This window comes from Burkholderia sp. Bp9012, from assembly GCF_003853825.1.
Classification (GTDB): domain Bacteria; phylum Pseudomonadota; class Gammaproteobacteria; order Burkholderiales; family Burkholderiaceae; genus Burkholderia; species Burkholderia diffusa.
Map to the genome: position 1 here is coordinate 113,145 of NZ_QTQA01000002.1, position 111,257 is coordinate 224,401.

Here is a 111,257-nt window from a genome sequence, read left to right on the forward strand (position 1 = left end):
TCTGCAGCGGGATCAGGCCGCCCGCGAAGGCCGCCGAGCTCACCGGGCCGCCCATCATGTTGATCGACGTGTGGCACATCGAGCAGTGGCCGAGGCCTTCGACGAGGTACGCGCCGCGGTTCCATTCGACCGACTTGGTCGGATCCGGCTTGTATTCGCCTTCCTTGAAGAACAGCGTGCGCCAGCCGATCAGCAGGTTGCGGTTGTTGAACGGGAACTTCAGTTCATGCGGACGGCTCGGCACCGAGACCGGCGGGACCGAGCGCAGGTACGCGTAGATCGCGTCCGAGTCGGCGCGCGTGACCTTCGTGTAGCTCGCGAACGGGAAGCCCGGGTAGAGCAGGCTGCCGTCCTTCGAACGGCCGGTGTGCATCGCGCGGTAGAAGTCGTCCGACGTCCACTTGCCGATACCGTCCTTGTCGTCCGGCGTGATGTTCGGCGTGTACATCGTGCCGAACGGCGTCGCCATCGGCAGGCCGCCCGCGAACGACTTGCCGCCGCGCACGGTGTGGCACGCGATACAGTCGCCGACGCGCGCGAGGTATTCGCCCTTCTTGATCAGCGCGGCCTGGTCGGCCGGCGTGGCCGCGACGGCAGCGTTGCCGTGCAGCGTGTCGTTGCCCGGCCACAGGACCGGCACGAGGGCGGCAGCCGCGACGATCGCGACGGCCGAGAGTGCAAACAGGGACTTGCGTTTCATTGTGTCTGTCTCCCTTGCCTTATTGCGGTTCGCTGCCGCAGGCGAGCGGAGTCTTCATCGAACGCGCCGGGGCCGGCACGGGGTTGGCGGGCGCCGGTTGCGCGGCGAGCCATGCGGTCACGGCCGTCACGTCTTCGTCCGACAGCTTCGACGCGATTTCGTGCATGCAATCCGGTGCCTTCGCGTGGCGGTTGCCCGAGCGCCATGCGCCGAGCTGTGCGCTCAGGTAATCGGCGTGCAGGCCGACGAGGCCCGGGATCGCCGGCTGCATGCCGGTCAGGCCCGCGCCGTGGCAGGCCACGCAGGCCGGCAGCTTGCGCGACGGATCGCCTTGCGTGACGAGCTGTTTGCCGCGCGCGAGCGTGGCAGCCGGCAGCGTCGGCTTGGCCGGCGTCGGGTACGGCGGGCGCTCGGCCGAGAAGTGCTCGGCGATCTCTTTCAGGTAATCGTCGTTCAGGTACGTCAGCAGATAGTTCATCGGCGGGTACTTGCGCCGGCCATCACGGAAGTTGACGAGCTGGTTGTACAGGTACTCCGCCGGCTTGCCGGCAAGCCGCGGGAAATAGTCGTTGTCCGTACCCTGGCCGTGAACGCCGTGGCATGCGGTACAGCCGCGCACACGCTCGGCCATGGTATCGGGTGCCTTGAGCGGCGCCTGCTGGGCGTGCGCTTGCTCCGTGGGCTTGGTCTGCGCTTGGGCAGCGCTCGTAAGGCCCGCGCCACCGATCAGGAGAACGGCAAGCAACGGACGGAAGAGGCGTCTTGAAGACACACGAGACTCCATGTTTATTCGTCGGGGACCTGTCCGGGCTACGATCGGCTCGGCGCATGGACGGCAGGACAGCCGGGCTGCTGCGACGCGGCATTCTATCATCGATGGGTAATGACGGCTATTTGGCAAAAGGACATCGGTTCCTGCCTGATTGCGACTTGCGACAATTTGACGCGCTTTGTGCGCGGGTTGTGTGAACCGGCGTGCGCTTTGACCATCGAAGACCTACACTCGCGGGTCGCGCGGCGCCGCCTTCGCCGCAGACCCAGTCATTTCTCCCGTTTCCGGATTCATCGATGACGTTCCCTACCATGCCGTTGCCGTCTTCCCGCTGTCATTCCATTTGCCGCCGCACCGCAGGCCGGCCGTTCCCGGGAGGGCGCGCGCGATGAGGATCGACAGCTTGTGGATCGGGCAGGTCGCGTTGGCGGCATTGATGGACGCGACGTTCGCGATGGCCGTCGGCTCGGCGCTGCTCAAGGCGTGGCTCGGCAAGGACGGCGCGCGGCCGGTCGTCGCGCCGTCGCATCCCGCGTGGCTGCGCGCGCAACATTCGCTGGTCGCGGCGGCGCTGGCGCTCGTGCTCGCCGATCTCGGCTGGCTGGTGTACGAAGCCGCGTCGATGAGCGGCGCGGGGCTCGGCGGCGCGTTCGCCGCGATTCCCGTCATGCTCGCGCAGACGCACACGGGCTTCGCATGGAGCGTCGCGTTCGCCGGCGCCGTCGTGCTCGCGATCGTCGCGCTGGCGAAGCCGGAGGGCCCGGTCGCGCACGCGGTGCTGTGGTTCGCGGTGATCGTGGTCGCGGCCGGCAAGGCGTCGCTCGGCCATGCGGCCGATACCGGCCCGCTGTCCGCGGCGGTCGGCGTGCAGACGCTGCACCTGCTCGCCACCGCGGTGTGGGGCGGCCTCGTGCTCGCGGGCGGGCTCGCGGTGCTGCCGGTGCTCGGCTCGTCGGTCGCGCGCGGCGCGCTGATCCGGATCGGCCAGCAACTGTCGCGCACGTCGGCGATCGCGGTCGTGTTCGTGCTCGGCACGGGCGTGCTCAACGCGCTGCGCGGGCTCGGCGGCTCGCTCGCGCCGCTCGACGGCAGCACGTGGGGGCGCGTGCTGTTGCTCAAGCTGCTGCTCGTCGCGCTCGCGCTCGTGCTCGGCGGGTTGAACCGCTTCTCCGCGCTGCCGCGCCTGCGCCGTACCGCGTCGACCGAAGACGCGCACACGTTCCGCAACATCCTGCACCTCGAGGCGCTGACGATGGTCGGCGTATTCGTCGCGGCCGCCGTGCTGTCGTTCAGCGTACCGGGGTTCGCGGCGCTCGGCTGACGGCCGGGGCGGCGCGGTGCCGGGCCGGATGCCCGCGCGTCGCGTGCGTCAGATGCACAAACGGCCGCCTGTCGGGCGGCCGTCTCGAAGCCGTGCGCGGCATGCGCGCCGCGCAACGCACCTCATCTCACGCCCTCATCACCACTCGGCGACGCTGCCGTCCGCGTGACGCCACACCGGGTTGCGCCAGCGATGTCCCGTCTTCGCCATCTCGCGCACTTTCTCCTCATTGACGTCGATGCCGAGCCCCGGGCCCTGCGGGATCGCGACGAAGCCGTCTTCGTAGCGGAATACCTCGGGGTTGCGCAGGTAGTCGAGCAGGTCGTTGCCCTGGTTGTAGTGGATGCCGAGGCTCTGTTCCTGGATGAACGCGTTGTAGCTGACTGCATCGAGCTGCAGGCACGCGGCCAGCGCGATCGGGCCGAGCGGGCAGTGCAGCGCGAGCGCGACGTCGTAGCTTTCCGCGAGCGTCGCGATCTTGCGGCACTCGGTGATGCCACCCGCGTGCGACGCATCGGGCTGGATGATGTCGACGTAGCCGCCCGCGAGGATGTGCTTGAAATCCCAGCGCGAGTAGAGCCGCTCGCCGAGCGCGATCGGCGTGTTGGTCTGGTTGACGATGTCGCGCAGCGCCTCGGCGTTTTCCGACAGCACCGGCTCCTCGATGAACATCAGCTTGTACGGATCGAGCTCCTTCGCGAGCACCTTCGCCATCGGCTTGTGCACGCGGCCGTGGAAGTCGACGCCGATCCCGACGTGCGGGCCGACCGCGTCGCGCACCGCCGCGACGTTCGCGATCACCTGCTCGACCTTGTCGTACGTGTCGACAATCTGCAACTCCTCGGAGCCGTTCATCTTCACGGCCTTGAAGCCGCGCTCGACCACCGCGCGCGCGTTGTTCGCGACGTCGCTCGGTCGGTCGCCGCCGATCCACGAATACACCTTGATGCGGTCGCGCACCTGGCCGCCGAGCAGCGCGTGCACGGGCACGCCGTGATGCTTGCCCTTGATGTCCCACAACGCCTGGTCGACACCCGCGATCGCGCTCATCGTGATCGGGCCGCCGCGGTAGAAGCCGGCGCGGTACATCACCTGCCAGTGATCCTCGATCAGCAGCGGATCCTTGCCGACCAGATAGTCGGCGAGTTCGTGCACGGCGGCTTCGACCGTGTGCGCGCGGCCCTCGACGACCGGTTCGCCCCAGCCGACAATCCCTTCGTCGGTTTCGATCTTGAGGAACAGCCAGCGCGGCGGGACGACGAAGGTTTCGAGGCGGGTGATTTTCATGTCGCGAGTCTCCAGGGTTGACCGGCGCGGACGTGCAGATGCGGCGCCGGTCGAATGCGTGACGGTTATCCTAGCGTAGCCCGATAAAAAATAGTATTAATAGCACTATTGTGCAGATAGTGGGCAGCCGCCCGCGCACCCGGCCACCGGAGAACGATCATTCAACGCGACCTGCATGGACAGACGGCCTTCCGGCTGGCGACGGCGATCCTGCGCGGCGACTATCCGCCCGAGTCGCTGCTGCCGCGGGAGCCGGACCTGATGGAGATGTTCGGTGTGAGCCGCACGGTGATGCGCGAGGCGCTGCGCACGCTGACGTCGAAGGGGCTGGTCGAATCGCGGCCGAAGGTCGGCACGCGCGTGCGGCCGCGCCGCGCATGGAACCTGCTCGACGCCGACCTGCTCGACTGGTACGCGCGCGTCGCGCCGCCGCTCGCGTTCGCGCTGAAGCTGCAGGAGATGCGCGAGATGATCGAGCCGCATGCGGCCGCGCTGGCCGCGCGCGCGCACGGGCCGGGCGCCTTTGACGCGATCGAGGACGCGGTGCGCGCGATGGCCGCCGCCCGCAACATAGACGAATGGGTGCGCGCGGACCTGCGCTTTCACCTGAGCGTGCTGGAGGCCGGCGGCAACGAGCTGCTGGTGCCGCTCGGCGCACTGATCGATCGGACGCTCGAGGCACAGCTGCATCTGAACGCGCGCCGGGCGCATGTGTTCAACGCGTCGCTCACGGAGCACGTGGCCGTCAGCGATGCGATTCGCGTGCGCGACGAGGACGGCGCGCGCCGCGCGATGGCGTCGCTGCTCGCGGTGACGCGCGCGCGGATCGAGATGTCTTGACGGGGAGGGCGGTGCGGGCCTTCAGTGGTTCGCGCAGCCGCCAGGTTTCAGCACGCGTTGCGTCGACGCCGGATATTTCGCGAGCAGGCTCGCCGGGCGGCGCGGCCGCACCACCAGATCGCCGCCGCAGTTCGGGCAGCGGCCCTTCAGCACGTCGTCCGCGCAGGTCGCGCAGAACGTGCATTCGAAGGTGCAAATGCGTGCGTCCGGCGAATCGGGCGGCAGGTCCTTGTCGCAGCATTCGCAGCCGGGGCGCAGTTCGAGCATGGCGGTTTTCCTCGTGGTCGGCGTGAGTGGGGCGGGCGCTGTCGCACAATGCGCGCGACGCGGTGCGCGCTACTGTACGCGCTTGAATCGGCCGCGCCAATGGTGTCCGGCCGAGACATCGCCGACGCGCGCGCCGCCGTCAGGACGGCTCGACCGGCGCGGCCTGCGGCGCCGGCGTTTCCGCCTGCGGCGCCGGGCCCGTCGTGCGCGTGCCGGCCGTGACGGGACGCTCGATCAGCGGCGCGAGCGCCGGCGCCATCGACTTCAGCAACTGCACGGCCATCGCGCTCGTGAAGTCGTAGCGTGCAGCGTACGGCTCGTGCGCGGTCGCCGTCAGCACACCGAAGAAGCGGTCGCCGAGCACGAACACGAACGTGCCGCTGCGATTGACCTTGCGCGACTCGATCAGCCGCGCGCCGCGCGCGTAGACATTGAAGCGCTGGTCGCCCGTCCCGGTCTTGCCGTACACCTGGAGCGTCTTGCCGTCGGGCAGCGTGAAGCCGCCCGCGAGACGCCGCGCGGTGCCGTTGAGCACGACGTCGCGCAGCAGCGTGCGCGCCACGTTGACGATCTCCGGTGACAGCATCGGCTGCGGCTGCGCGACCGCGCGCACGAAGCGCGTTTCGTACGGCGTGCCCTTCGCGAAGTCGAGGCGCGTGATCGTCTCGGTCGGCGCTTTCTGGCCGCCGTTCGCGATCAGGCCGATCAGTTTCGCGAGCGCGTCCGGCTGGTCGCCCGATGCGCCGATCGCGGCCGCGTATGACGGCGTGACTTCCGCGAACGGGTAGCCGAGCGCACGCCACGCTTTCGTGATCTCCCCGTACGCGCGCAGCTCGACCATGTGGCGAATGCGCCGGTCCTGGGTCGCGTGGTAGCGCGTCTTGTACAGCCACGAGTACGTGTAGAAGCGCGCATCGCGGCTTTCGCGCTGAACTTCGCCGAGCGGCGCGTTCGGGTGCGCGCGCAGATAGTTGAGCGTCCACAGCGCGAGCGGGTGGACGCTCGCGATATAGCCGCGATCGTTGAGGTTGAACCGCTCGATCGCGTACTTCGCGTAGAGCGCGGCGAGATCGTCGTCCGAAAGCGTCGCGGCCGGCGTGCCCTTCAGATGCGCGCGCATCTGCGCGCTGAACCACGCGAGCGATTCGTTCGGCGCGACGCTGCGCAGCACCGTCGCGATCTTCGGCGGCGACTTGCGCACGTCCTGCAGCATCAGCGCGAGCGCGTCGTCGGGCGCCTTGCCCGCATAGCGCGTGTAGTAGCGCTTCACGTAGACCTTGCTTTCGCCGTCGACGAACTGCTCGAGGTAATGCTTGCGCTGCTCCGGATCGCCGAGCCACGACGACGACGGGCCGGCTGCCTGCAGCATCTCGTAATGGACGATGTCGCGCATCAGCCGCACGAACACGAGGTTGACCGAGTGCTCGAACGCCGCATGCAGCGTCAGGATGCGGCCGTTGTCCGACTTCTCGAAGTTCGAGAACACCTGCGCGCCGCCTCCCGTGTAGAACACGTCGGGGCTCGCCGAGTACTTGCGTTCGACCGCCGCGTCGAGCATCGCCTGCAGCGAGCGATCGCGCGTATGCGACAGGTAATCGAGCGCCCAGCGCGACAGCCCGTCGATCGGGTCGGGCTTCACCTTCGCGAGTTGCGCGTTCGACAGGTCGCCGTAGCGCGCATGCAGGTCGGAGACGATCTGCAGGTAGGTGATCAGCGTGCGCAGCTTCGCGGTCGAGCCGAGGTTGATGCGGCCGCCGCGGTTCACGTCGAACGGCTGGTTCACGCTGTCGGTCTGCACGCGCAGCATGTTCGCGCCGTTGCGGTGCTCGTACAGCGTGAAGCTGTACGTGAGGTGCGACGGGTCGTCCTTCGGGGCGAGCATCTCGAAGCCGTACAGGCCGGCGGCCTGCGCGCCGTCGCGGGTCGACGCCTGCGCGAGCCGTTCGGCGACCGCCTGCTGCACGCCGTTGTCGAGCGTGCTGGTTGCTTCGAGGTCGAGCTGGTCGAGCTGGTACAGGTCGCTGATCCCCAGTGCCGACAGCAGCGACGCGCGCGCGGACGATATGGCCTTGCGCGACACGAACGACTGCACGTGCGCGGCGGCCGGCGGCGCGCTGCGCTCGATCTGCGCGGCGAGCGCCGCATCGCGCAGCGCGGGCGAGATCACGCCGCCGTTCGACAGGAGCCGCAGATAGCTGTCGGTCAGCTTCTGCAGCGCCGGATAGCCGCGATTCAGGAAGTACGATGGCGCGCGCTGCGCGATGATCAGCGACAGCACCTCGCGGAACGTCTTGCCCTGTTCGTCGACGTTGTCGCCGCTCGTCGGCGCGGACAGAATCCGGTTCACGTCGTTGAAGTCGCGGCCGTACCACGCGGCGAGACCGTCGCCGATGCCGGTGATTTCACCGACGTGCGGCCGCGCGGCGAGCGGCACCGAGTTCAGGTAGCGCACCAGGATCGCGCGCCGCGCGAGCATCGTCTGCGGACCGTTCAGGTACGCGAGGACCGACGCGGACGCGATCTGTCGCAGCTTCTCCGGCGGCGTCGCGGTGCGGCCGTCGGGCGAATGGCGGAACTTCTCGATCTGCGTCGCGAGCGTGCTGCCGCCCGGACGCGCCTGGTGATGGTTGACGACGTGCATCGCCTGGTCGGCGAGCGCGCGGCTGAAGCGTCCCCAGTCGATCGCCGGGTTGCGGTTCGGCTGGTTCGCGTCGAGCAGGTAGCGATCCTCGATGAACAGCAACGAATCCGCGATCACGCGCGGCACCGTGTCGAAGTCGGCGTAGACGCGCTGCGGGAACACGGTCGCGAACAGCGGCGCGCCGGTCGAATCGAACAGCATCAGCCCGGCCTGGTCTTTCTCTTCGTAAGGCAGGAACAGGCCGTGATCGGCGAGCGACAGCATGCGTTGCGAATCGCGCGCCTGCTTGCCGACGACGAAGCCGCGCGCGAGCAGATGCTGCTGGAACGCGGGAATCATCGAGTAGCCGAGGCGCTGGTCGTACGGCCCGTTGGCGGGGAAGCGGATGTGGTCGCTTGCGCCGGCCTCGAGGGTGTAGCCGACGTCTCGGGTGAGCTCGGACAGATAGTGCGCCTGCAGGCGCGACGTCTCGATCTCGGTCATCACGAGTCGCGCGATGATCGCGATCGCGATCACCAGCGCGGCCAGCAAGGACCACTTGATCCACGTCCAGACCGAGGCACTCCCGGTCACACGCGGCAGGATGCGATTCAGCGGCCGATTCATGGCGGCGTCTCCCTGAAGGCGCAGGCTCCGGCCGCACCTCATTAAGGATTAGTGTAGTCCTCCGCAGCGGGCTGCCAAGGGCGGTTCAATACCGAGATGCGTCGACGCAACGCACATGCCCGTGACATGCGGCATCGGCGTTGCGGTGCGGTGGCATGTGTCGCCGTGGAGTAACGTTTGCGCGTACCGCTGGCACGCCACGCGCGACGGCGGCAGGCCGCACCGGCCGCTCACGCACCGGGTTTGTGCATTGCCGCCGTATCGATCGCAATTCGGGTCCGATCCTCTCCGTGGCCGGTGCGTGAAGACGGTACGGGTTTCCGCGATAGCCGGGTGCACCGGCTGCAGGTACGATCGGCGGATGTGCGGCGCGTGACCGCTCTCACCGGGGGTGCCATGTCGATCCATCCCGTCGCGCTCGTTTGCACGACGATCCTGGGATTGCTGCTGTTCGGGCTCGGCCTGACCGTGTCCGTTACGCGCTTCCGGCACACCACCGGTTCCGGGTGTGCGTCCGATCCGACCGACGGGTTGCACAAGATCGTGCGCGCGCACGGCAACACGGCCGAATACGCGCCGTTTCTCGCGGTGCTGTTTCTCTATTTCGGCGCACACGACCCGTCGCGCGCGATCGTCTCGTTGATCGTCGCGGCAACCGCGTGCCGCTGTCTGCTCGTGATCGGACTGCTTGCGTGGCCGACGATGGGCAAGCCGAACCCCCTGCGTTTCATCGGCGCGCTCGGCACGTATCTGTGCGGCGCCGCGCTTTGCGTCGCGTTGTTCGTTTGAGCGCGTCGCTATCGCCCTGGCCGCGTCGTGCGATCGTGCCGGCGCACGGCTTCGACGAAGCAGTGAATCCGGTAGTCGCACGCGATCGTGTTCAGCGCATTGCGCCGCGTGCGCACGCCGGCCGACAAGGCCGGGATCGACTCCTTCACGTCGATCGTGACCATCCGCTCGCGCATCCAGTCGATTTCCATGAAGTGCTTCGGCGCGCACGACACGGTGTCGGTGCATAGAGACAGTGCGAACGCCGCGCTGAACGACGTGCATTCGACGATCGGCTGCGCGGTGATATCCTCGCGAAACGCCCGCGACCGACGGGCGGATACCGACTGCCCGCGCGCGGCCCGACGCCGCGCTGCGCGGCGTTTCCGAGGGAGAGCCGAAGCATGAGCCGCAAATTCATCCTGAAGGGCGACACGACCGACCATGGCGGTGTCGTGCTCGACGGAATCGCCAATTCGTCGTTCGACGGCCGCGAACTCGCCTATCTCGGCGCGCCGGTGTTCTGCGCCGCGTGCAAGACCCAGGGCGTGATCGTGTCCGACGGCGGCGAGCGGACGATGACCGTGATGGGCAAGGTCGTCGCGCTCGAACACGACCTGTGCCAGTGCCTGTGCACGCCGCAGCCGAAGCTGATCCCGTCGCAGGGGACGGGCACCATCTCGGGCTGAGGCCCGTCGTCAGTCGCTGCCCTCGGTCTCGATCACGAGGATGCGCGCTTCGCCGAGCGGGTGTGCGACGTGTTCGGTGCCGATCGTCGCGTGAAATACGTCTCCCGTTTCGAGCACCGTCGCGTGCTCGATGCCTGCTGCGCGGTAACGCATCTCGACGCGGCCGTCGAGCACCGCGAAAACTTCCTCGCCGTCGTTCACATGCCAATGGTATGGCCGATCGGTCCAGTGCAGGCGGACCGTGATGCCGTTCAGGTTCGCGACGTCCAGCGCGCCCCACGGGCATTGCGCGGTGAATGTGGTGCTGCGGATGATGTTCATCGGTAGGTCCGGTCCGTCGATGCGCTACGGAGGTCGGGCAGGCTGCGTGGCCGTGCGGCTCGCCCACCCTTCGGTTTTCGTGTGCCCGTCTTCAGCGCGACATCGCGCGCAACGCCGCGTCGATCGTCTGCCTGCGCTTCTCCAGCCCTGCCGCCGAGCGCTCGGTCACGCGCTTCAGCACCGACGCCGGCGCGGTATCCGGCGAGCCCGCATCGAACGGCGGCGCGGGCGCGTATTCGAGCGCCAGCTGGATCGACTGCGCCTCTTCGTCGCCGACGAGTTCGGCGGCGATCGTCAACGCGAAGTCGATGCCGGCCGTCACGCCGCCGCCGGTGATCAGGTTGCCGTCGCGCACCACGCGCTCGCGCACGGGCACCGCCCCGAGCGGCGCGAGCAGCGAATGAAATGCCCAGTGCGTCGTCGCGCGGCGGCCGCGCAGCAGGCCGGCCACGCCGAGCAGCAGCGCACCCGTGCAGACCGACGTCACGTAGCGCGCGGCGGCTGCGCGCTGCTGCACGAACGCGATCGTTTCGGCATCGAGCAGCAGGTCGTTGATGCCGATCCCGCCGGGCACGCAGATCACGTCGAGCGGCGGGCAATCGTCGAACGTGCAGGTCGGCGCGAGCGCGAGGCCGCTGCTCGACGCGACGGTGTCGCGCGATTTCCAGACCAGATGGACGGTCACGTCGGGCAACGACGCGAATACGTCGTGCGGGCCGGTGAGATCGAGTTGCTGGACGCCCGGAAACACGAGAAGGCCGATATGCAGGGTCATGCGAACGCTCCGAAGGGAAGGGGATGCGCCACGGCCGGCGCACGATGGACAGATCGATTCTAGGCGCGTAGTGTTTGGCGAAATTGCCATATCGCCCACGTTTTCAGCCAATCGCCATGCCTGCCGCTCCGCGCTCGATCCTCGTCCTCGCGTTTCCCCGTGCGCAGTTGCTCGACGTGTCCGGGCCGCTGCAGGTGTTCGCATCCGTCAACGAACTCGCGCAGGAGCGCGGGCGACCCGCACCGTACGCGCCACGTGTCGTCGCCGCGGAGGCGGGGCCGGTCGAGACGTCCTCCGGCCTCGTGGTGATGGCCGACTCGCTGCGCTCGGCCGGGCGGCCCGATACGCTGATCGTGGCCGGCGGCAAGGGCGTGCACGCCGCTTCGCAGGATGCGCGGATGGTGCGGTGGGTCCGGCAGCAGGCGCAGCGCGCGCGACGCGTGGCGTCGGTCTGCACCGGCGCGTTCCTGCTCGCCGAGGCCGGCCTGCTCGACGGGCGGCGCGCGGTCACGCACTGGGCGCGCTGCGACGAATTCTCGGCGCGCTATCCGAACGTGCGTGTCGAGCCCGATCCGATCTTCATCCGCGAAGGCGCGCTGTGGACGTCGGCCGGCGTGACGGCCGGCATCGATCTCGCGCTCGCGCTGGTCGAGGAGGATCTCGGGCGGGCGGTCGCGCTCGACGCCGCGCGCGAGCTCGTCGTGTTCCTGAAGCGGCCGGGCGGGCAGGCGCAGTTCAGCACGATGTTATCGATGCAGCGTACCGACGACCGCTTCGGTGAACTCCATGCATGGATCGCCGAGCACCTGACGGCCGACCTGTCGGTGCCGGCGCTCGCCGAGCGCGTCAGCATGAGCGAGCGCAGCTTCGTGCGTCACTACCGCGCGGGCACCGGCCGCACGCCCGCGCGCGCGGTCGAGCAGATTCGCGTCGAGGCCGCGCAGCGTCTGCTCGGCGAAACCGCGTGGCCCGTCAAGCGGATCGCCACTCGGTGCGGATTCGGCTCGGAAGAGACGCTGCGGCGCAGTTTCGTGCGCGTGCTCGGCGTGTCGCCGCAGGGCTATCGCGAGCGGTTCGTGCGGTAACGTGCCGGCGAACGGCGAACGGCGAACGGCGAACGGCGAACGGCGAACGGCGAACGGCGAACGGCGAACGGCGAACGGCGAACGCGCCGCGCATGGCGACCGGGGACGGAGCCGCCACGTCTGGAACTGCACGAATCCGTATCACTTTCCAGTCCGAATCGCTGCAACTATTCAGACAAGGCAAACAATAGACGGGGGCTTGTGCCGCGCGGGTTGCGCGCTCTATTCTGTTCCGTTGGCGATTCGAAGGGGGGCGCAGCATGGACCGCATTCAGGCAATGGAAGTTTTCACTCGCGTGGTCGACGCGAACAGCTTCACGCGCGCGGCCGACACGCTCGCGATGCCGCGCGCGTCGGTGACGACCATCATCCAGAATCTCGAAGCGCTGCTCGGTGTGCGTCTGATGCACCGGACGACGCGCCGGCTGTCGCTGACGCCGGAGGGCGCCGCGTATTACGAGCATTGCATGAAGATCATCTCGGAGATCGCGGAAGCCGACGCGAGTTTCCAGACCGGCAACCGCAAGCCGAGCGGCGTGCTGCGCGTCCACATGCCGAGTTCGCTCGGGCGGCGCGTCGTGTTGCCGGCGCTGTCGGTCTTCCGGCAGCGTTATCCGGACATCACGCTCGACCTCGGCTTGTCGGACCGCTACGTGGATCCGGTCGAGGAGGGCATCGACTGCATGATCCGGGTCGGGCCGCTCGAGGATTCGTCGATGGTCGCGCGGCGGATCGGGATGCTCAAGCGCGTGACCTGCGCGTCGCCCGACTATCTGGCGCGTCGCGGCGAGCCTCAGGAGATCGCCGACCTGGCCGACCATCATGCGGTGAATTTCCGCGCGAGCCACGGTGCACGGGCGATTCCGTGGGTGTTCATGATCGAGGGCAAGCCGGTCGAGGTGCGGATGAACGGCAGCGTCACCGTCAACGATTCGGATGCGTACGTGACGTGCGGGCTCGAAGGGTTCGGGATGATCCAGCCGACGCTGTTCATGGTGCTGCCGCACCTGCGCGACGGCTCGCTGGTCGAGGTGCTGCCCGACTGCAATCCGAAGCCCAAGCCGATCTCGATCGTGTATCCGCACAACCGGCATCTGTCGCAGAAGGTGCGCGTGTTCGCGGACTGGATCGCGGAGCTGTTCGAGTCGACGCCGGCGCTGGAGGGCGGGGAGAACTGGCGGGGGAAGGTGCGGGCGGAGGCGATGGAGGAGCGCGGGTCGGTGGTGGCGTAACGAGTGGAACGCGCGCGCCTGACGGACAGGCGACGCGCGAATCCGCGTACACCCGGATGATGCAATGAAAAAAGCCGCTGATCCTTTCGGAACAGCGGCTTTTCGCATTTGGTGGCGAATCAGGGACTCGAACCCCGGACCTGCGGATTATGATTCCGTCGCTCTAACCGACTGAGCTAATTCGCCGAAGACTTGAATTATGTAGATGTACCGCCGGACTGTCAACACCTTTTTTCACTTTCCTGAAAAAAGGTGCCGGGGCCGGCCCCGGCGCGGGTTGCGGGCGGGGATGCCGCCCGCGCCCGACCTACCTCAATCCTGCGCGTAGATGTTCGAGTCCTTCGTCTCCTTGACGAACAGCAGGCCGATCACGAACGTGGCCAGCGCGATCACGATCGGATACCAGAGCCCCGAGTAGATGTCGCCCTTCGCCGCGACGATCGCGAACGCGGTCGCCGGCAGGAAGCCGCCGAACCAGCCGTTGCCGATGTGATAGGGCAGCGACATCGACGTGTAGCGGATCCGCGTCGGGAACATCTCGACCAGCATCGCGGCGATCGGGCCGTAGACCATCGTCACGTAGATCACGAGGATCGTCAGGATCACGATCGTCATCGGCCAATTGAGCTGCGCCGGGTCGGCCTTCGCCGGGTAGCCGGCCGCCTTCAGCGTGGACGCGAGCGTCTTGTCGAACGCCGCGCCCTGCGCCTTCGCGTCGGCCGCCTTGCCGTCATACGCGGGGATCACCGTATCGCCGACCTTGATCTGCGCGGTCGCGCCAGCCGGCGCCGCGACGTTCTCGTAGTTCAGGCCGGCCTTCGCGAGCGCGCTCTTCACGATGTCGCACGAGCTCGTGAACTTCGACGTGCCCACCGGGTTGAACTGGAACGAGCAGGTGGCCGGATCGGCGAGGACCGTGATCGGCGCCTTCTGCGTCGCGAGTTCTAGCTGCGGGTTCGCGTAGTGCGTGAGCGCCTTGAACAGCGGGAAGTAGGTGAGCGCCGCGATCAGGCAGCCCGCGAGGATGATCGGCTTGCGGCCGATCTTGTCCGACAGCGAACCGAAGAACAGAAAGAACGGTGTGCCGATCAGGAGTGCGATCGCGATCAGGATGTTCGCGCTGGCACCGTCGACCTTCAGCGTCTGCGTGAGGAAGAACAGCGCGTAGAACTGGCCGGTGTACCACACGACGGCCTGGCCGGCCGTCAGGCCGATGAGCGCGAGGATCACGATCTTCAGGTTCTTCCACTGGCCGAACGCTTCGGTCAGCGGCGCCTTCGACGTCTTGCCTTCCGCCTTGATGCGCAGGAACACCGGCGATTCGTTCAGCTGCATCCGGATCCACACCGACACCGCGAGCAGCAGGATCGACGCGACGAACGGCACGCGCCAGCCCCAGCTGCCGAACGCTTCCTCGCCGATGAACGTGCGCACGCCGAGGATCACGAGCAGCGACAGGAACAGGCCGAGGGTCGCGGTCGTCTGGATCCACGCGGTATAGAAGCCCCGACGGTTCGCCGGCGCATGCTCGGCAACGTAGGTCGCCGCGCCGCCGTACTCGCCGCCGAGCGCGAGGCCCTGCAGCAGCCGCATCGCGATGAAGATCACGGGCGCCGCGATGCCGATCGATGTGTAGCCGGGCAGGAAGCCGACCACGAAGGTCGAGATACCCATGATCACGATCGTCACGAGGAACGTGTGCTTGCGGCCGACGAGGTCGCCGAGCCGGCCGAACACGATCGCGCCGAACGGACGCACGGCGAAGCCCGCCGCGAAGCCGAGCAGCGTGAAGATGAATGCGGCGGTCGGATTGACCCCGGAGAAGAAGCTCTTGCTGATGTAGGCCGCGAGTGATCCGGCCAGGTAAAAGTCGTACCACTCGAACACGGTGCCGAGCGACGACGCGAAGATGACCTTCTTCTCTTCGCCCGTCATCGGCGAGTGCGAAATTTGCTCGCCTAACGTTGCCATGAATCGTCTCCAAGTCCCTTGATATAGATATGCGGCCGCCTTGGGTGGGCGGGCCTGTCGACGATTATTGGCACGGAAACTTACGGCGCACTGACTCGCGGGCACAAATCGACTGCGCGTTAACCCGCGCCGAATCGGTCGTTTCACGTTCCGATCGTGTCGCAATTGGGTGGTAAAGCACCGGTTTCGATGCGATCGCGGTGCGGTACGGACTCGCGCGTATCAGGATTGATCCGGCGCGGTGTCCGACAGCGGCAGGCTGATGCGCACGAGCGTGCCCGCGAGGCGAGGTGCGCTTTGGTAGACGTGATCGTCGAGCGTCAGCGTGCCACCGTGCTGGGCGGCGATCTCGCGCACGATCGCAAGTCCGAGCCCGCTGCCGTCGCCTTCGCGGCCGAGGATCCGGTAGAAGCGTTCGACCACGCGGTCACGTTCCGCGGCCGGGATGCCGGGCCCGGTGTCCTCGACTTCGAGATGCACGCGCCGCGCCGCACGCTCGGCCCGCACGCGCACGGTGATGCGGCCGCCTTCGGGCGTGTAGCGGATTGCGTTGTCGACCAGGTTGCCGAGCATCTCGCGCAGCATCACGGGATTGCCGTCGACCTCGAGCGGCGCGTCGTCCTCCGGGCCTTCGTAGCCGAGGTCCATGCGCTTCGCGAGCGCGGCCTGCACCCAGTCGCGCACCGTGCGGCGTGCCAGCGCGGCGATCTCGACCGGCTCGAACGTCAGCCCGCTCGCGCGGTTCTCGGCGCGCGCGAGCGCGAGCAGTTGCGTGACGAGTCGCCCGGCCTGCTCGGAGCTCGTCGCGATCTGTTCGAGCGAACGCTGCACGTCGGGCGGCACGGGGTGGCGCAACGCGAACTCGGCCTGGGTGCGCAGCCCCGCGAGCGGCGTCTTCATCTGGTGCGCGGCGTCGGCGATGAAGCGCTTCTGCAGCGCCATGCTCTGTTCGAGACGCGCGAGCAGGTCGTTGAACGACGTGACGAGCGGCTCGATCTCGGGCGGCGCGCGCTGCGCCTCGACGGGCGACAGGTCGTCGGGCCGCCGTGCACGGATGTGCGCCTGCAGCGCGTTGAGCGGCGCGAGCCCTCGCGACAGCCCGAACCAGACGAGCAGGATCGCGAGCGGCAGGATCACGAACTGCGGCAGGATCACGCCCTTGATGATGTCGTTCGCGAGCGCGTTGCGCTTGTCGAGCGTCTCGCCGACCTGCACGAGCACGGGCTGCGCGCTGTTCGACTCGGGCAGCGCGACGGTCGTATACGCGACGCGCACGTCGTTGCCGCGCAGCAGGTCGTCGCGAAATACGACGACACCCGGCGGCGGGCGGTCCTCGTCGCGCGGCAGCGGCATGTCGGCCTCGCCCGCGACCAGCTCGCCGCGGGTGCCGAGCACCTGGAAGTAAACGCTGTCGACGTTGTCCGCGCGCAGGAAGTCGCGCGTCTGCTGCGGCAGCGTCAGCTCGGCGACGCCGTTGACCGGATGGATCTGCCGCGCGAGCACGTACGCGTTGGTCTCGAGCGCGCGGTCAAACGGGCCGTTCGCGATCGTCTTCGCGACGAGATAGGTGACGGCGATGCTCATCGGCCACAGCAGCAGGAGCGGCGCGAGCATCCAGTCGAGGATTTCGCCGAACAGCGAGCGCGGACGCGCGGCCTCGGACGTGTCGGTTTCGTCGGGCGGCGCGAACGGGTTCTCGTAGCGCGCGTCGCGCGCGACGTCGGCGGCGGACGGTTGATCGCCGGTCGGATGGCGGGAATGGGCCGGCGTGGCCATCGCGGCGACGGCCGGGGTCAGCGCAGCGGCGTGCCGGCCGCCGCGGACTGGGGCGCGGCCGAGTCGGCCGGCGCCGCGGGCGCGACTTTCTCGAGGCAGTAGCCGAGGCCGCGCACGGTGGAAATCCGCACACCGCTCGGCTCGATCTTCTTGCGCAGCCGGTGCACGTACACTTCGATCGCGTTGTTGCTGACTTCCTCGCCCCATTCGCACAGATGGTCGACGAGCTGCTCCTTCGATACGAGCCGGCCGATGCGCTGCAGCAGCACTTCGAGCAGCCCGAGCTCGCGCGCGGACAGATCGAGCACGCGGTCGTTCGCATAGGCGATGCGGCCGACCTGGTCGAACGCGAGCGAGCCGTGGCGCACGACGGTCGGGCCGCCGCCCGCGCCGCGCCGGGTCAGCGCGCGCACGCGCGCCTCGAGCTCGTTGAGCGCGAACGGCTTGGCCATGTAGTCGTCCGCGCCGAGGTCGAGCCCCTTCACGCGCTCGTCGACGCTGTCGGCGGCGGTCAGGATCAGCACGGGGAGATTGGAATTGCGCGCGCGCAGGCGCTTGAGCACGTCGAGCCCGGACATCTTGGGCAGCCCGAGATCGAGGATCAGCAGGTCGAAGGACTGCATCGACAGCGCGGTATCGGCCTCGACGCCGCTCTTCACGTGGTCGACGGCATAGCCCGATTGGCGGAGTGACCGGGTGAGGCCGTCCGCGAGTATGCTGTCGTCTTCGGCGATGAGAATTCGCATGTTGCTGACCGATGGCCGGCGGGGCGTTCGCGCCGGCGCGGCTGTCTCCGAAGTTATCCGTGTACAACGCAGCCTGCATTGCGGGCTTGCATAAAACACTGTTTTTTTATACAGTGTCTGCATTCGTGGGCAGCGCTTGAAAGCGGGCGCGCCTCTGACAGACGCTGCTCATCATAGCAAAGGACGATTCATGGAAGATAGCAAGAAGGGCTCCGGGATGACCGCCGAGAAGAGCAAGGCGCTGGCGGCCGCGCTCGCGCAGATCGAGAAGCAGTTCGGCAAGGGGTCGATCATGCGGATGGGCGACGGCGAAGCGGCCGAAGACATCCAGGTCGTCTCCACGGGCTCGCTGGGTCTCGATATCGCGCTCGGCGTCGGCGGCCTGCCGCGCGGCCGGGTGGTCGAGATCTACGGTCCGGAATCGTCCGGTAAAACCACGCTCACGCTGCAGGTCATTGCCGAACTGCAGAAGCTGGGCGGCACGGCAGCCTTCATCGACGCCGAGCACGCGCTCGACGTTCAATATGCAGCGAAGCTCGGCGTGAACGTGCCGGAGCTGCTGATCTCGCAGCCGGACACCGGCGAGCAGGCGCTTGAAATCACCGACGCGCTGGTGCGCTCGGGCTCGATCGACATGATCGTCATCGACTCGGTCGCGGCGCTCGTGCCGAAGGCCGAAATCGAAGGCGAGATGGGCGATTCGCTGCCGGGCCTGCAGGCTCGCCTGATGTCGCAGGCACTGCGCAAGCTGACGGGCACGATCAAGCGCACGAACTGCCTCGTGATCTTCATCAACCAGATCCGGATGAAGATCGGCGTGATGTTCGGCAACCCGGAAACCACGACGGGCGGCAATGCGCTCAAGTTCTATTCGTCGGTGCGTCTGGATATCCGCCGCATCGGTTCGATCAAGAAGAACGACGAGGTGATCGGCAACGAAACCCGCGTGAAGGTCGTCAAGAACAAGGTGTCGCCGCCGTTCCGCGAAGCGATCTTCGACATCCTGTACGGCGAAGGCATTTCGCGTCAGGGCGAGATCATCGATCTCGGCGTGCAGGCGAAGATCGTCGACAAGGCGGGTGCCTGGTACAGCTATAACGGCGAGAAGATCGGCCAGGGCAAGGACAACGCGCGTGAATTCCTGCGCGAGAATCCGGAAATCGCACGCGAGATCGAAAACCGCATTCGCGAATCGCTCGGCGTTGCCGCCATGCCCGATGGTGCAAGGGTCGACGAAGCCGAGGCGATGGACGAAGAAGAGTGATGGTCGGGCGCCGAGGTCAGGCTGGCGAACCGGAACCGAGCGACGCGTCCGACACGGCGGGTCGCTCCGGCCGGCAAGCCGAATCCTCGGGGGCCAACCGGCGGAGCGCGGGCAGTCATGCCGCGAGCCGTACCGCGACGAGGGCATCCGAGGATGCCCTCGTTTCGTTTGAGATGACCGTGCCGGTCGATCCGTTCGACGACGACGAATCGTTCGACGCGCACGACCGGTCGCGCCGTCGCGTGTCCGGTGTCAACTTTCCGGGCGAGCGCGCGGCTGATGTGTCTGCGTCGGTCAAGGAAGATGTGTATACGCGCAGCAGCCAGCATCCGCGTCGCACGCGCCGTGCGTCCAGCGGTTCAGCCGACGCTGCTTCCGGCGACGAATCCGGTGCCACCGAGCGCAAGTCGTCGAAACCGCCGCGTTCGCTGAAGGGCCGCGCGCTCGGCTATTTGTCCCGGCGCGAGTACAGCCGGGCCGAACTCGCGCGCAAGCTCGCGCCGTACGTCGGTGAGGACGAATCCGTCGAGCCGGTGCTCGATGCACTGGAAAAGGAAGGCTGGCTGTCCGACGCACGCTTTGCCGAGAGCCTCGTGCATCGCCGCGCATCGCGCGTCGGCGTCGCGCGCATCGTCAGCGAACTGAAGCGTCATGCGGTTGGCGACAGTCTCGTCGAGGAAGTGAACGCGCAATTGCGCGAGACCGAGTGGGCACGCGCGCAGGCCGTCTGGCGCAAGAAATTCGGTGCACTGCCGCAAACGCCCGCCGAGCGCGCGAAGCAGGCGCGCTTCCTTGCCGCGCGCGGCTTCTCGAGCTCGACCATCGTGAAGTTGCTGAAGGTCGGCGACGATTTCTCGATCGACGACTGACCGGTCCGGTCGCGCGCGCTGCGCGCGATTTTGCTGCAATGCAACCGTTTCCGGACAGGCGGGAATACCCGCCGTCGCGGCCGGATGCCTCAAATACCCAATATGCTAAAATCCACGGGTTTTCCTCTTCGGCCTCAACCTCCAGCATGCCGCTATCCGAGCCCGTGCCCCGTCAGTTGCGACATCGACGCGCAATCCGAGCGGAAGCCTACGAGCGCGGCGACGGCTTGTGGGACATCGAAGCCTGCCTGACCGACCACAAGCCGCGCGATGTCGCGCTTGCGTCGGGCATCCGGCCCCAAGGCCTGCCGATCCACGAACTCTGGCTGCGCGTGACTATCGATCGTGACCTCAACGTCGTCGACGCCGAAGCGTCTTCGGAGTGGGTTCCCTATCCCGGTCACTGTCAATCCGCCCCTCCCGCCTATCGGGCCCTCATCGGGCTCAATCTCTTCCGCAATTTCCGCCGCAACGCGAACCGGCTGCTCGCCGGCGTCGCTGGCTGTTCCCATCTCACCGAACTGTGTGCCGTGCTGCCGACGGCAGCGATCCAGGCGTTCGCCGGTGACGTGTGGAACGTGCGCGAGGAGGGAGGCGAAGGACCGGACCATGACGGCGAGCACGCCGAACCGCCTTTCCAGCTCGGTCGCTGCCGGGCGTTGCGGTTCGACGGCGAGGTCGTGCGGCAGTACTACCCGCGCTGGTATGGCACGAACCGGCCGGATTTGCCCGGTGAGGGCAGCACGAAGGAATGAACGGAAATCATTCGAAGAAGCGTCTTAAGCGACATTTCATCCAACTCTCAGACTGAAGGGAATCACGCATGAAGATTCACGAGTACCAGGGTAAGGAAATCCTGCGGAAATTCGGAGTCGCGGTACCGCGCGGCAAGCCGGCGTTCTCGGTTGAAGAGGCCGTCAAGGTGGCAGAAGAGCTGGGCGGCCCGGTGTGGGTCGTGAAGGCTCAGATTCACGCGGGTGGCCGTGGCAAGGGCGGCGGCGTGAAGGTGGCGAAGTCGATCGAGCAGGTTCGCGAATACGCGAACCAGATCCTCGGCATGCAGCTCGTCACGCACCAGACCGGTCCGGAAGGCCAGAAGGTCAACCGTCTGATGATCGAAGAAGGCGCCGACATCAAGCAGGAACTGTACGTCAGCCTCGTCGTTGATCGCGTGTCGCAAAAGATCGTTCTGATGGGTTCGAGCGAAGGCGGCATGGACATCGAAGAAGTTGCCGAAAAGCACCCGGAACTGATCCACAAGGTCATCGTCGAGCCGTCGACGGGCCTGCTCGACGCGCAGGCCGACGACCTCGCCGCGAAGATCGGCGTGCCGGCTGCTTCGATTCCGCAAGCGCGCGCCATCCTGCAAGGCCTGTACAAGGCATTCTGGGAAACCGACGCGTCGCTGGCTGAAATCAACCCGCTGAACGTCTCCGGCGACGGCAAGGTCATCGCACTCGACGCGAAGTTCAACTTCGACTCGAACGCGCTGTTCCGCCACCCGGAAATCGTCGCGTACCGCGATTTGGACGAAGAAGATCCGGCTGAAATCGAAGCGTCGAAGTTCGACCTCGCGTACATCTCGCTCGACGGCAACATCGGCTGTCTCGTGAACGGCGCGGGCCTGGCAATGGCGACGATGGACACCATCAAGCTGTTCGGGGGCGAGCCGGCGAACTTCCTGGACGTCGGCGGTGGCGCGACGACCGAGAAGGTCACGGAAGCGTTCAAGCTGATGCTGAAGAACCCGGACCTGAAGGCGATCCTCGTGAACATCTTCGGCGGCATCATGCGCTGCGACGTGATCGCGGAAGGCGTGATCGCCGGTTCGAAGGCCGTGAACCTGAACGTGCCGCTCGTCGTGCGCATGAAGGGCACGAACGAGGACCTCGGCAAGAAGATGCTGGCCGATTCGGGCCTGCCGATCATCTCGGCGGACAGCATGGAAGAGGCTGCGCAGAAGGTCGTCGCGGCTGCCGAAGGCAAGTAACGCTATCGAATACGCATGGCGGCGCGGCAGATACGCGACGCCAATCGAACAGAGGTCAAAATACATGTCGATTCTGATCAACAAGGACACGAAGGTCATCACGCAGGGCATTACCGGCAAAACCGGTCAGTTCCATACGCGCGCCTGCCGTGAATATGCAAACGGCCGCGAAGCATTCGTCGCGGGCGTGAACCCGAAGAAGGCCGGCGAAGACTTCGAAGGCATTCCGATCTACGCGAGCGTCAAGGAAGCGAAGGCAGAAACCGGCGCGACCGTTTCGGTCATCTACGTTCCGCCGGCAGGCGCAGCCGCTGCGATCTGGGAAGCGGTCGAAGCCGACCTGGATCTCGCGATCTGCATCACGGAAGGCATTCCCGTCCGTGACATGATCGAAGTGAAGGACCGCATGCGCCGCGAAGGCCGCAAGACGCTGCTGCTCGGGCCGAACTGCCCGGGCACGATCACGCCGGACGAGCTGAAGATCGGCATCATGCCGGGTCACATCCACCGCAAGGGCCGCATCGGCGTCGTGTCGCGTTCGGGCACGCTGACGTATGAAGCCGTTGCACAGCTGACGGCGCTGGGCCTCGGCCAGTCGTCGGCAGTCGGCATCGGCGGCGACCCGATCAACGGTCTGAAGCACATCGACGTCATGAAGATGTTCAACGACGATCCGGATACGGACGCGGTCGTGATGATCGGCGAGATCGGCGGTCCGGACGAAGCCAACGCCGCTCAGTGGATCAAGGACAACATGAAGAAGCCGGTCGTCGGCTTCATCGCTGGCGTCACGGCGCCTCCGGGCAAGCGCATGGGCCACGCCGGCGCGCTGATCTCGGGCGGTGCGGATACGGCCGAAGCGAAGCTGGAAATCATGGAAGCGTGCGGCATCACCGTCACGCGCAACCCGTCGGAAATGGGCCGCCTGCTCAAGAAGGCGCTGTAATTTCCGCGTGGTTCGTCCTGCAAAAAACGCCGGCCTTGCCGGCGTTTTTTGTTATGCTCTCGCAATGAATTTGTAAGCCCCCGGCATGCGCGATGCATGTCCCGGCGTTCACCCGGCACGTCTGTCCGACGGCCGTTACCCCGCACCCGATACCGCTCATGCTTGAATTCCTGACCTCGCTCCACTGGGGCGCGGTGTTTCAGATCGTCATCATCGACATCCTCCTCGGCGGCGACAACGCGGTCGTGATCGCGCTCGCGTGCCGCAACCTGCCGGCCAACCAGCGGCTGCGCGGCGTCGTGTGGGGCACGGCCGGCGCGATCCTGCTGCGGGTCGCGCTGATCGCGTTCGCGGTCGTGCTGCTCGACGTCCCGTTCCTGAAGTTCGGCGGCGGCCTGCTGCTGTTGTGGATCGGCGTCAAGCTGATGGCGCCCGACGCCGACGCGCACGACAACGTGAAGCCGGCCGACCGGCTGTGGGACGCGGTGAAGACGATCGTGATCGCCGACGCCGTGATGAGCCTCGACAACGTGATCGCGATCGCCGGCGCGGCCGAGCAGGCCGATCCGTCGCACCGGCTGGCGCTGGTGATCTTCGGGCTCGTCGTCAGCGTGCCGATCATCGTGTGGGGCAGCACGCTGGTGCTGAAGCTGCTCGATCGATTCCCGATCGTCGTGGCGCTCGGCGCCGGGCTGCTGGGCTGGATCGCCGGCGGGCTGATGGTGCACGACCCGGTCGGCGACCGCTGGCCGGTGCTCGATACGCCGGCGGCGATCTACGGCGCGAGCATCGCCGGCGCGCTGTTCGTCGTCGCCACCGGTTACGCGCTCCGGCGACGCCGCAGCGCCACGCACGCGTGACGTTGGCCGTCCGGCCGACTGCCGGGGCTGCGGCCCGCTGGCTACGATCGAAACGCCTGCCTGATTCGGCAGGCGTTTTTCGTTTCCGGAGCCAGTCATGTTCGAAGCCTTTTCCGTTTCCCTGTTCCGTCGCATCGCCGCCGATCTGCGGCGCGCGAGCCGGCCGTTGCCGCGCTGCCGGCCCGCCGGCTTCACGCTGATCGAGCTGATGATCGTGCTCGCGATCGTCGGCGTGATCGCGGCCTATGCGATTCCCGCGTACCAGGATTACCTCGCGCGGTCGCGTGTCGGCGAGGGGCTCGCGCTTGCTTCGTCCGCGCGGCTCGCAGTGGCCGACAACGCGGCGAGCGGCGCGGGCTTCGACGGCGGCTACAGCCCGCCGGCCGCTACCCGCAACGTCGAATCCGTCGCCATCGACGGCGACACCGGCCAGATCACGGTGGCGTTCACCGCCCGCGTCGCCGCGGCCGGCGCGAATACGCTCGTCCTGGTGCCGTCCGCCCCGGACAAGGCCGACACGCCAACCGCGCGCGTGCCGCTGAAAAAGGGCGCGATGCAGGCGGGTGCGATCGCGTGGGAGTGCTTTGCCGCCGGCAAGTCTGCGTCGTCGCTTCCGGCGCCGGGCGCGGGCCCGTTGCCGGCGGAGGCCGCGACTTTGCCCGCGCAATATGCGCCCGCGGAGTGCCGCGCGTAGTGTCGGGGGCATGCCGGCAAGTCCGTGGCCGCGTGCGCGGCGCGGCGCCCGCGGGCCGGCTGCGCCCGCCCCGGCGCGTGGGCGATGGCACGACGGGCCCGCACAGAGGGGGGAAAGTTTTGTATAGTGCGCCGGTTGCTGACATCCGGTTCGCTCATGCCTTCTACTTTTTCCCGTTCGTTGCCGCTCGTTGCGCTGGCTGTCGCCCTGATCGTGCCGTACTCGATCACGAATCACACGTATCCGATCCCGACCTTCTATTCCGAGTTTGCCGCGCTGGTGCTGTATCTGCTGGTGGGGCTCTCCGTCGTGCTGCTCGCACGCACGGGCCGCCCGCCCGAGCCGTTCGCCGCGCCGGCCGCGTTCGTCGCGCCGCTCGGGTTCGCGGCGGTGCTGATCGCGCAGGTCGCGCTCATGCCGCTGAAGGTGCCGTCGATGAACTGGCTGGCGGTCGGCTACCTGGCCGCCGCGCTGGTCGCGATGCAGGCCGGCTACACGCTCGCGCGCGAGGGGCTCGCCGAAGCCGCCGCGCAAATGATGTCCGGCGCGCTGCTGCTCGGCGGGATGCTCGCGGTCGCGAGCCAGGTCGTGCAGTTGTTCCATCTCGAATCCGCGGTGTCGCCGTTCGTCGTGGTGTACAACATCGCGGTCGATCGCCGTCCGTACGGCAACATGGCACAGGCGAACCACCTGGCGACCTACATCGCGTTCGCGCTCGCGGGCGCGCTGTATCTGGTGCAGACGCGCCGGCTCGCGGTATGGGCGTGGCTCGCGCTGTCGATCGTGCTGTCGGCCGGGCTCGCGCTGACGGTGTCGCGCGGCCCGTGGCTGCAGGTTGCGGTGCTGGTCGTCGCGGGCTTCTGGATGGCGTGGCTCGAGTCGCGCCGCGCGCCGGGCAACCGCCGCGCATGGGTGATGCCGGTCGCGCTCGCGGTGGCCTTCGTCGCGGTGAACGTTGCGGTGCGCTGGGCCAACGTGCATTTCCATCTGGGGCTCGCCGAGTCGGCGGCCGACCGGATGCGCGACGCGGGGCAGATCGCGCCGCGCCTCGCGCTGTGGAAGTACGGGCTCGCGATGTTCCGCGAGCATCCGGTGCTCGGCGTCGGCTGGGGCGAGTTCCCGTCGCACCAGTTCGCGCTCGTGCGCACGCTCGGCGGTGTCGAGATCGCGAACAACTCGCACGACATCTTCATCGACCTGCTCGCGAAGTCCGGCCTCGTCGGCCTCGGCGTGCTCGTCGTCGCGCTCGTGACGTGGTTCGTGCGCGCAGTGCGCGCGCCGCAGTCGAGCTCGCGCGTGTTCGGCCTCGCGCTGATCGGCATCCTGTTGATGCATGCGCTCGTCGAATATCCGCAGCAGTACATGTTCTTCCTGCTGCCGGCGATGTTCGTGATCGGCCTGCTCGAGGTGAAGCCGTTGCGCATCCTGCCGGGGCGCGCGGCGTTCGGGCTGTTCGCGGTGCTGTCGTTCGGCGGCGTGCTGGCGGCGGTGCCCGTGCTGCGCGACTACCAGCGCGCGGAAGTGCTGTATTACGGCAGCGATCCGGCCGCACAGTACCGCGAAGCGCCGTCGCTGTTGTTCGGCGCGTGGGGCGATTACGGGGCGGCCACGCTGCTGGCAATTTCGCCGGACAACCTGCCGCTCAAGCTCGTCGCGCATGAGCGCGCGATCGCGCTGCTGCCCGGCGAGACGGTGCTGCGCCGCTATGCGGTGCTGCAGGCGCTGGCCGGTCGCGAAGCCGACGCCCTCGATACAGTCGCGCGCCTGCATGTGTTTGCGAAGGAGTTGAAGGACTGGCCGCAGCAGCTCGCGTCGCTGTACAAGCTGTGCGACCAGCAGCCGGAGCTGAAAGCGTTCAAGGCGGCCGTCGTCGCGAAGTACGGGGAAGTCCCGGCCGAAGCGGACGAGGACGACTCCGACGACGATTCCGAGTGACGCCACGCTGAACACCGTGCCGACACCGCGCGGCGCCGGGCGGGGAATCCCGGCGCTGGCCGCATTGCGGTGAGGCGGGTGGGCGATGGCGGGGCGAAGGGGGCGGCGATTGCTTCCCCCGCGGAATGGATGCCTGCCGAATCCGGTGTGATTCGCGTCAACCATTGTCAAATCGCGGCCACGCGCAAGGCGGCGCGTGCACAATGCGGCAAAGCGTTCGCGTGCGCGGCCGCCCGCTGCGGGCCGCTACCGCGAACGCCGCCCCGGATCTCCGGGAACCCGACAAGCAGGATCGCGACCGGGCAGCCGCCGGTCGTGCGGCCGTAACGGCGCGCCGGTCCGATGGCCGCGGCGCGGGGCGATGTCCGCCGGCGCGGCGTTCGTCCGCAACAGTACTGAAGAACGATATTCGACCATGGCCCTTCGCTCGACCCTCCTGATCCTGCCTGCCGTCGCCGTGCTGGTTTCCGGCTGCGCGATGCTGTCGTCGTCGCAGGAAAGCAAGCTGACCTGCCACATTCCGCGCGCCGTCTATCCGGATAGCGCGAAGCCGCTCACGCGTCCGGTCACCGTGCTCGTGCGCGCGCTGATGACGACCGCGGGCGAAGCGCAGAACGTCACCGTGACGACGAGCAGCCGCAATGCGGCGGCGGACCGCGCGGCCGTCGATGCGATGACGCACGCGACCTGCGCGCAGACGGGCGCCACCGCGAATCCGTTCCTGCTCACGCAACCGTTCGTGTTCGAGCCGCGACGCGCCCAATGATGGGCGGCCGGGCACGCCGAGGCGCGCGTGCCGCTTGCCGTCGATTCCTGTGAGGCGTCGCCGTGCCGCCGACGTTCAGTGCCGCGGCATCAGGTTCGCGCCGTGGCATGCCGGCTCGGCCGCCTTGCGTAGCCCGAGCATCGTGAACCCGTTGCGCTCCTGGCGGATCAGCGCGTAGCGTCGCGCAACCGTGTTTCCGTCCTTGCCCGTCAGATCCAGTTCGACCTGGAAGAGATCCTTGCTGTCCGCGCAGCCGCGTACCGGTCCATAGGCGAACCCGGTATCGGGCGCCTTGCTTTCCGCAATGAACGCCTGTCGCGCTTGCAGCGCCGCCGCAGCGGCCGCGGGTTCGCTCCAGGCGCGCGCGAGCGTATCGTCCACGCCCAGCCATTCATCGACGAAATCGCGACCGTTGACCGCGACCGGCTGCACGCGTTGCACGGTGTCGCCGTCGACGCGATAGCGGAAGATGCCCGGCCGTGTCATCACGTCGCTGTCGCGCGAGCCGACCGTCATGCGCAGTTCGAAGCCGTCGGGGCGCACCTTGAAGCGGATCGCGTCGTCGTCGAGCACGTAGCCGTGAGCCGTATGGAACAGCGTGTGTTGCGCGGCCGCGCCGCTTGCCGGCGCGACCACGTCCGCGCCGAACCGGCTCCAGCGCGACGAGCACCACGGCGTGCCGTGGACGACCGCCACCTGGCCGCCGGGCAATGCGCCGAACCAGAAGCCGCCGCCGTAGGCGCCGCCGATGTCCTTGTAGTCGTCGGCCTGCCAGCGCAGCACCCGCCGCCAGCCGCCGTTTTCCCATGCGTAGGCAGTGAGCAGGTTGTCGTCGCCGCATGGGATGTCGAAGCCGGCGCGCACGAAGAGGAGCGGGCGGGACGTGCCGTCGCGTTGGACGTCGACGTCCGGGTTGCGACCGAATGCCGATTCGGCGTTTTTCGGCTGGGCGGATTGGGTGGATTGGGCGGGTACGCCGAGTGCGGCCGCAAGCGTGCGTTTCAGCGCAGCCGGCTCGACGTGTTCGTCGCTGCACGCAAGCCGCGCGTCGATCGCGCCGACGAGCGCCTGCTTGTACGCGCGAAGCGCGTCGCGCAAAGGCGGCGAGACGTCGACCGTGCCGCCGCCGTCGCCTTGCGGATTCCGGACTTGCTGTACGCGGTGCTGCGCGTCGAGCGCCGCGCGTGCGGCGGTGTCGGCGGCGGGGCAGGGGCTGGCGGCGGAGGCGGTGGCCGCCGCGGCAGCGCACAGTACGAATGCGGCGCGATGCAGCGCTTTTTTCATCGAATAGGGTCTCCGGATGTAGCGAGGGGATTCAGTCTTGTGAGGCGGGGGAATGTCGGATGGGGAATGACAGCTTCTTCAGTCTTTCATCGAGCAGCGAGTAGAGCGTGTTCGTATCCTGGTCGAAGTACCGGTTGTGATAGACGATCCCGTCGGCATTCTGTTTCCAGGTCCTGCCTGCGTCAGTGCTGCTGATCATCAGGGGGATTGGTGGATCGTCGATTGCTTGCCCGGGATCGGTGGCATATACGAGTAACAGGCCGTCGCGGCCCACGTCGAGGCCGTTCACGATGAGCTTCATGTCAAACGTCATCACTTGCCGGACGCGCGCGGGTTGCGTGTCCGTCCACGTCGAAAGCACGCCGGCCCGGCGTGCGCGATCCGGTGCCGTATCTTTGCCGCCCTCGTCGTCGAGGAGAGACAGTGCGTAAAGCGCGTAACCGCTGGTCGTGGCCGGCGTCGAAGCGAGTCGGATGACGGTCTGGTTCGGCAGAACGATATCGGGAACGAACGTCTGCTGATTTGGCGGAAGCCCGTATACGACGCTGCGAGCGGGCCCCGTTGCCGACGGATCGACATGGTAAGCCACTCGCAGGGTGCCGTCGGGACCAAGATTCACCGCTCTGAGGTTGCGCCGACGGCCACTGGGGACGACTGCATCCGGCGGTAGTGCGATCAGTTGCCAGGACTCGCCGCCGTCGGATGTTCGCCGGACGGTGGGGCCGCGGCCAATCGCATAGCCGTGCTGCGCGTCGATGAAGAGCAGGTCGTCGATATCTTCGTGCTCCGGCCATGCCATCTGCGACCAGTGGCGGCCGCCGTCGAGCGATTTCCAGACACGGGTTTGCCGCGAGACGAGGTCGTCCGCGGAATGCTGCGACGTATAGTCCAGCCAGCCGATGCTGATCAAGTGGACCTGACCGTCTCGCGAATGCCACCACGCGGTGTGTTGGCCGGGCGCTTGCAAGAAGCGCTGCAGTCCGTGATCGAGCGTGCCGCGGAAGAAATTCACGGTTCGTCGATTGAGGGTTTCTCCCGCACTGTTCATCCATGCTTCGGTGGGTTCGGCGACCGTCGGAACCTTCCACTCGCCGGCCGGCTTCAGCGTCACGACAGGATCGGCAAACGTGAGCGACATGATTTCGTTGCCGGCGATGTAGAAATCACCCACACCTGCTGGCGGGTCGGACCATGTGATCTGCGACGAAACGGTCTTCCAGTGAGGACCGGTGCTCTCGTAAAACAGATTCAATACGATGCCGCCGATCGCGATGACGGCCAGCCCCTTCAGTCGAGATCGATGGCGCATGGGATTGGCTGAAGTCGATAGAGGAATCTCGTGGCTGGCCGTGCCGCGGACGTCGTTCGTTTCCGCGGACACGGCCTGCGACAAACGCATCGGGCGCCGATCAGAATTGCCGTTTCCGCAGCGTATAGGCGAACACCGAATAGAGCGTGTTCGTTTGTGGATCGAAGTAGCCGCCCTGTGAAGCCTTGTCGGCGGTCTGCTGCCATGTCTTTCCACCGTCGGTGCTGCTGATCGTCAGGTCGATCGGTGCGCCGCCGCCGTTTGCGGTGTTCGGGTCGGTCGCGTGGACCAGCAGGACGCCGTTGCGACCCGCGCTCAGTCCGTTGAGCGTCAGCGGGCTGTCAAACGCATGCAGTTCCTGGATGTGTTCGGGGTGCTCGCTAGTCCAGGTCGAAATGACGCCCGCACCATGACCGCTGCCGGATTCGCCGCTTGTACGCGACAACGCATACAGTGCGTAATTCCGGACGGGGGCCGGCGACGATTCGAGGCTGACGATGACTTGTCCGGGGAGCACCGCTTCCCGGATGAAATCCTGCTGATTCCAATCGAGCCGCCAGACCACCGTTGCCGGTTGCGGATGCTCGGCGTCTTCAACCTGATAGGCAATGCGCAATACACCGTCGGGACCGAGGTTGGTCCCGTCGAAAGTCCGGCGTGGCTTGTCCTGAAGGGCGGCACCCGGCGGTTCCTTGATTTCCTGCCACGATTGCCCGCCGTCCGCCGTTCGCCACACGCGGGGTCCCCATCCGATGGCGTAGCCCCGTTGCGCATCAATGAACAGCAAGCGGTTGATGTTGCGCTCCGTCGGCCATTCGAGCTGGGCCCAGTGCTGGCCACCGTCGCTCGACTTCCAGAGTCGGGTTGTCTGAGGGGACGCACCGTCGACGGTGCGCGGCGCCGCGTAATCCATCCAGCCCGTACTGACGTACAGGATCTGCCAGTCAGGCGAGTACCACCATGACGCGGTCTGGCCCGGTTGCTGGAAGTGGCGCACGGCGCTCCCGTCCAGCGTGCCGCGCAGGAAACTGACGGTCGACCGGTTCAGCCGCTGGTTCGAATCGTCCATCCAAGGTTCGGTGAATTCCGCGAGGTCAGGGTTCTTCTGCTCGCTCTCCGGCTTGAACTTGAGTTCCGGTCGCGCAACCTTCAGTGACATGAAATCGTTGCGTTGCACGCGAAATGCGCCCGCACCGTACGGCTTGTCGTTGCGCATGAATTCGGTCGATACCGTGTCCCACCCTGATGTCATTTCCGTATATCCGTAAATAGCGATCGGGAGAACAAGCACGCATCCCGCGACCCAAAGCCATCGTTTGCCTTTTCGCATGTCACTTCGCCAGCAGCCTTCCGAGCGCCTTGCCGACCGGATCGTCGGCGTCCGATTCCTCGGCTTTTTTCCGGAGAACAGGGATGGCGGAATCGAAAGCCTGCCCCCACGTTCTTCCGTCGCCCCATTCCTGAATGTTCGGCCGCATCCCGATCCTGACGAGATCCATGATCGGCAGGTCGGCCAATCCTCCGTCGAGGTAGGCCATCGGGTGTGTCTTGAATGCAAATTCCTTGAACTTTTCGGTGTTTATTTCCAGCTCGAACTGTGGCCACGTCATATCGACGCTACCGTTTCCCGGCGTCGGGCTGGCCATCTGGATCGTGTTGCCCATCATGTTCTGATTCAACCCGTCTTCCATGTTGACCTGGAGCAGCTTGCGCGCTTTGTTCAGCCACGCTTTCCCTTGGGGGCTGAGGCTCGGATAGAGATTCGCTCCATAGTCGGAGCAGTAGTAGTAGCCGTAGCTGATGTAGTAATCGGGCGGCTTATGTCCGCACCCGATGTGACGCATCATGAAGTTGCCATGACGAGACCAGTCGGAATTCGTGCTGTCTATCTTGATCAATTCTTCACGGCGGTGCAGGAGTCGGTGCGCGACGTCCGAGTCGGTCCACGGATCCCACGATAGGGCGAAACCCTTGATGGTCGACCAGATGCTCGACATGCTGACCTTCTCGACCGTCTCCATATACGCCCCGTGAAGCGGCCGATAGTAGAACGGACAGGTGCCGACGATCCATTTCGGTGCCGGCGTCACATGCTTGTCGCAGATATTGATCGCCACCTTCGGCCGATCCTTGTACCCCGTCGGCGTCAGCATCCCCGAGCCGCTGCCCAGTACGTTGTTGTCCTGTTGTGCGTCAGCCATTCGATTTCCCTAGAAACTTGACGACGACGTCGTGCGGCACGTGGCTCTGCGTGAGCCCCGTCTCACCTGCCGCATTGGTGACGCCTTCCGAGAGCAGCTTGCCGTTCGAGAACATCTGGTATCGCGTGTTCGCTACCGGAATGTCGGTGCCGGCCCAGTGCGCGATGAACGCCTGATCGTAGTTGCCGGTCGAGTTCGGCAGGGTCGGCATCGTCTGCGACAGGTGCGTGGGGCCGCTGAACGCGTGCTGCGCCCCCTTGATGTCGATCTTGCCGGGTGCGTGCACTTCGATGTTGCCGTTCGCGATGCGGATGTACGCGCCGCCGGAGGTCAGCAGGATTTCCTTCGCCGCGGCGCCTTCGATCGACTCGGTTACCGCCATCAGCTTCAGCGCCTTCTGGGCCGTCAGCTCGATGTTGTCCGCGTGCGCCTGCACTTCGACCTTGCCCTTGCCGGCGAATAGCTTGATCCCGGAGTTCTGCGCGAACAGGCTGATCCGGTCGAGGACGCTCGCGATCAGCGACTTTCCGGCGGCCACGTGCGTGCTTTGCCCGCTGACGAGGTTGACGTGCTGGTCCGCGGCAAGCTGCACGGACTGTTGCGTGGACATCCCGATACCGGCCGGGCTGCCGAACAGCATCACCGGCTCCTTGAACGCGTTGGCCGTGCCGGTTCCGCCGCCCGCGGTCCTGCCGCCCGACGTGCCGCCGCTCACGCTGTTCTGCGTCGCGTCGGTGAACTGCTTCAGCGCCGAGTGGCCGTGGTCGAGCGGTTCGGCCTGATGCTGCGCGCCGACCTCCGACATGGCCTCCATCAGGCCTTCTGCACGGACGAGCTGCTGTTGCGTTTCCTGAACGTCGAGCGGCTGGCTCGCCGGCTGCTTCGGGTGCGTCGTGACGTACAGCCCGCGGCTCGCGCGTACGGCGCCGTACGCGTCCGAGCGCAGGTCGAAGCCGCTGCCGAGATAGCTGCCGCGGTTGTTGCCCGCATGGTCGATCAGGTAACCGAGATGCAAGTGCGCGTTGGTCTGGCTGCTGTAGAGGTGCACGCGGTTCTGCGAGGTCGCGTCGTCGAGCACGAGCTGGTTGTAGCCGGCGCCCGCATATTCCTTGGACCGGTATCCGGACAGGATCCCGTTGCTGTGCCACTGCGGGCTCGTCGCGCCGTTGTACAGCTTGCCGACGATGATCGGGCGATCGCAGTCGCCGCCGAGGAAATCGACCAGCACCTCCTCGCCGCTGCGGTGCGGGTGAACGGCCCCATAACCCTTGCCCGAATCCGACGCGGTGGCACGCAGCCAGCACGACGCCTTTTCGTCGCCGTCGTTCAGGCGGTCCCAATGGAAGCGAACCTTGACCCGGTTGAGCGCGTCGGTGTGGATTTCCTCGCCTTTCGGTGCGACGACGATCGCCGATTGCAGGTGCATCGGCGGCTTCGCGTGCTCGAACGGGCTGCGGAACGGTACGGTCGTGCGCTGGGCTTCGACGCGGATCTGAAAGAAGCCTTCGCTGCCGTCGGGATGACGCACGCGCGACTGGGCCGTATCGGTTGCCTGCACGATGCTGCCGACCTCGGCGCGCAGGCTGTGCGGGAAAACCGCCTGTTCGTCGGCAACGGGCAGATTGTTGACGATGACCCACGCCGTCTCGATCACGGCGAATTCGCGCTGCCCGGCATCGTCCTTGTCGTGTTCGGGGTGATCCGCCAGCTCGAAGGTCCGCCCGGCATCCATGCGCCGCACGCCGCCGACGCCATGAAAGCGTTTCGCGCGCGACTCCTGTTCCTCCATCCATATCTTCGACAGATGGTCACCACGGGACTGTTCGAGGTACGTGTACGCACCGGTGTATTCGTAGACCTCGAGCTGCGGCGGCAGGTCACCCTGATTGGCGATCGTCGGCGTATGGGTCGCCTTCGGATTCGCCGCGCTCGGCGGCTGCTTGTAGTCGAACGTGCGTGTGGCGCGGGCGACACTTCGCAGCGTGCGCGTGCCGGAGAACTGGACGAACGTGTCGGCCTCGTCACCCGTGCCCGCATGATGAAAGCGCACCGTTCGCGGCGACAGCGCGGGCAACGCGTCGACGCGGTCGACGACGACGAGCCGGTGCGACTTGCCGTCCTGGTCCTGTTCCCAGAAGCCATACAGGCCTTCCGATTCCATCAGGCGATGCACGAAATTCCAGTCATCCTCGTACTGCATGCAGAACGAGCGGAGCGGCAGCGGCTGGTGGAGCTTGAAGGTGAAGCGACCCTTGGCCTGCGGATGCTGGTTCAGCACGTCGGCAATGATGTCGTCCGCGGACTGGTCCTGCCAGATTCGCTGGTCGCGGCGAAACTTCAGGAAGTGCAGGAACGAAGCGAAGACGATCTGGTAGTGCGTGACGCCGCTGTCCGAGCCGAGCCGGCGGGCGCAATGCACGTAGCCGTGGTGAGGCGCATAAGACTGGTCGGCCTGCAGGATCCACAGCGTGACCGGCTGCGCGATCAGCTTCTTGAGCTCGAGGTTATCGGACACCGACACGGTATCGACCGTGAACTCGAAGTGACGCCCGAGCCGCGATCGGCCGATGACGCGATGCGGCAGCAGCACGTCGGGGCCCACCGGCGTATCCAGTTTGACAAGGCGCTCGTGCTGAACCGGTCCGGCCAGCAATGCGCTTCTTAACGCTTGCGAATTCATCACCCGTGCTCGCTTTTTTTTGTGCTGGGTCGCACGCTCTCCCGTGCGGAATCCGGTAATTGTATGAGATAAACGGGCGGTATCCCGAATTTACCGGCCGACAGGGTGCCGACCGGTCAGCCGGCGGTGTCCTCGGCCTTCCAGTCCCCCGACTTCCCGCCACGCTTTTCTCTCACGCTCACCTCGGTGATCACCATCCCCCGGTCGACCGCCTTGCACATGTCGTACACGGTCAGCAGCCCGACCTGCACGGCGGTCAGCGCTTCCATCTCGACACCGGTGCGCCCGAACGTCTCGACCTGCGCGACGCAGTGCACGCCCGGCAGCGCGTCGTCGAGTTCGAAGTCGACGGCCACGCGCGTCAGCGCGAGCGGATGACACAGCGGAATGAGGTCGGCGGTGCGCTTGGCACCCTGGATCGCGGCGATGCGCGCGACGCCGAGCACGTCGCCTTTCTTCGCCTTGCCGTCGCGGATCAGCGCGAACGTCGCCGGCAGCATCCGGATCGTGCCGCGCGCGATCGCGATGCGTTGCGTTTCCTGCTTGCCGCCGACGTCGACCATGTGCGCGTGGCCGGCGGCGTCGAAATGGGTAAGTCCTGACATGTCCTGCTCCGATCTCTTGTGTCGCGGCCGGTCGATCCACCGCGTCGGGCACCGTGCCGCAACCATCTGCAACGTTTCAACGGGCGCCTATCATAGCAGCGGCCTGCACGACGCCGGGCGTGCAGACGGCGCATCCGCCGCAGCGAACAGTCGCGATCCCGCCGGTACAATGACCAGGATCTTCAGACCAAACGCCGCGATGCGCGCCCGGCGCGCGGGACGCGTCGTCTTCATCCTGCCATGCGTGTCAAACAGTTGCTTGCCGTGTTGCTGTCGACGGCGCTCGTGCTGCCGCCGAGCGGCCATGCACAGCGCCTGTCCGCGCTGCCGCTCGAGCCGGCGGCCGGCGCTTCGCCGTCGATTTCCACGGTGCCTTCCGGCATCGCGACCGGCGTATTCGGCACCTACGGCGGCGCGGAAAGCCGGTTCTCCGGCGGCGACGGCGCGTCCGCGCCGGTCGCGAGCCTGCGTGCACCGCTGCGCGCGCTGGAACTGCCCGACCTCGGCGACGGCTCCGGCGGTTCGCTTACGCCGCAGGCCGAGCGCCGTCTCGGCGAGCGCGTGATGCGCGAGGTGCGGCGCGACCCGGACTATCTCGACGACTGGCTCGCGCGCGACTACCTGAACGCGATCGCGAAGCGGCTCGCGGCCGCGGCGGCGGCGCGCTACATCGGCGGCTACATGCCGGACTTCGAACTGTTCCCGGTGCGAGATCCGCAGATCAACGCGTTCTCGATGCCGGGCGGCTTCATCGGCATCAACAGCGGCCTGGTCGTCACGACGCAGACGGAATCCGAACTCGCATCGGTGGTCGGCCACGAGATGGGCCACGTGCTGCAGCGGCACATCGCGCGGATGATCGGCGCGAACGAGAAGACCGGCTACACGGCCCTCGCGACGATGCTGCTCGGCGTGCTGGCGGGCGTGCTTGCGCGAAGCGGCGATCTCGGCAGCGCGATCGCGATGGGCGGGCAAGCGTTTGCGGTCGACAACCAGCTGCGCTTCTCGCGCTCGGCCGAGCGCGAGGCCGATCGCGTCGGTTTCCAGCTGCTCGCGGGCGCCGGCTACGATCCGTACGGGATGCCGGGCTTCTTCGAGCGGCTCGAGCGCGCGTCGATGGGCGACGCGGGCGTGCCGGCCTATGCGCGCACGCACCCGCTGACGGGTGAACGGATCGCCGACATGGAGGATCGCGCGCGCCGCGCGCCGTACCGGCAGCCGCGCCAGTCGGCCGAATACGGCTTCGTGCGCGCGCGGCTGCGCATTCTGCAGAACCGTGCGCCGAACGACATCGCGGCCGAGGCGCGCCGGATGCAGCTCGAGATCGACGATCGCACGGCGCCGAACGTCGCGGCGAACGAGTACGGGATCGCGCTCGCGAACACGCTGCTCGGCCAGTACGACGCGGCCGACAAGGCGCTCGCGTCGGCCCGCGCCGCCTTCGACGCGCGCGAGCGGCGCGCGGACGATCCGCAGACGAGTTCGCCGAGCCTCGACGTGCTCGCCGCCGACCTCGCCCGCCGCGCGGGCCGGACCGACGACGCGGTGCGGCTCGCGGCGCCCGCGCAGCGGCGCTGGCCGGCGTCGCACGCGGCGATCGTCGCGCACCTGCAGGCGCTGATCGCCGCGCGCCGCTTCGACGAAGCGCAGGCGCTCGCACGCACGCAGGCGAAAGCGGACCCGGAGCAGCCGGACTGGTGGGACTACCTCGCGAAGGCGAGCGACGGCAAGGGCGACGTGCTCGCGCGGCGCCGTGCGCTCGCGGAGAAGCTGGCGCTCGACGGCGCGTGGCCGTCTGCGATTCGCCAGCTGAAGGAGGCGCGCGACGCGAAGGACGTGTCGTTCTACGACCAGTCGATCATCGGCGCGCGGCTGCTGGAATTCGAGGCGCGCTACAAGGAAGAGCGCGAGGAGGAGAAGAACGGCCGCGGATAACGGTCGTCAGGCGGGCAGGGTGAGTTGCGCGTCAGCCCTCGACGCTGCCGTCGCCGCCATCCGATGCGGCGCGGCGAGCCCGCTGCGCGGGACTCGAGACGAAGCCGAACGTCGCCGGCACGTCGGCGCAGGCGAGATTGCCGAGCGACAGCGTGCGCCCGTCGCGCCAGCGCAGCGCGGGTGGCGTCGCGTCGAAGTCCGCATGATCGGCGAACAGGCCCAGGTCGTGGTCGTGCAGTGCCGCGACGCGCGGCGGCGAGCCGGCTGCGCGAAACAGCACGCCGCCGGCGTCGTCGAGCCACGCGGCGTCCGGTTCGAACGGCGCGCCGGTCTGGTCGGCCAGCGCGAGTTGCCCGTCGCGTTCGGCCAGGCGAACGACCCACGGCGTATAGGCGAGCTCGACGTACACGCGCTGCGGCCCGTTCTGGAAGAACCACTGGCCGTGCGGGTCGCAGTCGTAGTTGCGCCCGATGAACGCGTTCAGCGCCGCATGCCGGACCGGCGAGCCGAGTTCGCCCGCGGCCTGCGCGGCCTCGTCGCGCAGCCGCCACTCGCCGCGCCGGTCGAGCAGCAGCCAGCCGGTGCAGTGCGGCACGTTCGGCCATTTGGCGAGGGCCTGCCTGACGATGTCATCCATGGTCGACGAATTTCGAGCAATAGCCGAACACCCGCGCCGACAGCCAGTCGAGGCGGCCGGGGAACGGCCCGGTCATGAATCCCGCGTGGCCGCCGTCGGCGGGCTGGTCGAGCTCGACGGCCGGCGACACGTCGGCGGCGCTGGGCAGCGCGGATTCGGGCAGGAACGGATCGTTGCGGGCGTTGAGGATCAGCGTCGGCACGTCGATCGCGGGCAGCAGCGGGCGCGTCGTGGCCTGGGTCCAGTAGTCGTCGGCGTCGGCGAAGCCGTGCAGCGGCGCGGTCACGACTTCGTCGAAGTCGCGCATCGTCACGGCACGGAGCATTGCGTCGCGGTCGAACAGCCCCGGATATTGGTCGAGCTTCGCGAGCGCCTTGCGCTTCAGCGTCTTCAGGAAGCTGCGCGTGTAGACCATCGCGAAGCCCTGCGACAGCGCGCGGCCGCCCGCATGCACGTCGATCGGCGTCGAGATCGCGGCGGCCGCATGCACGATCGACGTGTCGCTGCGGTGCTCGCCGAGCCAGCGCAGCAGCACGTTGCCGCCGAGCGACACGCCGGCCGCGACGACCGGCCCGCGATGCTGCGCGGCGAGCCGGCGCAGGATCCAGTCGACCTCGGCGCTGTCGGCGAGATGGTAGAAGCGCGGCTGCCGGTTGAGCTCGCCGCTGCAACTGCGAAAGTGCGGGACGACCGCGTGCCAGCCCTTCGCGCGCGCGGCGGCCATCATCGCCAGCGCGTAATGCGAGCCGGAACTGCCTTCGAGGCCGTGGAACAGCACGAAAAGCGGTGCGTCGGGCGGCGGTGCGGCACTGTCGAGATGCGCGACCCAGTCGAGATCGATGAAGTCGTGGTCGGGGGTTTCCCATCGCTCTCGTCGGTACGCGACCGCCGGACGCCGTGCGAACAGCGCTGGCACGATGGTTTGGGCATGGCTGTTCGGCAGCCAGCGCGGTGCGCGATAGCGCAATGAATCGTCGTCGGGGGCCGGGGCCCCGGTCAGCGGCGAGGTGGGCGGAGAAGCCGTACTCATGATCGCCCCGCTAATGCGTTGCTTCGTTCTTCGTCAGTGCAGCGGACCCTGCCCGTGACGGATCTTCGCGGCGAATTGTCCGGCCGCTTGTTCGGGAATCGGGCTCGCGTGAATATGCGCGATGCGCCACTCGCCGCGTTCGTGAATCATCACGTACGTGGCGAAAACCATGTCCGGTTCGGCCGTCAGGTCGGCCTGCTGATGCGCTTCGGCGATGGTGTAGACGACGGTGCCGAGACTGTCGTATACGCGGATGTCGAGCGGTTCGATCGTCACGGGACGCGTCGCGAGGCGGTTCGCCAGCCCGCTGCGGATCTGGTCGAGGCCGTGCAGATGCTCACCGTCGGCCCAGACGCAGCTGGCGAAGTCCTCGTCGATCCACAACCCCAGCAGCGCGTCGAGATTGGCATCGGCGACGGCCTGGTAGTAAGCGTTCAGCGTATCGGCAGCGGCTTCGAAAAGGCGGGCAAAACGTGGCATCGGGGTTATCTCTCGCGCGCGTCGCGCGCCGTATTCAGCACGGCGGCCCGGATGGAGCCGCCGTACACCGGTGAATCGGATTGCCCGGCGCGTCGTGCGACGCTGCCGGTCAGGGTCAGCGCTGCCCGACGAGCATGCCGCGCAAATCGCCGAATACCTGCTCGGGACCGAGTTCGCGCAGGCAGTTCAGATGGCCGAGCGGGCACTCGCGTTCGAAGCAGGGACTGCATTCGAGATGCAACCATTGTACCTTCGCCAGCTCCGACAGCGGAGGGGTGTGGCGCGGATCCGTCGAGCCGTACAGCGCGACGAGCGGCCGGCGCAAGGCGGCCGCGACGTGCATCAGCCCCGAATCGTTGGTCACGACCGCGTTCGCGCGCGCGATCAGCGCGCACGCCTCGGACAGCGACGTCTGCCCGCACAGGTTACGCACGTTCGGCGCGTGGTCGGCGATCGCCTGCGCGGCGGCGGCGTCCTTCTGCGAGCCGAGCGCGACGATCTGCGTGTACGGGAACGACTGGTGGACGATCGTCGCGAGCGTCGCGAAGTGCTCGGGCGGCCAGCGCTTGGCCGGGCCGTATTCCGCGCCGGGGCAGAACACGACGAGCGGCTTGCGCGTATCGAGATTGAAACGTGCGGACACGCGCGCCGTCTCGTTCAGGTCGGCGTCGAGGCGCGGGGCGGGCAGCGTCTTCATCGACTCGGGCAGCTTCGCGCCCGGCGCATACGCGAGCGCCGCGTAGTGGGTCGTCATCGGCGGACGCTCGGCCGACTTGTCGGGGTTCGCGTGCCGCACGTTCAGCAGGCCGTAGCGATGCTCGCCCGTGTAGCCGATCCGCAGCGGGATGTTCGCGAGCCACGGGATCACCGCGGACTTCAGCGAATTCGGCAGCACGTACGCCGCGTCGTAGCCGACGTCACGCAGGTCGGTCGCGAGCTGCCAGCGGCGCAGCAGCTGCAGCTTGCCGTGCGCGAGGTCGGTCGCGTAGACATCGTGGATCTCGGGCATCCGCTCGAGCACGGGCGCGACCCAGGTGGGCGCGACGGCATCGATCGCGATGCGGGGATGGAGCTTTTTCAGCAGCGCAAAAAGCGGCTGCGCCATCAATGCGTCACCGATCCAATTCGGTGCGATAACCAGCGCTCGACGCATCAGGTCGACTTCCGATGTCGTAATGAAGCACGGCGCGCATGCGCCGCGTTCGGGTTGTCAGAACAGGAAAAGGGCGGCGCGCCGGGTTCCGGCTGCGCCGCCTCGCGTGCGGCGGGCCCGCGGGCCCGGCCGGCCGGGGCTCAGTGGCCCTTGACCACCTCGCCGTCGCGCAGCTTGTAGCGCGTGCCGCAGTACGGGCAGCGTGCCTCGCCGTGCGACACGTCGATGAAGACGCGCGGGTGCGCACTCCAGCGCGCCATGGCCGGGTTCGGGCAGTAGGCGGGGAGATCCTTGGCCGTCAGCTCGACCAGCGGCATTTCCTTGATTTCACTCATGAGACTTTCTCTTATCACTCTTTTGTGGGGCGGTCGGTGGCGCGGCGCACTCAGACTTTCGTCAGCCAGTGCGCGTACTTCGCGTTCTTGCCCGACACGATATCGAAAAATGCCGACTGGAGCTTTTCCGTGACCGGGCCGCGGGCGCCGCTGCCGATCGTGCGGTTGTCGAGCTCGCGGATCGGCGTGACTTCGGCGGCCGTGCCCGTGAAGAACGCTTCGTCGGCCGTGTAGACCTCGTCGCGCGTGATGCGCTTCTCGATCACCTCGATGCCGGCGTCCTTCGCGAGCGTGATGATCGTGTCGCGCGTGATGCCGTCGAGGCACGACGACAGGTCGGGCGTGTACAGCTTGCCGTTGTTCACCAGGAAGAAGTTCTCGCCGGAGCCTTCCGACACGTAGCCGTCGACGTCGAGCAGCAGCGCTTCGTCGTAGCCGTCGGCGGTCGCTTCCTGGTTCGCGAGGATCGAGTTCACGTACCAGCCCGACGCCTTCGCGCGCACCATGGACACGTTCACGTGGTGGCGCGTGAACGACGACGTCTTCACGCGGATACCCTTCGCGAGGCCGTCCTCGCCGAGGTATGCGCCCCACGGCCATGCGGCGATCGCGACGTGGATCGTGTTGCCCTTCGCCGACACGCCGAGCTTTTCCGAGCCGACCCAGATGATCGGGCGCAGGTAGCACGACTCGAGCTTGTTCTCGCGCACGACTTCGAGCTGCGCGGCTTCGAGCGTTTCGCGGTCGAACGGCACGTCCATCTGGAAGATCTTCGCCGAATTCAGCAGACGTTTGGTGTGCTCGCGCAGACGGAAGATGGCGGTGCTGCCGTCGGCCGTCTTGTACGCACGCACGCCCTCGAAGACGCCCATGCCGTAGTGCAGCGTATGGGTCAGGACGTGGATCTTGGCGTCGCGCCAGTCGATCAGCTTGCCGTCCATCCAGATCTTGCCGTCGCGGTCGGCCATTGACATAGGATTCTCCTGGGAAGCGGTTGTACAGCGGGTTGTGTGCAGCATTGAGCCGGAAAGACGCTTATTTTAGCGTCATTTGAAGGCGATCCGGTCGGTCGGCACAGGGCCGGCGCTATAATCGCCCGGTACCGATTCCAATAACGACGGGTCGTACCGGCAGGAGGCGCCGGCGGCCCGACGAACCGCCCGCCGCGGCCCGTTTCCCATGCTCGCTCGATTCTCCGCCACCGACCGCTTCGCGCTGATCCAGGGCGCGCGCGACTATTCCCCGACACTGATGGCGATCCTGTCCTGGGGGCTCGTCACCGGGGTCGCGATGAGCAAGTCGGTGATGACGCTCGGGCAGGCGAGCGCGATGTCGATCTTCGTCTATGCGGGCTCGTCGCAGCTCGCGGTGCTGCCGCTTCTCGTCGCGAAGCTGCCGATCTGGACGATCCTGCTCACGGCGACGATGGTCAACATGCGCTTCGTGATCTTCAGCGCCGGGCTTGCGCCCCATTTTTCCTACCTGCCGCTGTGGCGGCGCCTCGCGATTGGCTATTTCAACGGCGACGTGATCTACCTGCTGTTCCAGAAACAGGGCTTCGCATACGGCCACGTGCCGGGCAAGGAGGCCTATTTCTGGGGGATGGCGCTCGCCAGCTGGGCGTCGTGGCAGGTGTCGTCGCTCGCCGGCATCCTGCTCGCGAGCTTCGTTCCCGCGAGCTGGGGGCTGGAGCTGGCCGGCACGCTCGCGCTGCTTCCGATCATGGTGTCGGCGGTCGCGAACCGCTCGACGCTCGCGGCCGTCGTGGTGGCGGGCATCGTGTCGCTGATCGCGTTCGACCTGCCGTACCGGCTCGCGCTGCCGATCGCGGTGCTGGCCGCGCTCGCGGCCGGGTGCACGGCCGATTTCTTCGTCGAACGCGCCGACTGGCGCCGCATCCGCACCGAAACCGTGCACGAAAAGGAAATCGAATGAGCGCGACGGAAATCTGGATCGTGATCGTCGGGATGACGATCGTCACGGCCGTCACGCGCGCGCTGTTCCTGATCGGCGGCGAACGCACCGTGCTGCCCGAGCGCGCGCAGCGCGCGCTGCGCTACGCGCCGGCCGCCGCGCTCGTCGCGGTCGTGCTGCCCGACGTGCTCGAAACGCCCGCCGGGCTGTCGTTCGCGCTGTCCAACCATCCGTTCTACGGCGCGCTCGCGGGTCTCGGCTGGTTTTTGTGGCGGCGCAGCATGCTCGGCACGATCATCGTCGGGATGCTCGTTTTCACCGTGCTGCGGCTGATCTTCTGACGAATCGCCGTGCCCGCCCACCGGGTGCCGGCCGCTGGCGAGCACCTATTGTTGCGTTGCGGAAACGTGTTGACGGCCGTGCGCGATCCCAAATAGGCGGAATTCGCCGCCGCACGGGTCAGTCTGCCGGGTGGATCGGCTAGAATGCCCGTTCGAGATTTTTTACCCGTGCGCGTCATGCGAACCGCCAGCCACGGCCGCATCCGGCGCCCTTTCGCGGCAGCCCGCGCACGTCCAGCGTGAACCCCCTTTCCCCATCCACTACTTCAATCTGTTCAACATGAGCCAAGTCAAGCGTCTTACCGACCTGATCGCCGCCGGCCAGCTCGCCGGCAAGCGGGTGTTCATCCGCGCCGACCTGAACGTCCCGCAGGACGATCACGGCAACATCACCGAAGACACGCGCGTGCGCGCGTCCGTGCCGGCCATCCAGGCCGCGCTCGACGCCGGCGCGGCCGTGATGGTCACGTCGCACCTCGGTCGTCCGACCGAAGGCGAATTCAAGCCGGAAGATTCGCTCGCGCCGGTCGCGAAGCGCCTCGCCGAGTTGCTCGGCCGCGACGTGCCGCTCGTCTCGAACTGGGTCGAGAACGGCGTGAACGTCGCGCCGGGCCAGGTCGTGCTGCTCGAGAACTGCCGCGTGAACAAGGGCGAGAAGAAGAATTCGGACGAGCTCGCGCAAAAGATGGCGAAGCTCTGCGACGTCTACGTGAACGACGCGTTCGGCACCGCGCACCGCGCGGAAGCGACCACGCACGGGATCGCGAAGTATGCGCCGGTCGCGTGCGCGGGCCCGCTGCTGGCCGCCGAACTCGACGCACTGGGCAAGGCGCTCGGCAACCCGGCTCGCCCGCTGGTGGCGATCGTCGCCGGTTCGAAGGTGTCGACCAAGCTGACGATTCTCAAGTCGCTGGCCGGCAAGGTCGACCAGCTGATCGTCGGCGGCGGCATCGCGAACACGTTCATGCTCGCGGCCGGCCTGTCGATCGGCAAGTCGCTCGCGGAAGCCGATCTCGTCGCCGAGGCGAAGGCGATCATCGACGAAGCGCGCGAGCGCGGCGCGTCGGTGCCGATCCCGACCGACGTCGTGACGGCCAAGGAATTCTCGCCGACGGCCGCGGCCACGGTGAAGCAGGTCGCCGACATCGAAGCGGACGACATGATCCTCGACATCGGCCCCGATACGGCCAAGGCGCTCGCGAGCCAGCTCGAGAAGGCCGGCACGATCGTGTGGAACGGCCCGGTCGGCGTGTTCGAGTTCGACCAGTTCGGCAACGGCACCAAGACGCTCGCGGAAGCGATCGCGAAATCGTCCGCGTTCTCGATCGCGGGCGGCGGCGACACGCTCGCGGCCATCGCGAAGTACGGCATCCATGACCAGGTCAGCTACATCTCGACGGGCGGCGGCGCCTTCCTCGAGTTCCTCGAGGGGAAGAAGCTGCCGGCGGTGGAAGTGCTGGAAACGCGGGCGGCCTGAGCGTGGCGGCGCGCGCAGGGGTGACGAGGGCCGCGCGCTCCGCGAAAGCGGAGCAGCCGGCCGGCGCGGGCAAGCGCAAACGCGCGCCCGCGCGGGCGAACTCGACCCCGCGCGCACCGGCGGCCGCCGGCGACGCGGCCGTGCAGCACCACGAAATTCAGAACAAAGCGATGCCGGGCGCAAGCACCGGCACGCCCCCCGGAACGGCCGCCGCTGGGCCCGCCGATTCCGGCTCTCGCAGCGTTTCACCCAGCGCATCCACCTTGATCCAGATGAGGAGTTTCATGCAGCGCGCCACCAAGATAGTCGCCACGATCGGCCCGGCTTCCAGTTCGCCGGAGATTCTGCTGCAGATGATGCAGGCGGGCCTCGACGTCGTGCGGCTCAACTTTTCGCACGGCACGGCCGACGATCACCGCCAGCGCGCCGAGATGGTGCGCGAGGCCGCCCGCAAGGTCGGCCGCGAGATCGCGATCATGGCGGACCTCCAGGGCCCGAAGATCCGCGTCGGCAAGTTCGAGAACGGCAAGACGACCCTCGTGCCGGGCCAGGCCTTCATCCTCGACGCGGGCTGTGAGCTCGGCAACGACGAGCGCGTCGGCCTCGACTACAAGGAACTGCCGCGCGACCTGAAGCCGGGCGATCTGCTGCTGCTGAACGACGGCCTGATCGTGCTGACCGTCGAGCGCGTGCTCGGCGAAGAGATCCACACGATCGTCAAGGTGGGCGGCGAGCTGTCGAACAACAAGGGGATCAACCGCCAGGGCGGCGGCCTGTCGGCGCCCGCGCTGACCGCGAAGGACATGGAGGACATCCGCACGGCGATGTCGCTCGGCGCGGATCTGGTCGCGGTGTCGTTCCCGAAGAACGCCACCGACATGGAAATGGCGCGCCAGCTCGCGAATATCGCGGGCGCGCCGTACGGCATCAAGCCGAAGATGATCGCGAAGATCGAGCGCGCGGAGGCGATTCCGGCGCTGCAGAGCATTCTCGACGCGTCCGACGGCATCATGGTCGCGCGCGGCGACCTCGCGGTGGAAGTCGGCAACGCGGCCGTGCCGGCGCTGCAGAAGCGGATGATCCGGATGGCGCGTGAGTCGAACAAGCTCGTGATCACCGCGACGCAAATGATGGAGTCGATGATCCACGCGCCGGTGCCGACCCGCGCGGAAGTGTCGGACGTCGCGAACGCGGTGCTCGACGGCACCGACGCGGTGATGCTGTCGGCCGAGACGGCCGCCGGCAAGTACCCGGTCGTCACGATCGAGACGATGGCGGCCGTGTGTGTCGAGGCGGAAAAGTCGGAACACGTCGAGCTGGACAAGGATTTCCTCGACCGCACGTTCACTCGGATCGATCAGTCGATCGCGATGGGCGCGCTGTTCACTGCGTACCACCTGGGCGCGAAGGCGATCATCGCGCTGACCGAATCGGGCGCGACCGCGCTGTGGATGTCGCGCCACTACACGCACGTGCCGATCTTCGCGCTGACGCCGCGCGTCGGCAGCGAGCGCACGATGGCGCTGTACCGCAACGTGACGCCGCTGCACGTCGACTTCAACAGCGATCGCGATTCGGCGCTGCAGGCGGCGCTGGAGCTCGTCGTCAAGCAGGGCTACGTGCAGCATGGCGACATGGTCGTGCTGACCGTCGGCGAGCCGATGGGGCAGGCGGGCGGCACCAACACGCTGAAGATCGTGCGGGTCGGCGAGCATTATTGAGCGCCGGCATGCATCGGGCCGGTCTGTTCGGTCCGTTGGCCGGTTCACCGGCCGCCCGAGCCGATCGGGCACCATTTTTTTGACGAAAGCCGCGCGGGGTCCGATGCCCCGCGCGGCTTTTTTTCTGTTTTTTGCCTGGATTGTGCCGTGCGAAGGTAACAAATTGCGAGTACGCGCCACCGGCCGGTCGGAATCGGAGGCGCTTCGCGATAAAATGCGGCTATTCGACGCTCAGCCGCGCCGTGCCGCCCCGGTTTCGACGGGGAGCGAGCGCCGCGCCGGCGTCAGGGCGCACCGGTTTTCATTCCAAGGAGTTCCACAATGCCTCTCGTATCAATGCGTCAATTGCTGGACCACGCGGCAGAGCACGGTTACGGCCTGCCGGCCTTCAACGTGAACAACCTGGAGCAGGTCCAGGCGATCATGGCGGCGGCGGATCAGGTCGGCGCGCCCGTGATCATGCAGGCATCGGCCGGCGCGCGTAAGTACGCGGGCGAGCCGTTCCTGCGCCACCTGATCGAAGCGGCGGTCGAGTCGTATCCGCACATCCCGGTCGTGATGCACCAGGACCACGGCCAGTCGCCGGCCGTGTGCATGGGCGCGATCCGCAGCGGCTTCACCAGCGTGATGATGGACGGTTCGCTCGAAGCCGACGGCAAGACGGTCGCCTCGTACGAATACAACGTCGACGTGTCGCGCAAGGTCGTCGAGATGGCGCACTCGATCGGCGTGACGGTCGAAGCCGAACTCGGCGTGCTCGGCTCGCTCGAGACGATGAAGGGCGACAAGGAAGACGGCCATGGCGCGGAAGGCACGATGACCCGCGAGCAACTGCTGACCGATCCGGAGCAGGCCGCCGACTTCGTGAAGCTCACGCAGTGCGACGCGCTCGCGATCGCGATCGGTACGTCGCACGGCGCGTACAAGTTCTCGAAGAAGCCGACGGGCGACATCCTGTCGATCCAGCGCATCAAGGAAATTCACGCACGCATCCCGAACACGCACCTGGTGATGCACGGTTCGTCGTCGGTGCCGCAGGAACTGCTGGCCGAGATCCGCGAATTCGGCGGCGACATGAAGGAAACCTACGGCGTGCCGGTCGAGGAAATCCAGGAAGGCATCAAGCACGGCGTGCGCAAGATCAACATCGACACCGACCTGCGTCTCGCGATCACCGGCGCGATCCGCCGCTACCTGTTCGAGAACCCGGGCAAGTTCGATCCGCGCGACTACCTGAAGCCCGCGCGTGAAGCGGCGAAGCAGGTGTGTGTCGACCGCTACCTCGCGTTCGGCTGCGAAGGCCAGGCCGCGAAGATCAAGCCGGTGTCGCTCGACAAGATCGCCGAGCAGTACAAGTCCGGCGCACTCGCGCAGGTTGTGCGCTGAGATGTAGTACGATTGCCGCGCCGAAAGGCTGAGGCAAGGCTGTCCGGCCGGATTTGATCCGGCCCCGCAGCCGCTCCGTCCGGCCGAACGAGGGCCGGCCGGCAACCGCCCGGGCGCTGTCGCCCGCCGGTTCGCCGACGCATTGCAAGACCGCCGTTCCCGCCTGCCGCGGGGAACGGCGTTTCCCTTTTTGTTTGGCTCCTTATCTGCGAAAAGACGATGTCTACCCTTTACGAATCCACGCTCCGCTCGCTGCCGCTCCTCGGTCGCGGCAAGGTCCGCGACAACTACGCGGTCGGCAACGACAAGCTCCTGATCGTCACGACGGATCGCCTGTCGGCATTCGACGTGATCATGGGGGAGCCGATTCCGAACAAGGGTCGCGTGTTGAACCAGATGGCGAACTTCTGGTTCGACAAGCTCGCGCACATCGTGCCGAACCACCTGACGGGCGACGCGCCGGAAGCGGTCGTCTCGGCGGACGAGGTCGAGCAGGTCAAGGGGCGCGGCGTGGTCGTCAAGCGTCTCGAGCCGATCATGATCGAGGCGGTCGTGCGCGGCTACCTGGCGGGCAGCGGCTGGAAGGAATACCAGGCGTCGGGCGCCGTGTGCGGCGTGAAGCTGCCGGAAGGCCTGCAGAACGCGCAGAAGCTGCCCGAGCCGATCTTCACGCCGGCCGCGAAGGCCGAGATGGGCGAGCACGACGAGAACATCACGTTCGAGGAAACCGAGCGCCGAATCGGCACCGAGCTGGCCGCGACGATCCGCGACATCTCGATCCGCCTGTACAAGGAAGCGGCCGATTACGCGGCGACGCGCGGCATCATCATCGCCGACACAAAGTTCGAATTCGGCCTCGACAATCACGGCAAGCTGTACCTGATGGACGAGGTGCTGACGGCCGATTCGTCGCGCTTCTGGCCGGCCGACCAGTACCAGGTCGGCACCAACCCGCCGTCGTTCGACAAGCAGTTCGTGCGCGACTGGCTCGAGGCGCAGCCGTGGGGCAAGACCGCGCCGGCACCGGCACTGCCGGCCGACGTCATCGAGAAGACGGCCGCGAAGTACCAGGAAGCGCTCGAGCGCATCACCGGCCAGCCGCTCGCCTGAAGGAAGGAACGCACGAAATGAGTGAAGTCCAGACTGCCCACACGCACAGCGCGCCGCTCATCGGCGTGCTGATGGGTTCGAGTTCCGACTGGGACGTGATGAAGAATGCGGTCGCGATCCTGCAGGAATTCGGCGTGCCGTACGAAGCGAAGGTCGTGTCCGCGCACCGGATGCCCGACGAGATGTTCGACTATGCGGAGAAGGCGCGCGAGCGCGGACTGCGCGCGATCATCGCGGGCGCCGGCGGTGCCGCGCACCTGCCCGGCATGCTGGCCGCGAAAACCACGGTGCCGGTGCTCGGCGTACCGGTCGCGAGCAAGTACCTGAAGGGCGTCGATTCGCTGCACTCGATCGTGCAGATGCCGAAGGGCGTGCCGGTCGCGACCTTTGCGATCGGCGAGGCCGGCGCTGCGAATGCCGCTCTGTTCGCGGTGTCGATCCTGTCCGGCACGTCGGTCGACTACGCGAACCGGCTCGCCGCGTTCCGCGTGCGACAGAACGAAGCCGCGCACGCGATGGTGCTGCCGCCGCTCGCATGACGGCGCACCGGCGGCCGCACTGCCATTCGCGCGGCCGCCTGATCCTCATCACTGCGGCGGGCGGCGCCCGCCGCGACCGAACACTGACATGACCGCAACTCCTGATTCCGTTTCCCCGATCCTGCCCGGCGCGTGGCTGGGCATGGTCGGCGGTGGCCAGCTCGGCCGCATGTTCTGCTTTGCCGCCCAGTCGATGGGCTATCGCGTCGCCGTGCTCGATCCCGATCCGACGAGCCCCGCCGGCGCGGTCGCCGACCGTCACCTGCGCGCGGCCTACGACGACGAAGCGGCGCTCGCCGAACTGGCCGCGCTGTGCGAGGCCGTGTCGACGGAATTCGAGAACGTGCCGGCCGCGAGCCTCGATTTCCTCGCGCGCACGACGTTCGTTGCACCGGCCGGCCGCTGCGTCGCGGTCGCGCAGGACCGGATCGCGGAGAAGCGTTTCATCGAGGCGTCGGGCGTGCCGGTCGCACCGCACGTCGTGATCGAATCGGCGGCGGCGCTCGCCGCGCTCGACGACGCCGCGCTCGACGCGGTGCTGCCGGGCATCCTGAAGACGGCGCGCCTCGGTTACGACGGCAAGGGCCAGGTGCGCGTGAGCACCGCGCGGGAAGCGCGCGACGCGCATGCGTCGCTCGGCGGCGTGCCGTGCGTGCTCGAAAAGCGCCTGCCGCTGAAATACGAAGTGTCCGCGCTGATCGCGCGCGGCGCGGACGGCCGCTCGGCCGCATTCCCGCTCGCGCAGAACGTGCATCACAACGGCATCCTCGCGCTGACCGTCGTGCCGGCCCCGGCCGCCGATGCCGCACGCGTCGAGGAGGCGCAGCAGGCAGCCGTCCGGATCGCCGATACGCTCGGCTACGTCGGCGTGCTCTGCGTCGAATTCTTCGTGCTGGAAGACGGCTCGTTCGTCGCGAACGAAATGGCGCCACGCCCGCACAACTCCGGCCACTATACGGTCGATGCGTGCGCAACGAGCCAGTTCGAGCAGCAGGTGCGCGCGATGACGCGCATGCCGCTCGGCAACCCGCGCCAGCATTCGCCGGCCGCGATGCTGAACATCCTCGGCGACGTGTGGTTCCCGAACGGTGGCGCAGCCGACGCCGTCACGCCGCCGTGGGACACGGTCGCCGCCATGCCGGCCGCGCACCTGCACCTGTACGGCAAGGAAGAAGCGCGCGTCGGGCGCAAGATGGGCCACGTGAACTTCACGGCCGAGACGCGCGACGATGCCGTCGCTGCCGCCACCGCGTGCGCGCAGCTGCTGCGCGTGCCGCTCGACTGAGGCGCCAGCCGATGTCCATCGATCTCCCGACCTCCGTGACGCCCGCGCAGATCGACGCGGCTGCCGCGCTGCTCGACGCGGGGCAACTCGTCGCATTCCCGACCGAAACCGTGTACGGGCTCGGCGGCGACGCGGCGAATCCCGAGGCCGTCGCGCGCATCTACGCGGCGAAGGGGCGCCCGGCGAACCATCCGGTGATCGTGCACCTGCCGCCCGGCGGCGATCCCGGTTACTGGGCCGAAGACCTGCCGGCCGATGCGCAGGCGCTGATCGATGCATTCTGGCCGGGCCCGCTGACGCTGATCCTGAAGCGCCATGCGCGCATTCCGGACGCCGTGAGCGGCGGCCAGGATTCGGTCGGCCTGCGCTGTCCGTCGCATCCGGTCGCGCAGGCGCTGCTGGCCGCGTTCAGCGCGCGGCGCGGCGGCCACGGCGGCGTCGCCGCCCCGTCCGCGAACCGCTTCGGCCACGTGAGCCCGACCACCGCTCAACACGTGCGCGACGAATTCGGCGACACCGTGCACGTGCTCGATGGCGGCCCGTCGGAAGTCGGCATCGAATCGACGATCCTCGACCTGTCGCGCGGCTTCCCGGCGCTGCTGCGCCCGGGCCACGTGACGCCGCAGCAGATTGCCGACGTGCTCGGCCGCGCGCCGCGCCTGCCCGACGGCAGCGACGCGACCGCGCCGCGCGCGTCGGGCACGCTGAAGGCCCATTACGCGCCGCGCACGCCGCTCGCGCTGCTGCCGTTCGATGCACTCGAGCCGCTGCTCGCTGCCGCGCAGACCGACGGCGAACGTGTCGCGCTCGTCGCACGCGCGTCGCGCGCGGGACGCTGGGCGCACGCCGACGGCGTGCATTTCGTCGCGGCGCCGGAAGATCCGCAGGCGTATGCGCGCGACCTGTACGGCATGCTGCGCGCGCTCGACCGCGCGCAGGTCGCACGTATCCTCGTCGAGAAACTGCCCGAGACCGTCGAATGGATCGCGGTCAACGATCGCCTCGGTCGTGCGGCCGCCGCGTTCGAAGCGCGCGACTGACGCAGCCGTTCGTATCCGCTCGTGAAATGAAAAACGCCCGACCGGCGAACCGGTCGGGCGTTTTCGTTTGTGCGCGTGGCGTTCGGCTTACTTGCCGACGCCCGAGGCCGCGATCTGCTGCTCGACGTACTGCGCGAACAGCGCGTGCAAGCGCGTCGTCGGGTGGACCAAGTCGGCGAACATGTAGGTCTGGTCCGCGTTGGCGGTCGTGTAGGTCTGCGGCGAGCAGAACAGCGACGAGCCGAAGGCGGTTGCATCCGCGACGCCGTACTGGGTCGCCGCCGCGACCATCGCCTTCAGGTTGCATGCGGTGTCGGTGTTCGACACGCTGAAGCCGTTCGCCTGGTAGTTGGCCGCGATGCCGTCCTGCCACTTGAACGCGTCGACCACGGCGTACTTCGTCGTGTCGACCTTCAGCGCGGCGAGCGTGCCGACCAGCGTCTGGTTGAACAGCCCCGACAGTTGCGTGAATGCGGCCTGCGTCTGCGCGCCGCCCTGCAGCGCGAGCGGTGTGCCGCCGATGTCCGGCACCGTCGCGACGAACACGTGCGACGCGCCCGCCGCGACGATCTGCTGGACGATGCCGCCGAGCTGCTGCGCGGCGAGGCCGATCGCCTGCGCGGCCGCGAGCTGCGCGGCCGGCGTGTTGCCCTGCGCCTGCGCGACCTGTGCCTGATAGAAGATGTCGTTGGCGCCGCCGTTGACCAGCACGATCTGGCCCGCGTTGAAGCTGCCGTGCTGCGTCAGGTATTGCTTGACCTGGTCGGCGATCGGCGTCGTCGTGGCCTGTGCGTAGTCGGCGTTCGGCACGCTCGAGGCCGCGTGGCCGAGACCCGGTTGCTGCGTCACGCGCGAGCCGCCCTGCGCGTAGCCGAGGCCGCCCGTGGCCTGCAGCGGAATGCCGAAGCCGCCCTGGTTCGCGGGCTGCAGCGTGTCGCCGTAATACTGCGCGACGTTCTGCGTCCACACCTGGCCGGGGTTGGTCGTGAAGCGGCCGCCGCCGAAGCCGAGCTTGATCTGCGAGTAGGTGCCGGCGTCCGACAGGCTGTCGCCGAACGACACGACCTGCATCTTCACGCCGGACGGCGGCGTGTTCGACGCGCTGCTGTTGTTGTCGTCACCGCCGCCGCACGCGGCGAGCAGGGCGAGCGCGGCACCCGCGATCGCGACCTGCACGGTGCGCAGCAGGCGTTGACGGTTGCGCGACGGGAATTGTTGTTGTGACTGCATCGTTCGATCTCCTCGTAGATATGGCCCGATGTGTTTCTCATCTGCCGCGCGCCTGCTCGGATCCGGGCTGCGCGGCGGCCGTTGGCTGAAACGGTTATTGGTCGCGCACGGCCGCAAGCGGCACGGTGCGCGGATCGTGGTTTGCGGCCTCGGCAATCTGCGCATGATAAGCGCTCGCCCATTCGGGCGGGCCGAAAATCGCGCGCAGCTTGTTGCGCCATCCGTGGACGCGCAACGCGTCGGCCGCCATCGACACCCACTCGTGAAACGTCGCGACGAGCGGGTTGTTCGAGCCGAGCGGCTCGACGATTCCGTATTGCGGCGGATCGTCGGGCGACTCCTCGACGTAGCTGCCGAACAGGCGATCCCAGATCACGAGCACACCTGCGTAATTGCGGTCGATGTAGCGGGGGTTGCGTGCATGGTGCGCGCGATGGATCGACGGCGTGTTGAGCACGTATTCGAGCCAGCCGAGCTTGCCGATCGCCTGCGTGTGCACGAAGAACTGGAACGCGAGGTTGATCAGCACGATGCCGACGATCTGCTGCGGCGGAAAGCCGACGAACGCGAGCGGCAGCCAGAACGCCCACATGCCTGCGACGGGATACATCAGGCTCTGCCGGAACGCGGTCGAGAAATTCATCCGCTCGGACGAGTGATGCACGACGTGCGCGGCCCACAGCCAGCGCACGCGATGGCTCGCGCGATGGAACACGTAGTAGAGGAAGTCCTGGCCGACGAACAGCACGGCGAACGACAGCCAGCCGTCGTGCCACGTGAACAGCCGGAAATGTGCGTAGCAGTACGCATAAACGGGGATCACGAACAGCCACGCGAGCTTGTCGGCGCCCTGGTGCATCAGTGCGAGCGCCGCGTTGCACAGCGTGTCGCGCCACGCATAGACATGGTCCTGCGCACGCGTGCGGGCGAGGTGCCAGGCTTCCCACGCGATGCAGAGCAGGAAGACGGGCGCCAGCGCGAGCAGAAGCAATTCGACGTCGAATCGCATGGACGTGTCTCCTCCTTTCCCCTGCAAGCCGTGAGGCCGGGCGTACGGCCCGTTGTAGATATCGGTCAGGCCAACAGCCTACGCAATCGCCACGCGCTAGGCGAGGGGGCAGCGTAGAGGGTTCCCTCTGAGGACAGGGTTTCTACGGAAGTCATGCGGAACGGGGCCTCGCGGTGCGGCCCCGTTTTACGGGCACATCTGGCGGGCAGTGCGCGGCGCGCCGGCGGCCGAGGCCGTTTCAAACCGCACGGGGCGAAATCCCCAAGGGCGGGGCGCCCGATGCACGGTGTCTCCCCGCGATCGACGCACGCCGACAGCGGGGCATGCGTGCGCCGCGCCGCGCGGCGAGTGCGTCGTCAGTGCGCGCCCGCGTAGATCCATTCGAGCAGCGTGTCGTGCGCGGCGCGCGCGGCTTCCGCGTGATCGTCGTTGATGAAACTGACGACGACGTAGCTCTGGCCGTCGGCGCCCGCGACGTAGCCCGCGATCGCGCGCACGTCGCGCAGCGTGCCGGTCTTGATGTGCGCGTTGCCGAGCACGCCGGCGTTGGTCAGGCGGTTCTTCATCGTGCCGTCGATGCCGGCGATCGGCAGCGAATCGATGAACGCCTGCGCGACGGGGCTCGCGTTCGCGGCCTGCAGCAGTGCAGCGAGCGACTGCGCGCTGACGTGCTCCTCGCGCGACAGGCCCGAGCCGTTCTCGAGGTCGAGGTCGGGCATCGCGATTCCGCTCTTCTGCAGGAACGCGTGAATCGCGTGGCTCGACTGCTCGGGGCTCGCGGGCGGCTTGCCGGCGGCCGCGCCGATCGTCAGGAACAGGTTGCGCGCCATCACGTTGTTGCTGAACTTGTTGATGTCGTAGACGATGCTGCCGAGCACGGGGCTGTGATGGACGGCGAGCGGGCGCGCGGTGGTCGGCACCTTGCCTTCGCTGACGGGGCCCGCGATCGTGCCGCCGTCCTGCTGCCACAGCGCGAGGAAGCCGCGCGCGAAGAACGTCGTGTGATCGAGGATCGCGAGGTTGGTCGTGTGCGCGCCGCAGCGCAGCGGATAGTCGCCGGCGAACGACGCGGTCATGATCCCGCCGCCGGCCGACAGCGTCGGACGCGCGGCGGCCGCCGCCGCACCGCACGACCCGTTGCCTTCGACCAGCTGGTTGTCGATCGACAGGTTCGCGAGCGGCGGCAGCACGTCGACGGCGACCTTGCCGTCGTCGCCCGGCGTGACCGTGAACGACACGGCCTTGAACGCGTACAGCAGCGGATCAGGGCCGACGTTGTACGGTGCGCTCGCGTCGTCGTCGAACGACGGCAGGTCGCGCGTCGACGCGGCGAAATAGCTCTTGTCGAGCACGAGGCCGCCGGCCACGCGCTTGATGCCGGCCTTGCGGATCTTGTCGACGAGGTCGATCAGTTCCTCCGGTACGAGCTTCGGATCGCCGGTGCCCTTGATGTACAGGTTGCCCTGCAGCGTGCCGTCCGGATCGACCGGGCCGTCCGCGTAGGCGGTGGTGCGCCAGCGGTAGTCGGGGCCGAGGATCGACAGGCCCGAGAAGGTCGTGACGAGCTTCATCGTCGACGCCGGCATCATCGGCCGGTTCGCATTCCATGCGATCAGCGGCTCGGGATCGCCGACGCGCTCGACCACAACGCTCATCGCCGAGGCCGGCACCTTCGCGCGCTGCAGCGCCACGAGCACGGACGCCGGCAGGCCGGCCGCCCGCGCGGCGGGCGACACGACGGCGGTCTTGCGCGCCTCCTTGTGGGACTTCTTGCGGGCCTGCGCGGACGGTGCGAACGCAAGGGCCGTGCAGGTGGCGACGACGGCGGCCGCGCGCAGGAAGGGGCGGGCGCGGGGGGCGAACCGGGCGGAAAGATCGGAAATCGGCATGGGCGAATACGGGAAAAGCACGGGATTCGGGCAGAGCGCGCGCGGCGCCGGAGCGCACATTGTAGAGACAAGTGCGGACACGCTCCCGGCGATCTGCCTTTCTGTTGCATTGCACGCGGCGCACGCGATTCGCGGCGCTACAATGGTCGCCATGTTTCACTCGCCCGATGGGTTCCAGCTCCGATGCGGATTCTGCTTGTTGAAGACGATCGAATGATTGCCGAGGGCGTACGCAAGGCGTTGCGCGCCGACGGCTTCGCAGTCGACTGGGTGCAGGACGGCGACGCCGCGCTCACGGCGCTCGGCGGCGAGACGTACGACCTGCTGCTGCTCGACCTCGGCCTGCCGAAGCGCGACGGCATCGACGTGCTGCGCACGCTGCGCGCGCGCGGGCTGTCGCTGCCGGTGCTGATCGTCACCGCGCGCGATGCGGTGGCCGATCGCGTGAAGGGGCTCGACGCGGGCGCCGACGACTACCTCGTCAAGCCGTTCGACCTCGACGAACTGGGCGCGCGGATGCGCGCGCTGATCCGCCGCCAGGCGGGGCGCAGCGAGTCGCTGATCCGTCACGGCGCGCTGACGCTCGATCCCGCGGCGCACCAGGTGACGCTCGACGGCGCGCCCGTCGCGTTGTCCGCGCGCGAGTTCGCGCTGCTCGAGGCGCTGCTCGCGCGGCCCGGTGCGGTGCTGTCGAAGAGTCAGCTCGAGGAAAAGATGTACGGCTGGGGCGAGGAGATCGGCAGCAACACGGTCGAGGTCTACATCCACGCGCTGCGCAAGAAGCTCGGCTCGGACCTGATCCGCAACGTGCGCGGGCTCGGCTACATGGTCGTCAAGGAAAGCTGACGCGTGAGGTCGATTCGTCATCAATTGCTGATCTGGCTGCTCGCGATCGTCGTCGCGGGCGTGGGCGCCGCGGGCTGGCTCATCTACCGGCAGGCGCTCGCCGAGGCGAACGAATTGTTCGACTACCAGCTGCAGGAAATCGCCGCGGCGCTGCCGTCCGAGCCGTTCTCGCAGGTATTCGGTTCGCGCACCAACGGCGACGAAGGTATCGTGATCCAGATCTGGAACCGCAACGGCGTGTTGATGTACTTCTCGCATCCGCGTGCGCCGATCGCGCCGCGCGCGGAGCTCGGCTTCTCGACCGAGCGCACCGATCGCGGCGAATGGCGCGTGTACGGCGCGATCGTCGGCGACAACGTCGTGCAGCTCGCGCAGCCGCTGTCGGTGCGCAACCGGCTCGCGGCGAACGTGGCGCTGCGCACGCTGTGGCCGCTGATCGTGCTGCTGCCGTTCCTCGGCGCGGCGGTCTGGGTGATCGTCGGGCGCGGGCTCGCGCCGCTCGGCCGCGTGACGCGCGCGGTCGAGACGCGCCGGCCCGAAGCGCTCGATCCGCTACCCGATGCGCGCCTGCCGCTCGAGGTGCAGCCGCTCGTGCGTGCGCTGAACGGGCTGCTTGCGCGGCTGTCGGCGGCGCTCGATACGCAGAAGGCCTTCGTCGCCGATGCCGCGCACGAACTGCGCACGCCGCTCGCGGCCGTGCAGATCCAGGCGCAGCTCGTCGCGCGCGCGAAGGACGATACGTCGCGCCGCGAGGCGGTCGCCGATCTGCAGGACGGCGTCACGCGCGCGACGCGCCTCGCCGAGCAGTTGCTCGCGCTGGCGCGTGCCGAACCGGACGGCGCCACGATGCGCGAGCCGGTCGACCTGCAGGCGCTGCTCGTCGAATGCGTGGCCGCGCATGCACCGCTCGCGCAACGGCACAGCATCGATCTCGGCTTCGAGGAGAGCTGCGCGGCGACCGTCGTCGCGGATGTCGGCGCGCTGCGCGTGATGTTCGGCAACCTGCTCGACAACGCGGTGAAGTACACGCCGGACGGCGGCCGCATCGACGTGTCGCTGACCCGCGACGCGGCCGGCCGCGTATGTGTGCAGATCGGCGACAGCGGCCCCGGCATCCCGGCGGACGAGCGCGAGCGCGTGTTCGACCGCTTCTACCGGGACAGCTCCGCGCGGGCGCGCGCCGACGTGTCGGGCAGCGGGCTCGGGCTGGCGATCGTCAAGCGCGTCGCGGCGCAGCAGGGCGCGACGGTGACGCTCGGCGACGCGGCCGCAGGCGGCCTGCTCGTGAGCGTCGTGTTCCGAGACGCCGAGATGCCGGCGCAGGCGCCGCAGGTGTCCGAATCCGTATGACAAACCACGCGGGTGGCGGCCTAAGCCCCGTTTAAGGTCGATTAAGCCTCCTTTAAGTCAGGGTCGTTACGCTGCGTCCTAACAACGAGGAGGTCCTACGATGAACACCCGATTCCTTGCGCGCGGCGCCGTCGCGGTTGCCGTGGCGGCTGCCCTGTCTGCCGGCTATGTCGCAGGCACCCGCCGCGCCGATCCGCAGATCATCACGCCCGCGCAGGCCGCCGCGCTCATGCCGGCCGAGGCCGCGGCGAAGACCGGCATTCCCGATTTCTCCGGGCTGGTCGAAACTTACGGCCCGGCCGTCGTGAACATCAGCGCGAAGCACGTCGTGAAGCAGGTGTCGCGGCGTGTGCCACAGCCGCAGCTGCCGATCGATCCGAGCGATCCGTTCTACCAGTTCTTCAAGCACTTCTACGGCCAGGTGCCGGGCATGGGCGGCGACACGCAGCCGGACGACCAGCCGAGCGCGAGCCTCGGTTCGGGATTCATCGTCAGCGCGGACGGGTACATCCTCACCAACGCGCACGTGATCGACGGCGCGAACGTCGTCACGGTCAAGCTGACCGACAAGCGCGAGTACAAGGCGAAGGTCGTCGGCGCCGACAAGCAGTCCGACGTCGCGGTGCTGAAGATCGACGCGAGCGGCCTGCCGACCGTGAAGATCGGCGACCCGGCGCAGAGCAAGGTCGGCCAGTGGGTCGTCGCGATCGGTTCGCCGTACGGCTTCGACAACACGGTCACGTCCGGCATCATCAGCGCGAAATCGCGCTCGCTGCCCGACGAGAACTACACGCCGTTCATCCAGACCGACGTGCCGGTGAACCCCGGCAACTCGGGCGGCCCGCTGTTCAACCTGCAGGGCGAGGTGATCGGCATCAACTCGATGATCTACTCGCAGACGGGTGGCTTCCAGGGCCTGTCGTTCGCGATTCCGATCAACGAGGCGATCAAGGTCAAGGACGAGCTCGTGAAGACGGGGCACGTGAGCCGGGGCCGCCTCGGGGTCGCCGTGCAGGGGCTGAACCAGACGCTCGCGAGCTCGTTCGGACTGCAGAAGCCGGACGGCGCGCTCGTCAGTTCGGTCGACCCGAACGGCCCGGCCGCGAAGGCGGGCTTGCAGCCGGGCGACGTGATCCTCGCGGTCAACGGCTCGCCGGTCGCCGACTCCACGTCGCTGCCCGCGCAGATCGCGAACCTGAAGCCGGGCTCGAAGGCCGATCTGCAGGTGTGGCGCGACAAGTCGAGGAAGTCGATCAGCGTGACGCTCGGCGCGATGACCGACGCGAAGCTGGCCTCGAACGACGGCGGCCCCGTCGAGCAGGGGCGCCTCGGCGTCGCGGTGCGTCCGCTCACGCCGCAGGAGCGCAGCGCAACCAGCTTGTCGCACGGGCTGATCGTGCAGCAGGCCGGCGGCCCGGCGGCCAGCGCGGGCATCCAGCCCGGCGACGTGATCCTCGCGGTGAACGGCCGCCCGGTCACGAGCCCCGAGCAGTTGCGCGACGCGGTCAAGGGAGCGGGCAACAGTCTTGCTCTCCTGATCCAGCGCGATAATGCACAGATCTTCGTGCCGGTCGACCTGAGCTGACCGGCGGCCGCTGCGGGCCGGCCTCGCCGGCCTTGGCGGGCGCCGCCGGCGTTCGGCCCGTGGTGCTGTGTTCCGACCCGAAAGGAGGGAGCCATGCAATATCTACGCAACGTGTCCCGATTTGCCGCCGCCGCGGCGCTGGCCGCCGGCTGCGCCGTCGCCGCGTCCGGCGCGTACGCACAATCGGACGGCTTGCCCGCGGCGAGCCAGCAGGGCGATGTCAGCTACGTGTCAGGCGGCATCGGCAAGGATCAATCGACGGCATTCGAGCAGAACGAGGCGGCGTGGCCGCTCGCACTGCGCTTCACCGGCAAGGGCGGCGAATACCTGGCCGACGTCCATGTGCGGATCGTCGACAGCAAGGGCACCGAGCTGCTGACGACGGACGCGCGCGGGCCGTACATGCTCGTCAAGCTGCCGCCTGGGCGCTACACCGTGCATGCGTCGTACCAGGGCAGCGACGAATCGCGCGCGGTCACGGTCGGTGCGAAGGGCGGGGCGAAGGCCGCGTTCCAGTGGAGTGCGCAGTAGCGCATCGCGCGCGGGCGCGGTCAGGCCGCGCAATCGGAGGCGGTTTCGCCCATAATGAGAGCCACGGCACCTGTGCCGTGGCTTTTTCGTTTCCTGCGCCCGGCTTGCCCGCCGGGGCCGCCGTCCGGAGGAGAAACGATGTCCGATGCTGCCGACCCTCACCTGGAAATCGTACCGAACCGCCATCGCGTGCGCGTGATCCATCGCGGCATCACGTATGCCGATTCACACGGCGCGCTGACCGTGCGCGAAACGGGCCTGCCGGACATCCATTACCTGCCGCGCGGCGACGTCAACATGCACAGGCTCGTGATGTCGAGCGTCACGACGGATTGTCCGCTGAGGGGCCGTGCCGTGTATTTCAACCTGCAGACGGAAGACGGCGTGATCGAGAACGCCGCATGGAGTTACGAGGAACCGGGGGAGACCGCGTCCGCGCTTGCGCACTACGTCGCCTTCGATGTCGCGCGGGTCGACAGTCTCATCGAGACGTCCTGACGCGGCGCGTGTTCATCGGGGAGGCATCATGGAACTGAACGACACGTTGCGCGTACCGCTCGCGCCGGCCGTCGTGCGGGAGGCACTCGAGGATCTCGCGTTGCTGCGGGCGAGCTTCGACCATTGCGAATCGTTCGTGAAGCACGCGCACGGCGAGTTCGCGCTGACCATCACGGTGCCGCTCGGCCCGCTGCGTGCCCGCTACGACGTGCGTGCGCATCTGGCGAGCGAGCAGGGCGACGCGGAAGGCCAGCCGCGCCGCGTGCTCAACTTCAAGGCGCGGGCCGACGGCCTCGGCGCGGTGCGCGGGCAGGTCGAGCTGGTGCTGCGGCCGGACGATGACGACGCGGCTGCGACACGCATCGTATATGTGGTGTGGGCGACGGCGAGCGGCCCGCTTGCCGAACTGCCGGCGCGGCAGATCGAGAATGCGCTGTTCGCGTGGACCGACGATTTCTTCCGCGAATTCTGCGCGGTCGTGCAGGCGAAGCACGGTCTCGTGCCGAACCGCGCGCGTTCGCGCCCGCAGCGTCGCCAGCATGTGTTCCTGCGGCCCGCGTCGCTGATGGCCGCGGCGAAGCGTCCGCTGCCGCCGCACCTTGGCGGCGCGCTGAGCGGCCGCGTCGCGAGCGCCGTGCATCATCGCGAATCCGGCCCGCTGCCCGTCTGGGCGTGGGCGGCGATCGTCGTGTTCGTCGCGCTGCTGCTGTATGCGGCGCGCTGGATCAACGGCGTCTGAGCGGCCGGCGTGCCACCGCGTTACCCGGCCGGACGCCGGCGGCGCGGCGGCCATTAGCGCCGCGCATCGGGCCCGGCGCCGCGAAATTCCCTCCGATAGGCCGATGGCGACGTGCCGAGCGAGCCCGCGAAATGCTGGCGCAGCGATACGCTCGAGCCGTAGCCGGCCGCCTGTGCGATCGCGTCGATCGATTGTCCCGTGGTTTCCAGCAGATGCTGCGCGCGCGTGAGCCGCTCGGCCTGCAGCCACGCGGTGACGGTCGTGCCCGTCGCCTGGCGGAAGTGGCGCGTGAACGTGCGCCGGCTCATCAGCACGCGTTCGGCGAGCGAATCCACACTGTGCGCGATGTCCAGATGCGCGCGCACCCAGTCGAGCAGGCCCGCGAGCCGCGCATCGCGCGGGTGCGCGGCAACCGGCTGCGGCACGTATTGCGCCTGCCCGCCCTGGCGGTGCGGCGGGATCACGAGGCGGCGCGCGATCCGGTTCGCGGCGTCCGAGCCGAAGCGCCGCCGCACGACGTGCAGGCAGCAGTCGAGCCCCGCGGCCGTGCCGGCCGACGTCATCAGGTTGCCGTCGTCGACGTACAGCACATCGGGGTCGAGCTTCACGCGTGGAAAGCGCTGCGCGAAGTCGTCGGCCCACGCCCAGTGCGTCGTGGCCGGGCGTCCGTCGAGCAGCCCGGCCGCGGCGAGCACGTACGCGCCGAGGCACAGGCCGACGACCTGCGCACCGCGCGCGGCGGCCGCGCGCACCGCGTCGACCAGCACGTCAGGCGGCGCTTCGTCGGGATCGCGCCACGCTGGCACGATGACGATGTCCGCGTCGTCGAGCGCGTCGAGCCCGTACGGCGCGGTAATCGTGAAGCCGCCCGTCGTCGACAGCGGGCCGCGCTCGGCCGAGCACACGCGAAACTCGAACGCGGGCATCGCGGCCGCATCGCGTTCCTTGCCGAACACGACGGACGGCACCGACAGGTGGAACGGGCTGATGCCGTCGTACGCGATCACGGCGACGACGGTCGGGGCAGGGGCAACGGACGACGCAGCGGCGCGCATGACGGGCTCCGGAATGGCGATGGCCCGATTTTATCGAAGAATGGCTATCGGGCCACTGTCCGTCTGCGCGATGCGATCCGACAATGCATCGCATCGCGCTGCTGGCCGCCCCGTTCCGGAGCGGGGCGGCGCTGCCGAAACCGGAGCCTGCCATGTCGAATGCCATATTGCCTTCCGCTTCCCGCCGTGCGCTGATCGTGATCGATGTCCAGAACGAATACGTAACGGGCAACCTGCCGATCGAATATCCGCCCGTCGACGCATCGCTGGCGAACATCGGCCGCGCGATCGACGCCGCGCACGCGGCCGGCGTGCCCGTGATCGTCGTCCAGCACGTCGCGCCGGCGGGTGCGCCGATCTTCGCGCCGGGCACGGACGGCGTCGCGCTGCATCCGGTCGTCGCCGACCGGCCGTATGCGCACCTGATCGTGAAGGCGCAGGCCAGTTCGTTCGCCGGCACCGATCTCGCCGCATGGCTCGACGCGCACGGCATCGACACGCTCGCGGTCGCCGGCTACATGACGCACAACTGCAATGCGTCGACGGTCTATCACGCGGCGCACGCGGGGCTCGCCGTCGAGTATCTGGCGGACGCGACCGGCGCGTTGCCGTACGTGAATGGCGCGGGTGCGGCGAGTGCCGAAGAGATTCACCGCGCGTACACGGTGGTATTTCAGTCTAATTTCGCGGCCGTGATGTCGACCGATGAGTGGATCGCGGGGCTCGGCGGCGCGGCGATGCCGGCGCGCGATTCGGTGGCCGCGTCGAACCGGCGGGCCCGCGCGCAACGCGCGAAGGTCGCCTGAGCGAATCGGGGAGGGCAGGGGGCGACCGGGCGGAGCGGCGCCGCCGTCTGCGCGTGGCCGGATCGACCGGCCGGTCGCGATGACGCGGCCAGCGGCGCGCCGGCGGAGGGGCCGTCGGTCAGTCGCTCGTCTTCAGCATCGCCGGGCTGTAACGCATCATGTCGAAGCAGCCGTCGACGAGCTGTTCCGCATGCTGCTCGGCATCGATCTCGTCGGGCAGCATCAGCATGTCACGCACGAAACCGCTGACGAGCGTGTGCAGCATCAGCGTCGCGCGCCATGTGTCGAGCCGCTCGGGCAGCAGCTTGAGCCGCACGGCGCCCGCGAGATCGGCATCGATCGCGTGCAGCGCCTCGCTCATCCCCGCACGGTTGCGCTGCAGCAGCGGCTCCATGTCCGCGACGTACTCGCACTTCATGAACAGGATGCTGAACACGCGCCGCAACTGCGAGTCGCGCTGTACACCGAGCAGGCACCAGATCAGGATCTTGCGGATTTTCTCCAGCGGATTGCCGCCGGGCGCGTCGAGCGGCATCCGCTTGAGCTCGTCGATCGGCAGGAACACGCGGTCGAACATCGCGTCGAACAGCTCGCTCTTGTTCGCGAAATGCCAGTAGATCGCGCCGCGCGTCACGCCGGCGTGCTGGGCGATGTCAGCGAGCGACGTGTGCGACACGCCCTTCTCGAAGAACACGTGTTCGGCGGCGTCGAGAATGCGGTTGCGCGTCTCGAGCGCCTCCTCCTTGGTGCGTCTGACCATGTGCAGGCCTGAATGGATCGATCGTAGGTGAATATAGGGTCGGCAACCCTCGTCGTCGCTGTGCGGACGGGCTATGCTTGCGACTGGTAATAATTCGTAAGACCTAGCGGTTGGCGACGGGCGAGCGGGCTTTTTACATACATTCGTGAATGTATATACAATACCACCCTACGATCGAATGACCAAAGTGGCAATCAGTTAATATCCCACTCTGCTGATTCCCGCCAAAGTACCAGTCCGCAGTTCGCGGCATCTCGTCGGCATGGAGGTCTCGTGCCGACTTGCTGTATCCAGTAGTCCAGTAATTCAGGTGTTCGATCTGCGCCGCGAGGCGCATCCGTGTTGCGCTCCCGTCGGGTGCTGCACTTATTCCATTGGTTATACACAGAGGTCGCTCCATGCGCGTCGAACGGGTTCCATACCGCTTGATCACTGTCGCGGCAGCCGCGGTTTTTCTGGCTGCATGCGGAAAAAAAGAATCGGCACCGCCGCCGCAAACGCCGGAAGTCGGCGTCGTCACCGTCCAGCCGCAAGCCGTGCCGGTCTTCAGCGAACTGCCGGGCCGTACCAGCGCATTCCTCGTCGCGCAGGTCCGCGCACGGGTCGACGGCATCGTGCTGCGTCGTGAGTTCACCGAAGGCACCGACGTCAAGGCTGGCCAGCGTCTGTACAAGATCGATCCGGCGCCGTACATCGCGGCATTGAACAGCGCGAAGGCGACGCTCGCGAAGGCGCAGGCGAACCTCGTCACGCAGAACGCGCTGGTCGCGCGCTACAAGGTGCTCGTGGCCGCGAACGCGGTCAGCAAGCAGGACTACGACAACGCGGTGGCCACCCAGGGGCAGGCCGCGGCGGACGTCGCGGCCGGCAAGGCGGCGGTCGATACCGCACAGATCAACCTCGGCTACACGGACGTGGTCTCGCCGATCACGGGCCGCGTCGGCATTTCGCAAGTGACGCCGGGCGCCTACGTGCAGGCGAGCCAGGCGACGCTGATGTCGACGGTGCAGCAACTCGACCCCGTGTACGTGGACCTCACGCAATCGAGCCTCGAGGGCCTGAAGCTGCGCCAGGACGTGCAGAGCGGCCGCCTGAAGACGAGCGGCCCGGGCGCGGCGAAGGTGTCGCTGATCCTCGAGGACGGCAAGACGTATTCGGAAGTCGGCAAGCTGCAGTTTTCCGACGTGACGGTCGACCAGGCAACCGGCTCGGTGACGATCCGCGCGGTCTTCCCGAACCCGGGCCGCGTGCTGCTGCCGGGGATGTTCGTGCGTGCGCGTATCGAGGAAGGCGTGAACGAGAACGCGTTCCTGGTGCCGCAGATCGGCGTCACGCATGACCAGAAGGGCCAGGCGATCGCGATGGTAGTGAACGCGAGCAACAAGGTCGAGCCGCGTACGCTGAAGACGTCGGGCATGCGCGGCCAGGACTGGATCGTCGAAGGCGGTCTGCAGGCGGGCGACCACGTGATCGTGCAGGGCGGCGAGAAGGTGCGTCCGGGCGCGACCGTGAAGTCGGTGGCGGCACAACTCGCCCCGGCGGCCGGTGCCGCATCGGGTGTCGCCGCTGCCACCGCCGCGCCGGCTGCCGCCGGTTCCGGCGCCGCCGCCGCGTCCGGTGCTGCCGCATCGGGCGCCGCGCCGGCGAGTGCCGCCGCTGCTTCGAGCGCGCAATAACAGGGAGCCTGTTTCATGGCAAAGTTTTTTATCGATCGCCCGATCTTCGCGTGGGTGATCGCCATCATCCTGATGCTGGCCGGGGTCGCGGCGATCTTCACGCTGCCGATCTCGCAGTATCCGACGATCGCGCCGCCATCGATCCAGATCACCGCGAACTACCCGGGCGCTTCCGCGAAGACGGTGGAAGACACGGTGACGCAGGTGATCGAGCAGCAGATGAGCGGTCTCGACAACTTCCTGTACATGTCGTCGACCAGTGACGACTCGGGCAACGCGACGATCACGCTGACGTTCGCGCCGGGCACCAACGCCGACATCGCGCAGGTCCAGGTGCAGAACAAGCTGTCGCTCGCAACGCCGGTTCTGCCCCAGGTCGTGCAGCAGCTCGGCCTGTCGGTGACGAAGTCGAGCAGCAGCTTCCTGCTGGTGCTCGCCTTCAACTCCGAAGACGGCAGCATGAACAAGTACGACCTCGCGAACTTCGTGGCGTCGCACGTGAAGGATCCGATCAGCCGGCTGAACGGCGTCGGCACCGTCACGCTGTTCGGCTCGCAGTACGCGATGCGGATCTGGCTCGACCCGACCCGCCTGACGAACTACGGCCTCACGCCGGTCGACGTGAGCTCGGCGATCACCGCGCAGAACGTGCAGATCGCGGGCGGCCAGATCGGCGGCACGCCGGCCAAGCCGGGCACCATGCTGCAGGCGACGATCACCGAATCGACGCTGCTGCAGACGCCCGAGCAGTTCGGCAACATCCTGCTGAAGGTCAACCAGGACGGCTCGCAGGTTCGCCTGAAGGACGTCGCGCAGATCGGCCTCGGCGGCGAGAACTACAACTTCGACACGAAGTACAACGGTCAGCCGACCGCGGCACTCGGTATCCAGCTCGCGACCAACGCGAACGCGCTCGCGACCGCGAAGGCCGTGCGCGCGAAGATCGACGAGCTCGCACCGTTCTTCCCGCACGGCCTCGTCGTGAAGTATCCGTACGACACGACGCCGTTCGTGAAGCTGTCGATCGAGGAAGTGGTCAAGACGCTGCTCGAAGGTATCGTGCTCGTGTTCCTCGTGATGTATCTGTTCCTGCAGAACCTGCGGGCGACGATCATCCCGACGATCGCGGTGCCGGTGGTGCTGCTCGGCACGTTCGCGATCATGTCGCTCGTGGGCTTCTCGATCAACACGCTGTCGATGTTCGGCCTCGTGCTCGCGATCGGCCTGCTGGTGGACGATGCGATCGTGGTGGTCGAGAACGTCGAGCGCGTGATGGCGGAAGAGGGCCTGTCACCGAAGGAGGCGACCCGCAAGGCGATGGGCCAGATCACCGGCGCACTCGTCGGCGTGGCGCTGGTGCTGTCGGCGGTGTTCGTGCCGGTCGCGTTCTCCGGCGGGTCGGTCGGCGCGATCTATCGCCAGTTCTCGCTGACGATCGTGTCGGCGATGGTGCTGTCGGTGCTGGTCGCGTTGATTCTGACGCCCGCACTGTGCGCGACAATCCTCAAGCCGATCCCGCAAGGGCATCACGAAGAGAAGAAGGGCTTCTTCGGCTGGTTCAACCGCACGTTCAACAACAGCCGCGACAAGTACCACGTCGGCGTGCACCACGTGATCAAGCGTTCGGGCCGCTGGCTCATCATCTACCTGGTCGTGATCGTCGCGGTCGGCCTGCTGTTCGTGCGCCTGCCGAAGTCGTTCCTGCCGGATGAAGACCAGGGCCTGATGTTCGTGATCGTGCAGACGCCGTCGGGCTCGACGCAGGAAACGACCGCGAAGACGCTCGCGAACATTTCCGACTACCTGCTGAAGGACGAGAAGGAAATCGTCGAATCGGCGTTCACGGTCAACGGCTTCAGCTTCGCGGGTCGCGGCCAGAACTCGGGTCTCGTGTTCGTGCGACTGAAGGACTACTCGCAGCGTCAGCATGCGAACCAGAAGGTGCAGGCGCTGATCGGCCGGATGTTCGGGCGCTACGCGGGCTACAAGGACGCGATCGTGATCCCGTTCAACCCGCCGTCGATTCCCGAACTCGGCACGGCCGCGGGCTTCGACTTCGAGCTGACGGACAACGCCGGTCTTGGCCACGACGCGCTGATGGCCGCGCGTAACCAGCTGCTCGGGATGGCCTCGAAGGATCCGACGCTGCAGGGCGTGCGCCCGAACGGCCTGAACGACACGCCGCAGTACAAGGTCGACATCGACCGCGAGAAGGCAAATGCGCTCGGCGTGACGGCGGATGCGATCGACCAGACGTTCTCGATCGCGTGGGCGTCGAAGTACGTGAACAACTTCCTCGACACCGACGGCCGGATCAAGAAGGTGTACGTGCAGGCCGACGCGCCGTTCCGGATGACGCCGGAGGACATGAACATCTGGTACGTGCGCAACGGGTCGGGCGGGATGGTGCCGTTCAGCGCGTTCGCGACCGGTCACTGGACGTACGGTTCGCCGAAGCTCGAGCGCTACAACGGCGTGTCGGCGATGGAAATCCAGGGTCAGGCCGCGCCGGGCAAGTCGACCGGCCAGGCGATGACCGCGATGGAAGGGCTCGCGAAGAAGCTGCCGGTCGGTATCGGCTATTCGTGGACCGGTCTGTCGTTCCAGGAAATCCAGTCGGGTTCGCAGGCGCCGATTCTGTACGCAATCTCGATCCTCGTCGTGTTCCTGTGTCTCGCGGCGCTGTATGAAAGCTGGTCGATCCCGTTCTCGGTGATCATGGTGGTGCCGCTCGGCGTGATCGGTGCACTGCTCGCGGCGACGATGCGCGGCCTCGAGAACGACGTGTTCTTCCAGGTCGGCCTGCTGACCACCGTGGGCTTGTCCGCGAAGAACGCGATCCTGATCGTGGAATTCGCGCGCGAACTGCAGATGACGGAGAAGATGGGGCCGATCGAGGCCGCGCTGGAAGCAGCGCGCCTGCGGCTGCGTCCGATCCTGATGACGTCGCTCGCGTTCATTCTCGGCGTGATGCCGCTCGCGATCAGCAACGGCGCGGGTTCGGCGAGCCAGCACGCGATCGGCACGGGCGTGATCGGCGGGATGATCACGGCGACGTTCCTCGCGATCTTCATGATCCCGATGTTCTTCGTGAAGATCCGCGCGATCTTCAGCGGCGAGAAGGAAGACGTCGACCAGGCGCTGCGCCTCGCTCAGGAGCACTCGCACCACGAAGAGAAGCCGGGCAACGGCGACGAAGGCAACAAGGGACAGTGATGATGCAAAAACACGCTTTGACTGCAATCGCGGTCGCGCTCTTTGCCACGGGCTGCACGATGGCGCCGCATTACAAGCGGCCCGACGCGCCCGTCGCACAGGCGTACCCGGCCGGCGGCGTCTATGCGACGCAGCCGGGCGCTGCCGGCGCGCGCAGCGCGAACGGCCAGGCGGCGACCGCCATCGGCTGGCGCGAATTCTTCGTCGATCCGCGCCTGCAGCGGTTGATCGAGATCGCGCTGAAGAACAACCGCGACCTGCGCGTGTCGGTGCTGAACATCGAGGCGGCGCGCGCGCAGTACCAGATCACGCGCGCGGGCCTGTTCCCGACGCTCGACGGCACCGGCACGGGCAGCATCCAGCGCGTGCCGCAGGGCCTGTCGCAGACGGGGGCGCCGTATATCTCGCGCGCCTACAACGTCGGCGTTTCGGCGTCGTGGGAACTCGACCTGTTCGGCCGCGTGCAGAGCCTGAAAGACCAGGCGCTCGCGCAGTACCTGTCGACGTCGTATGCGCGGCAGGCTGCCGAGATCTCACTCGTGTCGCAGGTCGCGGACCAGTACCTGACGCTGCTGTCCACCGATGACCTGCTGCAGGTCACGGAGAACACGCTGAAGACGGCACAGGCGTCGTACGACCTGACGAAGCTGCAGTTCGACAACGGCACGGGCTCCGAGCTCGAGCTGCGTCAGGCGCAGACGGTCGTCGAGACGGCGCTCGCGAACCAGCAGGCGCAGGCGCGTGCGCGTGCGCAGGCGCTGAACGCGCTGGTGCTGCTGATCGGAGAGCCGCTGCCGGACGATCTGCCGGCGGGTATGCCACTCGATGCGCAGAACCTGCTGACGGACGTGCCGGCCGGTCTGCCGTCCGACCTGCTGACGCGTCGCCCTGACGTGATGCAGGCCGAGCAGACGCTCCTGGCCGCGAACGCGAACATCGGCGCGGCACGCGCGGCGTTCTTCCCGCGTATCTCGCTGACGGGCGCGTTCGGCACCGGCAGCCCGACGCTCGGTGGCCTGTTCAAGGCCGGCACGGCGGCGTGGTCGTTCGCGCCGCAGATTACGATGCCGATCTTCGAAGGCGGGCAGAACATCGCGAACCTGAACCTCGCGAACGTGCAGAAGCGTATCGAGATCGCCAACTACGAGAAGGCGATCCAGTCGGCGTTCCGCGAAGTGTCGGACGGGCTGGCTGCACGCGGCACGTACGATCAGCAGATCGCCGCGCTCGAGCGAAACGAGCACGCGCAGCAGCGTCGCTTCGACCTGTCGGACCTGCGCTACAAGAATGGTGTCGACAGCTACCTGTCGGTGCTGACTGCGCAGACCGACCTGTACTCGGCGCAGCAGTCGCTGATCAGCGCGCGTCTGGCACGCTGGACGAACCTGGTCACGCTTTACCGCGCATTGGGCGGCGGCTGGATCCAGCGCGCCGGCGAGACGCCGCGCGCACCGGACGAAACGGTCGACTACGACAAGGCGGCCGCACCGGCGCCCGCGTCGGCAGCGGCGACGAACGGGTAAGCACGAAGGCGGGCAGGGGCGGGCGACCGCTCCGGTTCGCCGAGGTCGCGGTTCCCGGGATGCGACAACGCCACGGACGAAAGTCCGTGGCGTTTTTTTGCGGCCAGTTTGGTTTGCAGCGACCGCGGATCGTCATCACCGGCACCGCCGGCACCACCGCTATCGCCGCCCAACCACTCGCCACAAAGCAAAACGCCACGGCAAGCCGTGGCGTTTTTCCTCTACCGTATCGCGCCATGTTCCGGCGCATCCTGGGCGGGTCGATCAGTGATGCACGTCGGCCGGGCGTCCGTCGAAGTCGTGCCCTGCGCGGCGAATCTCGCAACGTGCGTCCTTCTCTGCCTTCACGCCGTTGAACACGATGTTCAGGATCACGGCGGTGGCGGACGCGAGCAGGATGCCGCTGTGCAGGATCGGCGCGAGCGCGGGCGGCAGCTTCGAGAAGAAGTGCGGTGACACGACCGGCACGAGGCCCATCCCGACGCTGACGGCGACGATGAACAGGTTGTGCGAGTTGTCGACGAAGTCGACCTTCGACAGCACCTTGATGCCGTTCGCGGCCACCATCCCGAACATCACGATGCCCGCGCCGCCGAGCACGAACGGCGGCACCGATGCGACGACCTGCGCCATCTTCGGGAACAGGCCGAGCAGCACCAGGATCACGCCGCCCGTCGCGCAGACGAACCGGCTCTTCACGCCCGTCACGCCGATCAGGCCGACGTTCTGCGAGAACGACGTATGCGGAAACGAGTTGAAGATGCCGCCGATCAGCGTGCCGAGGCCGTCGACGCGCAGGCCGCGCACGAGGCGCTCCTGGTTGACCGGGCGATCGACCATGTCGCCGACCGCGAGGAACATGCCGGTCGATTCGATGAACGTGACGAACATCACCGTGACCATCGTCGCGATCGACAGCGGGTCGAAGTGCGGCAGGCCGAAGTGGAACGGCATCACGAAACCGACCCACGGTGCGTGCGCGACGCCGTCGGTATTCACGCGACCGATCGCGAATGCGATCACGAAGCCGGCGACGATGCCGAGCAGCACCGAGATGTTCGCGATGAAGCCGCGGCCGAACTTGTTGATCAGCAGGATCAGCGTGAGCACGAGCAGCGACAGGCCGAGGTAGACGGGGCTGCCGTATTCGGGGTTGCCGACGCCGCCCGCTGCCCAGTTGATCCCGACTTCCATCAGCGACAGCCCGATCACCGCGATCACGGTGCCGACGACGACCGGCGGAAAGAATCGCAACAGCTTGCCGATCATCGGCGCGAGCACGATGCCGATGATGCCGGCGGCAATGGTCGAGCCGAAGACGTCGAGAATGCCGAGGCCGGGGTTGGTGCCGATCGCGATCATCGGGCCGACGGCCGCGAACGTGCAGCCCATGATGACGGGCAGGCGGATCCCGAAGATCCACAGGCCGAGCGTCTGGATCAGCGTGGCGATACCGCACGAAAACAGATCGGCGCTGATCAGGAACGCGATCTGGTCTTTCGGCAGCTTCAGCGCGCCGCCGACGATAAGCGGCACGGCTACGGCGCCGGCGTACATGACGAGGACGTGCTGCAGACCAAGCGTTACAAGCTTGCCGGTCGGCAGCACCTCATCGCACGGATGGACCGTGTTCGATTGCATCTGTCTCACTCCATGATCTTGTTTTCGGGGTGATACGAAGTTATGCGGAATGGAACATCGCAACAAGAGCACTGGGTTCTATTCCGTTCTTTGCTGGTTCGATATGCCATTTCGGCATGAAACAGGGTGTCGATCATCGGGAAACTGCCGCTGGAGTGAGGTTCCCCGGTTTTATAGCCCTTCAAAATAGTGCATGCCGCCATGTCAAATATCGGCGGCTTTATGGTGTGTATCGCGACCGTGGCATAGTGGAAAAAACGACCGGTGGAAAATCGCGCCGGGTTAACCCGCTGGCGGCCGTTCTGGCGCGTAACGCGTGGCCGGGTGAAACCGATGGTGCGCGGCTGCGTTTTCACGTCGCCAGGGTGTCAAAAACGCCGAGCAAGTCGGGCCGCATGTCGCGATCCCGCTATCATCGATATCCGTTCACTCGAATACGCCAACCCGTCATGCGCCTGCTCGGAATCGACCTCGGTACCGGCTCCGTCAAACTCGTCACGCTCGATGCCGATGGCGTCGAGCGCGCGGTTGCGAGCCAACCCTATGCGTTGTCGTCGCCGCAGCCAGGCTGGGCGGAAATTGCCCCCGACGTATGGTGGCAGGCGCTCGTGCGCGCCGCTGCGCGGCTGCCGGCCGGTGAGCGCGCGCAGGTCGCGGCGATCGGCTTCTCCGGTCAGATGCATGGCGTCGTGCTGATCGACGCGGCCGGGCAGCCGGTGCGGCCCGCGCTGTTGTGGCCCGATACGCGCGCGGTGCGCGAAGCGGACGCGGCCGACTGGCCGGACGCGCCGAATCCCGTCGCGCCCGGCATGGCGGGCCCCCTGTTGCGCTGGCTGGCCGCACACGAACCGCACGCGTTGCGGGACGCACGCTGGGCCGTGCAGCCGAAGGACTGGCTGCGCGTCGCGCTGGGCGGCGAGATCGCGGCCGATCCGAGCGATGCATGCGCGACGGCGCTCGCGACGCCGGACGGCGCGTGGGATTCGGCGCTGATCGACGCGCTGGGCTTGCCCGTCGACCGGTTCGCACCCGAGCGGGCGTCGGGTGCGCGCTGCGGTGTGCTCGATGCGACGGCGGCGGCGGCACTCGGGCTGCCGGCCGGCGTGCCGCTCGCGACGGGGGCGGCCGATACGGCGTGCGCGGCGCTCGGCAGCGGGCTCGTCGCGGCCGGCGACGCGCTGCTGACCACCGGCAGCGGTGGCCAGATCGTCGTGCTCGCGGACAGGTTGCCGCCCGCACGGCGCGGGCTGCATCGTTATCGCACGGCGGCGGGCGGCGGCTATTACACGATGGCCGCGATGCAGAACGTCGGGCTCGCGCTCGAAGCCGTGCGCGGCTGGCTCGGCTATCCGGGCTGGCCGGATGCGTACGACGACGCGTTCGCCGGGCCGGCATCGGAGCGGCTCTGCTTCCTGCCGTACCTGACGGGCGAGCGTTCGCCGTGGATGAATCCCGACGCGCGCGGCGGCTGGCTCGGTCTCGGGCTCGGCGACACGCGCGGCGCGATGATGCGCGCCGCGTTCGAGGGCGTCGCGTTCGCGTTGCGCGCGGGGCTCGATGCGATCCGCGATGCGAACCGGGTCGATCCGGTGACGACGCTGCGCCTCGCCGGTGGTGGCTCGGTCGATCCGCGCTGGCGTCAGTTGCTCGCGGATGCGCTCGGCGCGTCGCTCGACGCGGTCGATTGCCCGAACGCCGCGACGCGCGGCGCCGCGCTGCTCGCGGGCGTCGCGATCGGACACTGGCGCGAAGACGCGCTGCGCACGCTGGCGCCGACCGCGTCGCCGGTCGCCGCACCGCACGACGATCGCGCGCTGGCCGCACGCCATGCGCGTTTCGTCGATCTGTATGCGCGAACGGATGCGTGGTTCACGACCGGCGTTTAAACTCGGGCACTTGTCCTGTCGCGACAGCGGTGACGCGTCGCGGCAAGCCGGCGGCTGTTTCCCGCACGCGACGGGCGGCGGGATCGGGGATCATGACGGGCACGCTACGGTATCGCCGTGTCGCGCGGCACGGCTCGACCTGATCACGCACGCGCTGCCGCTCGGGACGCTCCCCGGCGGCGCCGACCCGATGAAGACGGGCGAATCGATTCGCCCGATCGTGCTGTATTGAACGGAAGGGAACTCCATGCTCGAACTCGTTACTTCGCATGCTTGCCACGGTGGCGAGCAACGCTTCTATCGCCACGATTCGAAGGCGATCGGCCTGCCGATGAAGTTCTCGGTGTACCTGCCGCCGCAGGCCGCGCACGGTCGCGTGCCGGCGCTGTTCTATCTCGCGGGGCTCACGTGCACCGAGGAGACGTTCGCGATCAAGGGCGGCGCGCAGCAGTACGCGGCGCAGCACGGCCTCGCGCTCGTGATGCCCGATACGAGCCCGCGCGGCGCGGGCGTGCCGGGCGAGACCGATGCATGGGATTTCGGCGTCGGCGCGGGTTTCTATGTCGACGCGACGCAAGCTCCGTGGTCGACGCATTACCGGATGGAGTCGTACGTGACGGGCGAGTTGCGCGAGCTTGTCGCGGCCGAGTTGCCGATCGACGGCACGCGGCTCGGGATCTTCGGCCACTCGATGGGCGGGCACGGTGCGCTGACGCTCGCGCTGCGTCACCCCGACCTGTACCGATCGGTGTCGGCGTTCGCGCCGATTGCCGCGCCGACGCGTTGCCCGTGGGGCGAGAAGGCGTTCTCGGGCTACCTCGGCGACGATCGCGAAGCGTGGAAGCAGCACGACGCGAGCGAACTCGTCGCGCGCGCGGATGCGCCGAAGTTCGCGGACGGCATCCTCGTCGACCAGGGCCTCGCCGATCAGTTCCTCGCGAACCAGCTGAACCCGGACGTATTCGAAGCCGCGTGCGCGAAGGCCGGCCAGCCGCTGACGCTGCGCCGCCATGCGGGCTACGACCACGGTTACTACTTCATCTCGACGTTCATCGCCGATCACATCGCGCATCACGCACGCGTGCTCTCACTGTGAGCGGGGTGCGGCACGCGTGACCCGCGGTGCGCGCCGCACGTCGCGCGCGCATGCAAAAACGCCGGCGGCCTTTCGGCTACGCCGGCGTTTTGGTTTTCGCCGCTCGACGATCAGTGGCGCCGCAACAGGCTCGCGCCATACACGAGCGCGGACAGCGCGGTGATCCAGAAGCTCGTCGGCCAGTCGGTGTGATACGCGAGCGCGATCCCGGCCCACGCTTCGAACAGCGCGAACAGCGCGGCGAGCAGCACGCCGGTCGACAGCCGCGTCGACACGTTTTGCGCGGCCGCGGCCGGCCCGACCAGCAGCGTGAACACGAGCAGCACGCCGACGATCTGCGTTGCCGCCGCCACCGCGAGCGCGCACACCGCGAGGAACAGCACCGACACCGTGCGCAGCGACACGCCCTTGGCTTCGGCCAGCTCAGGCTGCAGCGACGCGAACAGCAGCGGCCGCGCGATCAGCGCGAGCGCGACGAGGCTCACCGCGCCGATGCCGGCCAGCACCGCGAGCGTGTCGCGGCTGACCGCGAGCACGTTGCCGAACAGCAATGCGGTGACCTGCGTCGCGAACGACGTATAGAAGTGCAGGAACAACAGACCGAAGCCGAGCGCGCCGGACAGGATCACGCCGATCGCGACGTCGCGACCCGCGAGTTTTTCGCCGAGCGCACCCATGCCGATCCCGGCCGCGAGCGTGAAGCCGACCATCCCCCAGATCGGCGAGATGCCGAGCAGCACCGCGCCCGTCGCGCCGGTAAAGCCGACGTGCGACAGCGCATGGCCGGCGAAGGTTTGTCCGCGCAGCACCAGGAAGTAGCCGACGATGCCCGCGAGCACCGCGACGATTCCCGACGCGGCGAACGCGTTGATCATGAAGTCGTATTCAAACATCGTGCGAATGCCCGGGATGAGCGTGTCCGTGGTGGTGATGGCCGTGTCCGCCGCCACCGCCGTGCGAGTGGCCGTCGTCGTCCTCGTGTTCGTGGTCGTGCTTCTCGATCTCGACGTCGCCCGACATCACGAAGATCTTGCCGTTCACGCGCATCACGTCGATCGGCGAGCCGTAGAGCCGCGACAGCACCGGCCTGGTGATGACCTCGTCGACGGTGCCGAGCGCCGCGACGCCGTTGCCGAGATAAAGCACGCGGTCGAGCGCGTTCAGCAGCGGATTCAGTTCGTGCGCGGAGAACAGCACGGTGATGCCGAGCTCGCGCTGCACGTTGCGCACGAGTTCGACGACGCCGCGCTGGTGGTTCGGGTCGAGGCTGATCAGCGGCTCGTCGAGCAGCAGCAGTTGCGGATTGCCGAGCAGGCATTGCGCGAGCAGCAGGCGCTGCCGCTCGCCGCCCGACAGCTCCGACAGCGGCCGGCGCGCGAGCGTCTGGCCGCCGACGAGGTCGAGCACGCGGTCGACGTCGCGCCGCGTCGCGGCGTTCGTGTGCGGTAGCCCCCAGCGGTGGCCGTCGGCGGCCATCGCGACGAAGTCGTAGCCGCGCATCCGGCGATTCGCGAGGCCGCTTCTGATCTGCGGCATGTAGCCGATCGACGCGTTGCCGCGCGCGACCGGCACGCCGCCGACCGACAGCGTGCCGCCCGTGACGGGCACGAGACCGAGCACAGCGCGCATCAGCGTCGTCTTGCCCGCGCCGTTCGGCCCGAGCACGCCGACGAATTCGCCGGGCTCGATCGAGAAACTCACGTCGCGAAGGATCGTGCGTCCGCCCAGTTCGAGCGTGACGCGATCGAGTGCGAGTGCGTGGGGAGTGTCGGTCATGGTGTTGACTGGGTCACTTCTTGCTGGCGGAAAGCGCGGCCGCGAGCGCGTCGAGCTGGCCGGCCATCCATTGCTGGAAGGTCTTGCCGGCCGGCTGCGTCTCGGTGACGCTCACGCCCGGCACACCGCTGTCGCGCGCGATCTTCAGCAGGCGCTTGGTCATCGGCGCTTCGGCCTGGCTGTTGTAGATCAGCACGCGCACCTGTTTCTTGCGCAGGTCGTTCTCGAACGCGGCGACGTCCTGCGCGCTGGCTTCGGTGTCGTTCATCGTCGCAAGCTGGAAGCGCTGGTTGCGCATGTCGAGGCCGATCGCGTCGGACATGTAGCCGAACACCGGCTCGGTGGCCGTCACCGGCACGCCCTTGTATTGCGCGCGCAGCGCGGCGACCTTGTCGTCGACGGGCTTCAGCGACGCGACGAACTTCTGCAGGTTCGCGTCGTAGTCGGCCTTGTTCGCCGGATCGGCACGGCCGAGCTCGGCCGCGATCGCGCGCGCGGCGGCCGGCATGGTCGCCGGGTCGTACCACAGGTGCGGGTTGTCGCCGGCCTTCTTGCCGACGAGATCCGCCACGACGATCGTCGCGCGCTTCGCCTGCTTCGATGCGCCGAGCAGTTTGCCCATCCACGGATCGTAGTCCGCGCCGTTGTAGATCACGACCTGCGCGTGTTGCAGCGCGCGCGCGGTCTTCGGGCTCGCTTCGAACAGGTGCGGATCCTGGTCGGGATTGCTGAGGATGCTGGTCACCGCGACATGGCGGCCGCCGATCTGCGATGCGACGTCGCCATAGAAATTCTCGGCGGCGACCACATTGACGGTCGCGGCCTGCGCGAAGGCGGGTGAGGCGATCGACAGCGCGGCGGCCGCGGCGGCCGCGGCGGCGAACAGACGAGCAAGCGGCAGGGCACGCCGCGGCGCGCGCTTCAGGGCAATGGACATGAAACTCCTCGTTGGAAGGGGCGGCGCGTGCGCCGCGCGTGTGCGGTGTCAGCGTTGCGCGGGCTTGCCCTTGCAGTGCCCGCACAGGCCGTTCAGCTCGACGACCTGGTGGTGGACTTCGAACCCGTGCGCGGGCGCGCTCGCGGACAGCTGTTTCGCGAGGTCGCTGCCCGGAATCTCGACGGTCTCGCCGCACGAGTCGCAGATCAGGAACTGGCCTTCGTGCGGCACGCCGATCTCGCAGCACGCGAAGAACGCGTTCTTCGATTCGATCCGGTGGATGAAGCCGTGCTCGACGAGGAAATCCAGCGCGCGATAGACGGTCGTCGGCGGCACGCGGCCGCGCTGCGGCTCGAGCTCGGCGAGCAGGTCGTACGCGCCGATCGGGCGCTGCGCGGCCAGCACGCGTTCGTAGACCTGGCGGCGCAGCGGCGTCCACGCGAGACCGTGCTCGGCGGCGAATGCGTCGGCCCGGGACAGCCGGGCGTCGATGTGCGATGAGGTGGCCATGGCGTGGAGCTGGCAATGAGACGAAGTATCGCGATGATATAACGTATCTTCTCGTCGTGCAGCCCGAATTCCGCCCCGCGCACCGGCTGTGTCCCCTTCATCGCCGTTTCAGCCGCGCCGCACCCAGCGCGCCGCGCCTTGCCGGGCGCGGTTCTCCGCGCGCCGCTCGGCGCAGTCGTGCCGCAGCGCATCATCGAAAGCCGCCGTGTCGCCTTGACAGCGTGAATCGCGTATCCGATCATTCGACCAACAAGAGAGCAATTGATCGGTCGGCGAGCGTTCGCTCACCTCGCGGCCTTCGTGCAGCAGAACGAACCGGAGACAACCAGTGAGACTGGAAGACAAGGTCGCGATCCTGACGGGTGCGGCCAGCGGCATCGGCGAAGCGGTCGCGCAACGCTATCTGGACGAGGGCGCGCGCTGCGTGCTGGTCGACGTGAAGCCCGCGGGCGGTTCGCTCGCACGGCTGATCGAGGCGAACCCCGGCCGCGCGGTGGCCGTCACCGCGGACGTCACGCGACGCGACGATATCGCGCGGATCGTCGCCACCGCCGTCGAGCGGTTCGGCGGCGTCGACATCCTGTTCAACAACGCGGCGCTGTTCGACATGCGCCCGATCCTCGACGAATCCTGGGACGTGTTCGACCGGCTGTTCGCAGTCAACGTGAAAGGGCTGTTCTTCCTGATGCAGGCCGTCGCGCAGCGGATGGTCGAACAGGGGCGCGGCGGCAAGATCGTCAACATGTCGTCGCAGGCCGGGCGTCGCGGCGAGGCGCTCGTTTCGCACTACTGCGCGACCAAGGCCGCGGTGATCAGCTACACGCAGTCGGCCGCGCTCGCGCTCGCGCCGCACCGGATCAACGTGAACGGCATCGCGCCGGGCGTGGTCGACACACCGATGTGGGAGCAGGTCGATGCGCTGTTCGCGCGCTACGAGAACCGGCCGCTCGGCGAGAAGAAGCGGCTCGTTGGCGAAGCCGTGCCGCTCGGCCGGATGGGCGTGCCGGGCGACCTGACGGGCGCCGCGCTGTTCCTCGCGTCGGCCGACGCCGACTACATCACCGCCCAGACGCTGAACGTCGACGGCGGCAACTGGATGAGCTGACATGACGCCGCTCGCACGCGCAACCCGGGCGTCCGCGCCGCGTGCGGCCGCCGCCGCACGAGGGCACGCATGATGGCCGAGATCGTCGTGGCCGGCGAACTGCTGGCCGAATTCGTCGCCGCCGAGCGTGGCCAGGGTTTCGACACGCCGGGCCTGTTCGCGGGCCCGTTTCCGAGCGGTGCGCCGGCGATCTTCGCCGATCAGGCCGCGCGGCTCGGCGCGCGCGTCGCGTATGCGGGCTGCGTCGGCCGCGACGCATTCGGCGACGCGATCGTCGCGCGGCTCGAGCGCGACGGCGTCGACGTCGCGCGCATCCGTCGTGTCGCGCGTCCGACCGGCACCGCGTTCGTCGCGTATCGCGACGACGGTTCACGCAGCTTCGTGTTCAGCCTGTCGACCAGCGCGGCCGCGTGCGTCGACGCATCCGACGTCGACACCGCGATGTTCGACGGTTGCCGCTACTTCCATGTGATGGGCTCGTCGCTGACGAGCGAATCGGCGATCGCGGCCGTCCAGCGCGGCGTGATCGAAGCGGCGCGCGTCGGCGCGAAGGTGTCGTTCGACCCGAACGTGCGGCCCGAGATGCTGAGCTTCCGTCCGATGCGCGCGGCGCTCGACACGATGCTCGCCGCTTGCCATCTGTTTCTGCCGAGCGAGGCCGACCTGCCGTTCTTCTGCGGGCCGCAGCCGGCCGAGCGCGCGATCGCCGGGCTGCTCGCGACGCATCCGCTGCTCGAGCGCGTCGTGCTCAAGCGTGGCGCGGCCGGCAGCGCCGCGTTCGACCGTGCGAGCCGTGTGGACGTGCCGGCCTGGCCGGTCGACGAACTCGATCCGACCGGTGCCGGCGACTGCTTCGGCGGTACGTTGGTCGCGAGCCTCGTCGCCGGCCTGCCGATCGACGTCGCGCTGCGCCGCGCGAACGCGGCCGGCGCGATCGCGGTCACGCGGCGCGGCCCGATGGAGGGCAACAGCAGCGCGACTGAAATCGACCGCTTCCTGACCGAACGAGGTATCGCATGTCCGGCCTGATCCCCGTCGCCGAACGCCCGCGCAACGCGCACGCCGACGCGGTGCTGCGGATGATCTTCGATGCGAACCGCGCGGATGCGCAGCGCGGCATCTATTCGATCTGCAGCGCGCACCGGCTCGTGCTGGAGGCCGCATGCGAGGCCGCGCGCGCGGACGGCTCGCCGCTCCTGATCGAGGCGACCTGCAACCAGGTGAACCATCTCGGCGGCTACACGGGCATGACGCCCGCCGATTTCCGGCGCGACGTCGATGCGATCGCGCAGCGCTGCGGGCTCGCGCCGTCGGCGCTCGTGCTCGGCGGCGACCATCTGGGCCCGAACCCGTGGCGGCACCGTCGCGCGGCCGATGCGATGCGCGAAGCGGCCGCGATGGTCGCCGCGTATGTCGAAGCCGGGTTCGAGAAGATCCACCTGGACGCGAGCATGGCATGCGCGGACGATCCGGAGCGGCTCGACGACCGGACGATTGCCGCCCGCGCGGCCGAGCTGTGCCGCGCGGCCGAAGACGCGGCGGCGCACGCCGGCGTTGCGCCCGTCTACGTGATCGGCACTGAGGTGCCGACGCCGGGCGGCGAAGTGGCCGGCGACACGGGCGGCGATGGGATCGCGGGGATCGCGGTCACGCGCAGCGACAGCATCGCCGCGACGCTGGACGCGCATCGCGGCGCATTCGCGGCGGCGGGGCTCGACGACGCATGGACGCGCGTGGTCGCGATTGTCGCGCAGCCGGGCGTCGATTTCGACGATCGCCACGTGCTCGACTACGACAGCGCGAAGGCCGCGTCGCTTGGTGCGAGCATCCTGCGCACGCCGCGCCTCGTGTTCGAAGCGCATTCGACCGACTACCAGACCGAAGGCGCACTCGCCGCGCTCGTGCGCGACCACTTCGCGGTGCTGAAGGTTGGGCCCGCGCTGACCTTCGCGTTGCGCGAGGCGCTGTTCGCGCTCACCTTCATCGAGGACGCGCTGATCGTCGACGTCGCACAGCGCTCGCGGTTGCGCGACGTGGTCGACGCCGCGATGCGCGCGCAACCCGAGCACTGGGCGCCGTATTACCGCGGCGACGAAACCGAGCAGCGGCTCGCGCGCCAGTTCAGCTACAGCGACCGGATCCGCTACTACTGGCTGCAGCCGGCCGTCGCGGCGGCGGTCGAGCAGTTGTTCGACAACCTTGCACGGCAGCCCGTGCCCGAGACGCTCGTCGCGCAGTGGCTGCCGGACGTGTACGCGGCTTGCCGTGCGGGCGGCCTCGCGAGAGAGCCGCGCGCATGGGTGCGCCACCGGATACGCGACGTGATCGCGCACTATGCGCGCGCGTGCGGGATGCAGCGGCCGTCGTGACGGACCGCGAAGGAAACACGGCAACACGAAACAAGCAACACGCAATACGCAACACCGACGACAGTTCGAACAATCACAGGAGACATGCCATGCAACGAAAGATGCTCGATGCCGCCGCACGCTGCTTCGCCGGAGCCGCGCTCGCGACGGCTGCGTGCGCGGCGTCGGCCGGCACGCTGACGATCGCGACGCTGAACAACCCGGACATGATCGAGTTGAAGAAGCTGTCGCCGGCGTTCGAGAAGGCGAACCCGGACATCAAGCTGAACTGGGTGATCCTCGAGGAAAACGTGCTGCGCCAGCGCGCGACCACCGACATCACGACCGGCAGCGGCCAGTTCGACGTGATGGCGATCGGCACGTATGAAACGCCGCAGTGGGGCAAGCGCGGCTGGCTCGCGCCGATGACCGGGCTGCCCGCCGACTACGACCTGAACGACATCGTGAAGACCGCGCGCGACAGCCTGTCGTACAACGGCCAGCTGTATGCGCTGCCGTTCTACGTCGAAAGCTCGATGACGTTCTACCGCAAGGACCTGTTCGCGGCGAAGGGGCTGAAGATGCCCGACCAGCCGACCTACGACCAGATCGCCGAATTCGCGGACAAGCTCACCGACAAGTCGAAGGGCACCTACGGCATCTGCCTGCGCGGCAAGGCCGGGTGGGGCGAGAACATGGCGTACGTGTCGACGGTCGTGAACACGTTCGGCGGGCGCTGGTTCGACGAGAACTGGAACGCGCAGCTGACGTCGCCGGAATGGAAGAAGGCGATCAATTTCTACGTGAACCTGCTGAAGAAGGACGGCCCGCCGGGAGCGAGCTCGAACGGCTTCAACGAGAACCTGACCCTGACCGCATCGGGCAAGTGCGCGATGTGGATCGACGCTACGGTCGCGGCCGGGATGCTCTATAACAAACAGCAGTCGCAGGTCGCCGACAAGGTCGGCTTCGCGGCCGCGCCGGTCGCCGCCACGCCGAAGGGCTCGCACTGGCTGTGGGCGTGGGCGCTGGCCGTGCCGAAGACGTCGAAGCAGCAAGATGCCGCGCGCAAGTTCATCGCATGGGCGACGTCGAAGCAGTACATCGAGATGGTCGGCAAGGACGAAGGCTGGGCGTCGGTGCCGCCGGGTACGCGCGCGTCGACCTACCAGCGCCCCGAGTACAAGGCCGCCGCGCCGTTCTCGGACTTCGTGCTGAAGGCGATCGAGACGGCCGACCCGAACGATCCGTCGCTGAAGAAGGTGCCGTACACGGGCGTGCAGTACGTCGGGATTCCTGAATTCCAGTCGTTCGGCACGGTGGTCGGGCAGGCGATCGCGGGTGCGGTGGCCGGCCAGATGACGGTCGACCAGGCGCTCGCCGCCGGGCAGGCCGCCGCCGATCGCGCGGTGCGCCAGGCAGGCTACAAGAAGTAACGCGGCCCCCGCCGTGCGCGCTGCCGCGCACGGTGCACGTCGCCGAAGCAGACAGGGCGGGCGGCCATTCGCGCCCGCACCTCAACCGGAGGGACTCCGATCATGCGTCATTTGCGTCTTCCCCTGAGCCACGCGTCGTCGGTCGGCGATGCGTCGTCGCCGCCGGGCGCGCCGCGCCGCGCGCGCGGCGGCGCCAGCTGGCTGGTGTCACCGTCCGTCGCGGTGCTGCTGCTGTGGATGTCGATCCCGCTCGCGATGACGATCTGGTATTCGTTCTCGCGCTACAACCTGCTGAATCCGGACGTGAAGGGCTTCGCCGGGTTCGACAACTACCGCTTCCTCGCGACCGATCCGTCGTTCCTGCCCGCGATCTGGCACACGCTCGTGCTGATCGGCGCGGTGCTCGCGATCACCGTGGTCGGCGGCGTGCTGATGGCCGTGCTGTTCGACCGCAAGTTCTACGGGCAGGGCGTGGCGCGCCTGCTCGTGATCGCGCCGTTCTTCGTGATGCCAACGGTCGCCGCGTTGATCTGGAAGAACATGATCCTTCATCCGGTGTACGGGCTCGTCGCGAACGCGATGCGTGCGTTCGGGATGACGCCGATCGACTGGTTCGCCGACTACCCGCTCACCGCCGTGATCATCATCGTCGCCTGGCAGTGGCTGCCGTTCGCGTTCCTGATCCTGTTCACCGCGATCCAGTCGCTCGACCAGGAGCAGAAGGAAGCCGCGCGCATCGACGGCGCGGGCCCGATCGCGATGTTCTTCTACATCACGCTGCCGCACCTGAAGCGCGCGATCGCCGTGGTCGTGATGATGGAGACGATCTTCCTGCTGTCGATCTTCGCCGAGATCTACACGACGACGGGCGGCGGCCCCGGCAACGCGACGACCAACCTGTCGTACCTGATCTATGCGCTTGGCCTGCAGCAGTTCGACGTCGGCCTCGCATCCGCGGGCGGGATCATCGCCGTCGTGGTTGCGAACGTCGTGTCGTTCTTCCTGGTGCGGATGCTCGCGCGCAACCTGAAGGGAGAGTACGAGAAATGAGCGACCTGACCTTCGAAGGCCGGCGCGTGCCGGCCCCGTTCGACCGCGTTCGGCGCGCGCTGCCCGGCACGCTCGCGTGGCTGCTCGCGCTGCTGCTGTTCTTCCCGATCTTCTGGATGGCGATCACCGCATTCAAGACCGAGCAGCAGGCGTATGCGTCGGCGCTGTTCTTCATGCCGACGCTCGACAGCTTCCGCGAGGTGTTCGCGCGCAGCAACTACTTCGCGTTCGCGTGGAATTCGGTGCTGATTTCGGCCGGCGTCACGGTGATCTCGCTGCTGTTCGCGGTGCCGGCGGCCTACGCGATGGCGTTCTTCCCGAACCACCGCACGCAGAAGGTGCTGCTGTGGATGCTGTCGACGAAGATGATGCCGTCGGTCGGCGTGCTCGTGCCGATCTACCTGCTGTGGAAGAACGCGGGGCTGCTCGATACCGTGTCGGGCCTCGTGATCGTCTACACGCTGATCAACCTGCCGATCGCGGTGTGGATGACCTTCACGTACTTCAACGAGATCCCCAAGGACATCCTCGAAGCGGGGCGTATCGACGGCGCGTCGACGTGGCAGGAGATCGTCTACCTGCTGATGCCGATGGCGCTGCCGGGTCTCGCGTCCACCGCGCTCCTGCTCGTGATCCTGTCGTGGAACGAGGCGTTCTGGAGCATCAACCTGTCGAGCTCGAACGCCGCGCCGCTGACCGTGTTCATCGCGTCGTACTCGAGTCCGGAGGGGCTGTTCTGGGCGAAGCTGTCCGCAGCTTCGTTGCTGGCCGTCGCGCCGATCCTGATCGTCGGCTGGCTGTCGCAGAAGCAGCTCGTGCGCGGGCTCACGTTCGGGGCGGTCAAATGAGCGCGGCCGGCGAAGGCATGGGCGGAAAAGGCGCGGTCGGACACGGGATGAACGTGCTGATCTGCGATTGCGACGGCGTGCTGATCGACAGCGAGGCCGTCGCCGCCGATGTGATCGTGCGCGAGCTGGACGCGCGCTGGCCGGGCGTCGACGCGCGGCCGGCGGTGATGCCGCTGCTCGGGCTGCGCATCGAGCGCGTGCTGGCCGGCGCGAGCGAGGCGGTCGGCCGCATGCTGACGGCGGGCGACGTCGACGCGATCCGCCGCGCGGTCGAGGCGGCGGCCGTCAACGCGCCGATGGTCGACGGCATCGATGCGGCACTCGCCGCGATCGGTCTGACGACGGCATGCGCGAGCAACAGCTACCGCGCATACGTCGAGGCGGCGCTCACCCGCACCGGCCTCGCGCGCTTCTTCGGCGACCGGCTGTTCTGCGCGGACGCCGTCGCCAGGCCGAAGCCCGCGCCCGACGTGTATCTCGCGGCCGCACACGCGCTCGGCGCGGTGCCCGCGCAATGCCTCGTCGTCGAGGACAGCGTGACCGGCATCACCGCGGCCGCCGCGGCCGGTATGACCGTGCTCGGCTTCATCGGCGGCGGGCATGCGTCGGCCGCGCAGATCGACGCGCTGCGCGGGATCGGCGCGCGTCACGTATTCGACGACATGCACGAGCTGCCCGGCTACGTCGCGCGCTGGCAGGCGACCGGTGCCGTGCTGCCGAACTAACCTGGCAAGATTGCGCGCCGCGTCGAACGCGGCGCATCACGAACGAACGGAGACAGATCATGGCAAGCGTGCTCCTGCGCAACATCGCGAAGCGCTACGACGACACCGAAGTGCTGCGCAACGTGAACCTCGACATCGCCGATGGCGAATTCGTCGTGTTCGTCGGGCCGAGCGGCTGCGGCAAATCCACGCTGATGCGGATGATCGCCGGCCTCGAGGACATCTCGAGCGGCGATCTGCTGATCGACGGCGCGAAGGTCAACGACGTGCCGAGCGCGAAACGCGGCATCGCGATGGTGTTCCAGTCGTATGCGCTGTACCCGCACATGACGCTGTACGACAACATGGCGTTCGGCCTGAAGCTCGCCGGCGCGAAGAAGCCCGAGATCGACCAGGCGGTGAAGCAGGCCGCGAAGATCCTGCACATCGATCACCTGCTCGACCGCAAGCCGAAGCAGCTGTCGGGCGGCCAGCGGCAGCGCGTCGCGATCGGCCGCGCGATCACGCGCAAGCCGAAGGTGTTCCTGTTCGACGAGCCGCTGTCGAACCTCGACGCCGCGCTGCGCGTGAAGATGCGGCTGGAATTCGCGCGGCTGCACGACGAGCTGAAGACGACGATGATCTACGTGACGCACGACCAGGTCGAGGCGATGACGCTCGCCGACAAGATCGTCGTGCTGTCGGGCGGCGCGGTGCAGCAGGTCGGCACGCCGAACGCGCTGTACCACGCGCCGGCGAACCTGTTCGTCGCAGGCTTCATCGGCTCGCCGAAGATGAACTTCCTGAAGGGCACCGTCGAGTCGGTCGATGCGACTGGCGTGCTCGTGCGTTTCGACAGCGGCGAGACGCAGCGCGTCGCGGTCGATGCGGCCGGGTTGCAGCGCGGTGCGGCAGTGACGGTCGGCGTGCGGCCCGAGCACCTTCTGGTGGGCACGGCGGCCGCGGGCGTTGCCGCGCGGACGATGGCCGTCGAGTCGCTCGGCGATGCCGCGTATCTGTATGCGGAGTCGGCGGTCGCGCCCGACGGCCTGATCGCGCGGATTCCACCGCTCGACACGTACCGCACCGGCGAGGCGCTGCACGTGCATGCGCAGGCCGAGCACTGCCATCTGTTCGACGAACACGGGCAGGCGCTGCGCCGGCTGAGCGCGCACGCGAAGGCGGCGTGACGGTCGACTTCGGTCAGAGGTGCAGGTGCGCGGCCATGTAATCGACGAATGCGCGCAGCTTCGGCGTCGGATGGCGGCCTAACGGCCACAGCGCGTAGAACGGCGTGCGGCTCGCGACGTGTTCGTCGAGCACCGCGCGCAGCGCGCCGTCGTCGAGTGCGCCGCGCACGAAGAATTCGGGCAGGCATGCGTTTCCGGCGCCGCGCGCGGCCTGAACGTTCGACCGCGGCGTCAGCCCGCCTTCGCGTCGAGCGCGGCGCGCGCGCAGGTCTCGTCGGTGACGAGCCCCGACAGCCAGCCGCCGCGCAACGCGGCGATCACGGCGTCGCGCTTCTTCGGGCCGCCGGCGAACGCGATCGTCGGGCGCTTCGGCGGCGTGTCGAGCGCGACGCTCGTGACGCGCGCGCTGGTCGACACGTCGACCAGCTTGCCCTGCGCATCGATCGGCACGCCGAGCAGTTCGGCCACCGCGCCGCGCGCGGTCATCTCGTCGCGTTCCTGTTCGGTGATGAAGCCGTCCTCGTAGAGCGGGCAGTGCGGGCCGATGTTGCCGATCCCGACGAACGCGACGTCGGCCTGCGCCGACAGCGCATCGACGATCCGGTACAGCCGGTGATTGCACCATTGCGCGCGCTCGGCGTCGCTGTCGGCGAACAGCGGTGCTGGCAGCAGGAAGTGCTTGCCGCCGGTTTTTTCGGAAATGTACTGCGCGACGTCGTAGCGGTTCGACGAACCGTCGGCCGCGATCGCGCCGACCATCGACACGAGCCGGTGCTGCGGCCGCTCGATCTGCGCGATCTGCGCGACCACGGCCTTCAGCGTCCGGCCGCTGCTGACGGCGATCACCATCGGTCGCGTCTCGTTCAGGTAGCGCTCCATCACCTGCGCGCCGGCGACCGCGAGCTTGCGGTCGATCGCTTCCGGCGCGTCGGCATCGACGGGCACGACTTCGCACATCGCGAGCCCGTAGCGCTTCGACAGCTGCGCGCCGAGGTCGAGACAGTCGGCGAGCTGATGATCGACGCGCACGCGGATCAGATTCTTCTCGACCGCGAACGCGACGAGGCGCTGCGCGACCGGGCGCGACACCTGCAGCTTCTCGGCGATTTCGTTCTGCGTGTCGCCCGCGACGTAGTAGAGCCACGCGGCACGCGTGGCGAGATCGAGTTTTTCTGAGGACTTGGACACGATAGCGGTTCGGTTCGGATCTGGGCCGGCCGTCGGGCGGCGCAACGGGCATCCACTGTAACGCATGACGGGTGAGCGGCCGACGGCCGCTGCGCGTCGCCGCTTACGCGAGCCGCGCGCGCGACGGTTCGTAAAGCGGGCGCACGTGGCGATACAGCGCGCGGAACGCGTCGAGGCGCTCGCGCAGCAGCGTATGACGGCCGGCATCGGGCGCGTATTCGGCGCGCACCGGCGGCTTGGTCAGCACGGCATGCGGATCGCCGCCGACGGCGAGCCAGCCCAGGCGTGCAGCGCCGAGCGCCGCACCGGTTTCACCGCCACCGTGCTGGCACGTCCGTACGTTCAGTGCGTCGGCGATCAGCTGCGCCCAGAACGCGCTGCGCGCGCCGCCGCCGATCAGCGACAGACGGTCGGTTTCGACGCCGGCCGCATGCAGCGCGTCGAGGCCGTCCGCGAGGCCGAGCGTCACGCCTTCGAGCACCGCGTAACCGAGGTGCGCGCGTTCGGTTGCATGCGTCATCCCGAAGAACACGCCCTGCGCATAAGGATCGTTGTGCGGCGTGCGTTCGCCGGACAGGTAGGGCAGGAACAGCGGCGCCGTCGCGAGCGCGTCCGCGTCGAGCGCCTCGATTTCGGCGAGCAGCGCCGGCTCGTCCGTGCCCGTCAGCTTGCAGACCCAGCGCAGGCAGCTCGCGGCCGACAGCACGACGCTCATCAGCTGCCAGCGATCGGGAATCGCGTGGCAGAACGCATGCACGGCCGATGCGGAGTTCGGCATGAAGCGGTCGCCGACCACGCTCAGCACGCCCGACGTGCCGAGCGACACGAAGCCGTCGCCCGCGTGGATCGCGCCGATGCCGAGCGCGCTGGTCGCGTTGTCGCCGCCGCCGCCTGCCACCACGACGGCCTCCGACAGCCCAAGCTCGCGCGCGAGATCCGCGCGCAGCGTGCCGGACGGCGCGTTGCCTTCGACGATGCGCGGCATCTGCCCGCGCGTCATGTCGCACGCGGCGAGCAGCGCGTCGGACCAGTCGCGGCGCGCGACGTCGAGCCACAGCGTGCCGGCCGCGTCGGACGGGTCGGACACCTTCGCGCCGGTCAGACGGAAACGCAGGTAGTCCTTCGGCATCAGCACGCACGCGGTCGCCGCGAACACGTCGGGCTCGTGCTTCGCGACCCACAGCAGTTTCGGCGCGGTGAAGCCGGGCATCGCCAGGTTGCCGGCCAGTGCATGCAGATCGGGGGCGCGTTCGGTGAGCAGCGCGCATTCGTCGGCGCTGCGCATGTCGTTCCACAGAATCGCGGGGCGCAGCACGCGGTCGTCGCGGCCGAGCAGCACCGCGCCGTGCATCTGGCCCGACAGGCCGATCCCGCGCACCTGCGCGAATGCCTGCGGATGCCGTTCGCGCAGCGCCGCGAGCGCGGCGAGCGTGCCTCGCCACCAGTCCTCCGGATGCTGTTCCGCCCAGCGCGGGTGCGGCCGCGACACGCTGAACGGCGTGCCCGCGGTGCCGACCACCGTACCGTCCGGGGCAAGCAGCAGCACCTTCACTTCCGAGGTGCCGAGGTCGATGCCGAGATACATGAGCGATCCGTTCCGTCAGTGGGGAGCCGCTACTTTAGCCGCACGCATGCGTACATGCCAACGCAGGTTCGCCCGGATGCGCGGCCGCGGGCCGTCGCGCTTCAGCGCTGCGCGAGCCATGCGTCGACGCGGGCGAGCCCGGCGCGCAGCGCTTCGAACAGCGCCGCGTTGCCGGCGAGCGAGCCCCACAGCGCGCGGCTTGCGCACAGCGCGACGACCGGGTCGTCGGCTTCGACGATCGCGCGCGCGGCGCCGTCGTCCATCACGCCGTCCTGGTACGCATACGGCAGCAAGCCTCGCGCCCAGCGTTCGAGAAAGCGCAGGAACAGCGCCGGCAACACGGCGGTGGCGACCGGCGCCGCGCCGCGTGCGAGCGATTCGACGAACGTCGGCGCGATGAAGCCGGGAATCTTCGAGAAGCCGTCGGCCGCGACGCGCTGGTTCGTGTCGAGCACGTACGGGTTGCCGAAGCGTTCGAGCACGACGTCGCGGTAGCGTTCGAGATCGAGCGGGCTCGGGCTGAGACACGGGATCACGTCCTGCGTCACGTAGTCGTGCGCGAACCGGCGGATCGCCGCGTCGTGCGTGCCCTCGTGGATGTACGTGTAGCCCGCGAGCGTGCCGGCCCACGCGATGCAACTGTGCGTCGCGTTGAGGATGCGGATCTTCGCTTCCTCGTACGGGTGCACGTCGTCCACCAGCTCCGCGCCGGCCAGCTCCCAGCGCGGCCGGCCGGCCGCGAAGCGGTCCTCGATCACCCACTGGATGAACGATTCGCCCATCACCGGGCATGCGTCGTCGACGCCGGTGGCCGCGCGCACGCGCTCGCGCACGTCGGCGGTCGGGCGCGGCGTGATGCGGTCGACCATCGCGCTCGGCGTCGCGACGTGCGCATCGAACCACGCGAGCAGGCCGTCCTCGCTGCGCCGTTCGAGGAATTCGCGCATGCCCGCGCGAAAGCGCGCGCCGTTGTTGCGCAGGTTGTCGCAGCTCTGCAGCGTGAGCGGGCCCGCGCCGCGCTTCACGCGCTCGGCAAGCAGCGCCGCGAGCGCGCCGTACAGCGTCGTGCGCGCGCCCTGCAGGTCGGCCGCGAGATCGGCGTTCGCGAGGTCGAGCCGGTTGTGTTCGTCGAGGTAGTAGCCGCCTTCGGTCACGGTGAACGACACGATCCGGCATGCCGGGTCGGCGCCGGCTTCGATCAGCGCGGCGAGGTCGATCGACCATGGCAGCACGCGCGAGATCGCGCGGACCGTCTCGTATGCGCGCTCGCCCTGCGGCGTGACGGTTTCGAGCGTGTACGCGCCGTGCTGCGCGGCGAGCGCGTCCATCGTCGCGCGCATGTCGTCGCGGATGTTGCCGACGGTCAGCGACCAGCGTTCGTCGGCCGGCACGGCCGCGTTCACGCGATGCAGATACCACGCCTGGTGCGCGCGGTGGAAAGAGCCCGCGCCAATGTGCAGCAGCACGGGCGCGCGGGCGGAGGACGATTCGCTCATCCGGTGTCTCCTGTTCGTGCCAGTCTTTCCTGTTGAATACGATCATTTGCTCTTTGTGTGAGCGAATGATCGTATTCGGGCGAACGAAAGTCAAGGCGGGACACGGCATTTCGATGGTGCGCTGCGGCGGCGCGCGCGGCGCGAAAGGGGGAGCGGTATCAGCGGCCTTCGCGTGTGAGCGCGACGAGTTCGTCGAGCAGCTTGCCGGCCGGCCCCGGCAGGATCCCGTGGCGGCGCCGGAACGCGGTGAGCGTGCGCACCGCGACGACCTCGCGCACCGGCAGCGTGTCGATCGTGCCGGCGCGCTGTTCGGCGCCGTACATCGGTTCGGCCATCCAGCTCAGGAAGCCCGCATGCGCGACGAGGCTCTTCAGCGTCGTGACCGAGCGTGTTTCGACCGCGATGTCGGGAAGGGCAAGCCCGTGCGCGTCGAAGGTTGCGCGCATGTGGTCGAACGGCGCGGTGCCGCGCGGCGGAATCGCCCAGCGCGCGTGCAGCGTGTCGGCGAGCGTCGGCGCGCGACCGAGCGCGCGCAGCGGATGGTGCGGCGCCGCAACGATATGGCTGCGATCTTCCCAGCGGCACTCGGGAATCGCGACGATCTCGTCGGTGTCGGGCCCATGCGCGGACAGCGCGAGATCGATCTCATGCTTGTTCAGCCCTTCCGCGAGCCGATCCCACACGCCTTCGAGAATCTCGACACGCAGGTTCGGCCAGCGGTCGAGCACGCGGCCGACCGCGACCGGCAGCACGAGGCTCGCGATGCTGCCCACCGCGCCGACCTTGATCGTGCCCTTCGCGAAGCCGCGCATCGCGTCGAGCTCCTCGCGCGCATGCTCGGCCTCGTGCTGCAGCAGCGTCGCGTGCGGCAGCAGCGCCTCGCCGAACGCCGTCAGCTGCACGCCTTTCGAATGGCGCTCGAACAGCGGCGCGCCGACCTGGTCCTCGAGCCGCTTCAGGATCCGGCTCAGCGCCGGCTGGGTCACGTGCAGCGCGTCGGCCGCGCGGCCGAGGCTGCCGCACGCGACGATGGTCGTGAATGCCCGCAATTGCCGGAGATCGAAAGTCATGCCGAACCGTAATGGCTTTTCGCAAAAAATACAGTATCCGTGAATGGCTCGCGCTTCGATACTGTGGAAACCGCCAAGCCACCGAGGAGACGCCCGAGCATGTCCGGCACCCCGTCCCATTCCGCCGCACCGGCCGCCCCGATCACCGTCCGCGATGCCGTCATCGACCTGTTTCGCCAGTTCGGCATCGATTGCGTGTTCGGCAATCCTGGCTCGACCGAGCTGCCGATGTTTCGCGATTTCCCCGCCGATTTCCGCTACGTGCTCGGCTTGCAGGAGGCCGTCGTGGTCGGGATGGCGGACGGTCATGCGCAGGCCACCGGCAACGCGGCGGTCGTCAACCTGCATTCGGCGGCCGGCGTCGGCAACGCGATGGGCAACCTGTTCACCGCGTTCAGGAACCGCACGCCGCTGATCGTCACCGCGGGCCAGCAGGCACGCGCGATCCTGCCGTTCGATCCGTTTCTCGGCGCGACGCAGGCCGCCGAGCTGCCGAAGCCGTACGTGAAATGGAGCATCGAGCCCGCGCGTGCGCAGGACGTGCCGGCCGCGATCGCGCGGGCGTACCGGATCGCGATGCAGGAGCCGCGCGGGCCGGTGTTCGTGTCGATCCCGGTCGACGACTGGGACCAACCGGCCGAGCTGCTGCCGCGCCGTGACGTGAGCAGCGTCGTGCGGCCCGATCCCGATGCGCTCGCGCGGCTCGGCGACGCGCTCGATGCCGCGCGGCGTCCCGCGCTGGTGGTCGGCGCGGCCGTCGATCGGGCCGGTGCGTGGGACGACGTCGTGCGGCTCGCCGAGCGGCACCGGGTCAGCGTGTACGTCGCGCCGATGTCGGGGCGCTGCAGCTTTCCCGAGGATCATCCGCTGTTCGCCGGCTTCCTGCCCGCGATCCGCGAGAAGATCGTCGCGCGGCTCGACGGGCACGACCTCGTGTTCGCGTTCGGCGCGCCCGCGTTCACCTATCACATCGAGGGCTGCGGCCCGCACGTGCCACCGGGCGCCAAGCTCGTGCAGCTCGTCGACGATCCAGGCATCGCCGCATGGACGCCGTCGGGCGACGCGGTCGTCGGCAATCTGCGACTCGCGGCACGCGATCTGCTGGCCCGGCCGGCGCCGCGCGAGCGGCCGATGCCCGCGCCGCGGCCGATGCGCCCGCGCGCCGAAGCGCCGGCCGCCGGCGAGCGGATGTCGCTGGCATTCGCGCTGCAGACGCTGGACGACGTGCGCGACGCACACGACATCGTCGTCGAGGAAGCCCCGAGCGCGCGGCCGGTGATGCAGGCGCACCTGCCGTTCACGCGCAGCGGCACGTTCTACACGATGGATAGCGGCGGGCTCGGTTACGGGATGCCGGCCGCGGTTGGCGTCGCGCTCGCGCGGCCGGGGCGGCGCGTGATCGGGCTGATCGGCGACGGGTCGAGCCTCTATTCGATCCAGGCATTGTGGAGCGCCGCGCAGCTGAAGCTGCCGATCACGTTCGTGATCCTGAATAATCGGCGCTATGCGGCGCTGCAAGATTTCGCGCCGGTGTTCGGCTTCGGTCCTGACGATCCGGTGCAGGGCACCGATCTGCCCGACCTGGATTTCGTCGCGCTCGCGCAAGGGATGGGGTGCCGCGGCATCCGCGTCGCCGATGCCGCTCGCCTGCACGAAACGCTGACCGACGCGCTGCGGGCCGATACGCCGGTCGTCGTCGACGTCGAAGTTGCCTGACGCGCGTTGCGCGTCCTTCCGGAGAATCCATGCAAACCGTATCGATGCTGATCGGCGGCGAACGCCGCCAGTCGTCCAGCGGCGCGACCTTCGTGCGCCGTAACCCGCTCGACGGCGAAGTCGCGTCGGTCGCGCCCGCGGGCACGGTCGACGATGCGCGCGCGGCGGCCGACGCGGCCGCTCGCGCGTTTCCTGAATGGGCCGCGCTCGGCCCCGGCGCGCGCCGCGCGCTGCTGCTGAAGGCTGCCGCCGCGCTCGAGGCGAAGCACGAGCAGTTCGTCGTCGCGATGGCGGCCGAAACCGGCGCGTCGGCGCTGTGGGCAGGCTTCAACGTGCACCTTGCCGCGAGCGGGCTCGTCGAGGCCGCGTCGCTGACCACGCAGACCGGCGGCGAGCTGATCCCGTCCGACGTGCCCGGCTCGCTGGCGATGGGCGTGCGGCAGCCGGCCGGCGTGGTGCTCGGCATCGCACCGTGGAACGCGCCGGTGATCCTCGCGGCGCGTGCGCTCGCGCTGCCGCTCGCTTGCGGCAACACGGTCGTGCTGAAGGGCTCCGAGCTGTGCCCCGTCACGCACGGGCTGATCGTCGAGGCGCTGCAGGAGGCCGGGCTGCCGCCGGGCGTCGTCAACTTCGTGACGAACGCGCCCGAAGACGCGGGTGCCGTCGTCGATGCGCTGATCGCACATCCGGCCGTGCGCCGCGTGAATTTCACCGGCTCGACGCGCGTCGGGCGGATCGTCGCCGAAGCGTGCGCGCGTCATCTGAAACCGTCGGTGCTCGAACTCGGCGGCAAGGCGCCGTTCGTCGTGCTCGACGATGCGGATCTCGATGCGGCGGTCGCGGCGGCGGCATTCGGCGCATTCGCGAATTCCGGACAGATCTGCATGTCGACCGAGCGGATCGTCGTCGATGCGTCGATCGCCGACGCATTCGTCGCGAAGCTCGCCGTCAAGGCCGCGTCGCTGCCGCTCGGCGATCCGCGCCGAGGGCCGGTCGTGCTCGGTTCGCTGATCGACGTGAAGGCCGTCGAGCGCTGCAACGCGCTGATCGACGATGCGCTCGCGCACGGCGCGACGCTGCTGTGCGGCGGCAAGTCGGACAGCACGCTGTTCCCGGCGACGCTGCTCGATCACGTGACGCCCGCGATGCGGATCTACGCGGAGGAGTCGTTCGGGCCGGTGAAGGGCATCGTCCGGGTCGACGGCGAGGCGGCCGCGATCCGCTGCGCGAACGACAACGCGTTCGGGCTGGCTTCGGCCGTATTCAGCCGCGACGTCGCCCGCGCGATGCGGGTCGCGGCGCGCATCGAATCGGGCATCTGCCACGTGAACGGCCCGACCGTGCACGACGAGGCGCAAATGCCGTTCGGCGGCGTGAAGGACAGCGGCTTCGGCCACTTCGGCGGCAAGGCCGGCATCGCCGCGTTCACGGACCTGCGCTGGATCACCGTGCAGACCGCGCCGCGCCAGTATCCATTCTGAGAGGCCGCCGACGATGAAGATTGCGATTCTTGGTGCCGGTGCGATGGGCTCGCTGTTCGGGGCGCTGCTGGCGGAGCACGGCGAGGCCGTCACGCTGATCGACGTGAACGATGCGCATCTCGATGCGATCCGTCGCGACGGGCTGCGCATCGACGACGATCGCGGCGAACGCCGCATCCGCGCGCTGCAGGCTGTCCGGCCAGAAACGGCGAATGCGCAGGCAAGAGCATCGCCCGACATGCCGTTCGATCTGCTGATCGTTTTCACGAAATCGCTGCACACGCGTGCGGCGCTCGAAGGCGTGCGCGCATTACTGACCTCACGTACGTACGTGCTGACGCTGCAGAACGGCCTCGGCAACGTCGAGACGCTGAACGCGTTCGTGCCGCTCGAACGGATTCTGGTCGGCGTCACGACGTGGCCGGCCGACTTCGCCGGCGCCGGACACGTGCGCTCGCACGGTGCCGGCGCGATCCGCATGATGACGGCCGACGGCGCGGCGCGCCCGTTCGCGGCGGCCGTGGCCGACGCGCTGTCGCGCGCCGGGCTCGCGTGTTCGCTCGATGCCGACGTGTGGGCCGCGATCTGGGAAAAGGTCGCGTTCAACGCGGCGCTCAACACGCTGTGTGCGGCGACGGGCTGCACGGTCGACCAGCTCGGCCGCGAACCTGACGGCCCACGGCTCGCGCTCGCGATCGCGGCGGAGACGGCCGCCGTCGCGCGCGCGAAAGGCATCGCGGTGGACGGCGAACGCATCGCGCGCAACGTCGAGCATGCGATCCACGCGCATCGCGGCCATCGACCGTCGATGCTGCAGGACGTGCTCGCGGGCCGCCGCACCGAGATCGACGCGATCAGCGGCAAGATCGTCGCGGCCGCGCGTGAGACGGGTATCGCGGTGCCGCATACCGATACGCTGCTCGCACTCGTCAGGCTGATCGACGCGCGGCGCGACTGAGCATCACGCCGGCGGCGGGCTTGCGCCGCGTGACGATACGGCCGCGCCGCATGCAGCCGATGTCGCCGGATCGGGTTGGATGGGACAAGACGCGGGGGCGGCGCCGATGCACGGACGCCGACTGACCCTGCAGCACGAGATCCGGGCACGCGCAAGCGCCAGCCCGGGCAACTGGAGACGCCATGAAAGTCATCGAATGCCGTTGCCTTGCCGCGCGCCGTGCGCGCCCCTTGCCGCCGACGCGTGGCGCACGGGAGGTCGCATGAGCATGCGCGATGGATTGCAGCCGCCCCCGGTCGACATCGGCGCGACGCTTGACGACGGACCGTTCACAACGATGCAGCGTTGCGTGGTGCTGCTCGCCGCGCTCGCGATCGTGCTCGACGGCTTCGACGGGCAGTTGATCGGTTTCGCGATTCCGGTACTGATCCGCGAATGGGGGATCACGCGCGGCGCGTTCGCGCCGGCGGTGGCCGCCGGGCTGATCGGGATGGGCATCGGCAGCGCGTGCGCGGGGATCGTCGCGGACCGTTTCGGGCGCCGCCAGGCCGTGATCGGCAGCGTGTTCTTGTTCGGCATCGCGACCTGCGCGATCGGCTTCGCGCCGGATGTCGCGACGATCGCGATGTTGCGCTTCTGCGCGGGGCTCGGGATCGGCGGCGCGCTGCCGACGGCCACGACGATGACGGCCGAATACACGCCTGCGCGGCGCCGCACGATGATGGTGACGGCGACGATCGTCTGCGTGCCGCTCGGCGGCATGCTGGCCGGGCTGTTCGCGCACGAGGTGCTGCCGCGCTATGGCTGGCGCGGGCTGTTCTTCGCCGGCGGCGCGCTGCCGCTCGTGCTCGGCTTCGTGCTCGTGCGTGCGTTGCCTGAATCGCCGCGCTTCCTGGCACGCCGCCCCGCGCGCTGGCCGGAACTCGGCGCGCTGCTCGCGCGCATGCAGCGGCCGGTCGCGCCCGACGCCACGTTCACCGATCTGCGCGATGCACGCGCGCCCGGCGCACGAGGCGGGTTCGGCGCGCTGTTTGCCGCCGGCCAGGCGCGCGACACGATCGCGCTGTGGTGCGCTTTCTTCATGTGCCTGCTCGCCGTGTATGCGGCGTTCAGCTGGCTGCCGACGATGCTGGCCGCGAGCGGGCTGAGCGTGTCGGTCGCGGGCTCCGGGCTCACCGCGTACAACCTTGGCGGCGTGATCGGCGCGCTGCTGTGCGCATGGGCGATCACGCATGCGGGTTCGCGCTGGCCGCTCGCGCTCTGCAGCATCGGCGGCGCGGCGAGCGCCGTGTGGCTGATGGGGGTCGATGCGGGGCGCCACACGGGCTGGCTGATCGTCGGGCTCGGTCTGCACGGGCTGTTCGTCAACGCGGTGCAGTCGACGATGTATGCGCTGTGCGCGTACATCTACCCGACGGCGGTTCGCGCGACCGGCACCGCGAGCGCGCTCGCATTCGGCCGGCTTGGCGCGATCCTCAGCGCGTTCGCGGGCGCGATGGTGATCACCGCGGGCGGTGCGACGGCGTACCTGACGATGCTGGCCGCCGCGATGAGTGTGGTGTGCGTCGCGCTGCTCGCGATGCGGCGGCACATTCCGCGGCTCACGCGCGAACGCGCGTTGCCGCGCGAAGGGGAGGAACTGGCCCGCACGTCGTCGTGACGCGCGGGCGCATGACGCACGCGTACGTTACAGCGTGGTGCGTACGTGCCAGAGCTCGGGGAACAGCACGACGTCGAGCATCTTGCGCAGGTACGGCGCGCCGCTCGTGCCGCCGGTGCCCTGCTTGAAGCCGATGATGCGCTCGACGGTCGTCACGTGACGGAAGCGCCACTGGCGGAACGCGTCCTCGAGATCGACGAGTTCCTCGGCCATCTCGTAGAGCTCCCAGTGCTGCTGCGGGTGACGGTAGACTTCGAGCCACGCAGCCTCGACGGTCTCGTCGTGCCGCATCGGCTGCGTCCAGTCGCGCTCGAGCCGCTCGGGTGCGATCGGGAAACCGCGCCGCGCGAGCAGGCGCACGACCTCGTCATAGAACGACGGCGCCTCAAGCGTCGCGCGCACCTGTTCGAGGATGTCGGGCCGGTGCGCATGCGGCTGCAGCATCTGCACGTTCTTGTTGCCGAGCAGGAATTCGAGCTGCCGGTACTGATACGACTGGAAGCCCGACGACTGGCCGAGGTACGGCCGCATCGCCGAATACTCGGACGGCGTCATCGTCGACAGCACGTTCCACGCCTGCACGAGTTGCTCGAGAATGCGCGACACGCGCGCGAGCATCTTGAATGCGGGCGGCAGCGCGTCGCCACGTACCGCGTCGAGCGCGCCGCGCAATTCGAACAGCGCGAGCTTCATCCACAGCTCGCTCGTCTGATGCTGGATGATGAACAGCATCTCGTTGTGATCGGGCGACAGCGGATGCTGCGCGTCGAGGATCGAATTCAGCGACAGGTAGTCGCCGTAGCTCATCGACTTCGAAAAATCGAGCTGCGCGTTGTGCCAGCCGGCATCGCCCGAGGCATCGCCCGGCACGTGCGGTGCTTCGTGTGCCGGTTGGGCCGCGCGCGCGCCCGAGAACGGGCAGCCCGCCGGCGCATCGTCGCCGGGTGGCTGCATGTGACCAGAATTCACGACTCTCTCCAGAATTGAATGACGGGGGCGCGGCGCGCAATCCGCATGGAACCGCGGCGCGCGCCGGGCAAAAAGCCGATCAGGTCACCGCGCCGCGCTCGGCGAACTCGGGTGCCTTCCACGCATCGGTGGCCAGGATGTCGCGCAGCGTCTCGACGGCATCCCACACGTCGACGAAGCGCGTATAGAGCGGCGTGAAGCCGAAGCGCAGCACGTACGGCTCGCGGTAGTCGCCGATCACGCCGCGCGCGATCAGCGCCTGCATCACCTCGTAGCCGTGCGGGTGCTCGAAGCTCGCTTGCGAGCCGCGCTGGTGATGCGCGCGCGGCGTGACGAGCTTCAGCGACAGGCCCGCGCAGCGTGCCTCGACGAGTGCGATGAACGCATCGGTCAGCGCGAGCGACTTGCGGCGGATCGCGTGCATGTCGGTCTGCAGGAACACGTCGAGCCCGCATTCGACCATCGACATCGACACGATCGGCTGCGTGCCGCACAGGAAGCGCGCGATGCCCGGATCGGGCGCGAAGCCCGGCTGCATCGCGAACGGCGCACGGTGGCCCCACCAGCCCGACAGCGGCTGGGAGAAGTGCGCGTGATGACGGTGTGGCACCCACACGAACGCCGGCGAACCGGGGCCGCCGTTCAGGTACTTGTACGTGCAGCCGACCGCGCCGTCCGCATGCGCGCCGTTCAGGTCGACCGGCACCGCGCCGGCCGAATGCGCGAGATCCCACAGCATCAGCGCGCCCGCGTCGTGCGCGAGCTGCGTGACGGCCGGCATGTCGTGCATGTAGCCGGTGCGATAGTTCACGTGCGTGATCATCGCGACGGCCGTGTCCGCGCCGAGCGCGCCGGGCAGGTCCGCCGGATCGTCGATCAGGCGCAGCTCATAGCCGCCGCCGAGCTGTTCGATCAGCCCTTGCGCGATGTACAGGTCGGTCGGGAAGTTCGAGCGCTCCGACACGATCACGCGGCGTTCCGGCGCGCGCTCGGCCTGATGGCGCAGCATCGCCGACAGCAGCTTGAACAGGTTGATCGAGATGGTGTCGGTCACGACGGTCTCGCCGGGGGCGCCGCCGATCAGCGTCGCGAGCTTGTCGCCGAGGCGGCGCGGCAGCGCGAACCAGCCGGCGGTGTTCCAGCTGCGGATCAGACCTTCGCCCCATTCGGCGCCGATCACCTGTTGCGCGCGGGCGGCCGACGCGCGCGGCTGCGCGCCGAGCGAGTTGCCGTCGAGATAGATCACGCCGTCGGGCAGCGCGAACTGGTCGCGCAGCAGGGCGAGCGGGTCATCGCGGTCGAGGGCGAGCGCGTCTTCACGGGTCTTGATCATGATGTCGGGTCAGTGGTTCTCGGGTCAGTGGTTCGGTGAATCAGGAGGATCGGCCGGGCAGCGCGCGCAGCACCGCACGCACGGGGCTCGCGTCGAGCGTCGCGAACTTCAGCGGCAGCGCGATCAGTTCGTAGTCGCCGGGCGGCACGTCGTCGAGCACGATCCCTTCGAGGATCGCCATCCGGTGCGCGCGCACGCGGTGATGCGCATCCATGGTCTTCGATTCCTGCGGGTCGAGCGACGGCGTGTCGATGCCGATCAGCTTCACGCCGCGCGCGGCGAGCAGGTCGACGGTTTCGGGCGCGACCGCGCAGAAGCCGCTGTCCCATTGCTCGACGCTGGCACGCGCATAGGTGCGCAGCAGCACGCGCGGTGGCACGCCGTCCAGCGCGGCCTCGATGTCGGCCGGGCGCACGACCGGCGACGCGCCGATGCAGTGGATCACGCGGCACGGGCCGAGATAGGTGTCGAGCGGCACCGCGCCGATCGGCGCGCCGTCGGCGTCATAGTGGAGCGGCGCGTCGCAGTGCGCGCCCGTGTGCGGCGACAGCGTCAGGCGCGCTACGTTGACCGGCGAGCCGGCCTCCATCCGCCAGACGCGTTCGACGGAAACCGCCGTGTCGCCCGGCCATACGGGGGTGGAGGGGCTGACGGGCGGCGAGATGTCCCAGAGTGTGTCCATGGCATGACGAATCGGTGAATCGATGCTTCGAATGATAGGCGGACGCTCGCAGAAAGTGCTTGCGAAATAAACATGGACAATCCGCTGGATTGGCAGATAATTCGAATCAGAGGGAAAACGGGGACCAAAAATGCACGCGATCACGCTTGATGCCACCGACTGCCGGATTCTGGCGGTACTGCAGGAGGAGGGCAGAATCAGCAATCTCGACCTGGCGGAACGGATCTCGCTTTCGCCGTCCGCCTGTCTGCGCCGGATGCGCCTGCTCGAGGAGCAGGGCGTGATCGAGCACTATCGCGCGTGCCTGAGTCGCGAGAAGCTTGGCTTCGAGCTCGAGGCGTTCGTGCAGGTGTCGATGCGCAACGAAGAGAATCAATGGCACGAGCGCTTCGCGGAAGCGCTGCGCGAATGGCCGGAGGTGGTCGGCGCGTTCGTCGTGACGGGCGAGAGCCACTATCTGCTCCGGGTGCTCGCGCACAACCTCAAGCACTATTCGGATTTCGTGCTGAACCGGCTCTACAAGGCGCCGGGCGTGATGGACATCCGTTCGAACATCGTGCTGCAGACGCTGAAGGACGAAGCGGGCGCGCCGGTCGGGCTGGCGCGCATGGGGTCGATCAAAGCGATGTGAGGCCGTGGAAGCCGCCGCCGTGGAACACGAGCGGCGCCGTGGCATCCGATGCGGCACGCACGCCGCAGCGTTCCACTTCGCCGACGAAGATCACATGGTCGCCTTCGTCGTAGCGGCTGCGGTTGTGGCATTCGAACCACGCGAGCGCGCCGTCGAGCACCGGCATGCCCGAGTTGCCGGCCGCGTGCGCGATCCCTTCGAAGCGGTCGCCCTTGTAGGTCGAGAAGCGCTTGCACAGGTCGAGCTGCGACGCCGCGAGCACGTTCACCACGTAATGGCTGTTGTTGCGGAACACCGGGGTCGACGCCGATTTGTGCGCGAGGCTCCACAGCACGAGCGGCGGATCGAGCGACACCGAGTTGAACGAGCTCGCGGTGATGCCGATCAGCTGCCCGGACGGCGCACGCGTCGTGATGACCGTGACGCCGGTCGCGAACTGCCCGAGCGCCTGGCGAAAGGCGGCCGAGTCGAAATCCGGCGGGGTGGCGTGGTTCATCGGGCGGCCATCCGGAACGAAACGGACGGGCGCGGCGCGCGGCGGCTGCAACGGGCGCGGCGGACGAAAGGCGACAAGGCCAGGGCGGTCGATTGGGAAGTGGTGCGCATGGCCCGATTTTAGCGGAATCGCGACCGCCGGACCCGTGCGGACGGCGCATCGCGGGGCTAGCGTGAGGTAGCGAACACTGTCGCGCGGCACCGGCGTCGTGCTGGAACGGTCGTTCCCGCGCCTTTCGTTGCGCGCCGTCCGAGGCCGCTCCGCGAGCCGGGCGCTATCGCGCCGCCGCCAGCCTGAGCGACAGCGCGCCCGTCAGGATCAGGCTGGACGCCCACACCGCATCGAGATTGAACCAGCTCCGCGCGACGAACTTCAGCCCGAGATAGCGGTACACGAGCCACGCGAGCACGCCGCCCGCGCCGAACATCGCGGCTGCGTGCACGGCCGCGACGACGAGTGCCATCCCGAGATGCGCATCGACGAGCGTGGCCGCCGCGCGATGGCCGGCGTCCCGGTCGAACCCGCAGAGCCCGAGGTAGATCGGCACCAGCATCAGCCCCGCGCCGTGCGCGAGCGCAACCGCGAACGACCATAGTCCGAGCCGCGCGGGCGGTATCCGCGCGAGCGCACGCGGATGCCGCCGCCGGATCAGCAGCACCACGCCGAAGCCGATCACCAGCGCGCTCGCGCCGATCCGGATCGCCGACTGCCACGCAAGCAGCGCGGCAAGCAGCCCGAACGGCAGCATCACCATGAATACCGCGAGCGCATGGCCGAGCGCGAGATAGCCGAGCGCCGCGACGAGCGCGCCGCCGCGGCGCGTCATCAGCGCGTTCGACACCGCGAGCGGCCAGCCCATCGCCGGATTGAGCCCGTGATAGACGCCGCTCGCGAGCACGGCCGCCCACAGCGCGAGCGGCGCGGAGAGGCCGGCGCTCAACGCTTGACCGACGGATAGCAGAACGAGTCGGTCGAGCAGTCGCCGCCATCGAGCCGGATCTGGTGCGCGCGATAGCCGTCGGGGAAGTCGACCCAGTAGTCGTCGGCGAGCGTCAGCCCGCCGTCCGGCCCCGCATGCGCGAGCACCTGCGCGGCCGGCACGCCGTCCGGATAGAACTGGTCGTCCCACGTCGAGTAAAGCGAGTTGGTCCAGTACACGCGCCGGCCGTCGCGGCTGATTTCCACCATCTGCGGGCCGCCGGCGAACGCGCGGCCGTTCGTGTGCGGCGCGTGGCGCACGATCCCGCCGATACGCACCGACCCCGCGAGCACCGGATGATGCGGATCCGACACGTCGTACTGGCGCATCTCGCCGGTGCCCCAGCACGACACGTACAGAAAGCGGTCGTCGAGCGACAGGTCGATGTCGGTCACGAGCGGCGGCACCGCGCCGAAACCCTGGAGCAGCGGCGGCAGTTCGTCGGCCGCGGCCGGCTCGGGCGGAATCGTCGCGGTCTTCTTCACGTGAAACTGGCCGCCTTCGCGCCACCAGGTCCAGATCGAGCCTTCGAGATTGGTCGTGTCGACCACGACGCCGACGAACCCGTATTCGCGCACCGGATCGTGCGCGGGCCGCACCTCGAGCGCCATCTGGTGCTGCGCGCCGAGATCGATCGTCTGCACGTTGCGCCGCGCGCGCAGGTCCCAGAAATGCAGCCGGTGCCCGTACTTGTTCGCGAGCAAGTCCTCCGGCACGATGCCGTTCTCGAATTGCGGCGGCAGCGCCCATTCGCTCGACACCATGTAGTCGCGCGGCAGGTTCCACCAGAAGTCGTAATGCTTGTCCTGCGAGCCGCGGTCGATCTCCCAGCGGCCGAGCACGTCGAAGGTCTCGCAGTCCATGATGAAGATGCCGGGCGCGCCGTCGGTGCCGTCCTTGCCCGCGCCGCCGAGCGTGCTCACGTAGATGCCTTCGGGGCCGCAATGAACCGTATGCGGCCGCGAATAGCCGGTCTTGGCGAACACCTCGTCGGGCTCGATGATCTTGTGGATGCGCGCCTGAGTCGGGTGCGGCTTCGTGTCGATCACGTAGATCCGCGACGAACGCAGGCCCGGGATGATCAGGAAGCGGCGTTCGAGGAATGCGTGGCCGGTCAGCGGCGACAGCGACGACGAACACGCATTCCAGCCGAAGTGGTGGAATTCGTCTCCGGTGTTCGGCATCGTCACCGTGTGCACGATCTTGCCGTAGGTCGCCGAGCCGGGTTTCACGTCGATCACGGCGAGCGCGTCGGGTCTGGAAAAATCGGGGCTCAGCAACAACGTATAGGCAAATTCCTCCGCCGGCGCCTGCATCGCAAGTTCCGGCGAAGCGTGAAATGTCGGGTCAGGCCGCATGCTCATCGTGGTGCCTCTCTCGGTCGTATCGGATCACGGGTGCACGGACGTTCGCTGCGAACGTGCGGGTCGAACAGGTTGCGTGACGGCAATGCTCCGGCGGCCGCGCGATGGAGGACGCGCGGTGCGGTGCATCAGGTCGGGAAAGCAGGGAAACGCGGTGCGCCGGATCGCCGCGCATGCGGCGCAGCGGGCGCACGGCGGCGCGAGGGTGCGGTGAAAGCGACGGCGGTCGGGCCCGCAATGCGGGCGCAGTCTGCTGAGGCGTGCATATCGATGTTCCGGCAGATGATGTTGGCATCAGGACGGGCATGCATCGGACGCTGCGCGCAGCCGGACGGTGTGCCGTTGCGGCGAGGCGTGCCTAAGTGTAGACGAGAAACGCGCGGCCGGTGGTGCGCGGCACGCATGCGGTTCTGCCGGATTTGCGCACGAGTGAGATACTTGGACGCTGCCGCTGCGCGCCGGGTAACCGGGCTGCGGCGATGCGGACCGGCGACGCCGCCGCGTGCCCGCGTGCCGGCCGTTGTCATCAACGAGGTAATGATTTCATGGTGAACGAGATGCTTGAAACCGCGACTGTAGGCGGCGGGTGCTTCTGGTGCACGGAGGCCGTGTTTCTCGACGTCGACGGCGTGACGGCCGTCCAGTCGGGCTATGCAGGCGGCCACACGCGCAATCCCGGCTATCGCGACGTATGCGACGGCGATACCGGTCACGCGGAGGTCGTGAACGTGACGTTCGATCCGGCGCGCATCGGTTATCGCGAGATCCTCGAGATCTTCTTCGCAACGCACGATCCGACCCAGCTGAACCGGCAGGGCAACGACGTCGGCACGCAATACCGTTCGGTCGTGTTCACGCATTCGGACGCGCAGCGCGACGTCGCGCTCGACGTGATCCGCGAACTGGAGCGCGAGCAGGTGTTCGGGCAGCCGATCGTCACGCAGGTCGTGCCGCTCGACGGCAACTACTGGCCGGCGGAGGACTATCACCAGAACTATTACGCGCGCAATCCGGGGCAGGGCTACTGCTCGGTCGTGATCGGGCCGAAGCTCGCGAAATTCCGCCAGAAGTTCTCGCACCGGCTGAAGTCGCTGCGCGGCGCGTAACCGGTTCGCCGACGCGCAAGCGGCGCCCGCGCCGCGATGCTTACGCCGCCTCGCTGCGCCACTGCGCGCACGCTGCGGCGATCTCGCGCGCGAGCGCGAGGCACGACAGCGGCGCGGAGCCTTCCGCCTTGTTGTTGATCGTGATGATCACGGGCTGTCCGGCCAGCGCGTAGCGCGCGGCCAGTTCGGCGAGCGCCGAGCGTGTGGCCGGATCTTCGTCGACGAGCTTGTCGAACGGCTCGTATTTCGCTTTTGCCTGTTCGTACTTGAAGCCGCCATGCAGGCTCCAGCGCACGATCAGCGGGCCCGGTGCATCGCCGTCGAGCAGCGCGAGCGCGGCTGCCTGGCGCAGCGGATCGGGCATCCGCGCATGCAGGCCGACGCAGTAGCGCACGCCGAGCGTCGCGAGCGCGCGGATGAAGCGCGGCGTGAGCAGGCTCGCGTCGCGGATCTCGATCGCGTAGCGCGTGCCGTCGGCGTCCGGCGGCAGCGTCGGCAGCGCCGCGAAGAATGCCGACAGCCGGTCGATCAGCGCGGCCGGTTCGGCGAGCAGTTGATCGGGCATCGGAGAAAACTGGAACACCAGCACGCCGGCCTTCCTGCCGAGCCCTTCGAGGCACGGTTGCACGAATTCGCGAGTGGCGAGCTGCGCGTCGAGAAAGGTCGGGTTCGGGCCCGACGGCTCGCCGCGCCGGCCGCGCACGACCGCATCGGTGACGGACGCCGGCGCCTTCACGACGAAGCGGAAATCGTCCGGCACCTGTTGCGCGTAGCGCAGGTAGTCGGCCACCGACAGCGGCCCGTAGAACGACCGGTCGAGGCTCACGCTCTTCAGCAGCGGATGCGCGCCGTACGCCTCGAGCCCCTCGCGAGACAGCTTCGTCTGCGCGAAATCGCCGTCGTAGACGATGCCGTCCCAGCCGGGGAAATACCACGACGATGTGCCGAGGCGCACGTTCGGTGGCAGCGCGGCCGCCGCGTCGGCGACTTCCGCGGAAACCGGTGCTGGCGGCACGCCGCGCCGACGCCGGGCCTTCTTCGGCGGCGCCGTCGGCGACGACGGTTCGTCCCACAGCAGGCCGGAAGCAGGGGACGGTTCCGGTTCCTGGTCGGCGCATGCGCCGGGCGATGTGCGGCCGGTGCGCGCGGGCGACTTTGCCGGTGGCGCAGCGTCGTGTTCGTCCGGCGTCGCGCGTTGGCCGGCGCCTGCAGGGTTGTCGTCGTTTGCGGGCGCGGCCGTGCGCGCGTCGTCGGGCGACGCGCCGAACAGGTCGAACTGCCCGTCGGCGTGCGACCCGTCCGCTTCGTCGCGCTGCTGTCGTTGCGGCGGCGTGCTGCGCCGCGTCCTGCCGTCACCCATGCATGCCCAGCGTGAAGTGCCGCCTAGCGCGGCAGCGTGTGTTCGTACATGTAGCGCCTCGACCACGGTAGCGTTTTCGCGCTGCGTCCGGCCTTGCGGCACACGATCTGAAAGATCGACACGTCGTCGTGCTCGAACGCATACGCGCAACCGGCGAGATACACGCGCCAGATGCGGAATTTTTCGTCGTCGACGAGCGTGCGCGCCTCTTCCGCCTTCGCCTCGAAGTTCTCCGTCCAGATTTCGAGCGTGCGCGCATAGTGCCGCCGCAGGCTTTCGACGTCAATCGCCTCGAGCCCGCCGCGCTGCGCCGCTTCGAGCGCGAGGCTGATGTGCGGCAGCTCGCCGTCCGGGAACACGTAGCGGTCGATGAATTCGCCGCCGCCGAGCGCCGTTTCGCCGCTTTCCGCGTCGGTCGACGTGATCCCGTGGTTCATCGCGATGCCGTCGTCGGTCAGCAGGTCGCGCACGCGCGAGAAATAGAGGGGCAGGTTCTTGCGGCCGACGTGCTCGAACATCCCGACGCTCGTGATGCGGTCGAACTGTCCCTCGATCTCGCGGTAGTCCTGCAGGCGGATCTCGATCTTGTCCTCGAGCCCGGCGGCTTTCACGCGCGCGGTCGCGAGATCGAACTGGTTCTGTGACAGCGTCACGCCCAGGCACGTCGCGCCGAACTTCTGCGCGGCGCGCAGCACGAGCGCGCCCCAGCCGCAACCGATGTCGAGCAGGCGCTGGCCGGGCTCGAGCCGGATCTTGGTCAGGATATGGTCGATCTTCTTGATCTGTGCGGTCGCGAGATCCTCGTCGCCGTTCTCGAAGTACGCGCACGAATACACCATGTTTTCGTCCAGCCACAGCTGGTAGAACGCGTTCGAGACGTCGTAGTGATACTGGATCGCCTTCTTGTCGGTGTTTTTCGTGTGATTGAAGTAGCGCTTCACGCGCGCGAGCTTGCTCGCGCTGGTGACCGTGCTGCGCGCGAGCGAGTAGCTGATGTTGATGATGTCCGACAGCCTGCCCTCGATGTCGATCTTGCCCTTCACGTACGCCTCGCCGAGATTGTCGAGGCTCGGTTCGAGCAGAAGCGGCAATGCCGACGCGCTGTTGACCTTGAGCGTGACCTGCGGCGCGCTGAAGGTGCCGAAATCGAGTTGATCGCCGTTCCACAGCACGAGTCGCGCCGGTATGTTCGCTTTCGCCCGTACTTCGTCCGCCCACTGTGCCAGCTTCTTTTCCCAGAACATTTGGATTCTCCGTTTGTTCGTTGAATCGAATACAGCCAAGTATCTTGACCGGCGCACGCCCCTTGCGAGGCGGGCGCCCGGATGCAACACGAGACACGGCCGGCGCGCGCCGGCACCACGGCAGACGCGCTTACGGCGACAGGCGCGAGATCGTCCAGCCCGACCCTGCCGCGTCGTCGCGCGTATAGAGCAGGCGGTCGTGCAGCCGCGACGGGCGGCCCTGCCAGAACTCGATCGCGTCGGGCACGACGCGGTAACCGCCCCAGTGCGGCGGGCGCGGCGGGTTCTCGCCGTAGCGTTCGGTCACGGCCTTTTCACGCGCTTCGAGCGTCGCGCGGCTGTCGATCACGGCGCTCTGATCGGACGCCCACGCGCCGATGCGCGAGCCGAGCGGGCGCGACGCGAAATAGCGGTCGCTTTCGTCGGCGCTGGTTTTCTCGATCCGGCCTTCGATGCGCACCTGGCGCTCCAGCTCGATCCAGTAGAACAGCAGCGCCGCGTGCGGATTGGCGGCGAGATCGCGGCCCTTGCGGCTTTCGTAATTGGTAAAGAAGACGAACCCGCGTTCGTCGACACCCTTGATGAGCACGATGCGGGCCGACGGCCGGCCGTCGTCGCCGACGGTGGCGAGCGTCATCGTGTTGGGCTCGGGGAGCTTGGCGGCGAGCGCCTCCTTGAACCAGCGATCGAACTGGGCGAAGGGGTTCGGGGCGGCGTCGGCTTCGTCGAGCGAAGCACGCGAGTAATTGATGCGGAGATCGGCGAGAGTCGTCATGTTATGCAAACGCTTCAATCTGGGGCCAGTATAGCGAACGCGCGAGAATCGTGCGTGCACAGGGGCACGTGCCGGCGGGGAGTTCAGGCAAAATAGAGGGCTGCACGACTTACGTTTTCCTTGCTGCCATGCCCGCTGCCGACACTGCCCCGCACAGTTCTTCTGATCTTACCCCGAGCCCGACAATCCAGCTTGACGTGGATCGCGAGCGCCGCTTCGGCGGCATCGCGCGCCTGTACGGCGCGCCCGCGCTCGCGGCGTTCGAACGCGCGCACGTCGCCGTGATCGGCATCGGCGGCGTCGGGTCGTGGACGGCCGAGGCGCTCGCACGCAGCGCGATCGGCACGCTGACGCTGATCGATCTCGACAACGTCGCGGAAAGCAATACGAACAGGCAGATCCACGCGCTCGACGGCAATTACGGCAAGCCGAAGGTCGACGCGATGGCCGAGCGGATCGCGCTGATCGATCCCGCTTGCCGTGTGAACCGGATCGAGGATTTCGCGGAACCCGACAACTTCGACGCACTGCTCGGCGGCGGCTTCGACTACGTGGTCGACGCGATCGACAGCGTACGCACGAAGGTCGCGCTGATCGCGTGGTGCATCGCAAAAGGGCAGCCGCTCGTCACGGTCGGCGGCGCGGGCGGGCAGCTCGACCCGACACGCATCCGCATCGACGATCTCGCGCTGACGATCCAGGACCCGCTGTTGTCGAAGGTGCGCGCGCAGCTGCGCAAGCAGCACGGCTTTCCACGCGGGCCGAAGGCGCGCTTCAAGATCAGCGCCGTGTATTCGGACGAGCCGCTGATCTATCCGGAGGCGGCCGCGTGCGACATCGAGGACGGCGCGGAGCCGTCCGCCGCCGCGCATGTCGCGGGGCTCAACTGCGCGGGGTTCGGTTCGAGCGTATGCGTGACCGCGAGCTTCGGCTTCGCGGCCGCCGCGCATGCGCTGCGCGCGATCGCGGCGCGGGCCGCGGGCTGATCGGGGAACCGGTCGACGCGCAAGGCAATGTCGCGGCGCGGCAGACCTGCCGCGCGCGGCAACGCGATTCGGCCAGGCCATCGCGGCCCGGCCGGTCGTTCGTTCGTCAGTTGAGCGCCATGCTCAGCTTTCGCCGCCATGCGGCGACGAGTTCGGGGCGATCGCCCGCCAGCTCGAACACCGAGATCATCGTGCGGCGGCCGAGGTCGTCGCCATACGCGCGGTCGCGCAACACGATTTCCAGCAACTGCTCGAGCGCACCTTCGTATGCGCGTCGCGCGATCAGGCTCTGCGCGAGGTCGAAGCGTGCCTCGAGATCGGCGGGGTCCGCCGCGATGCGCGCTTCGAGCGCGTCGGTCGGCGGCAGGTCGGCCGTCGCGTCAAGCGCATCGAAACGGGTCTTGATCGCCTGATAGCGCGGATCGGCGCTTTGTACCGTCTGCGGCGACAGGCGCTCGGCCTCGGCGCGCGCGGTGTCCACCTGGTTGTTCGCGAGGAGCAGTTCGATCAGGTCGAGCCGTGCGTCGTCGAAGCCGGGGTTCAGCGCGAGCGCCGCTTCGAGGTGGGTGAGCGCATCGTCGTAGCGCGATTCTGCGATCGCATATTGCGCGGCGCGGCGTTCGGCTTCGTCGGGCGCCGGCAGCAGCCGGTCGAGGAACGCGCGCAACTGGCCTTCCGGCAGCACGCCGATGAACTGGTCGACGGGACGCCCGTCGGCGAACGCGATCACGTGCGGGATGCTGCGCGTCTGGAAGTGCGCGGCGAGTTCCTGGTTTTCGTCGACGTTCACTTTCACGAGCTTCCAGCGGCCTTCGTAGTCGGCTTCGAGCTTTTCGAGCAACGGACCGAGCGTCTTGCAGGGGCCGCACCACGGCGCCCAGAAGTCGACCAGCACGGGCGTGTCCAGCGACGCCTCGATGACGTCTTTCTCGAAAGTGGCAAGCGTGGTGTCCATGTCGTTCTCTTCCGTTCGAATGTCGTCAGGATGGGGGCAGCGTGCCCCTTTTTCAACGCGGCTTCGATTCGGGCAGCGGAATCCACTCGGTTTCGCCGGGCACCTTGCCCATTTCCTGGTTCGTCCACGCCCGTTTCGCGCGCTCGATCGCGTCGCGGCTGCTGGCGACGAAGTTCCATTCGATGAAGCGCTCGCCGTCGATCTTCTCGCCGCCCAGCAGCATCGCGCGCGCGCCGCTGCCGCTCGCGAGCGTGACGGTGGCGCCGGGCGCGAGCACGGCCATCTGTTCGGCCGGCACCGGCGTGCCGTCAATCGAGAGGTCGCCGTCGACCACGTAGACCGCGCGCTCCTCGTGCGACGCGTCGAGTTCGAGGCGGCCGCCGGCCGCGAATTCGGCGGC

General features: G+C 68.1%; 102 protein-coding genes, 1 tRNA gene and 3 pseudogenes (2 of these 106 cut by a window edge). 53 read left to right on the forward strand and 53 right to left on the reverse strand.

What is annotated here, in order from left to right:
• Positions 1 to 700, reverse strand: a pseudogene (locus DIE11_RS02725) (c-type cytochrome); its annotated part reaches 593 nt to the left of the window's first position; the annotation flags it as partial.
• Positions 701 to 719: 19 nt separating this feature from the next.
• Entirely contained in the window at positions 720 to 1,484 is a 765-nt protein-coding gene (locus DIE11_RS02730; protein ID WP_059528087.1) for a c-type cytochrome, read from the reverse strand.
• 376 nt (positions 1,485 to 1,860) lie between these two features.
• On the opposite strand from DIE11_RS02730, the gene DIE11_RS02735 reads away from it, so the two are divergent.
• Positions 1,861 to 2,793: a CopD family protein gene (locus DIE11_RS02735; protein ID WP_059607583.1), complete on the forward strand. Its 933-nt coding sequence runs from the start codon at positions 1,861 to 1,863 to the stop codon at positions 2,791 to 2,793.
• A gap of 138 nt (positions 2,794 to 2,931) precedes the next feature.
• Here DIE11_RS02735 and dgoD read toward each other — a convergent pair whose 3' ends face one another.
• Positions 2,932 to 4,080, reverse strand: a complete 1,149-nt coding sequence (gene dgoD / locus DIE11_RS02740; protein ID WP_040144789.1) for a galactonate dehydratase — start codon at positions 4,078 to 4,080, stop codon at positions 2,932 to 2,934.
• Positions 4,081 to 4,236: 156 nt separating this feature from the next.
• On the opposite strand from dgoD, the gene DIE11_RS02745 reads away from it, so the two are divergent.
• Positions 4,237 to 4,920 carry a FadR/GntR family transcriptional regulator gene (locus DIE11_RS02745; protein ID WP_124621366.1) on the forward strand — a complete coding sequence of 228 codons (684 nt, stop codon included), beginning with the start codon at positions 4,237 to 4,239 and terminating at the stop codon, positions 4,918 to 4,920.
• A 21-nt stretch (positions 4,921 to 4,941) separates the two neighbouring features.
• Here DIE11_RS02745 and DIE11_RS02750 read toward each other — a convergent pair whose 3' ends face one another.
• Both DIE11_RS02750 and DIE11_RS02755 read right to left on the reverse strand, forming a co-directional pair.
• Positions 4,942 to 5,187 carry a DUF1272 domain-containing protein gene (locus DIE11_RS02750; RefSeq protein WP_059528077.1) on the reverse strand — a complete coding sequence of 82 codons (246 nt, stop codon included), beginning with the start codon at positions 5,185 to 5,187 and terminating at the stop codon, positions 4,942 to 4,944.
• A gap of 139 nt (positions 5,188 to 5,326) precedes the next feature.
• The gene (locus DIE11_RS02755; RefSeq protein ID WP_124621368.1) at positions 5,327 to 8,434 is read right to left on the reverse strand and encodes a biosynthetic peptidoglycan transglycosylase; all 3,108 of its coding nucleotides are present in this window, start codon (positions 8,432 to 8,434) and stop codon (positions 5,327 to 5,329) included.
• 396 nt (positions 8,435 to 8,830) lie between these two features.
• Between DIE11_RS02755 and DIE11_RS02760 the strand changes: the two genes are divergently transcribed.
• Entirely contained in the window at positions 8,831 to 9,223 is a 393-nt protein-coding gene (locus tag DIE11_RS02760) for an MAPEG family protein (RefSeq protein WP_059607575.1), read from the forward strand.
• An 8-nt stretch (positions 9,224 to 9,231) separates the two neighbouring features.
• Here the strand turns inward: DIE11_RS02760 and DIE11_RS02765 are convergent, their stop codons facing one another.
• Positions 9,232 to 9,414 carry a hypothetical protein gene (locus DIE11_RS02765; protein ID WP_260437063.1) on the reverse strand — a complete coding sequence of 61 codons (183 nt, stop codon included), beginning with the start codon at positions 9,412 to 9,414 and terminating at the stop codon, positions 9,232 to 9,234.
• 192 nt (positions 9,415 to 9,606) lie between these two features.
• Here DIE11_RS02765 and DIE11_RS02770 point away from each other — a divergent pair, with 192 nt between their 5' ends.
• Positions 9,607 to 9,891, forward strand: a complete 285-nt coding sequence (locus DIE11_RS02770) for a PAAR domain-containing protein (protein ID WP_011657840.1) — start codon at positions 9,607 to 9,609, stop codon at positions 9,889 to 9,891.
• Between the two features lie 9 nt (positions 9,892 to 9,900).
• On the opposite strand, the gene DIE11_RS02775 is transcribed toward DIE11_RS02770, so the two are convergent.
• Together DIE11_RS02775 and DIE11_RS02780 are read right to left on the reverse strand one after the other, a co-directional pair.
• Positions 9,901 to 10,212, reverse strand: a complete 312-nt coding sequence (locus DIE11_RS02775; RefSeq protein ID WP_124621370.1) for a cupin — start codon at positions 10,210 to 10,212, stop codon at positions 9,901 to 9,903.
• A 91-nt stretch (positions 10,213 to 10,303) separates the two neighbouring features.
• Complete coding sequence (locus tag DIE11_RS02780; RefSeq protein ID WP_124621372.1) at positions 10,304 to 10,987, reverse strand: DJ-1/PfpI family protein; 684 nt, start codon at positions 10,985 to 10,987, stop codon at positions 10,304 to 10,306.
• Between the two features lie 116 nt (positions 10,988 to 11,103).
• Between DIE11_RS02780 and DIE11_RS02785 the strand changes: the two genes are divergently transcribed.
• A complete protein-coding gene (locus tag DIE11_RS02785) occupies positions 11,104 to 12,072 on the forward strand; it encodes a GlxA family transcriptional regulator (protein ID WP_124621374.1) in 969 nt (322 codons plus the stop codon).
• Between the two features lie 260 nt (positions 12,073 to 12,332).
• Entirely contained in the window at positions 12,333 to 13,304 is a 972-nt protein-coding gene (locus tag DIE11_RS02795) for a LysR family transcriptional regulator (RefSeq protein WP_124621378.1), read from the forward strand.
• 109 nt (positions 13,305 to 13,413) lie between these two features.
• Here DIE11_RS02795 and DIE11_RS02800 read toward each other — a convergent pair.
• From DIE11_RS02800 to DIE11_RS02815, 4 genes are all read right to left on the reverse strand, one after another.
• A tRNA-Met gene (locus DIE11_RS02800) sits at positions 13,414 to 13,490 on the reverse strand.
• Between the two features lie 126 nt (positions 13,491 to 13,616).
• Entirely contained in the window at positions 13,617 to 15,275 is a 1,659-nt protein-coding gene (locus DIE11_RS02805; protein ID WP_124621380.1) for an MFS transporter, read from the reverse strand.
• Between the two features lie 222 nt (positions 15,276 to 15,497).
• Positions 15,498 to 17,051 (reverse strand): sensor histidine kinase, encoded by a 1,554-nt coding sequence (locus DIE11_RS02810; RefSeq protein WP_124621382.1) that lies wholly within the window; start codon positions 17,049 to 17,051, stop codon positions 15,498 to 15,500.
• A gap of 17 nt (positions 17,052 to 17,068) precedes the next feature.
• A complete protein-coding gene (locus DIE11_RS02815) occupies positions 17,069 to 17,797 on the reverse strand; it encodes a response regulator transcription factor (RefSeq protein WP_059607556.1) in 729 nt (242 codons plus the stop codon).
• 190 nt (positions 17,798 to 17,987) lie between these two features.
• Between DIE11_RS02815 and recA the strand changes: the two genes are divergently transcribed.
• From recA to DIE11_RS02860, 9 genes are all read left to right on the forward strand, one after another.
• Entirely contained in the window at positions 17,988 to 19,061 is a 1,074-nt protein-coding gene (recA, locus tag DIE11_RS02820; RefSeq protein WP_059607555.1) for a recombinase RecA, read from the forward strand.
• Positions 19,061 to 19,930, forward strand: coding sequence for a recombination regulator RecX (gene recX / locus DIE11_RS02825; RefSeq protein WP_059607553.1), 870 nt, complete (start codon positions 19,061 to 19,063; stop codon positions 19,928 to 19,930). The genes recA and recX overlap by 1 nt, the downstream gene beginning before the upstream one ends.
• Positions 19,931 to 20,076: 146 nt before the next feature.
• Positions 20,077 to 20,685 (forward strand): DUF2889 domain-containing protein, encoded by a 609-nt coding sequence (locus DIE11_RS02830; RefSeq protein WP_059528036.1) that lies wholly within the window; start codon positions 20,077 to 20,079, stop codon positions 20,683 to 20,685.
• 68 nt (positions 20,686 to 20,753) lie between these two features.
• Complete coding sequence (gene sucC, locus DIE11_RS02835) at positions 20,754 to 21,920, forward strand: ADP-forming succinate--CoA ligase subunit beta (RefSeq protein ID WP_059528034.1); 1,167 nt, start codon at positions 20,754 to 20,756, stop codon at positions 21,918 to 21,920.
• A gap of 64 nt (positions 21,921 to 21,984) precedes the next feature.
• The gene (gene sucD / locus DIE11_RS02840) at positions 21,985 to 22,866 is read left to right on the forward strand and encodes a succinate--CoA ligase subunit alpha (RefSeq protein WP_010090788.1); all 882 of its coding nucleotides are present in this window, start codon (positions 21,985 to 21,987) and stop codon (positions 22,864 to 22,866) included.
• A gap of 158 nt (positions 22,867 to 23,024) precedes the next feature.
• Positions 23,025 to 23,726: a TerC family protein gene (locus DIE11_RS02845; RefSeq protein WP_124621384.1), complete on the forward strand. Its 702-nt coding sequence runs from the start codon at positions 23,025 to 23,027 to the stop codon at positions 23,724 to 23,726.
• 97 nt (positions 23,727 to 23,823) lie between these two features.
• On the forward strand, positions 23,824 to 24,420 hold the full coding sequence (locus tag DIE11_RS02850) for a pilin (protein ID WP_124621386.1): 597 nt from the start codon (positions 23,824 to 23,826) through the stop codon (positions 24,418 to 24,420).
• A 156-nt stretch (positions 24,421 to 24,576) separates the two neighbouring features.
• Positions 24,577 to 26,355 (forward strand): Wzy polymerase domain-containing protein, encoded by a 1,779-nt coding sequence (locus DIE11_RS02855; protein WP_124621388.1) that lies wholly within the window; start codon positions 24,577 to 24,579, stop codon positions 26,353 to 26,355.
• Between the two features lie 415 nt (positions 26,356 to 26,770).
• Positions 26,771 to 27,121: a TonB family protein gene (locus tag DIE11_RS02860; protein ID WP_006749941.1), complete on the forward strand. Its 351-nt coding sequence runs from the start codon at positions 26,771 to 26,773 to the stop codon at positions 27,119 to 27,121.
• A gap of 75 nt (positions 27,122 to 27,196) precedes the next feature.
• Here DIE11_RS02860 and DIE11_RS02865 read toward each other — a convergent pair whose 3' ends face one another.
• From DIE11_RS02865 to moaC, 6 genes are all read right to left on the reverse strand, one after another.
• Positions 27,197 to 28,405: a hypothetical protein gene (locus DIE11_RS02865; protein ID WP_059607923.1), complete on the reverse strand. Its 1,209-nt coding sequence runs from the start codon at positions 28,403 to 28,405 to the stop codon at positions 27,197 to 27,199.
• A 31-nt stretch (positions 28,406 to 28,436) separates the two neighbouring features.
• Complete coding sequence (locus DIE11_RS02870; RefSeq protein ID WP_059607924.1) at positions 28,437 to 29,714, reverse strand: hypothetical protein; 1,278 nt, start codon at positions 29,712 to 29,714, stop codon at positions 28,437 to 28,439.
• Positions 29,715 to 29,814: 100 nt separating this feature from the next.
• Entirely contained in the window at positions 29,815 to 30,966 is a 1,152-nt protein-coding gene (locus DIE11_RS02875; protein ID WP_059607925.1) for a hypothetical protein, read from the reverse strand.
• 79 nt (positions 30,967 to 31,045) lie between these two features.
• A complete protein-coding gene (locus tag DIE11_RS02880) occupies positions 31,046 to 31,915 on the reverse strand; it encodes a hypothetical protein (RefSeq protein ID WP_124621390.1) in 870 nt (289 codons plus the stop codon).
• Positions 31,908 to 34,595, reverse strand: a complete 2,688-nt coding sequence (locus DIE11_RS02885) for a type VI secretion system Vgr family protein (RefSeq protein ID WP_124621392.1) — start codon at positions 34,593 to 34,595, stop codon at positions 31,908 to 31,910. Before DIE11_RS02885 ends, DIE11_RS02880 begins: the two co-directional genes overlap by 8 nt.
• Before the next feature lie 116 nt (positions 34,596 to 34,711).
• Positions 34,712 to 35,200 carry a cyclic pyranopterin monophosphate synthase MoaC gene (moaC, locus tag DIE11_RS02890; RefSeq protein WP_011657821.1) on the reverse strand — a complete coding sequence of 163 codons (489 nt, stop codon included), beginning with the start codon at positions 35,198 to 35,200 and terminating at the stop codon, positions 34,712 to 34,714.
• 240 nt (positions 35,201 to 35,440) lie between these two features.
• Here moaC and DIE11_RS02895 point away from each other — a divergent pair, with 240 nt between their 5' ends.
• A complete protein-coding gene (locus DIE11_RS02895; RefSeq protein ID WP_124621394.1) occupies positions 35,441 to 37,135 on the forward strand; it encodes a M48 family metalloprotease in 1,695 nt (564 codons plus the stop codon).
• A 31-nt stretch (positions 37,136 to 37,166) separates the two neighbouring features.
• Here the strand turns inward: DIE11_RS02895 and DIE11_RS02900 are convergent, their stop codons facing one another.
• From DIE11_RS02900 to DIE11_RS02925, 6 genes are all read right to left on the reverse strand, one after another.
• On the reverse strand, positions 37,167 to 37,772 hold the full coding sequence (locus tag DIE11_RS02900) for a DUF2946 family protein (protein WP_124621396.1): 606 nt from the start codon (positions 37,770 to 37,772) through the stop codon (positions 37,167 to 37,169).
• Positions 37,765 to 38,802: a hydrolase gene (locus DIE11_RS02905; protein ID WP_059607929.1), complete on the reverse strand. Its 1,038-nt coding sequence runs from the start codon at positions 38,800 to 38,802 to the stop codon at positions 37,765 to 37,767. Before DIE11_RS02905 ends, DIE11_RS02900 begins: the two co-directional genes overlap by 8 nt.
• Before the next feature lie 33 nt (positions 38,803 to 38,835).
• Positions 38,836 to 39,282 carry a nuclear transport factor 2 family protein gene (locus tag DIE11_RS02910; protein WP_006749968.1) on the reverse strand — a complete coding sequence of 149 codons (447 nt, stop codon included), beginning with the start codon at positions 39,280 to 39,282 and terminating at the stop codon, positions 38,836 to 38,838.
• A gap of 115 nt (positions 39,283 to 39,397) precedes the next feature.
• The gene (gene waaF / locus DIE11_RS02915; RefSeq protein WP_059607930.1) at positions 39,398 to 40,435 is read right to left on the reverse strand and encodes a lipopolysaccharide heptosyltransferase II; all 1,038 of its coding nucleotides are present in this window, start codon (positions 40,433 to 40,435) and stop codon (positions 39,398 to 39,400) included.
• A 140-nt stretch (positions 40,436 to 40,575) separates the two neighbouring features.
• The gene (locus DIE11_RS02920) at positions 40,576 to 40,770 is read right to left on the reverse strand and encodes a zinc-finger domain-containing protein (RefSeq protein ID WP_006749970.1); all 195 of its coding nucleotides are present in this window, start codon (positions 40,768 to 40,770) and stop codon (positions 40,576 to 40,578) included.
• A gap of 50 nt (positions 40,771 to 40,820) precedes the next feature.
• Positions 40,821 to 41,744 (reverse strand): branched-chain amino acid transaminase, encoded by a 924-nt coding sequence (locus DIE11_RS02925; protein WP_059447778.1) that lies wholly within the window; start codon positions 41,742 to 41,744, stop codon positions 40,821 to 40,823.
• 205 nt (positions 41,745 to 41,949) lie between these two features.
• On the opposite strand from DIE11_RS02925, the gene DIE11_RS02930 reads away from it, so the two are divergent.
• The 3 genes from DIE11_RS02930 (at position 41,950) to DIE11_RS02940 (ending at position 44,502) form a co-directional block, all read left to right on the forward strand.
• Complete coding sequence (locus DIE11_RS02930; protein ID WP_124621398.1) at positions 41,950 to 42,705, forward strand: AzlC family ABC transporter permease; 756 nt, start codon at positions 41,950 to 41,952, stop codon at positions 42,703 to 42,705.
• Positions 42,702 to 43,025, forward strand: a complete 324-nt coding sequence (locus DIE11_RS02935; RefSeq protein ID WP_124621400.1) for an AzlD domain-containing protein — start codon at positions 42,702 to 42,704, stop codon at positions 43,023 to 43,025. Before DIE11_RS02930 ends, DIE11_RS02935 begins: the two co-directional genes overlap by 4 nt.
• A gap of 280 nt (positions 43,026 to 43,305) precedes the next feature.
• Positions 43,306 to 44,502 carry a phosphoglycerate kinase gene (locus tag DIE11_RS02940; RefSeq protein WP_006481732.1) on the forward strand — a complete coding sequence of 399 codons (1,197 nt, stop codon included), beginning with the start codon at positions 43,306 to 43,308 and terminating at the stop codon, positions 44,500 to 44,502.
• A gap of 157 nt (positions 44,503 to 44,659) precedes the next feature.
• Here DIE11_RS02940 and DIE11_RS36785 read toward each other — a convergent pair whose 3' ends face one another.
• A complete protein-coding gene (locus DIE11_RS36785; protein ID WP_256097633.1) occupies positions 44,660 to 44,788 on the reverse strand; it encodes a hypothetical protein in 129 nt (42 codons plus the stop codon).
• On the opposite strand from DIE11_RS36785, the gene pyk reads away from it, so the two are divergent.
• The 6 genes from pyk (at position 44,787) to DIE11_RS02970 (ending at position 51,583) form a co-directional block, all read left to right on the forward strand.
• Positions 44,787 to 46,223 carry a pyruvate kinase gene (gene pyk / locus DIE11_RS02945; RefSeq protein WP_059607932.1) on the forward strand — a complete coding sequence of 479 codons (1,437 nt, stop codon included), beginning with the start codon at positions 44,787 to 44,789 and terminating at the stop codon, positions 46,221 to 46,223. The two genes, DIE11_RS36785 and pyk, sit on opposite strands and share 2 nt — an antisense overlap.
• A gap of 321 nt (positions 46,224 to 46,544) precedes the next feature.
• Positions 46,545 to 47,609 carry a class II fructose-bisphosphate aldolase gene (gene fba / locus DIE11_RS02950; RefSeq protein ID WP_014896168.1) on the forward strand — a complete coding sequence of 355 codons (1,065 nt, stop codon included), beginning with the start codon at positions 46,545 to 46,547 and terminating at the stop codon, positions 47,607 to 47,609.
• A 219-nt stretch (positions 47,610 to 47,828) separates the two neighbouring features.
• Entirely contained in the window at positions 47,829 to 48,719 is an 891-nt protein-coding gene (locus DIE11_RS02955) for a phosphoribosylaminoimidazolesuccinocarboxamide synthase (RefSeq protein WP_059684218.1), read from the forward strand.
• Between the two features lie 17 nt (positions 48,720 to 48,736).
• On the forward strand, positions 48,737 to 49,258 hold the full coding sequence (gene purE / locus DIE11_RS02960) for a 5-(carboxyamino)imidazole ribonucleotide mutase (protein ID WP_006749978.1): 522 nt from the start codon (positions 48,737 to 48,739) through the stop codon (positions 49,256 to 49,258).
• A gap of 88 nt (positions 49,259 to 49,346) precedes the next feature.
• Positions 49,347 to 50,543: a 5-(carboxyamino)imidazole ribonucleotide synthase gene (locus DIE11_RS02965; RefSeq protein ID WP_124621402.1), complete on the forward strand. Its 1,197-nt coding sequence runs from the start codon at positions 49,347 to 49,349 to the stop codon at positions 50,541 to 50,543.
• An 11-nt stretch (positions 50,544 to 50,554) separates the two neighbouring features.
• Positions 50,555 to 51,583: an L-threonylcarbamoyladenylate synthase gene (locus DIE11_RS02970; protein ID WP_124621404.1), complete on the forward strand. Its 1,029-nt coding sequence runs from the start codon at positions 50,555 to 50,557 to the stop codon at positions 51,581 to 51,583.
• Between the two features lie 87 nt (positions 51,584 to 51,670).
• Here DIE11_RS02970 and DIE11_RS02975 read toward each other — a convergent pair whose 3' ends face one another.
• The 3 genes from DIE11_RS02975 to dacB all read right to left on the reverse strand — a co-directional run bounded on the left by DIE11_RS02975 (position 51,671) and on the right by dacB (position 55,711).
• On the reverse strand, positions 51,671 to 52,813 hold the full coding sequence (locus DIE11_RS02975) for an SGNH/GDSL hydrolase family protein (protein ID WP_124621406.1): 1,143 nt from the start codon (positions 52,811 to 52,813) through the stop codon (positions 51,671 to 51,673).
• A 94-nt stretch (positions 52,814 to 52,907) separates the two neighbouring features.
• Positions 52,908 to 53,822, reverse strand: coding sequence for a sterol desaturase family protein (locus DIE11_RS02980; protein WP_059607937.1), 915 nt, complete (start codon positions 53,820 to 53,822; stop codon positions 52,908 to 52,910).
• A gap of 356 nt (positions 53,823 to 54,178) precedes the next feature.
• Complete coding sequence (gene dacB, locus DIE11_RS02985; protein WP_124621408.1) at positions 54,179 to 55,711, reverse strand: D-alanyl-D-alanine carboxypeptidase/D-alanyl-D-alanine-endopeptidase; 1,533 nt, start codon at positions 55,709 to 55,711, stop codon at positions 54,179 to 54,181.
• Positions 55,712 to 55,894: 183 nt separating this feature from the next.
• Here dacB and DIE11_RS02990 point away from each other — a divergent pair, with 183 nt between their 5' ends.
• The 6 genes from DIE11_RS02990 to DIE11_RS03015 all read left to right on the forward strand — a co-directional run bounded on the left by DIE11_RS02990 (position 55,895) and on the right by DIE11_RS03015 (position 61,260).
• A complete protein-coding gene (locus tag DIE11_RS02990; protein ID WP_059506787.1) occupies positions 55,895 to 56,557 on the forward strand; it encodes a response regulator in 663 nt (220 codons plus the stop codon).
• A 3-nt stretch (positions 56,558 to 56,560) separates the two neighbouring features.
• Positions 56,561 to 57,907 carry an ATP-binding protein gene (locus tag DIE11_RS02995; RefSeq protein ID WP_124621410.1) on the forward strand — a complete coding sequence of 449 codons (1,347 nt, stop codon included), beginning with the start codon at positions 56,561 to 56,563 and terminating at the stop codon, positions 57,905 to 57,907.
• A gap of 100 nt (positions 57,908 to 58,007) precedes the next feature.
• Positions 58,008 to 59,492, forward strand: a complete 1,485-nt coding sequence (locus tag DIE11_RS03000) for a DegQ family serine endoprotease (RefSeq protein ID WP_124621412.1) — start codon at positions 58,008 to 58,010, stop codon at positions 59,490 to 59,492.
• Between the two features lie 93 nt (positions 59,493 to 59,585).
• Entirely contained in the window at positions 59,586 to 60,023 is a 438-nt protein-coding gene (locus DIE11_RS03005; RefSeq protein ID WP_059607941.1) for a carboxypeptidase-like regulatory domain-containing protein, read from the forward strand.
• Positions 60,024 to 60,161: 138 nt separating this feature from the next.
• A complete protein-coding gene (locus DIE11_RS03010) occupies positions 60,162 to 60,521 on the forward strand; it encodes a DUF427 domain-containing protein (protein WP_124621414.1) in 360 nt (119 codons plus the stop codon).
• A 28-nt stretch (positions 60,522 to 60,549) separates the two neighbouring features.
• Entirely contained in the window at positions 60,550 to 61,260 is a 711-nt protein-coding gene (locus tag DIE11_RS03015) for a CoxG family protein (protein WP_124621416.1), read from the forward strand.
• A 53-nt stretch (positions 61,261 to 61,313) separates the two neighbouring features.
• Here the strand turns inward: DIE11_RS03015 and DIE11_RS03020 are convergent, their stop codons facing one another.
• On the reverse strand, positions 61,314 to 62,315 hold the full coding sequence (locus DIE11_RS03020; RefSeq protein WP_124621418.1) for a helix-turn-helix domain-containing protein: 1,002 nt from the start codon (positions 62,313 to 62,315) through the stop codon (positions 61,314 to 61,316).
• Between the two features lie 152 nt (positions 62,316 to 62,467).
• Here DIE11_RS03020 and DIE11_RS03025 point away from each other — a divergent pair, with 152 nt between their 5' ends.
• Positions 62,468 to 63,121, forward strand: coding sequence for a cysteine hydrolase family protein (locus DIE11_RS03025; protein WP_124621420.1), 654 nt, complete (start codon positions 62,468 to 62,470; stop codon positions 63,119 to 63,121).
• A gap of 118 nt (positions 63,122 to 63,239) precedes the next feature.
• On the opposite strand, the gene DIE11_RS03030 is transcribed toward DIE11_RS03025, so the two are convergent.
• On the reverse strand, positions 63,240 to 63,881 hold the full coding sequence (locus DIE11_RS03030) for a TetR family transcriptional regulator (RefSeq protein ID WP_059607945.1): 642 nt from the start codon (positions 63,879 to 63,881) through the stop codon (positions 63,240 to 63,242).
• 398 nt (positions 63,882 to 64,279) lie between these two features.
• On the opposite strand from DIE11_RS03030, the gene DIE11_RS03035 reads away from it, so the two are divergent.
• Genes DIE11_RS03035 through DIE11_RS03045 form a run of 3 tightly spaced genes read left to right on the forward strand, consistent with a single transcriptional unit; the run spans position 64,280 to position 70,296 of the window.
• Positions 64,280 to 65,557, forward strand: a complete 1,278-nt coding sequence (locus DIE11_RS03035; protein WP_124621422.1) for an efflux RND transporter periplasmic adaptor subunit — start codon at positions 64,280 to 64,282, stop codon at positions 65,555 to 65,557.
• Between the two features lie 15 nt (positions 65,558 to 65,572).
• Complete coding sequence (bpeB, locus tag DIE11_RS03040) at positions 65,573 to 68,773, forward strand: efflux RND transporter permease BpeB (protein WP_124621424.1); 3,201 nt, start codon at positions 65,573 to 65,575, stop codon at positions 68,771 to 68,773.
• The gene (locus DIE11_RS03045) at positions 68,773 to 70,296 is read left to right on the forward strand and encodes an efflux transporter outer membrane subunit (RefSeq protein WP_059607948.1); all 1,524 of its coding nucleotides are present in this window, start codon (positions 68,773 to 68,775) and stop codon (positions 70,294 to 70,296) included. Before bpeB ends, DIE11_RS03045 begins: the two co-directional genes overlap by 1 nt.
• A gap of 264 nt (positions 70,297 to 70,560) precedes the next feature.
• On the opposite strand, the gene DIE11_RS03050 is transcribed toward DIE11_RS03045, so the two are convergent.
• Positions 70,561 to 71,937 carry a nucleobase:cation symporter-2 family protein gene (locus DIE11_RS03050; protein WP_185633702.1) on the reverse strand — a complete coding sequence of 459 codons (1,377 nt, stop codon included), beginning with the start codon at positions 71,935 to 71,937 and terminating at the stop codon, positions 70,561 to 70,563.
• 5 nt (positions 71,938 to 71,942) lie between these two features.
• Entirely contained in the window at positions 71,943 to 72,293 is a 351-nt protein-coding gene (locus DIE11_RS36155; RefSeq protein ID WP_185633703.1) for a hypothetical protein, read from the reverse strand.
• Between the two features lie 93 nt (positions 72,294 to 72,386).
• On the opposite strand from DIE11_RS36155, the gene DIE11_RS03055 reads away from it, so the two are divergent.
• From DIE11_RS03055 to fghA, 3 genes are read left to right on the forward strand one after another with little or no spacing between them, the layout of a single operon-like run.
• A complete protein-coding gene (locus DIE11_RS03055) occupies positions 72,387 to 73,823 on the forward strand; it encodes a xylulokinase (RefSeq protein ID WP_124621428.1) in 1,437 nt (478 codons plus the stop codon).
• A 10-nt stretch (positions 73,824 to 73,833) separates the two neighbouring features.
• The gene (locus tag DIE11_RS36160; RefSeq protein ID WP_185633704.1) at positions 73,834 to 74,055 is read left to right on the forward strand and encodes a hypothetical protein; all 222 of its coding nucleotides are present in this window, start codon (positions 73,834 to 73,836) and stop codon (positions 74,053 to 74,055) included.
• 15 nt (positions 74,056 to 74,070) lie between these two features.
• Positions 74,071 to 74,919, forward strand: a complete 849-nt coding sequence (gene fghA, locus DIE11_RS03060; protein WP_124621430.1) for an S-formylglutathione hydrolase — start codon at positions 74,071 to 74,073, stop codon at positions 74,917 to 74,919.
• 110 nt (positions 74,920 to 75,029) lie between these two features.
• Here fghA and DIE11_RS03065 read toward each other — a convergent pair whose 3' ends face one another.
• The 5 genes and pseudogenes from DIE11_RS03065 to DIE11_RS03085 form a co-directional block, all read right to left on the reverse strand.
• Positions 75,030 to 75,812: a metal ABC transporter permease gene (locus DIE11_RS03065; protein WP_059607953.1), complete on the reverse strand. Its 783-nt coding sequence runs from the start codon at positions 75,810 to 75,812 to the stop codon at positions 75,030 to 75,032.
• A 367-nt stretch (positions 75,813 to 76,179) separates the two neighbouring features.
• Positions 76,180 to 76,695, reverse strand: a pseudogene (locus DIE11_RS37490) (ATP-binding cassette domain-containing protein); the annotation flags it as partial.
• Between the two features lie 13 nt (positions 76,696 to 76,708).
• Positions 76,709 to 77,632, reverse strand: a complete 924-nt coding sequence (locus DIE11_RS03075) for a metal ABC transporter solute-binding protein, Zn/Mn family (protein WP_059607955.1) — start codon at positions 77,630 to 77,632, stop codon at positions 76,709 to 76,711.
• A 48-nt stretch (positions 77,633 to 77,680) separates the two neighbouring features.
• Positions 77,681 to 78,142 carry a Fur family transcriptional regulator gene (locus tag DIE11_RS03080; protein ID WP_059607956.1) on the reverse strand — a complete coding sequence of 154 codons (462 nt, stop codon included), beginning with the start codon at positions 78,140 to 78,142 and terminating at the stop codon, positions 77,681 to 77,683.
• A gap of 108 nt (positions 78,143 to 78,250) precedes the next feature.
• On the reverse strand, positions 78,251 to 78,487 hold the full coding sequence (locus tag DIE11_RS03085) for a hypothetical protein (RefSeq protein ID WP_124621432.1): 237 nt from the start codon (positions 78,485 to 78,487) through the stop codon (positions 78,251 to 78,253).
• Here DIE11_RS03085 and DIE11_RS03090 point away from each other — a divergent pair.
• From DIE11_RS03090 to DIE11_RS03125, 8 genes are all read left to right on the forward strand, one after another.
• Positions 78,471 to 79,247 carry an L-iditol 2-dehydrogenase gene (locus DIE11_RS03090; RefSeq protein ID WP_059607957.1) on the forward strand — a complete coding sequence of 259 codons (777 nt, stop codon included), beginning with the start codon at positions 78,471 to 78,473 and terminating at the stop codon, positions 79,245 to 79,247. The two genes, DIE11_RS03085 and DIE11_RS03090, sit on opposite strands and share 17 nt — an antisense overlap.
• 72 nt (positions 79,248 to 79,319) lie before the next feature.
• Positions 79,320 to 80,276, forward strand: a complete 957-nt coding sequence (locus DIE11_RS03095; RefSeq protein WP_124621672.1) for a sugar kinase — start codon at positions 79,320 to 79,322, stop codon at positions 80,274 to 80,276.
• Complete coding sequence (locus DIE11_RS03100; protein WP_124621434.1) at positions 80,264 to 81,616, forward strand: D-tagatose-bisphosphate aldolase, class II, non-catalytic subunit; 1,353 nt, start codon at positions 80,264 to 80,266, stop codon at positions 81,614 to 81,616. Before DIE11_RS03095 ends, DIE11_RS03100 begins: the two co-directional genes overlap by 13 nt.
• Positions 81,617 to 81,705: 89 nt before the next feature.
• Positions 81,706 to 83,031 carry a sugar ABC transporter substrate-binding protein gene (locus tag DIE11_RS03105; protein WP_124621435.1) on the forward strand — a complete coding sequence of 442 codons (1,326 nt, stop codon included), beginning with the start codon at positions 81,706 to 81,708 and terminating at the stop codon, positions 83,029 to 83,031.
• Between the two features lie 102 nt (positions 83,032 to 83,133).
• Positions 83,134 to 84,081: a carbohydrate ABC transporter permease gene (locus DIE11_RS03110; RefSeq protein ID WP_124621437.1), complete on the forward strand. Its 948-nt coding sequence runs from the start codon at positions 83,134 to 83,136 to the stop codon at positions 84,079 to 84,081.
• Complete coding sequence (locus DIE11_RS03115) at positions 84,078 to 84,929, forward strand: carbohydrate ABC transporter permease (RefSeq protein WP_124621439.1); 852 nt, start codon at positions 84,078 to 84,080, stop codon at positions 84,927 to 84,929. The genes DIE11_RS03110 and DIE11_RS03115 overlap by 4 nt, the downstream gene beginning before the upstream one ends.
• Positions 84,926 to 85,654: an HAD family phosphatase gene (locus DIE11_RS03120; RefSeq protein WP_124621441.1), complete on the forward strand. Its 729-nt coding sequence runs from the start codon at positions 84,926 to 84,928 to the stop codon at positions 85,652 to 85,654. The genes DIE11_RS03115 and DIE11_RS03120 overlap by 4 nt, the downstream gene beginning before the upstream one ends.
• Positions 85,655 to 85,713: 59 nt before the next feature.
• Positions 85,714 to 86,823 (forward strand): ABC transporter ATP-binding protein, encoded by a 1,110-nt coding sequence (locus tag DIE11_RS03125; RefSeq protein WP_124621443.1) that lies wholly within the window; start codon positions 85,714 to 85,716, stop codon positions 86,821 to 86,823.
• A 13-nt stretch (positions 86,824 to 86,836) separates the two neighbouring features.
• Here DIE11_RS03125 and DIE11_RS03130 read toward each other — a convergent pair.
• The 5 genes and pseudogenes from DIE11_RS03130 to DIE11_RS03150 all read right to left on the reverse strand — a co-directional run.
• Positions 86,837 to 87,034: pseudogene (locus tag DIE11_RS03130) on the reverse strand (LysR substrate-binding domain-containing protein); the annotation flags it as partial.
• 20 nt (positions 87,035 to 87,054) lie between these two features.
• Positions 87,055 to 88,011 carry a sugar-binding transcriptional regulator gene (locus tag DIE11_RS03135; protein WP_124621445.1) on the reverse strand — a complete coding sequence of 319 codons (957 nt, stop codon included), beginning with the start codon at positions 88,009 to 88,011 and terminating at the stop codon, positions 87,055 to 87,057.
• Positions 88,012 to 88,114: 103 nt separating this feature from the next.
• Positions 88,115 to 89,596 (reverse strand): xylulokinase, encoded by a 1,482-nt coding sequence (gene xylB / locus DIE11_RS03140; RefSeq protein WP_124621446.1) that lies wholly within the window; start codon positions 89,594 to 89,596, stop codon positions 88,115 to 88,117.
• 101 nt (positions 89,597 to 89,697) lie between these two features.
• Positions 89,698 to 91,092, reverse strand: a complete 1,395-nt coding sequence (dalD, locus tag DIE11_RS03145; RefSeq protein WP_124621448.1) for a D-arabinitol 4-dehydrogenase — start codon at positions 91,090 to 91,092, stop codon at positions 89,698 to 89,700.
• A 158-nt stretch (positions 91,093 to 91,250) separates the two neighbouring features.
• Positions 91,251 to 92,162, reverse strand: coding sequence for a LysR family transcriptional regulator (locus DIE11_RS03150; RefSeq protein ID WP_059607970.1), 912 nt, complete (start codon positions 92,160 to 92,162; stop codon positions 91,251 to 91,253).
• Between the two features lie 99 nt (positions 92,163 to 92,261).
• Between DIE11_RS03150 and mdlC the strand changes: the two genes are divergently transcribed.
• The 4 genes from mdlC (at position 92,262) to DIE11_RS03170 (ending at position 97,977) form a co-directional block, all read left to right on the forward strand.
• Positions 92,262 to 93,878 carry a benzoylformate decarboxylase gene (mdlC, locus tag DIE11_RS03155; RefSeq protein ID WP_124621450.1) on the forward strand — a complete coding sequence of 539 codons (1,617 nt, stop codon included), beginning with the start codon at positions 92,262 to 92,264 and terminating at the stop codon, positions 93,876 to 93,878.
• Between the two features lie 29 nt (positions 93,879 to 93,907).
• Positions 93,908 to 95,359 (forward strand): aldehyde dehydrogenase family protein, encoded by a 1,452-nt coding sequence (locus DIE11_RS03160; protein WP_124621452.1) that lies wholly within the window; start codon positions 93,908 to 93,910, stop codon positions 95,357 to 95,359.
• A gap of 13 nt (positions 95,360 to 95,372) precedes the next feature.
• Entirely contained in the window at positions 95,373 to 96,317 is a 945-nt protein-coding gene (locus DIE11_RS03165) for a ketopantoate reductase family protein (protein ID WP_124621454.1), read from the forward strand.
• A gap of 262 nt (positions 96,318 to 96,579) precedes the next feature.
• Positions 96,580 to 97,977, forward strand: coding sequence for an MFS transporter (locus DIE11_RS03170; protein WP_124621456.1), 1,398 nt, complete (start codon positions 96,580 to 96,582; stop codon positions 97,975 to 97,977).
• Between the two features lie 27 nt (positions 97,978 to 98,004).
• Here the strand turns inward: DIE11_RS03170 and kynA are convergent, their stop codons facing one another.
• From kynA to kynB, 3 genes are all read right to left on the reverse strand, one after another.
• Positions 98,005 to 98,931, reverse strand: coding sequence for a tryptophan 2,3-dioxygenase (gene kynA, locus DIE11_RS03175; RefSeq protein ID WP_124621677.1), 927 nt, complete (start codon positions 98,929 to 98,931; stop codon positions 98,005 to 98,007).
• A gap of 94 nt (positions 98,932 to 99,025) precedes the next feature.
• A complete protein-coding gene (gene kynU / locus DIE11_RS03180; RefSeq protein ID WP_264160568.1) occupies positions 99,026 to 100,279 on the reverse strand; it encodes a kynureninase in 1,254 nt (417 codons plus the stop codon).
• Between the two features lie 40 nt (positions 100,280 to 100,319).
• On the reverse strand, positions 100,320 to 100,961 hold the full coding sequence (gene kynB / locus DIE11_RS03185; RefSeq protein ID WP_124621458.1) for an arylformamidase: 642 nt from the start codon (positions 100,959 to 100,961) through the stop codon (positions 100,320 to 100,322).
• 130 nt (positions 100,962 to 101,091) lie between these two features.
• Between kynB and DIE11_RS03190 the strand changes: the two genes are divergently transcribed.
• The gene (locus DIE11_RS03190) at positions 101,092 to 101,592 is read left to right on the forward strand and encodes an Lrp/AsnC family transcriptional regulator (protein WP_124621460.1); all 501 of its coding nucleotides are present in this window, start codon (positions 101,092 to 101,094) and stop codon (positions 101,590 to 101,592) included.
• On the opposite strand, the gene DIE11_RS03195 is transcribed toward DIE11_RS03190, so the two are convergent.
• The 3 genes from DIE11_RS03195 to DIE11_RS03205 form a co-directional block, all read right to left on the reverse strand.
• Positions 101,579 to 102,088, reverse strand: coding sequence for a flavin reductase family protein (locus DIE11_RS03195; RefSeq protein ID WP_124621462.1), 510 nt, complete (start codon positions 102,086 to 102,088; stop codon positions 101,579 to 101,581). The genes DIE11_RS03190 and DIE11_RS03195 overlap by 14 nt on opposite strands.
• A gap of 274 nt (positions 102,089 to 102,362) precedes the next feature.
• The gene (locus DIE11_RS03200; RefSeq protein ID WP_124621464.1) at positions 102,363 to 103,028 is read right to left on the reverse strand and encodes a hypothetical protein; all 666 of its coding nucleotides are present in this window, start codon (positions 103,026 to 103,028) and stop codon (positions 102,363 to 102,365) included.
• The gene (locus tag DIE11_RS03205) at positions 103,025 to 104,431 is read right to left on the reverse strand and encodes a selenium-binding protein SBP56-related protein (RefSeq protein WP_124621466.1); all 1,407 of its coding nucleotides are present in this window, start codon (positions 104,429 to 104,431) and stop codon (positions 103,025 to 103,027) included. Before DIE11_RS03205 ends, DIE11_RS03200 begins: the two co-directional genes overlap by 4 nt.
• 545 nt (positions 104,432 to 104,976) lie before the next feature.
• Between DIE11_RS03205 and msrA the strand changes: the two genes are divergently transcribed.
• The gene (gene msrA, locus DIE11_RS03210) at positions 104,977 to 105,537 is read left to right on the forward strand and encodes a peptide-methionine (S)-S-oxide reductase MsrA (RefSeq protein ID WP_059684111.1); all 561 of its coding nucleotides are present in this window, start codon (positions 104,977 to 104,979) and stop codon (positions 105,535 to 105,537) included.
• 40 nt (positions 105,538 to 105,577) lie between these two features.
• On the opposite strand, the gene DIE11_RS03215 is transcribed toward msrA, so the two are convergent.
• The 3 genes from DIE11_RS03215 to pdxH all read right to left on the reverse strand — a co-directional run bounded on the left by DIE11_RS03215 (position 105,578) and on the right by pdxH (position 108,916).
• Positions 105,578 to 106,897: a DUF72 domain-containing protein gene (locus DIE11_RS03215; protein ID WP_124621468.1), complete on the reverse strand. Its 1,320-nt coding sequence runs from the start codon at positions 106,895 to 106,897 to the stop codon at positions 105,578 to 105,580.
• Positions 106,898 to 106,920: 23 nt separating this feature from the next.
• Complete coding sequence (locus DIE11_RS03220) at positions 106,921 to 108,141, reverse strand: cyclopropane-fatty-acyl-phospholipid synthase family protein (RefSeq protein ID WP_124621470.1); 1,221 nt, start codon at positions 108,139 to 108,141, stop codon at positions 106,921 to 106,923.
• Between the two features lie 130 nt (positions 108,142 to 108,271).
• Positions 108,272 to 108,916, reverse strand: coding sequence for a pyridoxamine 5'-phosphate oxidase (pdxH, locus tag DIE11_RS03225; protein WP_059607983.1), 645 nt, complete (start codon positions 108,914 to 108,916; stop codon positions 108,272 to 108,274).
• A gap of 128 nt (positions 108,917 to 109,044) precedes the next feature.
• Here pdxH and tcdA point away from each other — a divergent pair, with 128 nt between their 5' ends.
• Positions 109,045 to 109,902, forward strand: coding sequence for a tRNA cyclic N6-threonylcarbamoyladenosine(37) synthase TcdA (tcdA, locus tag DIE11_RS03230; RefSeq protein WP_124621472.1), 858 nt, complete (start codon positions 109,045 to 109,047; stop codon positions 109,900 to 109,902).
• 106 nt (positions 109,903 to 110,008) lie between these two features.
• Here the strand turns inward: tcdA and trxA are convergent, their stop codons facing one another.
• On the reverse strand, positions 110,009 to 110,857 hold the full coding sequence (trxA, locus tag DIE11_RS03235) for a thioredoxin (protein WP_124621474.1): 849 nt from the start codon (positions 110,855 to 110,857) through the stop codon (positions 110,009 to 110,011).
• Between the two features lie 52 nt (positions 110,858 to 110,909).
• On the reverse strand, positions 110,910 to 111,257 hold the 3' portion of the coding sequence (locus tag DIE11_RS03240) for a pirin family protein (RefSeq protein WP_124621476.1). 534 nt of this gene lie beyond the right edge of the window; the window shows 348 of its 882 coding nt (coding positions 535–882); its start codon lies beyond the right edge, outside the window; the stop codon is at positions 110,910 to 110,912.

What these genes read in the sequence shown, in the direction of transcription:
- DIE11_RS02735 (WP_059607583.1), top strand. Translation starts at nt 1,861, where the DNA reads ATGAGGATCGACAGCTTGTGGATCGGGCAGGTCGCGTTGGCGGCATTG.
- fba (WP_014896168.1), top strand. Translation starts at nt 46,545, where the DNA reads ATGCCTCTCGTATCAATGCGTCAATTGCTGGACCACGCGGCAGAGCAC.
- DIE11_RS03050 (WP_185633702.1), bottom strand. Translation starts at nt 71,937, where the DNA reads ATGCAATCGAACACGGTCCATCCGTGCGATGAGGTGCTGCCGACCGGC.
- DIE11_RS02935 (WP_124621400.1), top strand. Translation starts at nt 42,702, where the DNA reads ATGAGCGCGACGGAAATCTGGATCGTGATCGTCGGGATGACGATCGTC.
- recA (WP_059607555.1), top strand. Translation starts at nt 17,988, where the DNA reads ATGGAAGATAGCAAGAAGGGCTCCGGGATGACCGCCGAGAAGAGCAAG.
- dgoD (WP_040144789.1), bottom strand. Translation starts at nt 4,080, where the DNA reads ATGAAAATCACCCGCCTCGAAACCTTCGTCGTCCCGCCGCGCTGGCTG.
- moaC (WP_011657821.1), bottom strand. Translation starts at nt 35,200, where the DNA reads ATGTCAGGACTTACCCATTTCGACGCCGCCGGCCACGCGCACATGGTC.
- bpeB (WP_124621424.1), top strand. Translation starts at nt 65,573, where the DNA reads ATGGCAAAGTTTTTTATCGATCGCCCGATCTTCGCGTGGGTGATCGCC.
- DIE11_RS02900 (WP_124621396.1), bottom strand. Translation starts at nt 37,772, where the DNA reads ATGGATGACATCGTCAGGCAGGCCCTCGCCAAATGGCCGAACGTGCCG.
- DIE11_RS03215 (WP_124621468.1), bottom strand. Translation starts at nt 106,897, where the DNA reads ATGGGTGACGGCAGGACGCGGCGCAGCACGCCGCCGCAACGACAGCAG.
- DIE11_RS03125 (WP_124621443.1), top strand. Translation starts at nt 85,714, where the DNA reads ATGGCAAGCGTGCTCCTGCGCAACATCGCGAAGCGCTACGACGACACC.
- DIE11_RS03190 (WP_124621460.1), top strand. Translation starts at nt 101,092, where the DNA reads ATGCACGCGATCACGCTTGATGCCACCGACTGCCGGATTCTGGCGGTA.
- DIE11_RS02830 (WP_059528036.1), top strand. Translation starts at nt 20,077, where the DNA reads ATGCCGCTATCCGAGCCCGTGCCCCGTCAGTTGCGACATCGACGCGCA.
- kynU (WP_264160568.1), bottom strand. Translation starts at nt 100,279, where the DNA reads ATGATCAAGACCCGTGAAGACGCGCTCGCCCTCGACCGCGATGACCCG.
- DIE11_RS03205 (WP_124621466.1), bottom strand. Translation starts at nt 104,431, where the DNA reads ATGAGCATGCGGCCTGACCCGACATTTCACGCTTCGCCGGAACTTGCG.
- DIE11_RS03000 (WP_124621412.1), top strand. Translation starts at nt 58,008, where the DNA reads ATGAACACCCGATTCCTTGCGCGCGGCGCCGTCGCGGTTGCCGTGGCG.
- DIE11_RS03115 (WP_124621439.1), top strand. Translation starts at nt 84,078, where the DNA reads ATGAGCGACCTGACCTTCGAAGGCCGGCGCGTGCCGGCCCCGTTCGAC.
- DIE11_RS03160 (WP_124621452.1), top strand. Translation starts at nt 93,908, where the DNA reads ATGCAAACCGTATCGATGCTGATCGGCGGCGAACGCCGCCAGTCGTCC.
- DIE11_RS02750 (WP_059528077.1), bottom strand. Translation starts at nt 5,187, where the DNA reads ATGCTCGAACTGCGCCCCGGCTGCGAATGCTGCGACAAGGACCTGCCG.
- DIE11_RS02780 (WP_124621372.1), bottom strand. Translation starts at nt 10,987, where the DNA reads ATGACCCTGCATATCGGCCTTCTCGTGTTTCCGGGCGTCCAGCAACTC.
- DIE11_RS03095 (WP_124621672.1), top strand. Translation starts at nt 79,320, where the DNA reads ATGGCCGAGATCGTCGTGGCCGGCGAACTGCTGGCCGAATTCGTCGCC.
- DIE11_RS02785 (WP_124621374.1), top strand. Translation starts at nt 11,104, where the DNA reads ATGCCTGCCGCTCCGCGCTCGATCCTCGTCCTCGCGTTTCCCCGTGCG.
- DIE11_RS02880 (WP_124621390.1), bottom strand. Translation starts at nt 31,915, where the DNA reads ATGGCTGACGCACAACAGGACAACAACGTACTGGGCAGCGGCTCGGGG.
- DIE11_RS03020 (WP_124621418.1), bottom strand. Translation starts at nt 62,315, where the DNA reads ATGCGCGCCGCTGCGTCGTCCGTTGCCCCTGCCCCGACCGTCGTCGCC.
- DIE11_RS03015 (WP_124621416.1), top strand. Translation starts at nt 60,550, where the DNA reads ATGGAACTGAACGACACGTTGCGCGTACCGCTCGCGCCGGCCGTCGTG.
- DIE11_RS03170 (WP_124621456.1), top strand. Translation starts at nt 96,580, where the DNA reads ATGAGCATGCGCGATGGATTGCAGCCGCCCCCGGTCGACATCGGCGCG.
- DIE11_RS03165 (WP_124621454.1), top strand. Translation starts at nt 95,373, where the DNA reads ATGAAGATTGCGATTCTTGGTGCCGGTGCGATGGGCTCGCTGTTCGGG.
- DIE11_RS02870 (WP_059607924.1), bottom strand. Translation starts at nt 29,714, where the DNA reads ATGCGCCATCGATCTCGACTGAAGGGGCTGGCCGTCATCGCGATCGGC.
- DIE11_RS03105 (WP_124621435.1), top strand. Translation starts at nt 81,706, where the DNA reads ATGCAACGAAAGATGCTCGATGCCGCCGCACGCTGCTTCGCCGGAGCC.
- DIE11_RS02855 (WP_124621388.1), top strand. Translation starts at nt 24,577, where the DNA reads ATGCCTTCTACTTTTTCCCGTTCGTTGCCGCTCGTTGCGCTGGCTGTC.
- pyk (WP_059607932.1), top strand. Translation starts at nt 44,787, where the DNA reads ATGCAGCGCGCCACCAAGATAGTCGCCACGATCGGCCCGGCTTCCAGT.
- DIE11_RS02930 (WP_124621398.1), top strand. Translation starts at nt 41,950, where the DNA reads ATGCTCGCTCGATTCTCCGCCACCGACCGCTTCGCGCTGATCCAGGGC.
- DIE11_RS03005 (WP_059607941.1), top strand. Translation starts at nt 59,586, where the DNA reads ATGCAATATCTACGCAACGTGTCCCGATTTGCCGCCGCCGCGGCGCTG.
- DIE11_RS02775 (WP_124621370.1), bottom strand. Translation starts at nt 10,212, where the DNA reads ATGAACATCATCCGCAGCACCACATTCACCGCGCAATGCCCGTGGGGC.
- sucC (WP_059528034.1), top strand. Translation starts at nt 20,754, where the DNA reads ATGAAGATTCACGAGTACCAGGGTAAGGAAATCCTGCGGAAATTCGGA.
- fghA (WP_124621430.1), top strand. Translation starts at nt 74,071, where the DNA reads ATGCTCGAACTCGTTACTTCGCATGCTTGCCACGGTGGCGAGCAACGC.
- pdxH (WP_059607983.1), bottom strand. Translation starts at nt 108,916, where the DNA reads ATGACGACTCTCGCCGATCTCCGCATCAATTACTCGCGTGCTTCGCTC.
- purE (WP_006749978.1), top strand. Translation starts at nt 48,737, where the DNA reads ATGAGTGAAGTCCAGACTGCCCACACGCACAGCGCGCCGCTCATCGGC.
- xylB (WP_124621446.1), bottom strand. Translation starts at nt 89,596, where the DNA reads ATGTATCTCGGCATCGACCTCGGCACCTCGGAAGTGAAGGTGCTGCTG.
- DIE11_RS02910 (WP_006749968.1), bottom strand. Translation starts at nt 39,282, where the DNA reads ATGCCACGTTTTGCCCGCCTTTTCGAAGCCGCTGCCGATACGCTGAAC.
- DIE11_RS03030 (WP_059607945.1), bottom strand. Translation starts at nt 63,881, where the DNA reads ATGGTCAGACGCACCAAGGAGGAGGCGCTCGAGACGCGCAACCGCATT.
- DIE11_RS02925 (WP_059447778.1), bottom strand. Translation starts at nt 41,744, where the DNA reads ATGTCAATGGCCGACCGCGACGGCAAGATCTGGATGGACGGCAAGCTG.
- recX (WP_059607553.1), top strand. Translation starts at nt 19,061, where the DNA reads ATGGTCGGGCGCCGAGGTCAGGCTGGCGAACCGGAACCGAGCGACGCG.
- DIE11_RS02795 (WP_124621378.1), top strand. Translation starts at nt 12,333, where the DNA reads ATGGACCGCATTCAGGCAATGGAAGTTTTCACTCGCGTGGTCGACGCG.
- DIE11_RS02865 (WP_059607923.1), bottom strand. Translation starts at nt 28,405, where the DNA reads ATGAAAAAAGCGCTGCATCGCGCCGCATTCGTACTGTGCGCTGCCGCG.
- DIE11_RS02760 (WP_059607575.1), top strand. Translation starts at nt 8,831, where the DNA reads ATGTCGATCCATCCCGTCGCGCTCGTTTGCACGACGATCCTGGGATTG.
- DIE11_RS03220 (WP_124621470.1), bottom strand. Translation starts at nt 108,141, where the DNA reads ATGTTCTGGGAAAAGAAGCTGGCACAGTGGGCGGACGAAGTACGGGCG.
- DIE11_RS03150 (WP_059607970.1), bottom strand. Translation starts at nt 92,162, where the DNA reads ATGACTTTCGATCTCCGGCAATTGCGGGCATTCACGACCATCGTCGCG.
- DIE11_RS02965 (WP_124621402.1), top strand. Translation starts at nt 49,347, where the DNA reads ATGACCGCAACTCCTGATTCCGTTTCCCCGATCCTGCCCGGCGCGTGG.
- DIE11_RS02975 (WP_124621406.1), bottom strand. Translation starts at nt 52,813, where the DNA reads ATGCAGTCACAACAACAATTCCCGTCGCGCAACCGTCAACGCCTGCTG.
- dalD (WP_124621448.1), bottom strand. Translation starts at nt 91,092, where the DNA reads ATGAGCGAATCGTCCTCCGCCCGCGCGCCCGTGCTGCTGCACATTGGC.
- tcdA (WP_124621472.1), top strand. Translation starts at nt 109,045, where the DNA reads ATGCCCGCTGCCGACACTGCCCCGCACAGTTCTTCTGATCTTACCCCG.
- DIE11_RS02815 (WP_059607556.1), bottom strand. Translation starts at nt 17,797, where the DNA reads ATGCGAATTCTCATCGCCGAAGACGACAGCATACTCGCGGACGGCCTC.
- DIE11_RS02885 (WP_124621392.1), bottom strand. Translation starts at nt 34,595, where the DNA reads ATGAATTCGCAAGCGTTAAGAAGCGCATTGCTGGCCGGACCGGTTCAG.
- DIE11_RS03075 (WP_059607955.1), bottom strand. Translation starts at nt 77,632, where the DNA reads ATGTCCATTGCCCTGAAGCGCGCGCCGCGGCGTGCCCTGCCGCTTGCT.
- DIE11_RS02955 (WP_059684218.1), top strand. Translation starts at nt 47,829, where the DNA reads ATGTCTACCCTTTACGAATCCACGCTCCGCTCGCTGCCGCTCCTCGGT.
- DIE11_RS02980 (WP_059607937.1), bottom strand. Translation starts at nt 53,822, where the DNA reads ATGCGATTCGACGTCGAATTGCTTCTGCTCGCGCTGGCGCCCGTCTTC.
- DIE11_RS03035 (WP_124621422.1), top strand. Translation starts at nt 64,280, where the DNA reads ATGCGCGTCGAACGGGTTCCATACCGCTTGATCACTGTCGCGGCAGCC.
- DIE11_RS02905 (WP_059607929.1), bottom strand. Translation starts at nt 38,802, where the DNA reads ATGAGTACGGCTTCTCCGCCCACCTCGCCGCTGACCGGGGCCCCGGCC.
- DIE11_RS03120 (WP_124621441.1), top strand. Translation starts at nt 84,926, where the DNA reads ATGAGCGCGGCCGGCGAAGGCATGGGCGGAAAAGGCGCGGTCGGACAC.
- DIE11_RS02970 (WP_124621404.1), top strand. Translation starts at nt 50,555, where the DNA reads ATGTCCATCGATCTCCCGACCTCCGTGACGCCCGCGCAGATCGACGCG.
- DIE11_RS02990 (WP_059506787.1), top strand. Translation starts at nt 55,895, where the DNA reads ATGCGGATTCTGCTTGTTGAAGACGATCGAATGATTGCCGAGGGCGTA.
- DIE11_RS02920 (WP_006749970.1), bottom strand. Translation starts at nt 40,770, where the DNA reads ATGAGTGAAATCAAGGAAATGCCGCTGGTCGAGCTGACGGCCAAGGAT.
- DIE11_RS02850 (WP_124621386.1), top strand. Translation starts at nt 23,824, where the DNA reads ATGTTCGAAGCCTTTTCCGTTTCCCTGTTCCGTCGCATCGCCGCCGAT.
- DIE11_RS02730 (WP_059528087.1), bottom strand. Translation starts at nt 1,484, where the DNA reads ATGGAGTCTCGTGTGTCTTCAAGACGCCTCTTCCGTCCGTTGCTTGCC.
- DIE11_RS02755 (WP_124621368.1), bottom strand. Translation starts at nt 8,434, where the DNA reads ATGAATCGGCCGCTGAATCGCATCCTGCCGCGTGTGACCGGGAGTGCC.
- trxA (WP_124621474.1), bottom strand. Translation starts at nt 110,857, where the DNA reads ATGGACACCACGCTTGCCACTTTCGAGAAAGACGTCATCGAGGCGTCG.
- DIE11_RS03195 (WP_124621462.1), bottom strand. Translation starts at nt 102,088, where the DNA reads ATGAACCACGCCACCCCGCCGGATTTCGACTCGGCCGCCTTTCGCCAG.
- DIE11_RS02765 (WP_260437063.1), bottom strand. Translation starts at nt 9,414, where the DNA reads ATGGAAATCGACTGGATGCGCGAGCGGATGGTCACGATCGACGTGAAG.
- DIE11_RS02875 (WP_059607925.1), bottom strand. Translation starts at nt 30,966, where the DNA reads ATGACATCAGGGTGGGACACGGTATCGACCGAATTCATGCGCAACGAC.
- dacB (WP_124621408.1), bottom strand. Translation starts at nt 55,711, where the DNA reads ATGCCGATTTCCGATCTTTCCGCCCGGTTCGCCCCCCGCGCCCGCCCC.
- waaF (WP_059607930.1), bottom strand. Translation starts at nt 40,435, where the DNA reads ATGCGTCGAGCGCTGGTTATCGCACCGAATTGGATCGGTGACGCATTG.
- DIE11_RS03045 (WP_059607948.1), top strand. Translation starts at nt 68,773, where the DNA reads ATGATGCAAAAACACGCTTTGACTGCAATCGCGGTCGCGCTCTTTGCC.
- DIE11_RS03110 (WP_124621437.1), top strand. Translation starts at nt 83,134, where the DNA reads ATGCGTCATTTGCGTCTTCCCCTGAGCCACGCGTCGTCGGTCGGCGAT.
- sucD (WP_010090788.1), top strand. Translation starts at nt 21,985, where the DNA reads ATGTCGATTCTGATCAACAAGGACACGAAGGTCATCACGCAGGGCATT.
- DIE11_RS03055 (WP_124621428.1), top strand. Translation starts at nt 72,387, where the DNA reads ATGCGCCTGCTCGGAATCGACCTCGGTACCGGCTCCGTCAAACTCGTC.
- DIE11_RS02805 (WP_124621380.1), bottom strand. Translation starts at nt 15,275, where the DNA reads ATGGCAACGTTAGGCGAGCAAATTTCGCACTCGCCGATGACGGGCGAA.
- DIE11_RS02895 (WP_124621394.1), top strand. Translation starts at nt 35,441, where the DNA reads ATGCGTGTCAAACAGTTGCTTGCCGTGTTGCTGTCGACGGCGCTCGTG.
- DIE11_RS03100 (WP_124621434.1), top strand. Translation starts at nt 80,264, where the DNA reads ATGTCCGGCCTGATCCCCGTCGCCGAACGCCCGCGCAACGCGCACGCC.
- kynA (WP_124621677.1), bottom strand. Translation starts at nt 98,931, where the DNA reads ATGCAGCCACCCGGCGACGATGCGCCGGCGGGCTGCCCGTTCTCGGGC.
- kynB (WP_124621458.1), bottom strand. Translation starts at nt 100,961, where the DNA reads ATGGACACACTCTGGGACATCTCGCCGCCCGTCAGCCCCTCCACCCCC.
- DIE11_RS02940 (WP_006481732.1), top strand. Translation starts at nt 43,306, where the DNA reads ATGAGCCAAGTCAAGCGTCTTACCGACCTGATCGCCGCCGGCCAGCTC.
- DIE11_RS03010 (WP_124621414.1), top strand. Translation starts at nt 60,162, where the DNA reads ATGTCCGATGCTGCCGACCCTCACCTGGAAATCGTACCGAACCGCCAT.
- DIE11_RS03080 (WP_059607956.1), bottom strand. Translation starts at nt 78,142, where the DNA reads ATGGCCACCTCATCGCACATCGACGCCCGGCTGTCCCGGGCCGACGCA.
- DIE11_RS03025 (WP_124621420.1), top strand. Translation starts at nt 62,468, where the DNA reads ATGTCGAATGCCATATTGCCTTCCGCTTCCCGCCGTGCGCTGATCGTG.
- DIE11_RS02860 (WP_006749941.1), top strand. Translation starts at nt 26,771, where the DNA reads ATGGCCCTTCGCTCGACCCTCCTGATCCTGCCTGCCGTCGCCGTGCTG.
- DIE11_RS02810 (WP_124621382.1), bottom strand. Translation starts at nt 17,051, where the DNA reads ATGGCCACGCCGGCCCATTCCCGCCATCCGACCGGCGATCAACCGTCC.
- DIE11_RS02845 (WP_124621384.1), top strand. Translation starts at nt 23,025, where the DNA reads ATGCTTGAATTCCTGACCTCGCTCCACTGGGGCGCGGTGTTTCAGATC.
- DIE11_RS02770 (WP_011657840.1), top strand. Translation starts at nt 9,607, where the DNA reads ATGAGCCGCAAATTCATCCTGAAGGGCGACACGACCGACCATGGCGGT.
- msrA (WP_059684111.1), top strand. Translation starts at nt 104,977, where the DNA reads ATGGTGAACGAGATGCTTGAAACCGCGACTGTAGGCGGCGGGTGCTTC.
- DIE11_RS03065 (WP_059607953.1), bottom strand. Translation starts at nt 75,812, where the DNA reads ATGTTTGAATACGACTTCATGATCAACGCGTTCGCCGCGTCGGGAATC.
- mdlC (WP_124621450.1), top strand. Translation starts at nt 92,262, where the DNA reads ATGTCCGGCACCCCGTCCCATTCCGCCGCACCGGCCGCCCCGATCACC.
- DIE11_RS36785 (WP_256097633.1), bottom strand. Translation starts at nt 44,788, where the DNA reads ATGAAACTCCTCATCTGGATCAAGGTGGATGCGCTGGGTGAAACGCTG.